Source organism: Nostoc sp. (genome assembly GCF_036916985.1).
In the GTDB taxonomy this organism is placed as follows: domain Bacteria; phylum Cyanobacteriota; class Cyanobacteriia; order Cyanobacteriales; family Nostocaceae; genus Nostoc.
The window spans coordinates 1-115,343 of record NZ_JBALFD010000025.1 but is presented as its reverse complement, the minus strand read 5'-3'; the positions used below and the strand labels follow the sequence as shown (position 1 = coordinate 115,343).

The 115,343-nt window shown below is 41.6% G+C and carries 94 protein-coding genes, 1 other RNA gene and 4 pseudogenes; 56 read left to right on the top strand and 43 right to left on the bottom strand.

The genetic code is table 11. From position 1 onward, the window contains the following. Positions 1-184: 184 nt before the first annotated feature. The 3 genes from lptC to metG form a co-directional block, all read right to left on the bottom strand. Positions 185-1,393 (bottom strand): LPS export ABC transporter periplasmic protein LptC, encoded by a 1,209-nt coding sequence (lptC, locus tag V7L07_RS09990; protein WP_335057331.1) that lies wholly within the window; start codon positions 1,391-1,393, stop codon positions 185-187. Continuing rightward, the gene (locus tag V7L07_RS09985; RefSeq protein WP_334710139.1) at positions 1,393-2,022 is read right to left on the bottom strand and encodes a LabA-like NYN domain-containing protein; all 630 of its coding nucleotides are present in this window, start codon (positions 2,020-2,022) and stop codon (positions 1,393-1,395) included. Before V7L07_RS09985 ends, lptC begins: the two co-directional genes overlap by 1 nt. 166 nt (positions 2,023-2,188) lie before the next feature. Then, the gene (gene metG / locus V7L07_RS09980; protein WP_335057329.1) at positions 2,189-3,793 is read right to left on the bottom strand and encodes a methionine--tRNA ligase; all 1,605 of its coding nucleotides are present in this window, start codon (positions 3,791-3,793) and stop codon (positions 2,189-2,191) included. Between the two features lie 378 nt (positions 3,794-4,171). Between metG and V7L07_RS09975 the strand changes: the two genes are divergently transcribed. The 8 genes and pseudogenes from V7L07_RS09975 (at position 4,172) to fabD (ending at position 12,754) form a co-directional block, all read left to right on the top strand. After that, entirely contained in the window at positions 4,172-4,897 is a 726-nt protein-coding gene (locus V7L07_RS09975; RefSeq protein ID WP_335057327.1) for a lysophospholipid acyltransferase family protein, read from the top strand. Between the two features lie 167 nt (positions 4,898-5,064). After that, positions 5,065-5,883 carry an alpha/beta fold hydrolase gene (locus V7L07_RS09970; protein WP_335057325.1) on the top strand — a complete coding sequence of 273 codons (819 nt, stop codon included), beginning with the start codon at positions 5,065-5,067 and terminating at the stop codon, positions 5,881-5,883. 17 nt (positions 5,884-5,900) lie between these two features. Then, a pseudogene (locus V7L07_RS09965) lies at positions 5,901-6,383 on the top strand (Uma2 family endonuclease); the annotation flags it as partial. Positions 6,384-6,582: 199 nt separating this feature from the next. Further along, the gene (locus V7L07_RS09960; RefSeq protein ID WP_335057323.1) at positions 6,583-7,749 is read left to right on the top strand and encodes an EcsC family protein; all 1,167 of its coding nucleotides are present in this window, start codon (positions 6,583-6,585) and stop codon (positions 7,747-7,749) included. Between the two features lie 167 nt (positions 7,750-7,916). Beyond that, the gene (locus tag V7L07_RS09955; RefSeq protein ID WP_335057321.1) at positions 7,917-9,398 is read left to right on the top strand and encodes a leucyl aminopeptidase; all 1,482 of its coding nucleotides are present in this window, start codon (positions 7,917-7,919) and stop codon (positions 9,396-9,398) included. A gap of 245 nt (positions 9,399-9,643) precedes the next feature. Beyond that, the gene (gene plsX / locus V7L07_RS09950) at positions 9,644-10,666 is read left to right on the top strand and encodes a phosphate acyltransferase PlsX (protein ID WP_335057319.1); all 1,023 of its coding nucleotides are present in this window, start codon (positions 9,644-9,646) and stop codon (positions 10,664-10,666) included. 114 nt (positions 10,667-10,780) lie between these two features. Further along, a complete protein-coding gene (locus tag V7L07_RS09945) occupies positions 10,781-11,773 on the top strand; it encodes a beta-ketoacyl-ACP synthase 3 (RefSeq protein WP_335057317.1) in 993 nt (330 codons plus the stop codon). A 99-nt stretch (positions 11,774-11,872) separates the two neighbouring features. Beyond that, a complete protein-coding gene (gene fabD, locus V7L07_RS09940) occupies positions 11,873-12,754 on the top strand; it encodes an ACP S-malonyltransferase (RefSeq protein WP_335057315.1) in 882 nt (293 codons plus the stop codon). 169 nt (positions 12,755-12,923) lie between these two features. On the opposite strand, the pseudogene V7L07_RS09935 reads toward fabD, so the two are convergent. Further along, positions 12,924-13,372, bottom strand: a pseudogene (locus V7L07_RS09935) (hypothetical protein). Between the two features lie 190 nt (positions 13,373-13,562). Between V7L07_RS09935 and V7L07_RS09930 the strand changes: the two are divergent. The 3 genes from V7L07_RS09930 to V7L07_RS09920 all read left to right on the top strand — a co-directional run bounded on the left by V7L07_RS09930 (position 13,563) and on the right by V7L07_RS09920 (position 18,149). Next, positions 13,563-15,485: an eCIS core domain-containing protein gene (locus V7L07_RS09930; protein ID WP_335057313.1), complete on the top strand. Its 1,923-nt coding sequence runs from the start codon at positions 13,563-13,565 to the stop codon at positions 15,483-15,485. Positions 15,486-15,547: 62 nt separating this feature from the next. Next, entirely contained in the window at positions 15,548-16,159 is a 612-nt protein-coding gene (locus V7L07_RS09925; protein ID WP_335057311.1) for a HEAT repeat domain-containing protein, read from the top strand. A 631-nt stretch (positions 16,160-16,790) separates the two neighbouring features. Then, positions 16,791-18,149: an aromatic ring-hydroxylating dioxygenase subunit alpha gene (locus tag V7L07_RS09920; protein ID WP_335057310.1), complete on the top strand. Its 1,359-nt coding sequence runs from the start codon at positions 16,791-16,793 to the stop codon at positions 18,147-18,149. Positions 18,150-18,283: 134 nt separating this feature from the next. Here the strand turns inward: V7L07_RS09920 and V7L07_RS09915 are convergent, their stop codons facing one another. Then, complete coding sequence (locus V7L07_RS09915) at positions 18,284-20,683, bottom strand: tetratricopeptide repeat protein (RefSeq protein ID WP_335057309.1); 2,400 nt, start codon at positions 20,681-20,683, stop codon at positions 18,284-18,286. A 178-nt stretch (positions 20,684-20,861) separates the two neighbouring features. Here V7L07_RS09915 and V7L07_RS09910 point away from each other — a divergent pair, with 178 nt between their 5' ends. Further along, positions 20,862-21,542: a Uma2 family endonuclease gene (locus V7L07_RS09910; protein WP_335057308.1), complete on the top strand. Its 681-nt coding sequence runs from the start codon at positions 20,862-20,864 to the stop codon at positions 21,540-21,542. 70 nt (positions 21,543-21,612) lie between these two features. Here V7L07_RS09910 and V7L07_RS09905 read toward each other — a convergent pair whose 3' ends face one another. Then, positions 21,613-21,885 (bottom strand): hypothetical protein, encoded by a 273-nt coding sequence (locus V7L07_RS09905; RefSeq protein ID WP_335057306.1) that lies wholly within the window; start codon positions 21,883-21,885, stop codon positions 21,613-21,615. 197 nt (positions 21,886-22,082) lie between these two features. On the opposite strand from V7L07_RS09905, the gene V7L07_RS09900 reads away from it, so the two are divergent. From V7L07_RS09900 to V7L07_RS09890, 3 genes are all read left to right on the top strand, one after another. Continuing rightward, positions 22,083-23,018, top strand: coding sequence for a ferritin-like domain-containing protein (locus V7L07_RS09900; protein WP_335057304.1), 936 nt, complete (start codon positions 22,083-22,085; stop codon positions 23,016-23,018). A gap of 23 nt (positions 23,019-23,041) precedes the next feature. Next, the gene (locus V7L07_RS09895; protein ID WP_335057302.1) at positions 23,042-23,800 is read left to right on the top strand and encodes an isoprenyl transferase; all 759 of its coding nucleotides are present in this window, start codon (positions 23,042-23,044) and stop codon (positions 23,798-23,800) included. Positions 23,801-24,005: 205 nt separating this feature from the next. Beyond that, entirely contained in the window at positions 24,006-24,548 is a 543-nt protein-coding gene (locus V7L07_RS09890; protein WP_335057300.1) for a hypothetical protein, read from the top strand. A 110-nt stretch (positions 24,549-24,658) separates the two neighbouring features. On the opposite strand, the gene V7L07_RS09885 is transcribed toward V7L07_RS09890, so the two are convergent. The 4 genes from V7L07_RS09885 to trxA all read right to left on the bottom strand — a co-directional run bounded on the left by V7L07_RS09885 (position 24,659) and on the right by trxA (position 27,430). Then, a complete protein-coding gene (locus V7L07_RS09885) occupies positions 24,659-25,588 on the bottom strand; it encodes a GUN4 domain-containing protein (RefSeq protein ID WP_335057298.1) in 930 nt (309 codons plus the stop codon). An 18-nt stretch (positions 25,589-25,606) separates the two neighbouring features. Next, on the bottom strand, positions 25,607-26,524 hold the full coding sequence (locus V7L07_RS09880; RefSeq protein ID WP_335057296.1) for a hypothetical protein: 918 nt from the start codon (positions 26,522-26,524) through the stop codon (positions 25,607-25,609). Between the two features lie 207 nt (positions 26,525-26,731). Further along, complete coding sequence (locus tag V7L07_RS09875) at positions 26,732-26,896, bottom strand: hypothetical protein (protein ID WP_292844713.1); 165 nt, start codon at positions 26,894-26,896, stop codon at positions 26,732-26,734. Positions 26,897-27,112: 216 nt separating this feature from the next. Next, positions 27,113-27,430, bottom strand: a complete 318-nt coding sequence (gene trxA / locus V7L07_RS09870) for a thioredoxin (RefSeq protein ID WP_179067113.1) — start codon at positions 27,428-27,430, stop codon at positions 27,113-27,115. A 606-nt stretch (positions 27,431-28,036) separates the two neighbouring features. Between trxA and fabG the strand changes: the two genes are divergently transcribed. Beyond that, positions 28,037-28,783 (top strand): 3-oxoacyl-[acyl-carrier-protein] reductase, encoded by a 747-nt coding sequence (gene fabG, locus V7L07_RS09865; RefSeq protein WP_335057294.1) that lies wholly within the window; start codon positions 28,037-28,039, stop codon positions 28,781-28,783. 1 nt (position 28,784) lies between these two features. Here the strand turns inward: fabG and V7L07_RS09860 are convergent, their stop codons facing one another. The 3 genes from V7L07_RS09860 to V7L07_RS09850 all read right to left on the bottom strand — a co-directional run bounded on the left by V7L07_RS09860 (position 28,785) and on the right by V7L07_RS09850 (position 31,625). Continuing rightward, on the bottom strand, positions 28,785-30,047 hold the full coding sequence (locus tag V7L07_RS09860; RefSeq protein ID WP_335057292.1) for an RNA-guided endonuclease InsQ/TnpB family protein: 1,263 nt from the start codon (positions 30,045-30,047) through the stop codon (positions 28,785-28,787). A gap of 201 nt (positions 30,048-30,248) precedes the next feature. Further along, positions 30,249-30,428 carry a hypothetical protein gene (locus V7L07_RS09855; protein ID WP_335057290.1) on the bottom strand — a complete coding sequence of 60 codons (180 nt, stop codon included), beginning with the start codon at positions 30,426-30,428 and terminating at the stop codon, positions 30,249-30,251. Positions 30,429-30,542: 114 nt separating this feature from the next. Next, positions 30,543-31,625 (bottom strand): MraY family glycosyltransferase, encoded by a 1,083-nt coding sequence (locus V7L07_RS09850; protein WP_335057288.1) that lies wholly within the window; start codon positions 31,623-31,625, stop codon positions 30,543-30,545. A gap of 157 nt (positions 31,626-31,782) precedes the next feature. Between V7L07_RS09850 and groL the strand changes: the two genes are divergently transcribed. The 4 genes from groL to rnpB all read left to right on the top strand — a co-directional run bounded on the left by groL (position 31,783) and on the right by rnpB (position 36,222). Then, on the top strand, positions 31,783-33,456 hold the full coding sequence (gene groL / locus V7L07_RS09845) for a chaperonin GroEL (RefSeq protein ID WP_335057286.1): 1,674 nt from the start codon (positions 31,783-31,785) through the stop codon (positions 33,454-33,456). A 381-nt stretch (positions 33,457-33,837) separates the two neighbouring features. After that, positions 33,838-34,980, top strand: a complete 1,143-nt coding sequence (corA, locus tag V7L07_RS09840) for a magnesium/cobalt transporter CorA (RefSeq protein WP_335057284.1) — start codon at positions 33,838-33,840, stop codon at positions 34,978-34,980. 66 nt (positions 34,981-35,046) lie between these two features. Beyond that, positions 35,047-35,745 carry a hypothetical protein gene (locus V7L07_RS09835; RefSeq protein WP_335057282.1) on the top strand — a complete coding sequence of 233 codons (699 nt, stop codon included), beginning with the start codon at positions 35,047-35,049 and terminating at the stop codon, positions 35,743-35,745. A 46-nt stretch (positions 35,746-35,791) separates the two neighbouring features. Next, positions 35,792-36,222, top strand: an RNA gene (gene rnpB, locus V7L07_RS09830) — RNase P RNA component class A. A gap of 486 nt (positions 36,223-36,708) precedes the next feature. Here rnpB and V7L07_RS09825 read toward each other — a convergent pair. Next, positions 36,709-37,092, bottom strand: coding sequence for a hypothetical protein (locus V7L07_RS09825; RefSeq protein ID WP_335057280.1), 384 nt, complete (start codon positions 37,090-37,092; stop codon positions 36,709-36,711). Between the two features lie 128 nt (positions 37,093-37,220). Here V7L07_RS09825 and V7L07_RS09820 point away from each other — a divergent pair, with 128 nt between their 5' ends. The 4 genes from V7L07_RS09820 to V7L07_RS09805 all read left to right on the top strand — a co-directional run bounded on the left by V7L07_RS09820 (position 37,221) and on the right by V7L07_RS09805 (position 40,069). Further along, the gene (locus V7L07_RS09820) at positions 37,221-37,403 is read left to right on the top strand and encodes a hypothetical protein (protein WP_099104126.1); all 183 of its coding nucleotides are present in this window, start codon (positions 37,221-37,223) and stop codon (positions 37,401-37,403) included. Between the two features lie 103 nt (positions 37,404-37,506). Then, entirely contained in the window at positions 37,507-38,226 is a 720-nt protein-coding gene (rnc, locus tag V7L07_RS09815; protein WP_335057278.1) for a ribonuclease III, read from the top strand. Positions 38,227-38,335: 109 nt separating this feature from the next. Then, positions 38,336-39,433: a Gfo/Idh/MocA family protein gene (locus V7L07_RS09810; RefSeq protein WP_335057276.1), complete on the top strand. Its 1,098-nt coding sequence runs from the start codon at positions 38,336-38,338 to the stop codon at positions 39,431-39,433. A 312-nt stretch (positions 39,434-39,745) separates the two neighbouring features. Then, positions 39,746-40,069: a hypothetical protein gene (locus V7L07_RS09805; RefSeq protein ID WP_179064500.1), complete on the top strand. Its 324-nt coding sequence runs from the start codon at positions 39,746-39,748 to the stop codon at positions 40,067-40,069. An 881-nt stretch (positions 40,070-40,950) separates the two neighbouring features. Here the strand turns inward: V7L07_RS09805 and V7L07_RS33455 are convergent. Next, positions 40,951-41,652 (bottom strand): SDR family NAD(P)-dependent oxidoreductase, encoded by a 702-nt coding sequence (locus V7L07_RS33455; protein ID WP_442936039.1) that lies wholly within the window; start codon positions 41,650-41,652, stop codon positions 40,951-40,953. Between the two features lie 875 nt (positions 41,653-42,527). Here V7L07_RS33455 and V7L07_RS09795 point away from each other — a divergent pair. The 6 genes from V7L07_RS09795 to V7L07_RS09770 all read left to right on the top strand — a co-directional run bounded on the left by V7L07_RS09795 (position 42,528) and on the right by V7L07_RS09770 (position 47,334). Further along, positions 42,528-43,022, top strand: a complete 495-nt coding sequence (locus V7L07_RS09795; RefSeq protein WP_179064502.1) for a DUF2231 domain-containing protein — start codon at positions 42,528-42,530, stop codon at positions 43,020-43,022. Continuing rightward, positions 43,019-43,624 carry a DUF2231 domain-containing protein gene (locus tag V7L07_RS09790; protein WP_335057271.1) on the top strand — a complete coding sequence of 202 codons (606 nt, stop codon included), beginning with the start codon at positions 43,019-43,021 and terminating at the stop codon, positions 43,622-43,624. Before V7L07_RS09795 ends, V7L07_RS09790 begins: the two co-directional genes overlap by 4 nt. 32 nt (positions 43,625-43,656) lie before the next feature. Next, positions 43,657-44,580 (top strand): cytochrome c oxidase subunit II, encoded by a 924-nt coding sequence (locus tag V7L07_RS09785; protein WP_335057269.1) that lies wholly within the window; start codon positions 43,657-43,659, stop codon positions 44,578-44,580. Then, on the top strand, positions 44,570-46,225 hold the full coding sequence (locus V7L07_RS09780; RefSeq protein WP_335057267.1) for a cytochrome c oxidase subunit I: 1,656 nt from the start codon (positions 44,570-44,572) through the stop codon (positions 46,223-46,225). Before V7L07_RS09785 ends, V7L07_RS09780 begins: the two co-directional genes overlap by 11 nt. A 160-nt stretch (positions 46,226-46,385) precedes the next feature. Further along, a complete protein-coding gene (locus tag V7L07_RS09775; RefSeq protein WP_335057265.1) occupies positions 46,386-47,051 on the top strand; it encodes a cytochrome c oxidase subunit 3 in 666 nt (221 codons plus the stop codon). Positions 47,052-47,088: 37 nt separating this feature from the next. Beyond that, complete coding sequence (locus V7L07_RS09770) at positions 47,089-47,334, top strand: hypothetical protein (RefSeq protein WP_335057263.1); 246 nt, start codon at positions 47,089-47,091, stop codon at positions 47,332-47,334. A 73-nt stretch (positions 47,335-47,407) separates the two neighbouring features. Here V7L07_RS09770 and V7L07_RS09765 read toward each other — a convergent pair whose 3' ends face one another. Continuing rightward, positions 47,408-48,292 (bottom strand): pirin family protein, encoded by an 885-nt coding sequence (locus tag V7L07_RS09765; protein ID WP_335057261.1) that lies wholly within the window; start codon positions 48,290-48,292, stop codon positions 47,408-47,410. 507 nt (positions 48,293-48,799) lie between these two features. Between V7L07_RS09765 and V7L07_RS09760 the strand changes: the two genes are divergently transcribed. Further along, a complete protein-coding gene (locus V7L07_RS09760) occupies positions 48,800-50,167 on the top strand; it encodes an NAD(P)/FAD-dependent oxidoreductase (RefSeq protein ID WP_335057259.1) in 1,368 nt (455 codons plus the stop codon). Between the two features lie 114 nt (positions 50,168-50,281). Beyond that, the gene (locus V7L07_RS09755) at positions 50,282-55,681 is read left to right on the top strand and encodes a translocation/assembly module TamB domain-containing protein (RefSeq protein ID WP_335057257.1); all 5,400 of its coding nucleotides are present in this window, start codon (positions 50,282-50,284) and stop codon (positions 55,679-55,681) included. 115 nt (positions 55,682-55,796) lie between these two features. Here V7L07_RS09755 and V7L07_RS09750 read toward each other — a convergent pair whose 3' ends face one another. The 8 genes from V7L07_RS09750 to V7L07_RS09715 all read right to left on the bottom strand — a co-directional run bounded on the left by V7L07_RS09750 (position 55,797) and on the right by V7L07_RS09715 (position 66,510). Continuing rightward, entirely contained in the window at positions 55,797-56,519 is a 723-nt protein-coding gene (locus V7L07_RS09750) for a dienelactone hydrolase family protein (RefSeq protein ID WP_335057255.1), read from the bottom strand. An 85-nt stretch (positions 56,520-56,604) separates the two neighbouring features. Beyond that, positions 56,605-57,519 (bottom strand): helix-turn-helix transcriptional regulator, encoded by a 915-nt coding sequence (locus tag V7L07_RS09745; protein WP_335057253.1) that lies wholly within the window; start codon positions 57,517-57,519, stop codon positions 56,605-56,607. Between the two features lie 242 nt (positions 57,520-57,761). Next, entirely contained in the window at positions 57,762-58,043 is a 282-nt protein-coding gene (locus V7L07_RS09740; RefSeq protein ID WP_335057251.1) for a hypothetical protein, read from the bottom strand. A gap of 22 nt (positions 58,044-58,065) precedes the next feature. Then, positions 58,066-59,169, bottom strand: a complete 1,104-nt coding sequence (locus V7L07_RS09735; protein WP_335057249.1) for a tRNA dihydrouridine synthase — start codon at positions 59,167-59,169, stop codon at positions 58,066-58,068. Between the two features lie 98 nt (positions 59,170-59,267). Next, positions 59,268-60,281 (bottom strand): AAA family ATPase, encoded by a 1,014-nt coding sequence (locus tag V7L07_RS09730; protein WP_335057247.1) that lies wholly within the window; start codon positions 60,279-60,281, stop codon positions 59,268-59,270. A 5-nt stretch (positions 60,282-60,286) separates the two neighbouring features. Beyond that, positions 60,287-62,500 (bottom strand): hypothetical protein, encoded by a 2,214-nt coding sequence (locus V7L07_RS09725; RefSeq protein WP_335057245.1) that lies wholly within the window; start codon positions 62,498-62,500, stop codon positions 60,287-60,289. Then, positions 62,493-64,094, bottom strand: coding sequence for an NACHT domain protein (locus V7L07_RS09720; protein ID WP_335057243.1), 1,602 nt, complete (start codon positions 64,092-64,094; stop codon positions 62,493-62,495). The genes V7L07_RS09725 and V7L07_RS09720 overlap by 8 nt, the downstream gene beginning before the upstream one ends. A gap of 376 nt (positions 64,095-64,470) precedes the next feature. Next, a complete protein-coding gene (locus tag V7L07_RS09715) occupies positions 64,471-66,510 on the bottom strand; it encodes a PP2C family protein-serine/threonine phosphatase (protein ID WP_335057241.1) in 2,040 nt (679 codons plus the stop codon). A 232-nt stretch (positions 66,511-66,742) separates the two neighbouring features. Here V7L07_RS09715 and V7L07_RS09710 point away from each other — a divergent pair, with 232 nt between their 5' ends. The 6 genes and pseudogenes from V7L07_RS09710 to V7L07_RS09685 all read left to right on the top strand — a co-directional run bounded on the left by V7L07_RS09710 (position 66,743) and on the right by V7L07_RS09685 (position 74,278). Beyond that, positions 66,743-67,177 (top strand): NfeD family protein, encoded by a 435-nt coding sequence (locus tag V7L07_RS09710; RefSeq protein WP_179067145.1) that lies wholly within the window; start codon positions 66,743-66,745, stop codon positions 67,175-67,177. A gap of 170 nt (positions 67,178-67,347) precedes the next feature. Continuing rightward, a complete protein-coding gene (locus tag V7L07_RS09705) occupies positions 67,348-68,355 on the top strand; it encodes an SPFH domain-containing protein (RefSeq protein WP_335057239.1) in 1,008 nt (335 codons plus the stop codon). A 182-nt stretch (positions 68,356-68,537) separates the two neighbouring features. Beyond that, positions 68,538-72,994 (top strand): annotated as a pseudogene (locus V7L07_RS09700) (NACHT domain-containing protein). A 93-nt stretch (positions 72,995-73,087) separates the two neighbouring features. After that, positions 73,088-73,330: a DUF433 domain-containing protein gene (locus V7L07_RS09695; RefSeq protein ID WP_335057237.1), complete on the top strand. Its 243-nt coding sequence runs from the start codon at positions 73,088-73,090 to the stop codon at positions 73,328-73,330. A gap of 44 nt (positions 73,331-73,374) precedes the next feature. Next, positions 73,375-73,590 carry a hypothetical protein gene (locus tag V7L07_RS09690; RefSeq protein WP_335057235.1) on the top strand — a complete coding sequence of 72 codons (216 nt, stop codon included), beginning with the start codon at positions 73,375-73,377 and terminating at the stop codon, positions 73,588-73,590. A gap of 118 nt (positions 73,591-73,708) precedes the next feature. Further along, positions 73,709-74,278, top strand: a complete 570-nt coding sequence (locus V7L07_RS09685) for a Uma2 family endonuclease (RefSeq protein ID WP_335057233.1) — start codon at positions 73,709-73,711, stop codon at positions 74,276-74,278. A 100-nt stretch (positions 74,279-74,378) separates the two neighbouring features. On the opposite strand, the gene V7L07_RS09680 is transcribed toward V7L07_RS09685, so the two are convergent. Then, positions 74,379-74,615, bottom strand: a complete 237-nt coding sequence (locus V7L07_RS09680) for a type II toxin-antitoxin system Phd/YefM family antitoxin (protein ID WP_334731983.1) — start codon at positions 74,613-74,615, stop codon at positions 74,379-74,381. Between the two features lie 60 nt (positions 74,616-74,675). Continuing rightward, positions 74,676-75,080, bottom strand: a complete 405-nt coding sequence (locus V7L07_RS09675; protein ID WP_335057232.1) for a Fur family transcriptional regulator — start codon at positions 75,078-75,080, stop codon at positions 74,676-74,678. Between the two features lie 144 nt (positions 75,081-75,224). Here V7L07_RS09675 and purS point away from each other — a divergent pair, with 144 nt between their 5' ends. The 3 genes from purS (at position 75,225) to purH (ending at position 78,374) form a co-directional block, all read left to right on the top strand. Next, positions 75,225-75,503 carry a phosphoribosylformylglycinamidine synthase subunit PurS gene (purS, locus tag V7L07_RS09670; protein ID WP_179064546.1) on the top strand — a complete coding sequence of 93 codons (279 nt, stop codon included), beginning with the start codon at positions 75,225-75,227 and terminating at the stop codon, positions 75,501-75,503. Between the two features lie 147 nt (positions 75,504-75,650). After that, positions 75,651-76,328, top strand: a complete 678-nt coding sequence (gene purQ / locus V7L07_RS09665) for a phosphoribosylformylglycinamidine synthase subunit PurQ (RefSeq protein WP_335057230.1) — start codon at positions 75,651-75,653, stop codon at positions 76,326-76,328. Positions 76,329-76,853: 525 nt separating this feature from the next. Continuing rightward, a complete protein-coding gene (gene purH / locus V7L07_RS09660; protein ID WP_335057228.1) occupies positions 76,854-78,374 on the top strand; it encodes a bifunctional phosphoribosylaminoimidazolecarboxamide formyltransferase/IMP cyclohydrolase in 1,521 nt (506 codons plus the stop codon). 551 nt (positions 78,375-78,925) lie between these two features. On the opposite strand, the gene V7L07_RS09655 is transcribed toward purH, so the two are convergent. From V7L07_RS09655 to V7L07_RS09645, 3 genes are all read right to left on the bottom strand, one after another. Then, a complete protein-coding gene (locus tag V7L07_RS09655; RefSeq protein WP_335057226.1) occupies positions 78,926-79,249 on the bottom strand; it encodes a hypothetical protein in 324 nt (107 codons plus the stop codon). Continuing rightward, positions 79,246-79,545 carry a hypothetical protein gene (locus V7L07_RS09650; RefSeq protein ID WP_335057224.1) on the bottom strand — a complete coding sequence of 100 codons (300 nt, stop codon included), beginning with the start codon at positions 79,543-79,545 and terminating at the stop codon, positions 79,246-79,248. The genes V7L07_RS09655 and V7L07_RS09650 overlap by 4 nt, the downstream gene beginning before the upstream one ends. Positions 79,546-79,786: 241 nt before the next feature. Beyond that, entirely contained in the window at positions 79,787-80,314 is a 528-nt protein-coding gene (locus tag V7L07_RS09645) for a DNA topology modulation protein (RefSeq protein ID WP_335057222.1), read from the bottom strand. Positions 80,315-80,444: 130 nt separating this feature from the next. Between V7L07_RS09645 and gatB the strand changes: the two genes are divergently transcribed. Beyond that, positions 80,445-81,920, top strand: coding sequence for an Asp-tRNA(Asn)/Glu-tRNA(Gln) amidotransferase subunit GatB (gatB, locus tag V7L07_RS09640; protein ID WP_335057220.1), 1,476 nt, complete (start codon positions 80,445-80,447; stop codon positions 81,918-81,920). Between the two features lie 602 nt (positions 81,921-82,522). On the opposite strand, the gene V7L07_RS09635 is transcribed toward gatB, so the two are convergent. Together V7L07_RS09635 and V7L07_RS09630 are read right to left on the bottom strand one after the other, a co-directional pair. Next, positions 82,523-83,845, bottom strand: a complete 1,323-nt coding sequence (locus V7L07_RS09635) for a serine hydrolase (protein ID WP_335057218.1) — start codon at positions 83,843-83,845, stop codon at positions 82,523-82,525. 410 nt (positions 83,846-84,255) lie between these two features. Then, a complete protein-coding gene (locus V7L07_RS09630) occupies positions 84,256-85,434 on the bottom strand; it encodes a GNAT family N-acetyltransferase (RefSeq protein WP_335057216.1) in 1,179 nt (392 codons plus the stop codon). A gap of 410 nt (positions 85,435-85,844) precedes the next feature. On the opposite strand from V7L07_RS09630, the gene V7L07_RS09625 reads away from it, so the two are divergent. From V7L07_RS09625 to V7L07_RS09605, 5 genes are all read left to right on the top strand, one after another. After that, positions 85,845-86,165: a DMT family transporter gene (locus V7L07_RS09625; RefSeq protein ID WP_335057405.1), complete on the top strand. Its 321-nt coding sequence runs from the start codon at positions 85,845-85,847 to the stop codon at positions 86,163-86,165. Between the two features lie 511 nt (positions 86,166-86,676). Further along, positions 86,677-87,363 carry a magnesium protoporphyrin IX methyltransferase gene (gene bchM, locus V7L07_RS09620; protein WP_335057214.1) on the top strand — a complete coding sequence of 229 codons (687 nt, stop codon included), beginning with the start codon at positions 86,677-86,679 and terminating at the stop codon, positions 87,361-87,363. A gap of 432 nt (positions 87,364-87,795) precedes the next feature. Then, positions 87,796-88,275, top strand: coding sequence for a hypothetical protein (locus tag V7L07_RS09615; protein WP_335057212.1), 480 nt, complete (start codon positions 87,796-87,798; stop codon positions 88,273-88,275). Between the two features lie 93 nt (positions 88,276-88,368). Beyond that, a complete protein-coding gene (locus tag V7L07_RS09610) occupies positions 88,369-88,749 on the top strand; it encodes a DUF423 domain-containing protein (protein WP_179063634.1) in 381 nt (126 codons plus the stop codon). Between the two features lie 623 nt (positions 88,750-89,372). Next, positions 89,373-91,193 carry a sensor histidine kinase gene (locus V7L07_RS09605; RefSeq protein WP_335057210.1) on the top strand — a complete coding sequence of 607 codons (1,821 nt, stop codon included), beginning with the start codon at positions 89,373-89,375 and terminating at the stop codon, positions 91,191-91,193. Positions 91,194-91,228: 35 nt separating this feature from the next. On the opposite strand, the gene V7L07_RS09600 is transcribed toward V7L07_RS09605, so the two are convergent. Continuing rightward, positions 91,229-91,987: a nucleotidyltransferase domain-containing protein gene (locus V7L07_RS09600; protein WP_335057208.1), complete on the bottom strand. Its 759-nt coding sequence runs from the start codon at positions 91,985-91,987 to the stop codon at positions 91,229-91,231. Position 91,988: 1 nt separating this feature from the next. On the opposite strand from V7L07_RS09600, the gene egtC reads away from it, so the two are divergent. Together egtC and V7L07_RS09590 are read left to right on the top strand one after the other, a co-directional pair. Then, the gene (egtC, locus tag V7L07_RS09595) at positions 91,989-92,777 is read left to right on the top strand and encodes an ergothioneine biosynthesis protein EgtC (RefSeq protein ID WP_335057206.1); all 789 of its coding nucleotides are present in this window, start codon (positions 91,989-91,991) and stop codon (positions 92,775-92,777) included. A gap of 477 nt (positions 92,778-93,254) precedes the next feature. Continuing rightward, a complete protein-coding gene (locus V7L07_RS09590) occupies positions 93,255-93,452 on the top strand; it encodes a hypothetical protein (protein WP_335057204.1) in 198 nt (65 codons plus the stop codon). Positions 93,453-94,990: 1,538 nt separating this feature from the next. On the opposite strand, the gene V7L07_RS09585 is transcribed toward V7L07_RS09590, so the two are convergent. Then, entirely contained in the window at positions 94,991-96,679 is a 1,689-nt protein-coding gene (locus tag V7L07_RS09585) for an NAD(P)H-quinone oxidoreductase subunit 4 (RefSeq protein WP_335057202.1), read from the bottom strand. A 194-nt stretch (positions 96,680-96,873) separates the two neighbouring features. Continuing rightward, complete coding sequence (locus V7L07_RS09580) at positions 96,874-97,593, bottom strand: response regulator transcription factor (protein ID WP_335057199.1); 720 nt, start codon at positions 97,591-97,593, stop codon at positions 96,874-96,876. 397 nt (positions 97,594-97,990) lie between these two features. On the opposite strand from V7L07_RS09580, the gene V7L07_RS09575 reads away from it, so the two are divergent. Further along, positions 97,991-99,085 (top strand): hybrid sensor histidine kinase/response regulator, encoded by a 1,095-nt coding sequence (locus V7L07_RS09575; RefSeq protein WP_335057197.1) that lies wholly within the window; start codon positions 97,991-97,993, stop codon positions 99,083-99,085. A gap of 292 nt (positions 99,086-99,377) precedes the next feature. On the opposite strand, the gene V7L07_RS09570 is transcribed toward V7L07_RS09575, so the two are convergent. Both V7L07_RS09570 and V7L07_RS09565 read right to left on the bottom strand, forming a co-directional pair. Further along, positions 99,378-99,560: a CsbD family protein gene (locus tag V7L07_RS09570; RefSeq protein WP_335057195.1), complete on the bottom strand. Its 183-nt coding sequence runs from the start codon at positions 99,558-99,560 to the stop codon at positions 99,378-99,380. A 478-nt stretch (positions 99,561-100,038) separates the two neighbouring features. Then, positions 100,039-101,967 (bottom strand): alpha-amylase family glycosyl hydrolase, encoded by a 1,929-nt coding sequence (locus V7L07_RS09565; RefSeq protein WP_335057193.1) that lies wholly within the window; start codon positions 101,965-101,967, stop codon positions 100,039-100,041. A gap of 664 nt (positions 101,968-102,631) precedes the next feature. On the opposite strand from V7L07_RS09565, the gene V7L07_RS09560 reads away from it, so the two are divergent. Next, a complete protein-coding gene (locus tag V7L07_RS09560; RefSeq protein ID WP_335057191.1) occupies positions 102,632-103,693 on the top strand; it encodes a hypothetical protein in 1,062 nt (353 codons plus the stop codon). An 845-nt stretch (positions 103,694-104,538) separates the two neighbouring features. Here V7L07_RS09560 and V7L07_RS09555 read toward each other — a convergent pair. Continuing rightward, a complete protein-coding gene (locus tag V7L07_RS09555) occupies positions 104,539-105,384 on the bottom strand; it encodes a hypothetical protein (protein ID WP_335057189.1) in 846 nt (281 codons plus the stop codon). 483 nt (positions 105,385-105,867) lie between these two features. After that, positions 105,868-106,128, bottom strand: coding sequence for a hypothetical protein (locus V7L07_RS09550; protein WP_335057187.1), 261 nt, complete (start codon positions 106,126-106,128; stop codon positions 105,868-105,870). Positions 106,129-106,231: 103 nt separating this feature from the next. Between V7L07_RS09550 and V7L07_RS09545 the strand changes: the two genes are divergently transcribed. Continuing rightward, positions 106,232-108,061 carry a protein kinase domain-containing protein gene (locus tag V7L07_RS09545; RefSeq protein ID WP_335057185.1) on the top strand — a complete coding sequence of 610 codons (1,830 nt, stop codon included), beginning with the start codon at positions 106,232-106,234 and terminating at the stop codon, positions 108,059-108,061. Positions 108,062-108,434: 373 nt separating this feature from the next. Then, on the top strand, positions 108,435-108,653 hold the full coding sequence (locus V7L07_RS09540) for a hypothetical protein (RefSeq protein ID WP_334711779.1): 219 nt from the start codon (positions 108,435-108,437) through the stop codon (positions 108,651-108,653). A 25-nt stretch (positions 108,654-108,678) separates the two neighbouring features. Here V7L07_RS09540 and ribD read toward each other — a convergent pair whose 3' ends face one another. Next, the gene (gene ribD, locus V7L07_RS09535; protein ID WP_335057183.1) at positions 108,679-109,890 is read right to left on the bottom strand and encodes a bifunctional diaminohydroxyphosphoribosylaminopyrimidine deaminase/5-amino-6-(5-phosphoribosylamino)uracil reductase RibD; all 1,212 of its coding nucleotides are present in this window, start codon (positions 109,888-109,890) and stop codon (positions 108,679-108,681) included. 527 nt (positions 109,891-110,417) lie between these two features. Here ribD and V7L07_RS09530 point away from each other — a divergent pair. Continuing rightward, positions 110,418-111,176 carry an LmeA family phospholipid-binding protein gene (locus V7L07_RS09530; RefSeq protein ID WP_335057181.1) on the top strand — a complete coding sequence of 253 codons (759 nt, stop codon included), beginning with the start codon at positions 110,418-110,420 and terminating at the stop codon, positions 111,174-111,176. Between the two features lie 110 nt (positions 111,177-111,286). Further along, a complete protein-coding gene (gene crtO / locus V7L07_RS09525) occupies positions 111,287-112,981 on the top strand; it encodes a beta-carotene ketolase CrtO (protein WP_335057179.1) in 1,695 nt (564 codons plus the stop codon). 86 nt (positions 112,982-113,067) lie between these two features. Here crtO and V7L07_RS09520 read toward each other — a convergent pair whose 3' ends face one another. From V7L07_RS09520 to recR, 3 genes are all read right to left on the bottom strand, one after another. After that, positions 113,068-113,235: a hypothetical protein gene (locus V7L07_RS09520; RefSeq protein WP_335057177.1), complete on the bottom strand. Its 168-nt coding sequence runs from the start codon at positions 113,233-113,235 to the stop codon at positions 113,068-113,070. A gap of 312 nt (positions 113,236-113,547) precedes the next feature. Then, positions 113,548-114,105 carry a hypothetical protein gene (locus V7L07_RS09515; RefSeq protein ID WP_335057175.1) on the bottom strand — a complete coding sequence of 186 codons (558 nt, stop codon included), beginning with the start codon at positions 114,103-114,105 and terminating at the stop codon, positions 113,548-113,550. Positions 114,106-114,210: 105 nt separating this feature from the next. Further along, on the bottom strand, positions 114,211-114,768 hold the full coding sequence (recR, locus tag V7L07_RS09510; RefSeq protein WP_238846177.1) for a recombination mediator RecR: 558 nt from the start codon (positions 114,766-114,768) through the stop codon (positions 114,211-114,213). Positions 114,769-114,923: 155 nt separating this feature from the next. Between recR and V7L07_RS33450 the strand changes: the two genes are divergently transcribed. Then, a complete protein-coding gene (locus tag V7L07_RS33450) occupies positions 114,924-115,109 on the top strand; it encodes an SHOCT domain-containing protein (protein WP_442936041.1) in 186 nt (61 codons plus the stop codon). A 140-nt stretch (positions 115,110-115,249) separates the two neighbouring features. Here the strand turns inward: V7L07_RS33450 and V7L07_RS09505 are convergent. Further along, positions 115,250-115,343: pseudogene (locus tag V7L07_RS09505) on the bottom strand (photosystem II protein D1); the annotation flags it as partial.

Sequence of the window (115,343 nt, the reverse complement as noted above, 5' to 3'; positions counted from 1 at the left end):
ACAGAGTCAACACCCTAGTACAACACGGCGTAAATAAACCACCCATTTAAAATAGCCAGAAAGCTTACGAAATAAGCATTCTTTCTTTTTACTTTTGCCTTTTTACTTTTGCCTTCTTGTACTAGTCTGAATCCCCTTTTGAATATAAACCTCCTGCCCCCTGCCCCCTGCTTCCCCTGCCTCCTTAACGACGATTGGCTCTTTCTTGGGGAATAATCTCCGTGACGACCCTACCGGCAGAACTGCCGCCTTTGACAACAATATTTTCTGTTTGCAGATTACCAACGGCTGTTTCACCAGCAAAATTTAACGGTGGGTCAATTTGTCGATAAGTCACATTTCCTTGAGCTTCAACTAACTTATTGTCTAAATACCAAGTTAATGTATTGGATTTCAAAGATTGGCGACGTTGACCAACAGCGTTGACGTTTCCTGTTAAATAAACGGTTTTTTGCGGTATTTTCATTTCACCTTGATTAGCTGTCACTGTGACATTTTCGGCACGCTGGAACATGCGCGTGGGTGAGTTTGTGGTCACGGTTTCTGTGTTCATGTTCCAGATCATAGAGTTACTAGCTATTTGCAGTGGTGGGTCTAGTAAATCTAGTTGAGCATTTTGTTTGACAGTGGCAATTTTAGTTTTTAAGTTGACTTCGGCAGAATTCCCCTTGCCGCGATCGCTAATTTTATTATCTTTGTAGCGGTCAATTTGGACGGGGCGATCGCCAATCAGTTTTTCTTCTTTAATATTCCAAATTAAATGTTCGGTTCTAACCTGCATTTGGGGATCGGTGGAATTGGCTATTACCCCTCCCGAAAATTCCATGCGCTGTTCGCGGGTTTTAACTCGCGCTTCCTGTGCTACTGCTTGTAGTTGTTTATGAGTACCATTAATCTGGTTGCGGACAATTAACAAATCTTCTTGAGGACGCCATTCTAATTCATTGCCTTGCAACACAATCCCATTATTAGGATCTGTGGCAAATATCTTACCCTTAAGAAACAACTGCTTCCCATCTTGTTCAATATCTGCTACATCTGCCTTGATTTTGTAAACTACTTTGCCATCTTGGTATAGTTCACCATAAGGACTTTCGGCCTGACCAATTTCTTTTTCTTTGGTATATTTTGCCCGTGTAGCCCTGACTTTCCAAATCGGTCGTCCGACTTCATCTGCTTGTTCTAGGGTGACACCAAAGAAAGTTAAATCGCTATCTGAATTAGATGAAGCCTCAGTATTTTGTTGAGAAGCTGGGGGAGATTTGCCTCCACAAGCAACTAAACCAAATACCAAGAAAAAAGTCAAAGGTAAAATAAGAAAGGAGGGAGTGGAGGAGAAATTTTGATTTTTTCTCTCTTCCTTTCTCCCCCTTTTATGAAACTTATACGCCATTATTCTTGGATTTCTAAATGTCCATCACTAGTTCTAGTGTCTTCCAAAAAACCGATCCCAGATAAGGGACGGTATGGATAGCTTTGGCGAGGGGTTTTTTGAATATCCTCTTTGATGGCTTCTAAATCAATGTAGCGATCGCTAACATTAATTAAGCTGTCGCTGGTCATGGAACGCAAGCTGACGACTTCTACCCGCACGCCACGATAGCTGACTGAATTGACTGCATAAGCTAAATCCCCATCACCGCTAACTAAAACTGCGGTATCATAAGAATCTACTAGCGCCATCATGTCTACCGCTATTTCTACATCCAGGTTAGCTTTTTTAGAGCCATCTGGTAGCTGGACTAAATCTTTAGCAATGACTCGATAGCCATTGCGACGCATCCACAGCAGAAACCCCTGTTGCTTCTCGTTTGTCCGGTCTACGCCTGTGTAGAAAAAAGAACGCAGCAGTCTAGAACCTCCTGTTAATCGACATAATAGCTTGGTGTAGTCGATTTCAATCCCTAGTTGTAGTGCAGCGTAAAATAGATTTGAGCCATCAATAAATATGGCAACCCTACCCCGATTCTCCAAAACCTGTTCTGGCGTAAAGATTGAATCGTTTTCCAAATTATTCAACATCGTTGTGATACCTCAATTTTTATCCCTGTTATTTTTGATACAAATTACCAACTTTTAGATGCTAGTCACAGCGGCTTATGATAACGTTCCGCAGCTGATTTAAATTCAGCCACGATAAATTTTGTGAGAAAATAAGAAATTGAACAAAATCAGAGTTTGATAATGACTAATCGTTTTTCGGGGTTTCTATTCGTTGAAAAACCGGTTGGTGTGTACCCAAAGGTTGTTTACTAGATAGTATTCCCCATGTCGCATGAATGGCAAAAGAAGCGTTAGCTGAACTTTGTTTTTGATCGTTAAAATTTATTCCAAAACCTAGCTGCTGATAAATATCGCTACTGATGTTCGGAATAATTGGGGATAGCAGATAAGCTGCTAGCCTAACTGATTCTAGAACTGCGTAGAGAACCTTTTCCACTGATTCCTGCTGTCCCTGTTTATATAATGACCAAGGAGCTTGTTCATCAATAAATTTATTACTGGCTTGCGCCAGTGAAAGGATAGCCTCACAGGCTTGGCTAAAAGCTAGCTCTTGGTATGCTTGTTTCACCTGTTCACCCAGACGTAAACCAATTGCTTTCAAAGGATTTTCGTCAGGAATCGCTTCATTACCAATTGATGGGACATTATTCTCAGCACAGTATTTCTTCACCATGCTCAAGGTGCGATTGAGCAAATTACCTAAATCATTTGCTAAATCTGCATTCAGAACATTAATGAACCTAACTTCATTAAAATCTCCATCCTTGCCAAATTCGATTTCCTTAAGGAAGTAATAACGAACGGCATCACTACCATAGCGTTTAACTAACGCAACAGGATCAAGGGTGTTACCCAGACTTTTGCCCATCTTTAGACCATCTTTGGTCAAAAAGCCATGCCCAAATACTCGCCCTGGCAAGGGTAAGCCAGCCGACAACAGCATTGCTGGCCAGTAAACTGCATGGAAGCGGAGAATATCTTTACCAATTAGGTGCAAATTAATCGGCCACCATGTTTTTAAAGCATTTTCTAAAGTCGGTTCTGCGTCTGATTCTAGTAATGCTGTGACATAACCTAGCAGCGCGTCAAACCAGACATAAAGGGTGTGCTTGGGATCAACTGGTACGGGAAAACCCCAATCTAGATTTACCCGCGAAATTGAAAAGTCTTGTAGCCCTTGATTTACAAAGCTGAGGACTTCGTTACGCCGACTTTCTGGTTGAATAAAATCCGGTGTAGATTGATAAAATTCTGTGAGCTTATTTTGATATTTAGATAAGCGGAAAAAATAGTTTTGTTCGTCTCGCCACTCCACTTCTTTGTTAGTATGAATTGGGCAACGGTGTCCTTCTAACAGATCCCGTTCTTCTTTGAATTCTTCGCAGGATACGCAGTACCAGCCTTGTTGTTGTCCCTGGTAAATATCACCAGATTTCCAGACTCGCTCAAAGAATTCTTTCACGATCGCTTCATGACGAGGCGCAGTAGTCCGACTAAAGCGATCGTATTGAATGTCTAGTAACTGCCATAAACTCACAAAGCTAGGGACAATTTCATCGCAAAATTCTTGTGGTGCTTTGCCTAAACTTTCTGCCGAGCGCTGAATTTTTTGCCCATGCTCATCTGTACCTGTAATTAGTAATACCTGATTTCCCAGTAGTCTTTGAAATCTCGCCACTACATCGGCTGCGATCGTCGTGTAAGCACTACCTATATGGGGTACATCATTTACATAATATAGAGGTGTGGTCAGCGCAAATGTGTTTGTTGTTTTATTCACTAGATTCATACAAAATAAAATTAACTTATTAAAACGTTTTACATTTTAGCTTTTGGTGGCAAAACCACGCAATTATACAATATTATTCCTATTTTTTCCAATAACATCTTTATACTAGCAAATTTATCAGGTCAAGAATTGTTTTGTAATAGACATCAATTAAATTCATTTTTACCTAAAAAATGGAAACTAACTAATCATAATTTTTATGAATAGTTTATATTAGATATTCTTGTGATCAAGAATACAAAATTGAGAACGCAGAAAATCTCATTGCTTTTGTCGATTAGATATTTCTATCTTAAGACGGTCATGGCAATAGTAAAGAAATGTAAAAATTAAATTAAGATGAATCGCCATATTTACCGGAAAATATATTGATTAGGTATGAATCGAAATAGCCCCCTAGAGATTTCTCGCGCTTTGGTGGCGGCACTTTCAACGCAAATGTTTCGCTATTATGAGGATCGCATTCCCCAGGATGCTAGCGTGTTGGTAGTCAGCAATCACCGCAGCTTTATGGATGCACTGATTTTGATGGCAGCGTTATCGAGTCCGATTCGCTTTGCTTGTCATCACTATATGGGACAAGTGCCAATCATGCGGGAGATTGTCACCGGTCAATTGGGGTGTTTTCCCTTGGAGGATACTCAAAACCGCCAGCAAAGCTTTTTTTCGCAGTCGCAGGTGCTATTGCAGTCCAAGCAGATGGTGGGAGTGTTTCCAGAAGGGACAGAACCAATGGTGAAATTTACTCAACCAAATCATCTGGGTGAGTTTCAACGGGGATTTGCTCATTTGGCATTACGAGCTGATGTACAGGATTTAGCTATTTTACCGATCGCGATCGCCTCTTTAGAAGAAGTCAACACTTCCGGCTTCCCCTTAAAGCTTTTGAGTGTATTTGATCCTTCAGAACCCTTATTTAAGCAAGGTGGTTGGCATCCTTTGGTAATTTATCGCCGGGTTGCGGTGTTAATCGGTCGTCCTTATTGGATTACGCCCCAATATCATCAAAAATATCATGGCAAACAAGCTAGAACTGTTGTGGCTGAACTGACAGAACACTGTCATAGTGAAATTAGCAATTTACTCCGTCAAGGTTCCTATTAGAGCCATTCGATTTTGGATTTTGGATTTTGGATTGTGCCCACGACTTTTAGTCTCTTGTTCTCAAAGGATTATTTGCTTTTGGTCAAAACACCGAACTTCACCCAAAAGCAACAATCAACAGTCCAAAAGTTTTATACCATTGACCAATGACTAATGACTAATGACCAATGACTATTTCTGAAGTTGAGCTAAAGCCTTGTTTTCTGACTCCTGAACGAGTACAGCTAGAGTATCCGCTATTGGTATATTTACCAGGAATGGATGGAACCGGTCAACTATTGCGATCGCAAACCGCAGGATTAGAAACTGGCTTTGATGTGCGCTCTTTGGCGCTTCCCCGGAAAGACCTTAACACTTGGGATATGCTAACGAAGAGTGTATTGGACTTGATCGACGCCGAATTAGAAAAAAGCTCTCAGAGACCAGTTTACCTGTGTGGTGAGTCTTTTGGTGGTTGCTTGGCAATGAAAGTAGCAATCCAAGCACCTCATTTATTTAAGCGAATCATTTTAATTAACCCAGCTTCATCCTTTCATCTCCGCCCTTGGTTAAGTTGGGCATCTCAACTAACTTACTTAGTGCCATCAGGATTGTATGATGTTGGCGCACTGGGATTATTACCATTTTTAGCATCTTTGTCACGCATTTCTCGCAGCGATCGCCACGATTTGCTGAAAACTATGCGTTCTGTCCCAGCTGAAACGGTTCTTTGGCGGTTGTCTTTGCTACGAGAGTTTCATGTTGATGAGGAACAGTTAGGTAATTTGACTCAACCAGTTTTGTTAATTGCCGGTGGTAGCGATCGCCTTTTGCCTTCCGTAACTGAAGTGAAGCGGATAGCAAATATTTTACCAAATAACAAGGTTGTGGTCTTGCCAAATTGTGGACACGCATGCTTGCTAGAAAAAGATACTAATCTCTACGAAATTCTTAATAATAACGAATTTTTAGAAAAGAAAGCTGATACAAGTAGAGTTAAAAAGTAAAGGAAGGTGCAGCATTTATAAAAGGATTTTCGGCGGCTGAATTGACTTTAGAGTTTAGACAATTAAATCTCCCCTACTTTATTTTCAATCAAGCAATTGTGAAACCACCAGAAAGAGAATCAGGTTATTTTCCTGATGTATTAATACTAAATGATGTTGCTTTAGTTGATGAACCTTTTTGGGAAAAGTCTTCTCCTGTTACTAAGGGTACATCAATTCCTTTGGTGATTGAAGTTGTCAGTAACAATTGGCGCGATGATTATTATTTGAAACTTGCCGATTATGAAGAAATGAGTATACCAGAATATTGAATTGTTGACTATGCAGCATTGCCAGATAGGAAGTTTATTGGTAATCCCAAACAAACCACTATTTCAGTTTATCAACTAATTGATGGAGAATACCAAGTTAGTCAGTTTATGGGTAGCGAACGCATTATATATACTGGTTTCCCTGAGTTAATTTTGACAGCAGAACAAATTTTCAAAGCTGGTCGATAATAGTGAATTCACCGAAAAAGGCAAAAGTAAAAAGTTAAAAGTGTCAAATAAGAACCTCAGTCAAATTTTGTATATCTATAGTTAAGACCCAGAATAATTCCTATTAACTCTGACTAGTTGTACTTTTTGGGAGATGTCAAGCCACTCACACTTTCGCTACAAGTTTAAAAAGAGAGGCTTTACAGGATGGTGTCAAGCAATGGCAGACAAACCCCAAGAAAAAAAAGTGAATAAACCAGTTAATCTACCCAAAGAAACTTCAGAAGTAGGAATCCAGGCTCAATCATCAATAGAAAATGAACCGTCTGTATTAGAGTCTTTGATTAAAACTATTGCTCAGACTTGCCAAGCAGTTTTAGACACAGCAGTAGGAGTGGGAGAAGCAACGGCAAAAGAAACACATAAGTTTATTGAGCAAACAACTCAAAGCAGCGGTCAGGTTGTGAATCGCCTCAGCGAAAATTGGCTAATTAGAAAACTATCTGGAGTCTTAAATCTCAATTGGCTAATTAGTGATACTAACCTTGTTGATTTAGAACAAGCAGAAGTGGCGGTAAACAAGCTTAAGAAACAGTATCCAAATGAATCACCTAGCCAGCTTGCTCACCGAATCATGGTGGAAAAAGCAACTCAAGCAGCCACAGTTGGACTAGCCACTAGTTTTTTGCCAGGAATAGCAGTGGCATTATTGGCAATTGATTTAACAGCCACAACAAAATTGCAGTCAGAAATGCTTTATCAAATTGCATCTGTCTACGGGCTAGATTTAAAAGATCCTGCCCGCAAAGGTGAAATTTTGGCAATTTTTGGGTTGGCTTTGGGTGGAGGGCGTTTGTTGAAAGCTGCGGGATTAGGCTTGCTGCGAAATGTGCCCTTAGCGGGTGCAGTTATTGGAGCTAGTTCAAATGCAACGATGATCTATTCATTAGGGTATGCTGCTTGTCAATTTTACGAAACCAAGCTGGATGAATCAACATCTCTGGCATCGCCTCAGACATTAGCAACATTAAAAGCCGAAAGTGAAAAGTATCTAGAAAGTGCGATCGCTCAACAAGCCATCACGGATCAAATCTTAGTTCACATGATTCTAGCTAGTCATCCAGAAAAGACTTGGAAAGAAATTTTACCAGAATTAAAAGCTCTAAATCTAACTCCTACCTCGTTGGATGCCATTGCCAAAAATATCAAATCACCTCAGCCTTTAGATATATTACTCAATCAACTGAATCGTGATTTTGCCATACCCTTATTGGCTCAATGTTACAAAATTGCCCAGCTTGACAATCAGATTACACCAGTTGAGCAAAAAATCATCGAAGCGATCGCCAGCAAATTTGGCATTGACACAAATAAAATTGGGGCATAGGGCATGGGGCATTGAAAAGAGGCAGAGGGGCAGGGTGCGGGGAGCGGAGGGGAAAACTCTTCTCCCTGCTCCCCCAATCCCCAATCCCCAATCCCCAGTCCCTCCCCATGAAACCAGAATTTTGAGCAATACTGGTACAGGAAGGAATATTTACACAAAATCCCAAAATGACAATTCAACCTAGTGATAAGCCTTTGCTAGAGTGGGCAGGCGATAGTTTGGCAATTGGATTATTTGAAGATGCAGTAGAGTTAACCGGAGAACTAGCTACTTTAGATCAAAAGTTTTCTGGGGTTTTAAAAGAACTAATTGCTGAAGAAGAATTTAAAGGTAAAGCCAACAGTACTATTTTCACCCGTGTAAATGCTGGTAACCCAGTGCGGAAATTGATTTTGGTCGGTTTGGGTAAAACAGATGAGCTAAAACTAGATACTCTGCGACGCGCTGCTGCTGCTGTTGCCAGGGTAGGAAAAAAGCAAAAAAGCAAAATTTTGGGATTTAGTTTTCCATTATGGAACAACGATCCAGCAGCCAGCGCCCAAGCGATCGCCGAAGGTGTAGAATTGGCACTTTACCAAGATACTCGCTTTAAATCAGAACCAGAAGATAAAGGTTCACAAATAGAAAGTATAGATTTACTGGGTTTTGGTGGACAAGAAGCCGCAATTACCCGCGCTCATCAAATCGTTTCTGGGGTAAATTTGGCACGGCAGTTAGTAGCAGCGCCAGCCAACGCGGTAACACCAATTACTTTAGCGGAAACTGCTCAAGCGATCGCTAAGGAATACGGTTTACAACTGCAAATTCTAGAACGGGAAGACTGCGAAAAGTTGGGTATGGGTGCTTTTTTAGGAGTCGCCCAAGCTTCAGATTTGCCACCGAAATTTATTCACCTAACTTACAAGCCAGAAGGTACACCCAAAAAGAAATTAGCAATTATTGGTAAAGGTTTAACCTTCGACTCCGGCGGACTCAACATTAAAGGTGCTGGTAGTGGCATCGAAACCATGAAAATTGATATGGGCGGTGCAGCTGCCACCTTGGGTGCAGCAAAAGCAATCGCTCAAATTAAGCCAGACTCAGAAGTTCACTTTATCTCGGCAGCGACCGAAAACATGATTAGCGGTCACGCTATGCACCCTGGAGACGTTCTTACAGCTTCAAACGGCAAAACCATCGAAGTGAACAACACCGACGCTGAAGGACGTTTGACCCTAGCAGATGCCTTGGTGTATGCCGACAAATTGGGCTTAGATGCGATCGTTGATTTAGCCACCCTGACTGGTGCCAATGTCATTGCCTTGGGTGAGGATATTGCTGGTTTGTACACTCCCGATGAAGCTGTCGCTTTCCAAATCGAAAAAGCTGCGGAAACTTCAGGGGAAAAGATTTGGCGGATGCCAATGGAAGAAAAATATTTTGAAGGGCTAAAATCTGGTATCGCGGACATGAAAAATACAGGGCCTCGTCCAGGTGGTGCAATTACCGCAGCCCTTTTCCTCAAACAATTCGTCAAACAAACCCCTTGGGCACACATAGATATTGCTGGGCCAGTGTGGACAGATAAAGAAAATGGCTACAACAGTGCAGGAGCTACTGGCTACGGCGTTCGGACACTAGTTGATTGGGTGCTGAGTGCTGGGGAGTAAGAATTTTAGATTTTAGATTTTGGATTTTAGATTGAAATTTAATCCAAAATCTAAAATTCAAAATCCAAAATTGAATTGCCCCATGCCCAATGCCCTACTCCCTACTACCGAACAATTCGTGCTATCTTGAGCTAGCCAGCAAAAATTGTTGCAATCGTAACAGAAGTAATTTGGCGGTCAGAAAGTTAAGCTTTTTCGGCAAAGCCATCTGGTAAAATTTGTAAGGTTTCTAGAAGCTGTGAGCAATGGGATCGACTCGCATACGGATCGCAATTGACGCAATGGGAGGGGATCACGCACCCGGTGAAATCGTTGCTGGCGCATTGCGAGCAAGGGAAGAATTGGGTGTAGATATATTGTTGGTTGGTGATCCCCAACAAATAGAAGCTGCCTTGCCATCAAAAACAAGTTTAGGGCAGGTGGAGATCGTGGCTGCTGAAGAAGCGATCGCTATGGATGAGGAGCCTTTAAATGCAGTTAGACGCAAACGCAAGGCTTCGATCAATGTGGCGATGGATTTAGTCAAGCAGCAAAAGGCAGATGCCGTATTTTCTGCGGGTCACTCTGGGGCAGCGATGGCATCAGCTTTGCTCCGCTTAGGACGATTGCCGGGAATTGAGCGCCCCGCGATCGGGACTGTTTTTCCCACGATTATTGCTGGTAAGCCAGTGCTAGTACTTGATGTTGGCGCAAATGTAGATTGCCGTCCTAAGTTTTTAGAGCAGTTTGGTGTTATGGGATCGGCTTACAGTCAGTATGTCTTGGGTACAACTGAACCGAAAGTGGGTTTGCTAAATATCGGTGAAGAAGACTCTAAAGGCAATGATGCAGCCGTCCGCGCCCACCAACTGCTACGCGAAAATTCTCAAATTAATTTTATTGGCAATGCCGAAGGGCGTGATGTGCTTTCCGGTCGCTTTGATGTGATTGTCTGCGATGGCTTTGTCGGCAATGTATTATTAAAATTTGCCGAAGCTGTTGGAGAAGTGATTCTGCAAATTCTGCGGGAAGAATTACCCCAAGGATTGCACGGTCAAATCGGTTCAGCACTCTTAAAACCAAACCTGAAGCGAATTAAGCAGCGAATGGATCACGCAGAACATGGTGGTGCATTGCTGTTAGGCGTGGCAGGAGTCTGTTTTATCGGTCACGGTAGCTCACAAGCTCCTTCAATTTTTAATGCAATTCGCATGGCTAAAGAAGCTGTTGATAACCAGGTGATACAACGAATTCAGTCCCAATATATCCTAGAGCGCGAGAGCGGTTAGTCATTGCTCATTAGTCATTCGTCATTGGTCATTTGTAAAGGACAAAGGACAACTGACAAAGGACAAAAGACAAAAGACAAAGGACAAAAAGGCTGATAGCTTGGGGGATTAGGAGTGCAAAACTTAGGCGTAGCAATTACCGGAAGCGGCTCGGCAGTACCAGCAACTTCCTTACATAACCAGACATTGAGTGAAGTAGTTGAAACATCAGACGAGTGGATTACCACAAGAACGGGAATTCGTAAACGGCGATTAGCATTGCCATCAGAGTCCTTGAGTGTACTCGCTACTGCCGCCAGCAGTCAGGCGATCGCATCTGCGGGCATTAAACCAGAAGACCTAGACCTGATTCTACTGGCAACTTCCACCCCTGATGATTTGTTTGGTAGTGCTTGTCAAGTCCAGGCTCTATTGGGAGCCACCAACGCAGTAGCCTTTGACTTGACAGCTGCCTGCTCCGGCTTTGTGTTTGGCCTGGTGACAGCAGCCCAATACATTAGAACTGGTACGTACAAAAATGTACTTTTGATCGGGGCAGATATCCTCTCTCGCTGGGTAGATTGGCAAGATCGGCGCACTTGTGTTTTGTTTGGTGATGGTGCAGGGGCAGTGATGTTACAGGCTGCCAAAAGCGATCGCTTATTAGGATTTGCACTTAAAAGTGATGGTACTCAAAACCATCACCTCAATCTTGCATACACAGGCGCTTCCCAAGAACTACTCCCGAATGTAAATATCACCAAAGGCACTTACCAACCGATTACGATGAACGGCAAAGAAGTTTACCGCTTTGCTGTTCAAAAAGTGCCAGAAATCATAGATAAAGCCTTGTTTCAAGCCAACCTTAGCATTGATCAAATAGACTGGCTGCTGTTGCATCAAGCCAATCAGCGGATTATCGATGCCGTTGCCCAACGCCTGAATGTCCCTGAACATAAGGTTATCAGTAATCTCGCCCAGTACGGCAACACCTCAGCTGCTTCCATCCCCTTAGCTTTAGATGAAGCGGTACGGCAAGGTAAAATTAAACCCAATGACATCATTGCTGCATCCGGCTTTGGCGCTGGTCTTACCTGGGGTGCAGCAATTTTTCAATGGGGAAGATAGGGATTGGGGACTGGGTATTGGGTATTGGGAAGCTCTGCCCCCAGTCCCCAGTCCCCAGTCCCCAGTCTCCAATGACCAATGACTAATGACTAATGACCAATGACTAAAACTGCATGGGTGTTTCCCGGACAAGGTTCTCAAACCCTGAGAATGGGAATGGACTTATTAGATATACCTGCCGCTAAAGACAAATTTGCCCAAGCCGAAGAGATTTTGGGCTGGTCTGTAATCGAAATCTGTCAAAACGAAGAAGAAAAGTTATCACAGACACTATACACCCAGCCAATTCTTTATGTGGTAGAAAGCATTCTTGCCGATCTTCTCCGCAAACAAGGACACCAGCCAGATTTAGTTGCTGGTCATAGTTTGGGAGAATATACTGCCCTTTATATTGCGGGTGTCTTTGAGTGGTCAGCTGGTTTATATCTAGTAAAGCGTCGTGCAGAACTCATGGATAGCGCCTCTGGTGGGATGATGGCAGCTTTGATCAACTTTGACCCCGAACAGTTAGAAAAAGTAATTTCCCAAACACCTGATGTAGTGCTGGCAAATGATAATAGTTCAGGTCAGGTAGTAATTTCAGGCACGACTGAGGCTGTGCAAGCAGTGATGACTCAAGTTAAAGCAAAGCGTGCGATTCCGCTAAAAGTTTCTGGAGCATTTCATTCACACTTAATCGCACCAGCAGCGGCAGAATTCCAAGATATTCTAGAATCTGTGGAATTTCAACCAGCGATTGTACCAGTGTTGTCTAATGTAGAACCAATTCCGTCTATTGATGCCGAGATTTTAAAGGAACGCCTCAACAAACAAATGACTGGTTCTGTAAGATGGCGAGAAATTTCTCTACAACTCCCAGCTAACGGCATCCAGCGAGTAGTGGAAATTGGCCCTGGTAAAGTCCTAACTGGCTTGATTAAACGTAATAGCCCCGATTTAATATTAGAAAACATTCAGAGTGCTGCTCATTTACCAGACTGAGTGCTGAGTGCTGAGTGCTGAGTGAGTAAGAAGATTACTCAGTACCTCCGTACTATGGTAAAGGCTATTTTAAATGGTTGCTTTATTTAAGCCGTGTAGTACTAGCTTATAGTCTGAGAGATTAGAGTGCATTGCTGTTTTTTGTAAAATGCGATCGCCACTCAATTGATTAACCAATAACAATACCTGTAAGAATTTTTACCAATATCAATAAATCTTCTGGGACTTGATAGCGTTTCTGATCTTGAATCACCTGACGATTTGTGCGATGGTAAACTCCAAAACGCCAGTCTTCACCAGTCGTAACTGCTCCATATAAAAGCTCAGATGTAGATTTAGTCCATTGATCAAGGGCGATTAATTCGATCGCAAGTTGAGTAAATCCCCTAACTAAATCTGATTGTTTAGCTTCGATGACCAATAAATTTTGAGGTGCTGCAATATAGTAGTCGAGAGTCCCTTTCAGATAGTCGTTTCTGAATATTCAGGGAGCGTGAGATTTTTCCTTTCCACAGTGCAATTTAATTCGGCTAAAATATCATCAATAGTGAAGGGCAATTCAAAATATCGGCTGAAAGTATAAGATTCACCAGCTTTGAGAATGCGGCGGGAATTCATAAACAACCTTAGCCAAATTTATACTGGCTATTTTAGATAAAAACCTATCAGAACTCAATGCCCGAAAACAGTGACACTCATCTAGGCTCTGGGCATGAGCAAGATAATTTACACTTAAGTCGATAGCGATCGCAATTAGACAAATCCTATAATGTCTGTTAATTAAGAATATTGATGGAGGAAAGGTGAGATGAGCGATGTCGGACGACAAGCCACTGGAGTTCTACGCACGCTTGGGCATCAGAAATCAGCCACATCAAGCTTTACTAATCCTGCCCTAGCCTCCTCAACTATTCCTACACTAGCTTCTCCAACACGTGGCTTCGGTTTACAAACAAATAATTCTTCAATTCAAAGAGTAACTGAGGCATCAATTGACCTTCAAGAGGCGCAGGCTATTGATGAGCAATTATTAGAACCACAAGCCATCAAACAACAGCCCCTTAATCACGACATTAGTCGTATATCCTTGCATCGTCCCCAGGCAAAACTTACAGTTGGTGCGCCAGACGATTATTATGAGCAGGAAGCCGATAAAGTCGCCGACCAGATCATGCGAATGGCTCAACCTGAACCCATAGGTTTACAAAATACACAGACTCAAGACCAAGTACAAACTAAACCTCTAGCAGCGGCTATAACTCCCTTGGTGCAACGGGAAGCAATGCCAGAAGAAGAAGAGGAATTGCAAACAAAGCGATCGCTACAACTCTCTACCAATGGCAGCTTCCAGACAGAGGATAATTTTGAGACTCGACTAAACAGCAGTGAAAGTGGAGGCAGCCCCTTACCAGATACGGTACGCTCCTATATGGAACCCCGCTTCGGTGCTGATTTTAGTCAAGTGCGCGTACATACAGGCAATGAATCGGTACAGATGAATCGGGATTTAAATGCCCAGGCGTTTACGCACCAACAAAACATTTTCTTTGGTGCAGGTAAGTCACCAGGTAATGATGCATTAACTGCCCATGAACTGACTCATGTAGTACAGCAGACAGGTGCAGCTCAGAGAAAATTATTAATTCAACGAGCAATTAACCCCACATACGACCTGACTCACGGTACTTTTGAAGTCAATGCCACACCAAACGGAGCGAGTCTACCGATTACTATTCGTTTCAAACCCAAAACCACCGCTCCTTACTCTAACCAAATTGGACTGATTCAAATTGTGCGTTTGACAAATGCTACAGGCACAAACGTCGAACCTCAGTCTTTACCTGCGGCTCGTGGTGCTAGCCTACGCACAACTGCTGATGCCACCACAGGAGTTGAGGGCGGATATTTCACTGATGTACTGCACAATGATGCACCTGCCCACGGTGGTACAGGAACCAATGCCCCTGGCGGAAGTGCTTTACCTGCTCAGTATCCCTTTGGCAACGACCCAGCCCAACCCAATCCAGCAACCCCTGGACTTTCGCGACCCTCTTCCAGTGGTGCAAGCGGAGCTACTATCGGTTACAAACGCTCCGATGACCCTACCGACATCAAAGCCGCAGAACTAACCGACGCTCCCGGAGGGGCCGGTGAGTTCAACTTCGACTTTCAGACGGTGGCTAGGGGAGAAGACACCATGACAACTTACGGTGCGCTTCATTGGGGCTTCCAGATTCGGGCTGGTAAAGTTGAGAACGATCAGGCATCAGCACAGGATGGGCAATCCGCCACTTTCGATGCGGCTCTGGAGAAGCATCGAGATTTTTACGTACACGAACCAGTCATTTTCTACTTTGATTTCGATAGCGACCAACTCAATTCCAGCGAAACAGGCAAAATCGATACATTCTTAGATTACCTGCGGCGCTTCCCTGACGTAAAAGTTACTCCCGAAGGTTTCGCTGACAGACGCGGCGGTGCTTCTCAACACAATCTGGATTTATCTTTACGCAGAGCGCAGGCAGTTGGAGCAGCCCTGCGTGCTAAGGGTGTAGCTGAAACTCAAATTAGTGCTGTAACTATCGGCTCTGGCTCAACCGAAGACTTTACCCCAGATGCCACTACTAACCAAGATAAAGAAGCAAATCGTCGGGGCAATCGCCGGGTTGTTTTGAGCTTTCAGCATGTGCCAGCAGCAGCACCAGCCGGGGGAGGAGGAGCGACACCGTGATCTGGAGAACGGCAGGAATATTCATGACAGTTTTGATACTGGTCGTTGGAGGAAATTTATATATGAATAATCAAGATGCGACTGCAACACATGTAGAGCAGATCAAAGCACGGCTCTACTCCACAGATCAAGACACTAGCGGTTTAGCTCTGGGTGAATTGATCCGTTTAGGCAAACAAGCTACCCCCATTTTGTTGGAAGCCTTGACTAATTCCAATCCCCGTACCCGTCGTCTCGCTGCTGAGGGATTGAGCGAAATTGGCGACCCCGCCAGTGCTGATGCTTTGTTCCAAGCTACCCATGACACTAATCCAGAAGTACGCGCCCGTGCTGCCACTGCCCTATACACATTAGGGGATAAACGTGCATTGGCCGCTTTGGTGGCTACCCTTGATGATTACCCTGATATACTACACAATCCCTACACAGCTTCGATGTATCCTTTAATGCGAGGGGGGAAAGAAGTTTTGCCTTTGGTTGTTCCTTTGCTGCAAGCACCCAATGATTTGACTCGTGAACGGGCTTTTTTGATTGTTAAAGCTGTGGTGAGTAAGTTACCCCAAGGGCATGACTGGAATAAGTTATGGCAGAGTTTAGGAAGTTATGATCCTGTAGGGTCACAGGCAGAACGCGATCGCTCTGCTCAACAATGGGAGCAATGGGTGAGTAAATAATTACTGTACCTGTAGCCAATTTTAAGACATTGACTAGGGATCAATACACTTGGGTTAATGGCTACTGGCAACAATTTTGGGTTTTTGAGACGCGAGAAATCGCTGTCTCTACAAGTGTTTTGGGCTTATCTAAACTGTATTGAACTATGGATGGTTAGCAGTAGGGGAAATATTATACTGAATCGTCTATTTTCAATAAATGTATTATTTAATTCTTGTTATAAAACTTATATCAGTAATAACTGAATGAGACAGATATTTGTGCCGGAGGAGGGTTGTAAATATTCCTAAAAAATTGTATATAGAAGAAATATTTGAGATAGCCTTCACTAAGTTACAGCAATTTTCAAGTAAATGAAGTAGAAAATGCAGAACTCAAAATTAGACTAAAGAGTTTCTACTTCCTGCCTAAAAACCCATAAATTTGTACTTCATGTAAAAGAAAACTGCTTTAATTGCAAAAAAAATAAGTATACACGCCTCACAGCTAAATGTAGTGGTGGTGGATTCTTAGTATTAATTTTATTTAGAGTTTAGCAAAGAAAATTGGACTTAAGAACAAATACACCTACCACTACAAAATTGGATAATTTCTGCTGAGAAATAGACTAATATAACTCTGGAGAAAACTATGATATTAGAAACAAAAAAAATAGAGACGACACCCAAAAATTCTACTTTCGAGACTCTTGAATCTCAGTCAGAATTTGATTGGAGAAAATGTTGGTATCCTGTGTGTTTTCTCCAAGATTTTCCTATAAATCGCCCTTATAGATTTTCATTATATGAAGAGCCTTTTGTTTTATTTAAAAACACAGATGGACAGATAATTTGTTTAACAGATCGTTGTGCCCACCGTGCAGCTAGACTGTCTGATGGACAAATTATTGATGGTAGAATAGAGTGCTTGTATCATGGTTGGCAATATGGCCAAGATGGTAAATGTTTGCATATTCCCCAGTTATCAAAAGAAGCAAAAATTCCTGTTAGTGCTTGTGTATCATCCTTTAAAGTTATAGAACGTCAAGGAATTATTTGGATTTGGGCTGGTGAAGCTGAAGCCGCTGTTGATGAGTTAATACCAACTGTACCAGATTGGGATAAACCAGAATGTTTTAACTTAGATTACATGCGAGATTTACCTTATGATCAAAGCTATTTTATTGAAAATGTTATTGACCCCGCGCATATCCCTATTAGTCATGAGGGCATATTTAGCGATCGCACTGAAGCCCAACCACTAGAAATAGAGGTCCTTGAGAGTTCCCATCAAGGAATTCGTGGAAGATATCGAAAGACAAAAAAACCCAATCAGCCCTGGCAATTACTAGATTTTGTTGCTCCAAACTTAGTTCTTTACAGACTTGGGAATGGAGAGGAAAACAGATTTTTGGGAACAGCTTTGTATTCAATTCCCCTCGGTAGAAATAGATGTAGGATTCTCGTCAGAAATTATAGTAACTTTTTTGATTTGAAAACGAAGTTGATGCCTCCTTGGCTAGATCATCTAATCACCCGTAACAAAGTCTTGGAAGGTGATTTACAAATAGTTGTTGAACAAAAGGCACAAATTGAGCGGTTAGGAAAAAAATTAAAAGAATTGTATTTACCGCTCAAAACATCAGATACATTAGTCGTTGCATATCGCAGATGGTTAGATAAGTACGGCTCATCTTTGCCTTTTTATCAAGGTTTTTCCACTGCCCAAAATATTGCTAATAGCGAGGATAATAAACATTTAAAAACCTTAGACCGATTCTCACAACACACACTGATTTGTAATTCTTGTAACCAAGCTTATCGCTTAACCAAACGATTACAACAAAGCTGTATAGGAGTTGCGATCGCTTTCGCAGCGATCGCAATACTTACAGATACTTCTGGAATAAAAATAGCCGCAGTATCTACTTCTATAACATTAATTATTTTGGCAGTTATGGCTCAGAGACTCAAAACTCAATTTGAGGATTCCTATACTCGCCATGAATAAATTGGTGTTGCACTAACTCACCGAACAAGGCAAAAGTAAAAAGTAAAAAGGCAAAAGAAAGAAAAAGAAAAATGGTTTGAACGCGAGTGCGTCTCCAAGAGTTGCCCCTCAATTTATTTATGGGGATTATCTTTTTATTTCTTAATCAAGTGACACAAATTTGATGAACACAGGTTGGAAACTTTTTCAACTTGTTTCGGTGCTTTAATTTCAGTAAATAGCTGAATTGCCCGATTGAAATTCATTTGATTTTCATCGGGCTTTACCATCTTTTGATTAGTTAAACCCAATTGAAAATAAGCTTCAGCTAGATCGCACTTTGCACCTATTTTATCCAAAAGTTCGATTGCTTCTGTATGATTAGCAAGAGCTAATGCAAAATCTGTTTGTTGTCGATGGATTTCTGCTAAACCATTGAGAGTTTTTGCTTTTACCTGCATATAGTGACTTTCTTCAGCAAAAGTCAAAGCTTGCTGGAATATCTGATTTGCCTGGGAAAATTCACCTAAATTGACGTAGGTTTGACCTAAAATTTGCATGAAATAGACAAATCTTCCAGTTTGTTCTACCAATTTTTCGTTCGTAATATTTTGATAAGCTACATTTGCTAATGCAGATGAAGCATCACGCAAACCTAAATAAGAATAAACCAAAGCTAAACAGACTGAGGCTTTCTCTGCCCAACGGTGATGTTCGGTATTTTGAGCCAGATAAACTACTTGCTGAAATAACTTTGCGGCTGCCTCTAGTTCCCACAAATCTATTTTGTAAAGACCAATACTTAATAAAGAATCTACTTCTAGCATCCTCAAATAGTAAACTGTATGTTTATTTTCTGGCTGGGGTACAAGTGATTTTAGCGTTTGGGTTGCCAGAGTAATAGTCTTTTTTTGACAGGCGATCGCTTGGCTAATTTTACCTGTTATCCAATACAAATCACCCAATATATTGTAAAGTTCACTGAGATTTTGGTCATTTTCTAGATTGTGAACAACTTGATTAATTGCCGCAAGTATCGGCTGAATTAAACCCATCCGATACAACGTACTACCAAGAGGTAAAAACTGCTGCCACTGATTATTTCGGCTTTTTAAAATTACCTTACCCGCCAACTCAAATTCTTGAATTTCTATATAATGATAATATGCTTCCAGAGCTTGCAAAGCATCTTTAAAAGTTTCAATTTGTTTAATACTAGTTGTCCAAAATTCTGCGGCTTTGTGGTTGACAATTTCCCATTCATTGCTGGGGCGTAAACGCGCGATCGCTTCTTTCCGAATCACGGGATGCAACCAGTATTCACCTTTATCACACTCCACCAAAGACCGATTTCTCAATGAGGCAATGATTTGGCGATGTTCATCGGGTGGAACATCCCAAAGTAAACAAAATAACCCTTGAGATGGAATACTGGGTATATCTTGGTAACGATAACATCCCAAACGGCAAAGTAAGCGATATGCTTGGGGATCGAGGGCTTGCAAACGATTAATTTGACTAACCGCTAAATTTTTTAAGTCGGTTGCGGCTAAAGGATCGGCATGATTTTCTTGCCAATAAAGAACCATATCACCGTCAAAATCCTCTTGAATCGAACCGCAGAGAATTCCCATTGCTTTTGCATTACCGCCATAAGTGCGATGCATGATTTGCAAGGTTGACGAGTTGATGGCTAATCCTCGGTTGCTAAAAAACTGTTGCCATACACTTTCATCCAAGCCAGGAAGCCGATAGTGATTCACATTTAGCCCAGGTTCACAAAGGCGATCGCGGCTAGTAATCAAGGTAACAGATTGCACCCTAGCATCAGCCAAAACCCGCAATAGTTCTACATAGTTGCGATGAGAAGCAATCAACCCACCTTGTTGATCTAATGCAGGTTCGAGATTGTCAATTAACACCCCAATTCGCCGATTGTGGAGTTGGCGCTTGAGTCGTCCCAAAGTTACACCAAATTCTACCCCAGGTTCTTGATCGAAATCTTGTTTTAGCCATTCCTCTACTACTCGTTCGGCGGGGGTGATATTCTGCGTTTCTTTTGCCATCAGTAGTTCTAAAACCAAGTCAAACCCCTGATGGAGATATTGTTGCGCTAGAGTAGTTTTGCCTAAGCCTCCCTCACCTTGAATAACAATGACTTTCGCTCCCTGATTTACCAAATTATTCAGGTGAGCGATCGCTTCTGTTCGGCCAATAAAATTGGTATCCTCTAATTTTGGGGTGGGATGTGGCGATCGCGAGTAATCAATCAGACTGGATGATATCGCAGTAGTTTTTCTCAGAACTCGCTCCAAAGTAGCGCGACAATTACTTTTGGTAATCTTTTCTCGCAATACTTTAGAAAGCAGCTTCCATAACTGAGAACCAGCATCCTTGGCGTGTCCTTCTGTACAACCGTAAGCATGAGCGATATCCAAGTATTTTCTACCCAACCAAACTTGCACAAGAATCACTTTTTGCAAATCGCTCAACCGTTCCCCAGTCTGCGGGGGAATTGTGGCATCTAACCATGCTAATGCTGCTTCAGCGTCCATTGTGTAACGACGAGGGGAGTTCAGATTTTAAGGACAACTATAAATTACTCTACAGTTATATTGCTGGAGTTTTCGGATAAGATTCTGTAAACCCGACTTTTTTCCCGACTTTTCCGAATAAAGCTTTCTCATCTAATAAAATAAAACTCATTAGGTCACTCCACCACCGTCATTACTTATGGTGAAATCAGACCCACGTCAATTGCCTAGCAGTGCTGAACTTCCTTGTTCAGACGATACCCCTGTGGATAACGAAGACCAGAACTTTATTCCTAACCTGCTTCTTTTCTTGCTGCAATATATTTGGGCAAACCGTAATGACTGGTTTTTCAGCGTGGATATGGGCGTTTACCACACCACAGGGGTTAGTCCACTTGTGCCGATTGTGCCAGACGGATTTTTGAGCTTAGGTGTAGAACGCCGCAAGGAAGGTAAATCTCGTAAAAGCTATGTTGTTTGGGAAGAAAACAACGTTGTGCCTACCCTGGCTTTGGAAATTGTCTCCTTAACTCCTGGTGGAGAATATGACAAAAAATTAGACATGTATGCCAAGCTAGGGGTACTGTACTACATTATTTATAATCCAGAGTATTGGCAACGCGATCGCCACCAACCTTTTGAAGTTTATTGCTTAGTAGATGGTAGCTATCAATTGCAAATTGGTGAACCCTTTTGGATGCCAGAAATTGGTTTGGGAATTGGTAGAGGGCAATATGTATCTGGTAATATCCAGCGTCAGGTTTTGTATTGGTATGACCAACAAGGAAATCGCTATCAAACTCCAGAAGAACAGTTAGAGTTAGCGCAAAAACAACTTGAGCGTTATCGTCAGCAATTTGGGGAATTGCCAGAAGATTGAGGGGCGATTCCATTACTTAGAGTAAAACTGATTTAGTGCTTTAAAAGTATTGCTATTTTGACAACAATTTTTAGTTATTTAACATACTCTTTTTAAGAGCTTCACTCCAAACAAGCTCAAACTCACTTTCTGATATTTCATGTTCTGTTCCTAAACAAGTTTCTGATAGTGGTTGGTCGCACAAGGCTAGTCCTCTAGTTTCTGGATGATAAACTGTGTTAGATAAAAACCATTTATCCCCATAAATCTCAACTTGCCTGGAGGCCCAATCGCCATCAAATTCTATATAAGCAATCCCCATTCCTAAGTCAGATTCAGCCTCATGCTTAAAATATAACTTCATAGCATTTTTCCTTAATTCTAATTACTCTGTCACTAATAGATAAATAATTGCTGAATTAGAATGTGACAATTTCATCCAACTTTTCCTCCGACTTTTGCAACTCCATCACATAAAACTGCCGACTTCAGCCGACTGACAAAACGAAGTGCGATCGCTTAGGCTATTGGGCATGGAGATAAAAATTTAAGTATAAAAATATGCTTAATACCCTCAGCCCAATCACAGAAGACTTAGCAGGTAAAAGCTATCCCAGCCCTCACTACTTGCAAACACAGCGGCGCATTCGCTCACTTATAGACAAATATATTGCAGTCGAAAAACTACATGAGCGTCTGCAAGATTTACCGATACAGTTTGCCAATCCTCAACCGCGTCCCTGGAAACCCATTGAATGGCAGACGATTAACCGCAATCAAATTATCGGCTTAGACGCAGAGGTATTTTTATCTATATTGATAGGTGCGATGGACACAGAAGCGCCCATTCGCGGCTATACCCAAACCAGTCGGCAGTATTTAGAAAAATTGCATCCTCAGATGGCTCGGTTTGTTGGTGGAACTGTCGGTAAAGATGGCGAACTGCTGGAACTTGGTTTGTGGGAAAAGGAAGAACGTCAGCACACACCTGCATTAATCAAAATCTACACCCAATTAACAGGTGAGAAAATTACCCCCAAACTTCGGACTGTTAGAAGCTATCTCCCCACAGATGACGCTTACGAAGACTTATATCGCCACGGCTTACACCGCATTGCCACAGAATACGGTGCAACCTGTCTTTATATTTGGCTCATGGCTCACACCACTGGCGCACTCCAGGATGTTTTAGAAGAACTAGCACAGGATGAAATCAACCATACAACCAAATTCTGGGGGTTTGGAGTCTGGACTTTCCCTGATACTGGGTTGATGCGAATTGGACGCACGCTGATCAAAACGCGATCGCCAAACTATCAGCGTAACAACCTCATGCGTACCCTCCGCCGCATGATGGCTACCCTTAGCTGGAATGCTTGGTCATTAACCAACAAAACAACCCTCCTCTTCACCTTCACTTACACAATGCATCGCCTGTGGAGTTGGAACAACACCCTCACACCAGAGTACTTACAAAATTTATTTGAAACTAAATAGTCAAAACAAAGGACAAATAACAAATGACAAATGACAAATCAAAATTACCCACCGATTTAAACCCTCAAAAAATCCCCCAACATATCGCCGTCATCATGGATGGTAACGGACGATGGGCAACCAGTCGAGGATTACCGCGCATTGCTGGACATCGCCAAGGAGCAAAAACACTCAAAGAACTATTGCGTTGCTGCAAGGATTGGGGAGTTAAAGCCTTGACAGCTTATGCTTTTTCAACAGAAAATTGGCAGCGTCCCGTTGAAGAAGTGGATTTTCTCATGCATTTGTTTGAGCGATTACTACACCGCGAGTTAGCTCAAATGCATCGGGAAGGTGTGCGAATCTCCTTTATTGGAGATTTATCAGCTTTACCCAAGTCTCTCCAAACGGAAATGGAACGTTCAATGGCAGAGACGTTGAACAATCAAGCAATCCACTTTACTGTTGCAGTCAACTATGGTAGCCGCAACGAAATTACCAGAGTTTGCCGTCAAGTAGCTCAACTCGTGGAACAGGGTGAACTCAATGCCGAACAAGTGAATGAAAGCCTTGTAGAACAACACCTCTACACCGTAGACACTCCAGAACCCGATTTGCTGATTCGTACTAGCGGTGAGATGCGATTGAGTAATTTCCTCTTGTGGCAAATGGCGTATACAGAGATGTATTTCACCGATATTCTTTGGCCAGATTTTAATCGAGAAGCATTTTATCAGGCTTTGTTGAGTTACCAGAGTCGCGATCGCCGTTTTGGTCAAGTTAAAGCTTCACTCTCAGCTTAGTCTACCAAACACCAAATATCGCCTCAAAATTAAACCGGATTTTTGCCATCAGCGATAAAGTAAAAGCACCCACATTACCACGATGGTATATGAGCGCTCACAAATAAAACATTATCGAGGATAATCTATCTGCTATGACAGACCGAAGTAACTATAAGAATAGCAGGCACTGGGTAAATAAACTGCAAGGGTAGTTACAAATGTTTTGTTAAAAATATTACTTACCGTCAATGTGATGCTTGATTTAGGCAAAATCCAATCGATTGCAAAATCCTATTCTCCCCAAGAACTCTTCGCTGCCTTGGTTTGGCAGCGTCGGTTCAATGAGTTTGATGGCGAAGAAGTGATTACTGACCTTTCCAACCACAAAAATTTATGGGCAAGCTTTCTGTTCACAAAACCAATCTTTGCACCAGATGAAAACGGTTTAAGCTTTGGTGGTATGGTCGATACCCTGCTTGCAATGGCAAACTATCGTCCCATGCCTGAAACCAGCATTATCCATTTCATTGCTTATCCTGCGGATACACTATACATCCTGACAGAGAACCAAGATACAAAAGTGTCACAGCTTTTAGATTTGGGCAAAAAATGGCGAGCTGATTCAGTAGAAGTCACTGATGGCACGAATGAAGATTACGGTTTGCGGCTGAAACGCCGACTCAGAACTAGATTGGAAGGAGCGCTATTGGGTGAAGATGTTCGCCAGGATTGTGATGCGATCGTTGTTGCCTATTGGTGGGATTAAAATATCCTAAGCTGCCTGACAGATGATGTTAGGGTTTTGCCCCTAAAGCAAACTGCGACGCAAGGCTACAGGATAACTTTGGTGCTTAATAAGCATATTTCCCTATATCACTAATATCGTGACAAAAAAATCTTTACTCGATGCTGAACCCCACCAAGGTTTGTAGAATCTAAACCCACTAACCGAGATATAGATGGAAAGTGTCCTTTAGGTGCGTCTAAGCTGAAAGTATATTCTTCATATTTAACCCATTCATTATTAGCAAGACTTGCTAGCCATCCAACTTTATAAGCAAAGCGCTTATAATCTTTTTTGGTTTGCCAAATACGTTGTTGGACGCTAAAACCAAATTTGCCTTCACTATATTGAACCCAGAGTTTATTAATAATATAAAGGTCATGACGAGGAAACCTTTTAATTTCTCCATCATCTAACCAGCCTTCTTCTTCACGCTCACATATTTTGAGCATAGTAGAATAGGTTTCTTTATCAGCTTCCTGCCATTTTTGTTCTGCTAGTAGTTCCTGCAATTTTCTGTAATCAATACCAGAAGTATGAGATACAAGAGTTAATTCTGCTGCCAATTGAGACAGATGTAACTGCACATCTGATAAATATTTAAGAACTGATGTTTGCGAATCTGTTTCCAAAACTTGAGATGGTAATTGAGATATTTGCTCTTTTATTTGAACTAATTCTTCGAGAATTCTATAATTTGACTTTTGTTCATCTGTCATAATTTCTTTCAAAGCTTGTAGTTCAGTTTTAGCAGCTAGTGAGGCTTTTTGAGTCTCAGCTAAATTCATCTGAGTTTCTATTGCCGTTTCTTCAGTATTTGCCAATCGCTCCTGCATAGTCTGAAGCTCAGATTTTAATTCCTTTATTTCCGTTTGGAAGCTTGCAATAGTTGATTCAATATTATGCAAATTATTATTTGCTTTCATATCCTGCAACTCTTCACGGGTACGCCTGAGTTCTTCAATTGCTTTTTCGTAATATCCTAATGGCGTTTTCCAGTTATCATTACTTGCTTTGAACATAAAATAACTTTGCTTATTTTATTGCTTGTCTATTAATAAAATTTCTGAAGACTTATCCTCTGATATAACATTGTTTTTGAAATCATAATTATTCATGATGCTACGCCAAAACTTACAAAGTAAACCATATTTTATCCAGTCTTTAATAGCTTGATTTTTCAATTCTGGAGAATTTCTTACTAAAGCAGCCATCATAGCGGCATTTTGTTGTAATTGTCCATAAATCTTCAATACCTCGTCAATAGATGTTTTTTCATCTAACTTACTCAATTCATAGCACTCGCTTAACTCATAAAGCTCAACATCAGAAAATAGGCCACCAGGCTTCCATGCTATTTTGAGCCTTTGTCTACATTTATCAAGAGGACTGGGTAAACCGTGAACTAAATATTTTTTTAATTCATTCCGAATTAGTTCAAGTTTGCCATCTATCAGTTCAGATATTTTATCAACTATTTGATTAGCATCTTGAAATAACTTATTTTCTAAATATTCGATTCTTTCCAAACTCTGCTCAATGCTGTTTTGAGATAAGCTAATCGCCTGCATTACAGCTAGTGACATTTGATTAATTCTATTTTCTAAATAAAAATTAGTTTTACTAATAGTCTCCGTGAGAGCTTGTTCACGAATTTTATCTATTTTCTCAAGGTGATGATTAACTTTTTCATCTGCTGTATTTAACAGATATTCAATGTCAGCTTTAACCTTACTTTCTAATTCCTCGGTTCTTTCTATTGCATGATTAATGCTTTCTTGAGCTATATAATCAAGCTTGTCAGCTAAAGGGTAAAGTTTCTCATCAAACAAGTTAGCTATTTCTTTGCTACTATCTCTGACAACCTCCTTAGCCGCACTCTCAAATTGTTTGACAAGACCTCCAAATAGCCATCCCATCATTTCTTTACACCCTTTTACACCATAACTAGCAAGCAAATATCCTCACAAAAATAACACTCCTTTTCAGGAGTGTCGAGGATAAAATAATGACTAATAAATAAGTATAAATTCGGTGGACAATTATCGAATAATAATATTGTCTTTTTGCCCAAAATATTTTATGCAAAACTGCTGCGATGCTTAGGTTGCGCTACGCCAAAAATAAAGTGCGTAGCGCATCATAGATATAGCCTCACACATAACCTAATTATTTCTTTTACCTGATTTACCAGTTTTATTAGAAAGTTGGTGTTTTTGTATAACCCGCTCAATCTGGCAAGTCACCGCATCTATTCTATGTTTAACCTTATCAAAATCAATATTCACCCAAATATAGGCTTTGTCTGGTCTTTGTTGCTTGTTATTCATATAATGCTTTACTTGTCAAGATATTTTGTTATATCTATACAATATAGCTATCTTAATTTCTAAACTACTTTCTCTAGACGTATAAGTAAATATGCTTAATATTTACTTAAGATTTTATCAGTGATTTAATTCGCAGAGGCGCACAATTGCTATTTACTAAAAGAGACGCGATATTTCGCGCCTCTAAGAACCAAAATCAAAATTCTAAGTGTTAGCTTAAATCTTTGTTTGTAGATATTGCACCAACTGCGCTGCTTGCCTCACTCCCTCTATTCGATCCACAGGCTTACCCTCCTTAAACAATACTAAGGTTGGGAGAGACTCAATTTTATACTGAGTAGCCAATTCCGTGTATTTTTCTGTGTCGATTTTGACAATCCGCAAACGATCCTTAAGTTGATTATTGACTTGCTCTAAAATTGGCGTCATCATCTGACAAGGGCCACACCATTCAGCGTAAAAATCTACTAATACAGGTACATCAGAAGCAGACAGCATATCATCAAAGCTGTTAAATTCTTTTTGAGTTGCCATTATGACACATACCGATTTTCAACTGTTTGTTTCAATGGTAATTCTTAGAAAATAAAATCGGTATAAGTTTATGGTTTTTGTTGGTAAAAGATTAGATTAGTTAATATAGACTGATTTGCTAGCCAAAAGCTTAAATAATTATAATAAAAAACGTATCTTATTTTGGTTTGTGCATCTGCATTAAGATATGTATTTAAACCTATTCTGAACAACCAACTAACAATTCAAAATTCAAAATGACGCTCTCTACGAGACGCTAAAAGCGAACGCAGACTCGCTAACGCTGCGCTAACAAAATTCAAAATTAAAGAAATTTCAGACGTTCGCGTAGCGTCTCGTAGAGAAGAGAAGTGCCTTGCGCGGGTTCCTTGCGTTGTGGCAACCTACAGATCCCCGACTTCTTTAAGAAGTCGGGGATATTGTTTTCTGCGCTTTTGATTCAGTAGGGCTATATCTAGCTAAAAACGACATATAACTATCTAATTTGTATCATGCTAGCAAGATTGTCATCCCGCAAGAGTTAGATATTATCTAGACAATATTCAGATGTTCCCGAAATCACCATAAGATAATTAGCGCAGTATTTATAAGATTGAGGAACATTAAATGACACTATTACAAGATAAAGTCGCAATTATTACAGGTGCATCACGAGGAATCGGCCGCGCGATCGCAATCGAATTAGCCTCACAAGGAGCGATCTCAGTTGTTAATTATGCTAGTTCTAGTGCTGCGGCTGAGGCAGTTGTTACAGAAATTACAGCAGCCGGAGGTCAGGCGATCGCGATCCAAGCTGACGTTTCTAAAAGTGATCAAGTAGACGCACTAGTTAAGACCGTCACCGAAAAGTTTAGTCGTGTGGATATCTTAGTCAACAATGCAGGCATTACCCGCGACAATCTGCTTTTGCGTTTGAAGACAGAAGATTGGCAAGCTGTGATAGACCTTAATTTAACTGGTGTTTTTTTATGTACACGCACCATCAGTAAAATTATGCTAAAGCAGCGATCGGGGCGGATTATCAATATTACCTCTGTTGCTGGGCTAATGGGCAACCCAGGACAATCAAACTACAGCGCCGCCAAAGCAGGTGTAATCGGCTTCACCAAAAGCGTTGCCAAAGAACTTGCGACTCGTGGGATCACCGTTAACGCCGTCGCCCCTGGATTCATCACCACCGATATGACCAGCGATCTCAACAATCCTGAAGATATTCTCAAATACATCCCACTCGGTCGCTTCGGTCAGCCTGAAGAAATCGCTGGCATGGTGCGCTTCCTCGCCGCCGATCCCGCCGCCGCCTACATTACCGGACAAGTTTTTAACGTCGATGGCGGTATGGTAATGGCGTGAACTACCCACACTGATTTGGAGTACCAAATACAGTGTGGGCTTCTGTAATCACAGGGGAATGCCGAAACTTAGACTTTCGCCCAAGCTGAGGACTTACTTCCCCTCCTACAGCAGAGACGGCTGAACCTTCCGCCTTTAGCATTCTGATACCCTCTGCTCTAATATTTATCGCTGCATTTTCATCCCTATCATGATGAGTATTGCAATGAGGACAAGTCCATTCACGGACATCTAATGACATCTCACTCACTTGATAGAAACAATTAGAACAGAGTTTTGAACTAGGAAACCACCTATCAATCTCAATCAACTTCCCGCCTTTTCGTTCGAGTTTGTATGCTAAGAAGTTAGTGAATGTTCCCCATCCAACATCAGATATTGACTTTGCCAATTTATGATTACGATAGCGTAGCGTTAGCGAGTCTTCGAGCGTCACCATGCCTAATACATTAAGATTCTCTACTATGACAGCTTGGCTATCGCTGACCAACTTGTAACTAAGTTTGTGTAGAAAATCTTGCCTTGAGTTACTAACTTGCTCGTAGACTTTGGCAACAACTTTTCTATATCTATTTCTTGAATTACTCCCTTTTTGTTTACGTGCTAATTTTTTCTGTTTGCGCTTAAGATTTTTCTCATGTTTGGCAAGGTGCTTAGGATTGTCATATTTAGTGATTTTCTCGCCGTCAGTAACAACCGCAAAATGTTTCAGCCCTAAGTCAATGCCATAAATCTTCCCCTCTGAGATAAGAGGATTTTCGCCCTCTAACTCAGTCAGAATAGATGCAAGGTATTTACCTGAAGGCGTTTTACTAATGGTAACAGTTTTGATTTTCCCCTCAATCGCTCTGTGTATTTTGGCTTTGACTACCCCAATATTGCCTGGAAGTTTGACATTACCATCTACAACTTTGACGTTTTGAGGATACTGAATCGACTGTTTACCATGCTTGGATTTGAACTTAGGAAATCCAGCACGTTTTTCAAAAAAGTTTTTGTATGCCGTAGTTAGATTGAGCGTTGTAGCCTGTAAAACTTGGCTATAACACTCAGATAACCATACGGTTTCTTCTGCCTTTTTGAGTTCAGGAAGAAGTGCATTGAGTGCTGCACGGCTAAGTCCTTTCCCCGTTTCTTTGTAAGTCTCAATCGACTTATTTAGGGCATAATTCCACCACCAACGAGCGCAACCAAAAGCTTGAGCTAATTGGATTTGCTGCTCAACTGACGGATATAAACGGACTTGTACAACTTTGTGTAGCACTCAACATCACCTCCTTAATACCTGTGTTTTATCATAAAAATATATTGCGGTAAACTACTAAAAGAAAATAATTGTTGATTCGTCATACATCTAATATTTGTCTTTGCTGTGCAAAAAAATCAATATCAATATTAGATGCAATCCTCATCAACCGCCTTATATCCCACCACTGATTCTGGGTACAGAATTCAGATGGGGGACTTACGGCGTAATAGTTAAATAGTGCTGAGTTTTTGTAGGGTGTGTTATGCCGTAGGCTAACGCACCGATTTTATGTGGCGATCGCTGATTTAGACTTAATTTAATCGCGATCGCACTCTTTCGTAGCATCCAGCCAAAAATCGAAACTGACCGCGAGATATTGGCTGAAATTCGCCACATCTGAGAATATCTGTTGGGGCAACAGCGCGGCAACAGTAAAATTGACTCTTTAGTTCATCTAGACATTAGCAGGTGTGCGGCTGCGTTTAATAGGGCTAGATGACTAATGACCAACTAAGGCTGTTGGCGTATCCTTTGCCAAACAGTAAAACCCAAAAGAATAATAATGCTACTGGCGGTAGCCACCATTACAGCCAAACTCATACCTTGTATTCTCATTGCAAGCAAGTTGAAAACTAAGGTAATTGACCAAAGGGTAAACGCAGCATGGCGTTGGGAGAGTCCCCAAGCAAGTAAGCGGTGGTGCAGGTGGTCTTTGCCAGGAGTACTCAGAGGGTTATTTCCTGCTAGTAGCCGTCGCACAAATACTTGAGTTGTATCTAGCACCGGTAACAACAAAAATAAAACCGTAGGAATTAAGGCATAAACTGTGTTTTGTTGCAGTTTACCTAAAATACTAGTTGCTGCCAGCACATAGCCAAAAAAGTATGCTCCGGCATCACCCATAATAATTCGTGATGGATGGAAATTATGACGTAAAAAGCCCAATGCAGCACCCGCCAAGGCTGCAAGTACCAAAATTGCCGCTGCACGATTGTTAAATTGGGCTGCAACTGCCAACAAACTCATGGCAGTAATAAAGCTGATTCCTCCCGCCAAACCATCCAAACCATCCATCAAGTTGATGGCATTGGTAATCCCTACTACCCATATTACTGTGAGCAATATGGACAGGAACGAGTCGATGGGAGTGCCAAACAGAACTTTAACACTGATGCCATTAGCTACCAATAACAGTGCCGTGACAATTTGCGCCCACAATCGTACAGAGGGCGGTAAGCCGAACTGATCGTCAATAAAGCCTACAAGGACTAATATCGAACCCCCTAACAGAATAGTTAGCACCTGAGCTAATACAGTTTGGAGTTCGATCGGTCGTAAAAGGCTAGCTAGTACCAGCGCGGCAATCACACCCGCGTAGATAGCCAGCCCCCCAGCATTGGGTAAAGGTTCTCGGTTGAGTCGCCGGGCGTTGGGTTGGTCAGCCCAACCTACCCGCAAGGCGAATTTGCGTACTGTCGGAATTAAACGCCAAGTTACAACCCAAGCCAAGAGGAACGTAAATACTACTGCCAACCAGCCGGTGCCGCCAGGGTCGGCAATACCGAGGTATTTAAGGGAGTTCTCTAAATTCATCTCCCAATTCAAGCATTACTGCCAGTATCTAATATGAGCATCACCTGTATATTAATCAATTTTTTTATTTCCATTTGTAACTTGAGCCGCTTGAGAGATTAGCACTCTGGCGCTGTGAGTGCTAAATTGTCTAATGGAAGCGCTGGAGAAATGAAACATGGCGAAAATTATTGCATTTGATGAGGAATCTCGGCGAGCTCTAGAAAGGGGTGTTAACGCCCTTGCCGATGCCGTAAAAATCACCTTGGGGCCTAAAGGTCGCAATGTTCTTTTAGAGAAAAAATTTGGCGCACCTCAAATTGTCAACGATGGTATCACTGTTGCCAAGGAAATTGAATTAGAAGATCCTTTGGAAAATACTGGTGCAAGACTCATCCAAGAAGTGGCCTCAAAAACCAAAGATGTTGCTGGGGATGGTACAACCACCGCCACAGTTTTAGCACAAGCCTTGATTAGAGAAGGTTTGAAGAACGTCGCGGCTGGTAGTAACCCTGTTAGCTTGAGACGCGGGATCGACAAAACTATTGAGGCATTGGTACTAGAAATTGCCAAAATAGCCAAGCCAGTAGAAGGAAGTGCGATCGCTCAAGTTGCTACTGTCTCTGCTGGTAACGATGAAGAAGTTGGCCAAATGTTAGCCCAAGCAATGGAAAAAGTCACCAAAGATGGTGTAATTACCGTTGAAGAATCCAAATCCCTAACCACCGAACTAGAAGTAGTTGAGGGAATGCAGATTGACAGGGGTTATATTTCTCCCTACTTCGTCACCAACAACGAACGGCAAATCGTCGAATTTGAAAATGCCCGAATTTTAGTGACAGATAAAAAAATCGGCAGCATCCAAGATTTAGTACCGATTTTGGAAAAAGTTGCCCGTTCTGGTCAGCCCTTGCTAATTATCGCTGAAGATGTCGAAGGTGATGCTTTGGCAACTTTGGTAGTAAACAAAGCGCGGGGTGTACTAGCTGTAGCTGCCATTAAAGCGCCTGGATTTGGCGATCGCCGCAAAGCTTTGTTAGAAGATATTGCGATTCTTACCGATGGACAGTTGATTTCGGAAGAAATCGGCTTAAGTTTGGACACCGCTTCTCTAGAAGCGCTGGGAACTGCCCGCAAAATCACCATTGACAAAGAAAGCACCACAATTGTCGCTGGTAGTGTCACCAAGCCAGAGGTACAAAAGCGGATTGGTCAAATTCGCAGACAGTTGGAAGAAACTGATTCTGAGTACGATCAAGAAAAACTCCAAGAACGCATCGCCAAGCTTGCTGGCGGCGTGGCAGTGATTAAAGTGGGTGCAGCAACCGAAACCGAACTCAAAGACCGTAAGCTGCGGATTGAGGACGCACTCAACGCTACTAAAGCTGCTGTGGAAGAAGGTATTGTTCCTGGTGGTGGGACAACTTTAATTCACTTAGCTAAGTCGGTAGAAGCGATTAAAAAGACCTTACAAAATGACGAAGAAAGAATTGGGGCTGATATTGTCGAACGAGCGCTAGAAGCTCCCTTGCGCCAAATAGCAGATAACGCTGGTGCTGAAGGTTCTGTAATTGTCTCGAAAGTCCGGGATAGCGACTTCAACATTGGCTACAATGCCGCTACTGGCGAATTTGAAGACTTGATTGCTGCTGGTATTATCGACCCTGCCAAAGTCGTGCGTTCAGCTTTGCAAAATGCCGGTTCCATTGCTGGTTTGGTCTTAACCACCGAAGCGATCGTTGTTGAAAAGCCAGAGAAGAAATCCGCTGCTCCTGCCCCTGATATGGGTGGTATGGGCGGCATGGGCGGCATGGGCGGCATGGGCGGCATGGGCGGCATGGGCATGTTCTAACTTCTGCTCACCCAAATAAATATTCTTTTAGCAGTTTGTCTTGCCAAGGCAAACTGCTTTTTTATACCTACCATTGCTGATTCAGAAGCAATATGTTATCTGTATTGCTGGGAAGTAGCTGGGCATAAATAAAAATAATCATCATAGTTATCAGTAATTAGTCGTAAGTATAACTGACCACTAAAAAAATGCCGATTTCTAAATTACCAAACCTCAATAATTCCTGAATCTAAAAATTACAGTCTTTGTATTAATTTTTGTAATATTAATAGTAAAAGCTGAAATCAATCAAAACGTCCTCGGATCACAGTCTAGTTGTTTTTAGCAATGCCCAATGCCCAATTCCCAATGCCCCATGCCCAATGTAGGTAATATTATTGCATGGTACGAAAATTGCGTCGCCTTCCTAAAATAGCCACTAAGCGATATGAAGATGAGTTCCGTCACCAACCAGGGACTTTACCAGGAACCATCATTATTGATGCAGATGCTCCGCTACCGATCATTTTCTTGATTGACTATAACCAAACCAATTTCACCCGTGAACAAATAGCAACCCCAGAGGAGTGTGTCCCCTATCTGGAGAGGGAATCGATTTCTTGGGTAGATGTACAAGGTTTAGGTAGCCAAGACATATTACAACGATTAGGTAACGTTTTTGAGTTACATCCTCTAGTTTTAGAAGATGTAGTCAATGTACCGGAGCGCCCCAAAACAGAGGATTATGAATATCAATTGCTATTCATTGCCCGTATGGTAGTACCAAAGGAAAGAACATGTGGTTTTTATAGCGAACAAGTAAGTTTGATATTAGGAAAAAATTATTTGTTGACAGTACAAGAAGAACCAGAACATGATTGCTTTGAAGGCGTGCGATCGCGAATTGAAAAAAACAAAGGTATCATCCGTAAACAGGGAGCGGATTATTTAGCTTATGCCCTATTAGATGCAATTATTGATGGCTTTTTCCCAGTGCTAGAGCTTTATGGTGAGCGAATCGAAGAATTAGAAGAGGAGGTAATAGTCAGACCTACCCCACAAACACTACAAGATATTTATCAAATTAGGCGAGAATTACTACAACTACGTCGTGCTATCTGGCCCCAGCGGGATGCAATTAATGCCTTAATTCGAGATGGCAGTGATTTGATTAATGAAGACGTGCGAATCTACCTCCGAGATTGTTATGACCATACGGTGCAAGTAATGGATATGGTGGAAACTTACCGAGAACTAGCATCTGGATTAATGGATGTGTACCTTTCAGCAGTAAGCAACAAAATGAATGAAATCATGAAGGTACTAACGGTAGTTTCAACAATTTTTATTCCCCTGACTTTTGTCGCCGGAATATATGGGATGAATTTCAATACCGAAAAATCGCCATATAATATGCCTGAGTTGAATTGGTATTGGGGTTATCCACTTTGCTGGGCAGTGATGTTGGCGATCGCACTTGGTTTGCTATTCTTTTTTTGGCGACGAGGCTGGCTGCAAAATTCTGTAGTAGCCAAGCGCAATTAAAAATTGCAGATGAGCAATAAGTCTGAATATATATTCATTAGCACCGGGAGTTAAGATTTTTGAGTTATGAGGAGTAGCGACCAGAATTTAGTAGTTTTGACGATTTATATTATCGGTGTTTCTTATGTTTTTAACCGCATGATTGAATCCATCGATGACCAAATTAAGTTTGAGTTTAAGAAAGGAACCGTTGATGAGCAACTAAAAGAACAAAATCTCGACGATAAAATTGGAATTTCCTTTAAACTCAAAGCCTCATATCCAATTGACGATTTGAAAGATTTAGGAATTAGCATTGAAAATAAATCTGATAATGTTGCCGTATACGTTGACTGGGACAACAGTTCTTTAGTAGTTGAACATAGCAAGCAATCGCGCCGCGTGATTCGGAAATCACCAGACTTAACCCGCGACTTAGCAGTACCCCAAAGTCCGAGCCTAATTGCTCCCAAGAAAACACTTTCGGAAACGGTGACAGCAGAAGATGTTTTCGAGCGTGATAAAGAAGCTGGAACCTATTCAGCAAAAAAACCATTAATTGATATCAATGGGCTACAAAAAGGGCAAAAAAAGTTGTACAACGACTTTATTAATAGAAGAAAGGAGTTAGACTTTTCCCTGCAACTGGTGCTGAGGATATCTGAAGTGCGTTTAGGTCTAGCCCCAGGTCGTGATTTTCCTCCCATTAGTATTATCAATTGTCCTTTCACAGTCAGGAAGCTACCTTGGACTTACGCTCTACCTTGGAATAAAAAAAAGCAATAGCAGTCAGACACACTATGCCAACCAAGATTACACTGGATCTAAGGAGAGAGTAGGCGCAGGCGGTTGCAGATCAGTCTTAGTCACTGGTTTGAGGAAAGTCCGGACTCCCGAAAGACCAAACTTGCTGGATAACGTCCAGTGCGAGCGATCGTGAGGATAGTGCCACAGAAAGATACCGCCAAAACAAGGCAAAAGGTAAAAGGCAAAAGTAAAAAGAAAGAAATCTTTCTTTTGCCTTTTTACTTTTTACTTTTTACTTGATTTGGTAAGGGTGCAAAGGTGCGGTAAGAGCGCACCAGCAGTATCGAGAGGTGCTGGCTCGGTAAACCCCGGTTGGGAGCAAGGCGATAGGGACTATGGTTGGTCTTTTACCAGTTCCGCTCAATGAGAGCCGCTTGAGGCGTTTGGTAACAAACGTCCCAGATAGATAACTGCCCTCGCAAGAGAACAGAACCCGGCTTATGTCCTGCTCTCTCCCCTTTAATGGAGTATGAACCTTTCACGGTTTGTACTCTATTATTTTTTGTACGGGTTTTGTGCGTAAGCGTACCCTTCGGGAAGCAAGCTACGCCTAGCGTCTCGTAGAGAAGCTCGTCGTAGACATCGCTAATTCGTCATTAATTCAACGTGAGTTCGACGAATCATAATAGTGTCTATCTAATTAGCCGTAAAAAAGACCTCTAAGAAGGTTTTACCCACTCAGTGCTGAGTGCTGAATAAATTTAAGAAGTACTCAGTACTTCTGCACTACGGTAAAAGCCCCGCCCCTTGTGGGCGGAATCTTCTTATAGAGAGAAGGTTGATACCCCGCCCCGGGCGGTCTTTCAACTCAGCACTCAGCACTTGGAACTCAGCACTCTTCATTAATTATGCAAAACCGTCCCTCTCCGACTCGGAGAGGGACAGACTTGAACTTTAGTTCAAGGCAGGGAGAGGTTTATCGAACTCACGCTAATTCATCATTTAAAGCATTCCCAATATCTCTAATGCTGTATCCAGATGCCATTTAACTCGATAGAGTCCAAACAGTTTCTCTTGACTGTACCGTGCTGGATACTCTAGCTTCCTCCCCTCCATCGTCACCTTGAGCAATGCTGATTGCTCTGGTGTCAGTGTTCCCATAGCTTCTAGTGTTGCTTCTAAGGCTTCTACTTGAGAGAACATGGGAGACTTCAATCCTTTATTTTCTGACACTTGCTTGCAGGCGATAACAGGGAAGGTCAGAAATGCATTAATGTATGATGCCTTATCAGCCGGATTCCCTATTGCTTGGATGCCATACTGTATCAGATATAAATCGCGTAACGCTCTTAAGCTTTTAACTTCTAATTCTGTGCGCGTAAACATAAAATAGAGTTACCTCTTGTAAAAGTGGAAATCGGTGGGCAGCAAGTTTCTCAGGCTAAGATGCCCATCGATTTAACATTCTCCACTGATATACACGTGGAGAATAAATTTATTTGTATTTCTATACAATGTCTAAAAATAAAGGTAATCCAGATAACTTAAAGCCATTCACCACGGACAGAGAGCGACCACTAACTGAATATCTACATTTGCGTGTCACTAAAGAAATGAAGGAAGAAGTGAAAGCTAAAGACGATCCTCCTGAATTTTGCCGTCAAGCTATCCAAGAGAAGCTAGATAGAGAGAAGTAGCAAAAAGTTGTTAAAGTAATAGTCCAAGAGATTTAGAGATATAAAAAATATATAGCTAGTTCCTCCCCCTCTGCTCCCCCTGCCCCCTTCCCCTTATCATGTAATGCCCCTTGCCTATCCACGCCGTCAACGGCAACTCGAAAGTTTAGTCCAAAAATTAGGTTTATCGCTAGAAGCACCTATAAAGTGGGAACTACTGGATTTAGCGCTCACTCATCCCACTGTTTCTGAGTCGGCAAATTACGAACAGCTGGAGTTTGTCGGCGATGCAGTAGTGCGGCTGGTGTCGGCTGTTGTGTTATGGGAAAATTATCCCGATTGTCCAGTAGGGGATTTTGCGGCAATTCGTTCGGTGTTGGTGAGCGATCGCATTCTCGCTCAATTGGCCAGAGTTTATGGTTTAGAGTTATACTTACTAGTCGCTGGTAGTGCTACTGCTGATAAAGTTGGTCTAGAGTCACGACTAGCAGATGCTTTTGAAGCAGTTTTAGGTGCGCTTTACTTAAGTACTCAAAATCTGGAACTGATTCGCTCTTGGCTAGATCCCCACTTCCACCAACTAGCAACAGAAATTCGCCTCGATCCTGCCAGACTTAATTACAAAGCTGCTCTCCAAGAATGGACTCAGGCGCAATTTAAAGTTTTACCAGAATATCGAGTTGTGGAAGTCAGTCAACCGCACCGCAATCAAGAACGTTTTATGGCTGAAGTGTGGCTGCACGGCAAAATGCTTGGACAAGGTAAGGGACGCTCGATCAAAACTGCTGAACAAGCCGCAGCTAAAGTAGCTTTTTTAGCAATTCCTAATCCGCAAATACCCTGAGCTTAAAATAAGGGCGATTAGTCGATAATCAGTTGATTGTCAGTGGTCATTTGTCCCTCGTCCTTTGTATACAAATAACTAATGACAAATGACAAATGACTCATAAATAATGACAAACCAAATTAAAATTGCGGTCATCGGGGTTGGGCGTTGGGGAGTGCATCTGCTGCGGAATTTCTTAGCAAATCCCCAAGTAGATGTAGTTGCTGTAGTAGATCCCCACCCAGAACGATTAGCGGCAGTAAAGCAGCAGTTTAACTTAGATGAAAATGTATTATTAACAACTCAATGGCAAGACTTAAAAAAAGTGCCAGAGTTGACAGGGGTGGCGATCGCAACTCCGGCTACCACCCACTATGCCTTGATTAAAGATTCTCTCCAACAGGGATATCATGTTTTGGCAGAAAAACCCTTAACTCTCAACCCAGTAGAATGTCGGGAACTTTGCCATTTAGCAGAGCAGCATCATTTAATACTCATGGTTGACCACACTTATTTATTTCACCCAGCAGTTGAGCGAGGCAAAACTGTAGTACAGGCGGGTAAATTAGGTGATTTACGCTATGGTTACGCGACGCGCACCCATTTAGGGCCTGTCCGACAAGATGTTGATGCCCTGTGGGACTTAGCTATTCACGATATTGCTATCTTTAACGCTTGGCTTGGTCAAATTCCTATCAAAGTACAAGCAACAGGTACGGTGTGGCTACAGGGAGCAGGGGAGCAGGGGAGCAGGGGAGTAGAGGGGAAGAAAGATACAAATCCTCCTCTGCCTCAAGGTTTAGCTGATCTAGTATGGTTGACACTAACATACCCAGATGGCTTTCAAGCTTACATTCACCTGTGCTGGTTGAATCCTGATAAGCAGCGACGGCTGGGGATTGTGGGGAGCCTTGGTAGTTTGATTTTTGATGAAATGTCGCGATCGTCACCTCTAACCCTGCTACATGGAGAGTTTGAACAGCAGGGCAATCATTTTATTCCTGTGAATCAAAAGCAGGTGGTACTGGAATTAGATCCAGGGGAACCATTGCAGAAGGTTTGCTCATCCTTTGTTGTCTCTATCCTCAACAATACTCCCTCAGAAGTTTCATCTGGCTGGGTAGGTAGTGAGTTAGTAGAAATTCTTGCTGCTCTAACAATATCTCTTGGGCAAGGTGGGAAACCTGTTTTTCTAAATGCTCATCAAGCATCAAAAGTAATATAACGGTTCTCATTCAGATGAGGACAACAGCATATTGCAAGGTGTAGGGGTACGGCAGTGCCCATTGGTGTCAACTTAACGAAAAAGCCAGTCTAGAAGACAATACGCTTGGTTTAAGGGCTACTGGCAAAAATTTTGGGTTTTCGAGACGCGCGATACATCGCCGTCTCTAGAAGTGTTTTGTTGCTCATTCTGAACTGTATTGCTCTAGAACAATGGCAGTTGTTGGAATTGGTGCAAAATATCAGATTTTTCCGGTTGAGGCAAAATATAAGTGAATAATTACTTTACATCGAATATGTATAGCTAAAACTCATGGATATACCCCAGCGCGTATCAGTCCGCTACAAAGACGCGTCCTTCAACAGTAATGAAATCCGTTTGAGAACTTTTCGGCTTGGGTTGCAAATATGGGATGAACAAACTAAACCTAGAAAAACAGAGCTTTATCAGTTTATATCCTCTTGCTTGAAACAAGTTGACCGCCAAGATCGTTTTATGTTTTCTCTGCTATTCATAGAATTAACAGACCTCATACGCAATTCTGCGCTGGAAAGGGGAACAAAAGAGGTTCTGATTAAAACAGCTTTTAGAGAATTTGCTTGTGCGATAACAGACTTTGAAGACGTTGCCAAATAAGGTTGATGGGGGTGTAGGTATTGCTTAGGCGTAGCTCATCCCAAGCATTGCCCATAACTGAGCTAACCTAATCTAGTAGGATATCTATAGTAAACAGCTTTCCTATCGGATTAGTTTTTTTTGGCTGAATGTGCGGATAGGTAGGTGTTGGAAATGGGGTAACTACAAAAATGCCTGAATTGCCCTATATGCAAGAATTTCAAAGCATTAGCATTTATAAACCATCCGCGCACCTTATGTAGACTAGTTTTCAGCCATTTGCCTCTAGCCAAATCACAACTCCTCGTGTTATGATTTCTCCATTCGCGCAAGCGAACCTTGAAAACCAAATAAAACAAGGCTTTGAGAAGCCCGCTATTGCAATTGCCTAAAATCCCTATTAGGGATTGAAACTGATGCAATCCATTTTTGGGCGATAGATATGGAATAATTGCAATTGCCTAAAATCCCTATTAGGGATTGAAACAGTACATCATAAAAATCGGTTATGGTGTCTTTGTATTGCAATTACCTAAAATCCCTATTAGGGATTGAAACTCTTCTAGTAAACCTTCTTTATTACCATCTAATATTGCAATTACCTAAAATCCCTATTAGGGATTGAAACTTTACTTCCTTTACCTCACCTTGGTTCTGGCAGGCATTGCAATTACCTAAAATCCCTATTAGGGATTGAAACGCAAAATTCTGCCTTATTTAATCGTTCAAGTTCAATTGCAATTACCTAAAATCCCTATTAGGGATTGAAACGCTGGCGCAAAAGAGTGGAGTGCAAGAGCGACAGATTAATTGCAATTACCTAAAATCCCTATTAGGGATTGAAACAAAACTTAGAAGTATTAGTAATTAAATCTTTTTTATTGCAATTACCTAAAAACCATCTAAAAAGAAATTACTTTGCGATCGCGCAAAAACTTACCGCTTATATTGCGCGGAGCATCAGTAGCCAACCAGATTGCAGTGTCAGCACCTTCTTCTGGCGAACGGGGTGCTGATGAACCACCCATATCTGTTCTCACCCACCCTGGACAAATGGAATTGACGACGATCCCTTTGGAGTCCAAAGATTGTGCCAACATAATTGTTGCGCCATTTAATGCCAGCTTCGATAGGCAGTAACTTGGAACACCAGCAGATAAGTCTGATAATGCTCCATATCCACTTGAAACGTTAACAACTCTGGCATCGGAGGATTTTTCCAATAGGGGTAAAAATGCCTGTACCATCCGAATTGGGCCAAAAGTGTTGGCATTGATTGTGGAATCAAGCAACTCACGAGAAATAGTCAGAATATTTATATCCTTATCTGGATACACACCAGCATTATTGATCAAAACATCTAACCGATCAATCTTTTGGTGCAAGGTTTTGAAAGCTTGATTGATAGAGCGATCGTCAGTGACATCCAATTCGATGGGAATTACCTTGCCTGGAAGTTTCTGGGCCGCAAGTTTGGCGTTATCGAGCGATCGCGAAGTGATAATTATTTCATAGTCTTTTGCCAGTAAACCTTGAGCGATCGCAAACCCAATCCCTCGGTTCCCACCTGTGATTAATACCCGTTTGTCTGGTATGGATTTCATCTCAGTATTTTATGTCCATTTTGCTAGTTATAGTTCACAAAATATCATAAACTTCATATCAAACCAAGTTCATGATATTTTTGCTTTCTGGACGTAGCATTACCTTGGCAATTTAGATTGTCAACTCAGGAAATTATTGATTAAAAAAGCAAAACGTTTTATTACTTTAATAAAACTCTAGTATTTTTATAATCTATCCAGAGAAAGATAAATGAGTATAAAAATACTGTTCGGTTAAGACAAGAGACACGATGCATCGCCGTCTTGACAATAATCTGTCTTTCGTCGTCACCACGATTTATCGCGTCTTTACGACCTATAATTTTCATCAAAAACCTTAACAGAACCATATTGAATAAGTATATTGTTTGACTGAAAAATATTTCAGCTATTTGTCATTTATGTGACAAAAGTATGTCTTTATTTTGAAGATTTGTAAAATTGGAATTTTCAACTTTATATCAATCTTAAGTAAGATTTATGGTATATTCAGAGCAAGTTAGGTTATTGATTAAATAAAAATTTTGAGCTAATCAATCTATTTAGACTTGGGAGTAAAAACACGTTTGCCCTAGCGAATGGAATTCGCGGCTATACAGACAAAACCCACCTACGTAGGTTTCAAATCCTTTGAGTCCGCGTAGGCGGACTTCTCAGCGAGACGCTACGCGAACGTTTGTGTAGCCGCGATTTCTAATCTCCTGGTATATTTGCAAAGGTGAGATACTCCCCTATGAATTAAATAATAGAATTATGATCAGCAATAATTGAAAATAGCCATTCTTTCGTTTTTGTAAATATCAACTTGGATATAGATCAACTGAGATTATGGTTATTTTAGTGAATATTTTGACATTTAGGAAAAATAATTAGCGATGCCTGCTCTGTCTCTAAATAACCAAAATTTACCATACCCTGACCCTCTACACCCCATCATTGTCCACTTCGTAATCGCGATGGTGCTTTTTTCTTTTGTATGCGATGTGCTGGGCTATTTCACACGTAACGTGCGTTTATTTGAGGTGAGTTTCTGGAATATGTTTGTGGCCTCAGCAGCCATCTTTTTAGCGGTGATTGTTGGTCAGTTTGAAGCAGGTCTGGCTAACATCTACCCAGCAGTTCAACCAACACTAAATTTTCATACGGTGATGGGTTGGTCGTTGGCGGCTATTGTCGTTGGCATTACAGCTTGGCGTTTTGTGATTCGCAACAGCAGTCCACGGAAAGTACCGCCTGCTTATTTGGGTGCTGCAACGTTTTTAGTCTGCTTAGTATGTTTGCAAGTCTATCTAGGAAGCAAGCTAGTTTGGGTGTACGGGTTACACATTGAGCCAGTTGTGCAAGCCATGAAGCAGGGAGTTTCGCCATGAACTGGCAGCTTATTGATCAGTTGAGGTTGAGGCTGAATGCTAACGGATTACCTTATGAGATTCCCATACATCCGCAACTGGTACATTTAACATTGGGTTTGTTCATTATTGCCATCATTTTTGATATTGCCGGAGCGCTTTTTGCTTTAGAAAAACCAATCTTCAAATTTTTAGGTCTGCCTGCCCTGCGTTCTGGTTTTTTTGATGTCGGTTGGTATAACCTCATAGGAGCAGCTTTTATTACCTTTTTCACCGTTGCAGCAGGTTTTTTTGAGCTACTGCTAGCAAATCCACCAATCGATCAAAAGAGCGTTTGGGGGTTAACTGCTGGTTGGACGATGCTTTTGCATGGTTTGGGTGGCGTTTTGCTGTTGGGAGCGATCGCAGCCATGACAATATGGAGAGGTTTGCAACGCTATCGTTGGCGCAAGGATGCTTCCAGGCAAGTGCAGTGGAGTTACTTGTTAGCAGGTTTGGGAATATTGGCAATATTATTCGTTCACGGAACTTTGGGGGCGCAATTGGGAGAAGAGTTTGGAATTCATGTTACGGCTGCCAAGTTACTCCAAGAAGGTAGAAGCCCAAATTTACTACTCAAATAATCAAGCAATAAGCACTCTTACATGAAATTATTATGTTTAGTTTTTGGGAATATGTACTAATAGCATTTTATGTAGCAGTGCTAATGATTGTCAGTCGGTGGATTGGACAACAGGCGTTTTCTTGGATGCCTCCCCAGGCGACAGCAGAAGCACAACGGGTAGATGATTTATTTAGCTTTTTAGTCTCAATTGGAGCATTTATCTTGCTGGGGCTGCTTGGTGTGATGGTGTATGCGATCGCTTTCCATCGCGCCCGCCCAGAAGACTACAGCGAGGGACACCCTTCTAGAGGTGATGGGAAGTTAGAAATATTATGGACAGCGACCCCGACTCTGTTAGTAATATGGATTGCCTTGCAAAGCTTCAATATTTATCAGCAATTAAATATTCTGGGTTTAAACCAAATTGTGCATTTGCACACACCCCTAGAATCTGCACCCGCCTACGCCGCAATCGTTAGCGATGTCCCCAAACCTGCATCTGAAACAATTGATGTTTTCGTTAGGCAGTGGGATTGGTCTTTCCGTTATCCAAATAACCTTACCACTAAGGAATTACACTTGCCACTCAATCGCAGCACTCGCTTAAAGATGCAGGCAGAGAAAGTAATCCACGGCTTCTACATTCCTGAGTTTCGTTTAAAGCAAGATATTGTTCCAGGGCGAAACATTGACATTGTGATTACACCCATTCGCTCAGGTAAATATCGACTGAAAGATTCTCAATTCAGTGGTGCTTATTTTGCCTTGATGGAGGCAGATGTATACGTTGAATCCCTTGATAAGTATAATCAGTGGCTCGCGCAAACAGTCTCTAGCGAAACTACTAACACTAAAAATCAGGCAGTTGCCGAAAATATCCAACCACCAAAGACATTATTTAAAAGTGGCTGGTACACCGTCGCACCTGCTCAACCTGCTATAGCGAATCAAAGGAAGATAGATAATGACACATGATTTAAATGAAGCTATAGCCAAAGATAGAGAACCTGAAAATAACTGGCGGGAATATTTCAGCTTCAGCACCGACCATAAGGTAATCGGTGTTCAGTACATGGTGATGACCTTCATTTTCTTTCTTCTCGGCGGGCTGTTGGCGATGATCATCCGGGCTGAGTTGCTTACCCCGGAAGCAAATTTAGTTGACCGCCCCCTCTACAATGGTTTATTCACCATGCACGGGACAATCATGATTTTCCTGTGGATTATTCCCTTCAATGCAGGTCTTTCTAACTACCTAGTACCGCTAATGATTGGAGCGCGGGATATGGCTTTTCCCCTGCTCAACGCCATCTCTTTTTGGATTTTACCACCAGCCGGTCTTCTCCTACTGTCTAGCTTCTTACTACCAAACGGGACTGCACAAGCTGGCTGGTGGTCTTATCCGCCAGTTAGTCTGCAAGTTCCAGCCGGTCAGTTGATTAACGGTCAATTTATTTGGATAGTTAGCCTAGTATTAATTGGCATCTCCTCAATTATGGGGGCTGTTAACTTTGTTACCACTATCTTTTGGATGCGATCGCCAGGGATGACATTTTTTAGAATGCCGGTCTTTGTGTGGTCAGTTTTTAGCGCCCAGTTGTTGCAGCTAATTAACTTACCTTCTTTGACGGGTGCATTGATACTGCTATTGCTTGACCTCTCCTTCGGTACACAATTTTTTAAACCGGAAGGAAGTGGCGATCCGATCATTTACCAACATTTATTTTGGTTCTATTCTCACCCCGCCGTGTATATCATGGCGCTACCAGCCTTTGGTATTATTGCGGAAGTTCTGCCAGCCTTTGCTCGCAATCCTCTATTTGGCTATCGGTCAGTGGCGATCGCAACTTTAGGTATTGCTGGGATTAGCATCTTCGTTTGGGTGCATCACATGTTCACCAGTGCAACCCCTGGCTGGATGCGGATGACTTTCATGGCCACCTCAATGTTAGTTGCTATACCCACAGGTGTGAAGGCATTCGCTTGGACTGCCACAATCTGGAGGAGCAAATTGCACCTAGAGACACCAATGTTATTTGCGATGGGAGGTGCAGCGATGTTTATTTTTGGCGGTGTCACTGGTGTAATGCTTGCCGCCACGCCATTTGATATCCACGTCAATAATACTTATTTTGTCGTCGGTCACTTCCACTACATCGTTTTTAATACTATTACGATGGCAATCTTTGCCGGAATTTACTTCTGGTTTCCCAAGATAACTGGCAGGATGTACGCCGAGGGTTGGGGTAAACTGCATTTCTGGTTGACCTTTATCCCTGCCAATATCACCTTTTTCTCCATGCACCCATTAGGTCTACAAGGAATGCTACGCCGAATTTCCTCCTACGATCCCCAGTATCAAGGTTGGAATGTTATTGCTAGCCTGGGATCGTTCTTGCTGGGAGCATCTACGCTGCCCTTTATTGCTAACATTGTCGGTTCTTGGCTATATGGAGCGAAGGCAGTTGATAATCCTTGGCACGCTACAGGATTGGAATGGACAACTTCTTCACCACCTCCGCGAGATAACTTTGAAGAGATTCCTGTTGTCAACAGACCTCCTTACGATTATGGCGATCCAAAATATTCATTTGTAGAAAATTCTGATGATGATGAGTAATTTCGTTTCTTGATAAAGCTGCGCTAAATCCTAGCTTTTTAACGCAAAGGTACGCGGAGGTTAGCGCAAAGGGACGCGGAGGTTTTTAAAGATAATTCGTTATGTCCGAAAAATCAGATGAAACCTGAATTTATTAATTACGAATTACGAATTACGAATTATGCAACATCGTGGCACTCATATAGATGAAAGTCCGATCCGTTTCGACCGATGGCGGCGACGCTTACCGAATTGGTTACAGCGCTTTTTGCCGAGTGGTGGCGGGAGTCATGAAGATCATCATGGCAAAGGAATGTTTGGGTTTACTGTATTCCTGTTGTCTGAAAGTATCATTTTTTTGAGTTTCATCTTTACTTATGTTGCTCTGAGACTGAATACTAATAACTGGCTACCACCCGGTATTTCTGGGCCAGAATTGTCTAAGCTCGTGATTATTAATACAGTAGTTTTACTTTCTAGTAGCTTTGTAATTCAAGCAGCAGAAAATGCTCTCAAACGAAATCAACTGAGTAAATTTCGCGGGCTATGGCTGATCACGATCGCAATGGGAATCTACTTTTTAATTGGTCTATTAATTGAGTGGAAAAATCTCGATTTCAAACTTACCACAGGATTAGTTGGTTCCACATTCTACTTGCTGACAGGTTTCCACGGTTTACACGTTCTGGCTGGTGTTGTGCTTCAGATAATTATGCTGATTCGCTCATTCATTCCCGGCAATTATGATAAGACTCACTTCGGTGCAAGTGCGACTACTCTATTTTGGCACTTTGTTGATGTAGTTTGGGTCTTCCTATTCTCGCTTCTCTACCTTTGGCGAGCATAAAAAGTTCAGTTCACTAAGTATTTTCAGGAGTAATTTTATGAATTTATTCATCCAAGAACTACCAACCTCGGAACTTGCCCCAAAAGCAGTTCAAGAAACTCCCGCACCAGGTAAAGACCCACTCATTGCACAAGGGTTACAAAAAGAGCAATACATTGGGATTATTGGGCTAGCGATCGCTCTAATTGCGGCTGTCGGATTTTTTAGTCGCAGAGTCGAATATGCTATTGGGTTTGCTGTTATCCTCAGCGTCTTTTTAATTGCGTTATTTTTATTCATCTAAACCTCCATTTTTCCCACCACCAAATCTGTACTTAGATTGGTGGCTGGAATTTCTTCAGATGCGATCGCGCTGACTAAAATGGATTAGCCTCAATCGTCACTTCTGGCAGGGGAATAAACTCTGTTTCATCTGACACACTAGCAAAGTGGTTGTTGCGCCAATCGGCTTTTGCTTGCTCTATTCGCTCTGACCGGCTAGAAACAAAATTCCACCATTTGTAGCGTGTACCCAATGGTTCACCACCAATAACAATACATCGAGCCGCAGCAGCAGCAGAAACTCTTATTTCATCGTCTGCCTTTAGAATAGCGAGGCGATATGGCTCTAGCAGTTGCTCATTAATGCTCAAACCTTCTGTGACGCTGTATACTGCCCTCTCTGAATAACCTGTGGGGATAGTAAAGTGAGAATTGGCAGACAGCACCACATCTAAATAGAGAATAGGTGAGAAAACTTTCACAGGTGAGGTGTAGGAATGTGCAACTCCTGCAATGAGTTTGATGAGGGCGCCATTTTCTTCCCAAGTCGGAAGAGTTTCAGCAGGATAGTGAGTAAAGCTAGGATCGGTTTCTTCGTATTCTACAGGCAAGGCAACCCAGGTTTGAATACCATGAATGGTAGCTGCTTTTTGACGATCAATGTCGGGCGATCGCTCTGAATGTACAATCCCCTTTCCCGATGTCATCCAGTTCACAGCACCTTGTTGAATTTCCTGCACAGTGCCTAAACTATCGCGGTGTATCAAAGCACCATCAAATAGGTAAGTTACAGTGGCGAGATTGATATGAGGATGTGGTCGGACATCGATACCTTTGTGGGGTGGCAAAACAGACGGGCCAACATGATCGAAGAAGATAAACGGCCCAACCATTTGACGATGAGGATATGGCAAGCTACGGCGGGCAACAAACCCACCCAAATCTTTAACTTCAGGTTCAATCAGTTGAAGTATTGCCATAAGTAATTGGGTAATTGGTAAATGCTGGAATTATTGTGACATTTCTCAGACCTGAAGTGCAGAAGCTCCCTAAAAATAACTTCTGAGATTTCCTACTTATTCCCTTGCGGGGTTTTAAATCCAACTTTCTGATAAATAGAAGAGCAAAATATCCCCAGTGGAAGATTGCGATTATGGATAGGAAGTTGGTTAATTGGGAGAGTTAGCGCACCCGCATTAGCTAGTGGTCTGTCCGATTAATTTTGAGAGGGTTGAGAAACGAACCGCAAAGGACGCAAAGGACGCAAAGGAAGAAAAGTTAAGAATGAGTTCACCCATTATATTTAATAGATGAATCAAATTTCAATTTCTCTTCTTTCCTTCTTGCTTTGCGCTCTTTGCGTCCTTTGCGGTTCGTTCTCTTAACCATCAAAATGAATTTGACAGACCACTAGGCTCAAGTTTTTTCAATTTTTCAGCATAACATCCTAGCAAATTCCTGATTTTACAAGACTCTGGAGATATTTTATGAACAGCCCAGTTTACCAAACTGTGATTGTCGGTGGTGGCTTCACCGGCTTATTTACCGCCTTAAATCTAGCTCACGAACATTATCCTCGCTCTGTAATTTTGATCGATCAAAATGAACGCTTTTGCTTTAAGCCGTTACTCTACGAATATTTCAGTAGCGAGATGGATGCTTTTCAAGTAGTACCGCGTTTTACAGAATTGCTTAAAGGCAGTGGCGTTATCTTTGTTCAAGATGCAGTGGAATCCATAGATTTGCATCAACAACAAGTTAAATTAGCTTCGGGAAACTCTTACAACTACAGTAATTTAGTATTAGCTTTGGGTAGTGTTACTGGTTATCATCATTTAGAAGGTGCTAAAGAATACGCCTTTCCATTTTGGACAGAAGCCGATGCGATCGCTCTTGACCAACATTTAGGCGACTGTTTGCAAAAAGCAATCCAAACTGAAGATATAGAACAACGTCGTCAACTGTTAACAATCGTCGTAGTTGGTGGTGGTGCAAGTGGTATAGAAATGGCAGCTACTTTAGCTGATTTAGTGCCACATTGGTATACCGCTTTGGGAGGAAAATCTGATGAAATTCGGGTGATACTGCTCAATCACGGTCAAGAAATCCTCAATGGTGATGTTAACGATCCTCTGCGCCCAATTGCTGAAAAAGAATTACAAAAACGCACGATTCCAATTGAAATTCTCAGAGGTGCAGAAGCCACTAAGATTCATGCTAACGCCATTGAATATAAGCACAATGAGCAAATTGAGACATTGCCAACAAGTACCACAATCTGGACAGCTGGTACTTCTATTCATCCACTAATTAAAAGTTTACCAATTTCCCCAGAAAATCGAGATCGTCGCGATCGCCTTCTAGTTACTCCCACAATGCAACTACTCGAATTTCCAGAAGTCTTTGCCGGCGGGGATTGTGCAGCAGTTCCAGATAACTCACTACCGCCAACAGCCCAAGTTGCTTATCAACAAGGAGCCAATATTGCCCAAAATTTGCAAGCGATCGCTTTCGGCGAAGAACTCAAACCAGCAAAGGTAAATATCCGTGGAACTCTCTTAAAATTGGGGTTAAATAACGCTGCTGCTAATCTTTTTAATGTTTTTGAAGTTGCAGGTGAATCCGGACATTTAATCCGCCAAGGCACTTATTTAACCCTATTACCGACACCATCTCATGATTTCAAAGCTGCAAGTGAATGGTTAGATGAAGAGATTTTTCACCATCACCTTGATCCCCATGATGTGGGCAAAAAAGTTGTCCAAGCAGTGGAAGTAGTTGGCGCAGGAGTTATGGGCGTTTTAGCTGCAAGAAAACTACTAAAAATGCTGGGCAATAAAAGCAGTGTAACCTAAGGTTGTTGCGTAAGTCATAATATTGTGAAACCATAGCTTGTGACTTGCTAATACAACTGCAACTAGCCTATTTCTAGCCTCACCTAGAAAAAAGTACTGGTACTGGTAACAATCATGACGCGATCTCCAAATTCAGGAAACAATCAGGAACCATCTAATCCTCGTCTGTGGCTCCTGCTTTTACGACGTACCAGTTTAGCTGTGGGTGGGGTTTTGCTAGTTGGAATTATAGTTGGTTTTTGGTGGGCTAGAAGTTATGTATATAAGGATTTAGCCCCATTAGTACAGCAAAATCTCCAGCAATTGTTGGGGCGTCCAGTCAAAGTTGGGGAAGTTGAACGTTTTTCGCTAACTAGTCTGAGATTTAACTCTCTATCGATACCAGCAATTCCCACTGATCGAGATCAGGTGGTAGTAAAAGCTTTAGAGGTGCAATTCTCGCCGTTGCAACTTCTACTTACCCGAAAACTGGCTTTAAATGTCACGTTAGTTCAACCCAACGTCTATATTCAACAGGATAAAGATGGTCGTTGGGTGACAACGCAAATTAAGGCTGGGGGAGGACAAGGCTTGATTCAAATTGAGTTGCAAACACTGCAAATTCAAGATGGCAATGTCGAGTTGATGCCATTCGCCGCACCTACGAAACCGAAAGGCTCAGTAATATTAGATCATGTTGGTGGTGTTGCCCGATTTTCAGACCAAAATCAAAGGATTGGTTATGACATCAATACTCAACTCACCAGGGGAGGCGCTGTTAAGATTGTTGGCGAAACCCAAATAAAAGCTCAACAAACTAACCTCCAACTACAAGCACAAAATTTCCAAGCATCTGATATTACTCGATTAATTCAGTTACCCATCGCTTTACAAGGAGGATATTTAAATGCCGATTTAGGCGTTCAGATTCCTCCAAAACTTTCAGACATAGCGATTACAGGAACCGCGACAGCTAATCAAATCACTGCCAAAATTCCCAATATTCCTCAGCAGATTTCTAATTTTAATGGGAAATTTCTATTTCAGGGGCAGACAGTTGCTTTAGATAATCTGAGTACGAACTTTGGCAAAGTTCCCATTATAGCGAATGGAACAATTAATTCTCAAACAGGTTTTAATTTTTCTGCTCAGATTAAACCAGTTAGTGCGAAAAATATCTTAGATACCCTGAAAGTTAATTCATCAGTCCCAGCTAGTGGCGAAATTCAAGCAAATATTCAGGTATTAGGTCTACTTCAGCAACCTGTCCTCAGTGGTACAGTAAGCAACACCAAACCTATTCAAGTTGACCGTGTTCAATTTAAAACTATCAATACTGATTTCCGGTTGAATGTCTCTCAAACTGCATCTCAACTTACTGTTTCCAATCTGAAAATAGTCCCCGTAGCTGGTGGTCAAATTACAGGCGGTGGTCAAGCTAATCTTGGAATCAAAGATGGAGTAATATTTAATGCTCAAGCTGATGGGATATCAGGAGATATACTAGCACGCAGCTATGGCGTGACTCTACCGATCGCAGTTGGCAATGTTTCTGCAAAAGCCCAAATTTCTGGCTCACTGAGCAAACAGCCCTTGAACCTTAATGTTTCCAATGTTCGGGTAACACCAGCAGCCGGAGGGCAAATCACAGCCAATGGTCAAATTCAACTGGCTCCCCAAGGTCAAGTCGGTGTAAATATTCAAGCTCAAGGTATCCCAGGAAATGCGATCGCTCAAGGTTATGGTATTTCAACGCCAATTAATGTTGGTGGTATATCTGCGAACGCGAAAATTTCTGGTTCTCTCGGTAGACCGTTAAACGTCAATATTGCTCGCGTTCAAGCAAATCCAGAGGTGGGAGGACAAGTCACAGCTAGCGGTCAAGTTCAGCTTGCACCCCAAGGTAGGGTATCGTTGAATGTGCAAGCAGAAAATTTACCAGGGGATGCGATCGCCAAAGCCTACAATTCCTCACCCTCCATCACCATTGGGAATGTCTCGGCAAATGCGAATATTTCCGGCACTCTCAGCAACTTGCAAACAGTCGCGCGAGTGCAAGCGCCCAACGCCACCTATCCCACTACCGGACGGGTTGTTGTTACCAAACAAGGAGAGAATATCCTTTTCCCCGATGCGGTTTTGAACGTCGCAGGTGGGACAATTCGGGCCAGAGGTGAAGTTGCCCAAGAACGTTGGCAAGGGGGTGTCCAAACTTCTCAAATTCAACTCAATCGGTTTTCACCACAACTACGAGGACGGCTCAATAGTAATATTCAGTTAGCAGGCACAACCAAATCTTTCCAGCTGGCAGATATTCGCGCCGCCGGACAAATCCGCCTATCCCAAGGGGTAGCGTTGCTAGCAAAACCGCTCACCGCACAATTTCAGTGGAATGGACAGCAGATTATCGTTGAAAACGCAAGTACCCCAGGATTGAGTGCTAATGGTGCGATCGCTATTCAGTCTCCCCCAACTGGCGCACCCCAAATTGCGGGATTTGATTTAAATGTACTGGCGCAGAATTTCAACTTACAAAATACTGGTTTTAAAGTTCCTGGTGACGTTGCAATAGCAGGGCTACTAGATTTTAATGGAAAAGTTACAGGTACTCCAGATGTACCGCAAGCTAATGGCAATATCCGACTGCGGAATTTTAAGGTTAGTGACTTGGCATTTGACCCACTTTTAACCGGAAAGGTGAATTTTCAAGGTGGACAAGGGGCAACTCTGCGATTAGCTGGAAAGCAAGACCGGATTGCGCTTAACTTAGGTGCAAATTATCGTCCCACTTCATTTTTAGTTCGGCGGGATGGCGCACTCACCACAGGTAGAACTGAGGGAGATAACTTGTTCATCAACGCTCAACAGTTTCCCATCGCTCTGGTTGGCGGCTTTTTGCCTAACAATCAATTGAAACCATTGGCGGGGCAACTATCGGGTAATTTAGTTGTCAATCTGAATAATTATGCCATTGCGGGGGATGTAGCGATCGCCCGGCCTCGGGTTGCCAGAGTTGCAGCCGATGAATTTCGTGGCAGCATCAATTATGCCGATGGTACTGCTAGCTTGGCTAATGGTCTATTGCGGATTGGCGATAGCAACATCGCTCTTAGTGGCAATGTGCAAACAGGAAATGACCCGAAATTTCAATTCCAAGCTAATTTTGCCCAAGCCAAAATCCAGAGACTTCTACAAGCGTTCAATATCTACGACTTTCAAGACCTTGGTAGCGGGTTGCAGCCTCCCACCTTAGCAGGAGCAGAGGCACTTAATACCGAGTCTATCAGTTTGCCCAATGCAGATTTGAAAACACAGCTAGCATACTTCTCGAATCTTACAGCAGCCAATGCCAAACAACAGCAAGTAGAAACAAAACAAACCCCCTCTTTGCCCAGCCTTGCAGAATTAACAGGTGCTTTAAGCGGAGCAATTACAGCCAATGGCTCGTTAAAATCTGGGTTGAATGTCGGCTTTAATTTTCAAGGTGCAAACTGGCAATGGGGTGAATATTCCATCAATCAAGTGTTTGCTCAAGGCAATTTCGCCGATGGTATAGTCACACTTTCGCCATTGAGTATTGGGATAAATCAAGGACTAGTGGCCTTTTCAGGACAGTTAGGAACTGAACAACTATCTGGAAAGTTGAATGTAGCAAGTTTACCTCTATCACTTTTAGAACCTTTTATCGAAAAATATCCCATAGATATCACTGGTAATGTCAATGCTGATGCCACTATAGCGGGTAGTTTGCAAGACCCTAGTGCGAAAGGCAAAGTGACTTTAGCGAATGCAACTCTCAACAAACAACCTGTACAAACAGGAGAGGTTAATTTTGATTACAACAAAGCTCGTTTGAATTTTGATAGCACCTTACTAGTGACCGGAACGCAGCCAGTTGCCATTACAGGTAGCGTACCGGCTCCCTTACCTTTTGCCGACGTGCAACCGGATAGCAATCAAATCAGCATCAACGCCAATGTGCAAAATGAAGGATTAGCACTATTAAACCTGCTTACCAACAATCAAGTCGCTTGGGTAGACGGTCAAGGAAAAGTAGATTTAAATATTCAAGGTACTTTAAACGAACCAATTATTAACGGAAATGCCACACTTAATAATGCTACCTTTCGCGCTCAAGCCTTATCCGATCCTCTCACGAATGTCACAGGGACAGCGCAATTTAATGGTAGTACGGTCAGCGTTGAAAATATCCAAGGTAATTATAATCAAGGGCAAGTGACTGCATCAGGCATCCTGCCAATTTTTGATTCTCAGCAAACCGCAGCGAATCCTCTGACAGTATCAATCGCAGACAAACTCAATTTTAAGCTTGCAGGACTGTATGAAGGAGGTGTAGGCGGTGATATTGTCATTCGGGGAACAGCGTTAAAACCTGTAATTGGTGGAGAGATTAAACTGAGTGATGGTCAGGTAATTATTGGCAACTCAACGACTGCTAATAATAAAAAATCAGCAGCTACAGCAGAGACTAATACTAAAGTCATAAATCTAAATAGACAAGAGGTTAACCCTAACGCTACACCGACAGCAGAGAATAGCGCTAACCCAGTAGTTACAGCAGACGGAAGCGCTAACCCAGTGACAACAGCAGGCGGAAGCACTAGCGCAGCAACTCCACCCAATCTACCGATAAAATTTGCAGATTTAAAGTTGATTTTAGACAAGAATATTCGTGTTACCACTCAATCTTTACTAAGCTTTGTACCAGGAGGAGCTGCATTGAGTCAGCCCCTATTGAGCTTTGACGCTAAAGGCGATTTGACCATTAATGGTACATTAGCCAAGCCACTTCCTGAAGGAGTCATTCGTTTAACAGGAGGAAGAGTCAGCTTATTCTCCACTGAGTTTACCTTAGCGCGGGGTTACGAACAAACTGCGCGGTTTAGTCCAAGTCAAGGGCTTGATCCTACTTTAGATGTCCGGCTGACTGCAATTGTACCGGAAGCATCGGTAAAGAACAGTCAAGTTTTGGAATCACCATTGTCTGCTGAAATTAGCGATGCTTCTGTAAACAACTTTGGAACTTTACGTACCGTTACCGTTCAAGCCAGTGTAAACGGGCCAGCGAGTAAATTGGGCGACAATCTAGAACTGACCAGTGAACCTAGCCGTAGTAAAGGTGAAATAGTTGCTTTATTGGGTGGCTCAATTCTGAATTCTTTCGGTCAAACAAATGCAGGCCAAGGGCTGACTAATTTCGCTAGTTCTACCATTTTAGGTAGTTTACAAGGAACTATTACTGCGATCGGACAGGCTATTGGTTTCAGTGAATTTCGGATATTTCCAACTCCATCTACCAATCAAACAACAACAACTTCGGTTCTAAATTTATCAGCAGAAGGTGTGTTTGACATCAATAGAAATTTCTCTGCCTCTTTATCGCGCGCCCTTACTAGCGATGACTCTTTCCTTTACAATGTGCTTTATCGAGTCAATGACGAAATTCTGATGCGAGGCTCAACTAATTTGGGGGATGAAAATCAATTCCAAGTTGAGTATGAAACCCGATTTTAGAGGATGTATAGCAACGGACAAGAAGGTTAGGACATTAACTGATGATAAAACCTATATACAAAAACACTTTCAACCCAGTCCCCAGTCCCCAGTCCCCTGCTATATTACATAATTTTTAGTGTTCTCCTCGCAGGTGTCGATCAAAAAATCGTGTAAGTTGATGCCAAGCATCTTCCGCCGCCAAGGGATTGTAGTCGGATCGTTCGTGACAAAAAAAACCATGTCCCGCATCGGGATAAACTTTTAGGGTGTAGTCTTTGCCCAGTTCTTGAAACCGCGATTTTATTTGTTGAATGCGATCGCCTAAAATAAACGGATCAGTTCCACCAAAAAATAGATAGATAGGTACTGTAATATCTTTCACTGCATCAATCCATTCATCGGCAACCATACCGTAGAAGGGAGCCGCTGCGGCAATTTCCTTTGACAACTTACAAGCTGTGAAAAAGGTTAAACCGCCACCCAGACAGAATCCGGTTACGCCGATGTGATTGGGGTTGACTGCTGGGTGTGACTTTAAATAGGCTAATGCGGCTCGAATATCGTTTACCATTGGCTGGCCGAAATCCAAGCGCCACATCATTGCCATTGCCCGATCAACTTCATCGTAGCCAAATTTGTTGTCGGGCAACTCGCGGTAGTATAGATCGGGGATGATTACTACATATCCTTCATGGGCGATTCGGGCTGCTACATCTTGAATATGTGACGTTAAGCCAAATGCCTCCATCAGCAGTAGAATGGCAGACTGACGCTCAGGATGAGTTGGTGTAAACAAAACAGCAGGCATCTGCCCATCTAGTGTAGAAATTAACACCTCGGTTTGTTCAATTGGCATCTTCTTTCTCCGATAGAATCTGTTGTTAATAGCTTAAAAACTTGCAATTGAGGATTCTAGAAGAAAGTTGCGGGATTTTAGTATATTATTGCGATCGCTCTTGTAGGAGTTGTTTTGGTGTGACACCAACCTGGCGTTTAAAGCATCTTGTCAAATGGCTTTGATCGGAAAAACCTGTTTGCGTCGCAATATCCGCAATGCTCAGGTTACTGTGCTGTAACAAATATTTTGCCTTCTCAATTCGGCGTTGTAGGATGTATTGGTGGGGTGTGATTCCCATCCGTTGCTTAAACAGACGTAGAAAATAGTAGGGACTGAGTTGTGCGATCGCACTCAATTCAATGAGCTTCAAGTCTTGATAGAGATAGTCATGAATATAGTCTGTGATTTTTTGCAACGTTCCTTGAGATAATCCATCTGAATAACTAGAAAGCTTTGGTTGCGTGCTGCAATAGTTCCGTAAAAGGTGAATTGCTAATGTCGTTTTGAGACTGTCAATCAACAAATCACCGCCAATTTTGCCTGACTCTAATTCATCTCTCAAACTCGAAAAAATTCCTTGAATTAGCACATCTTGCTGACTCATAAACCGAGGTGTGAGTTCAATGCTGCCAGCAACAAAATCCTGACCCACTAGTTGGAGAAGTGCAGGCTCAATTGCCAAAACCATAAACTCAACTGAAGTATTCCAGTTACAGCGATGGGAAATCCCCGCCGGAATTATTGCAATATCTCCATCTCTGCGCCTTTCTGGCTCCAGCTTTCCATCTAACCATCGCTCTCCTGATGCCATTTTGCGATCTTGTAGTTCTCCTGGTGAGCCAACAAGCCCACAAGCAATGACATGCATCGTATGTTGATGTTCAGCGATTTCAAATTTTGGCTGTTGGTAAACTCCTAGATGCAGGTGACTCCAGCCAGAACTTGAAAGGATAGAGGATTTCGGCAATAGTGAATTAGCAGCATTCTCTTGGCGGTAATCAATAACTGGCACTTTCATTTTATTGAAGGGGGCAGGAGGCAGGGGGCGGGGCAGGGAGAGATTCGACCTTGGATGATTTGTTTGAACTGAAGTAGCTCCCGTTTGAACTGAAGTAGCTCCCGTTTGAACTGAAGTAGCTCCCGCTTGAACTGAAGTAGCTCCCGCTTGAACTGAGGTGACTAATCTTCAAACATTGGTCATTAACATTCTGATTTTTATGACTGACAATAGGTAAAAACCCGATGAGAGTGTTATTTCAGCTATTTTCTAGGGGAACAAAATTGTTGTACTCCTTGGGGAAGTTGCCGACACATCTGCTGGAATCTTTGAGGATTAATTTGCCACCAAACAAATAATCCCAGACTTGTAGCCCTTACAAGCAATGCTAATACTTCCCCCAGTCTTAACAAACGCTTATCCCGTTTAGGTTTTGTAATGAAAGTTGGTCGAATTTCTGGTATGAAAGATGGTTCCTCTAAAATATCCAAATCTAGATCCAAACCTAGATCCAAATCTAGATCCAAATCTAGCAAAGTTTCCAAACTTTCTGTAAAGGAAATTATTTTATCGTAAATTAAGGGGTTTAAGACTCAAGGAGGGTGCTAGGGCTAAAGTTTTTGTCAGATCGGTAAGGAGAATGCGATCGCACAGGTTAAACAGTTCTGCCTCGGTCTGTGTCTGTCGCATCAGCCGCAGGAAATGACCTTCAGCGTCAACACTCAGGGCAATGTAGTTGAGGAACATTTTGAGATAGCCGACGCGTGCGCGCTCTGGCATAGTTGCTGCTGTGGGGGTTTGCCATAGCCGCTCAATATAGTTGCGTACCTCCACTAAAGGAACGGGTGCGATCGCCTCTCCTCGCAAAGCCTGGCGAATCTGATTAAAAAGCCAGGGATTCCCGATTGCCCAGCGTCCCACCATCACACCCGCCGCGCCTGTTTGGGAAAGCACTTCAAGAGCAGTTTTCGCAGAGTGGATGTTGCCATTGGCCAGCACTGGGCAATGGACTCGTCTTACCGCTTCGCCAATCAAATCATATTTCACTGCTCCGTGGTACATATCTTTCACCGTGCGACCATGCAAACTCAGCAAATCGATGCTGTGGCGATTAATCGTATCTAGAATTTCATAAAAGTTATCTGTATTTTCAAAGCCGACGCGCATCTTAACGGTTAAAGGGCGATCGTTCACTGCTTGGCGCAGTTCTCCTAAAATCCGATCCACTTTTTCTGGTAAAAGCAGTAATCCACCCCCAACATTTTTGCGATAGATTCTCGGTGCGGGACAGCCCAGGTTCAAGTCAACTCCAGCGATATTATAGCTACAGAGTTCCTTTGCTGTTCTTACTAAGTCTGGAATGCTTTCGCCAATCATTTGAGCAAAAACGGGCCGACCTGTGTCGTTTTCAGTGATTGATGCCAAAATATGACGATTGAGCCGTGAGGTATCATTGACGCGGAAATACTCGGTAAAAAAGTAGTCAGGGCTGCCATAGTGGGCAATAACCTTCATAAACCAGAGGTTTGTCACATCCTGCATGGGCGCAAGAGCGGTAAGGGGTAGGGATGGATGGAGCGATCGGGGAATATCATGTCCGGTTAAAGACTTATCATTAAGGCAGCAGGGGTGTAAAGGAGCAGAGGAGAGGCGCTTGTGGGCTTGCTGCATAGATTTGAGAATTAAAACTAATTAGCCGGACTTGATATAAAAGCGTGTACAAGAAGTATATTCAGGGTAACAGCTGGCTTTCACCAACCTAACTATCGCTAACCAAAATTTACTTGCTTGCTTAAGAAATCTCGAAAGCTGGAATGATAAAAACTGTAGTGGATTTCTCCATCTATTTGTTGGAGTGTTAAAAACTCACGCCAATTTTCCAGAACTTCTTCAACATCATATTCATCAGCATTAATTGTACTAGCAATGCTTCCTGCTGATATGAATGATGAAACTTGCACCAACACACTCAGCACAGATAATTTCAATTCCTTCTCTTGGCTTGACGAATTCGGAGGAATCATTTTGTGCTGATGCTGCTGATAATACGCCTCTAAACCAGCGGGGAGTCGATCAAACTCCTTAGAGATAATAGGTAAAATCTGGCTGAGGTACATGAAATTGTTTTCGCTTTTGGTGGTTAGTTGTGCTGTAAGTTCTTCGTTATGATTGACGTATTGTCTAATGTATGCTTGTACATCCTCTTGGTTTTGTTGTGGATATTCTGCTAAGTCAAGAATTTGAAAAGGTGTTTCTATCAACAAACCAGATTGTTTTCGCAGGTATGGGCGGCGCGTAAGAAGGAAATAAACGCCACGCGGCAGATATCTGGGAAGATAAAAGAGATTTGAGCCTTTTGTTTGGTCGGTGTGGTTAACAGCATCTAAGGCATCGATAGCAATGATAAACTTTTGCTGAGGTTCTAGTTTATCGCTGACTTGCTGAAGCAGGGAATGTAGAGACGCAAAATTTTCTGTCTCGATTTGTGTGGAAATAGTAGTAATAAATTCCTCAGCGCGATTTTTGCCTGGTAATTGGGCGTTGTAATAGAGAACGTGGAGATTTTCTGTGACGTACTTGGCGAGGATGGCACTTTTGCCACTACCGGGTGCGCCAATTATGCTAAAGTAACCGCGATCGCAACGCTGGAGAAAGTTGGATATAGCGGTGAAGACGAAGGCGCGACCAACAAAGTTTTGACTTTTTTCGAGAATGACTTGTTGAAATTCAGTTGGGTAGGAGGGACTATTGATTGGCGTTGGGGGTCGAGGTGAAGTGTTCATACTTTTTAAACATTCTCCAACCGCAAAAAATGCACTCTCCCTGAAGACTCCCCTGCCACAATTGTCATCCCATCTGCTGCAACAGCGCAGCAATAAAATTGGGCCTCTGCTGTAAAGGTGGCAATTTGTTCCCCAGTTTCCAGATTCCAAAGTTTGAGCGTGTTGTCCCATGAAACAGAAATTACCTGCTTGCCATTGGGGGTGAGGGCTACTGCTGTCACTCTGTCATTATGACCGTAGAAAGTCAGTTCATCTTCTCCAGTTTCTAAATTCCAGAGTTTGAGCGTTTTGTCACCTGAACCAGAAATCATGTGTTTGCCATCTGGGGTGAGGGCTACTGCATTTACCGAGTCGCTATGACCGTGGAAAGTCCACTCATCCTTACCAGTTTCTAAAGTCCAGAGTCTGAGTGTTTTGTCACCTGAAGCAGAAATTACCTGCTTGCCATCAGGTGTGAAGGCTACTGCTGTTACTCTGTCGCTATGACCTTGAAAAGTCCGCTCATCTTCCCCAGTTTCTAAATTCCAGAGTCTGAGTGTTTTGTCACCTGAAGCAGAAATTACCTGCTTGCCATCAGGTGTGAAGGCTAATGCTGTTACTCTGTCGCTATGACCTTGAAAAGTCCACTCATCCTCCCCAGTTTCTAAATTCCAGAGTCTGAGTGTTTTGTCCCCTAAACCAGAAATTACCTGCTTGCCATTGGGAGTAACGGCTACTGCATATACCGAACTGCTATGACCCTGAAAAGTCCGCTCATCCTTCCCAGTTTTCAGATTCCAGAGTTTGAGTGTTTTGTCCCATGAACCAGAAATCACGTGCTTGCCATCGGGAGTGAGGGCTACTGCATTTACCCAGTCACTATGACCGTGGAAAATACGCTCATCCTCGCCAGTTTCCAGATTCCAGAGTTTGAGTGTCTTGTCCCATGAACCAGAAATCATGTGTTTGCCATCGGGGGTAAGAGCTACTGCATTTACCGAGTCGCTATGACCGTAGAAAGTATGCTCATCCTCGCCAGTTTCCAGATTCCAGAGTTTGAGTGTGTTGTCTAATGAAGCAGAAATCACATGCTTGCCATCGGGGGTAAGGGCTACTGCATTTACCCAGTCGCTATGACCGTGGAAAATACGCTCATCCTCACCAGTTTCCAGATTCCAGAGTTTGAGTGTGTTGTCTAATGAAGCAGAAATCACGTGCTTGCCATCGGGGGTGACAGCTATTGCTCTTACCAAGTCGCTATGACCGTAGAAAGTATGGTCATTCTTCCCAGTTTCCAGATTCCAGAGTTTGAGTGTGTTGTCCCATGAAGCAGAAATTACCTGTTTACCATCGGGGGTGACAGCTACTGCTGTTACTGAGTCACTATGACCTTTAAAAGTCCGCTCATCCTCCCCAGTTTCTAGATTCCAAAGTTTTAGTGTGTTGTCACCTGAACCAGAAATTACCTGTTTACCATCGGGGGTGACAGCTATTGCTGTTACCCATCTGCTATGACCGTAGAAAGTATGCTCATTCTCCCCAGTTTCTAGATTCCAGAGTTTGAGTGTGTTGTCACCTGAACCAGAAATTACCTGCTTACCATCGACAGTGAGGGCTAATGCTATTACCCTATCACTATGACCATAGAAAGTACGCTCATCCTCCCCAGTTTTCAGATTCCAGAGTTTGAGTGTGTTGTCCCATAAACCAGAAATCACCTGCTTGCCATTGGGGGTAACGGCTACTGCATATACCGAACTGCTATTACCTGTGAGGGTCAGAAGTAAACTTCCAGCAGGAGAAACTAAATTAGATATTAACGGACGCAAACAAGGTAAAATTTGTTGTTGTTTTGCTACTTTGAGCATTGCTTGAATTTCTAGTATTGCAAAGTGCTGCATTCGCCCCCACAATTGCCCTGCTAGTTGCATTTTATCTTTTTCTAAGATATGCGCTGACAGGCGCAAAGCTCCTTGAATCAATTTCAGCGTTTTAACTTGCTCTGGATTATGTTCTGGGTTGTTTAATAGCTCTGAGTCGTTAATTAAATCATAATCCTCAATTAGTGAATGCACACCAAAATCAGAATGGTTGACTTTAGCATCAATAAAATCAAAATCAGTGAGTCTTTTGTAAAATGCTTTCCACTTTCCTATCTTTGCTTTAACACGAGGGTCAATAAGGATAGTTCGCTGGTCGCTTAAAGATAACTGGGCAAATTTCTCAGTAAAACTACTCATCTTCGTCCTCACTAGGTTTGAGGCTTGCCCACAATTGGTCATTAGAATCGGAAATCAGACGATGAACCTCTTGCCAATCAATATTATTATTCTTTTTTTCTCTTTTTAGACTAGGTTGATTGCGGAGGAAATCTGCAAAACTTTGGTGATAAATTGAGTAGTAATCTTCCTCATTTTGTTTTTGTTTTCTCAAGAATTCCAGCCACTTATTCAAAAGCTCCAAGACATCATATTCATCTCGACCAGTGATGCGGGCAATAGATTCACAGGAAATTGGTTTACCGACCTCAACCAGTACACAGAGGATAATCGCATTTGTGCACTTCTCTGGAGTTTCCATTCCCATCTGCGTCCAATGTTGTTCATAATATCCCTGAAGTTTCTCAGGTAATTCTTCTAAACTTAAGTCTTGATAATCTCCTCTAGCAATACTGGGTAAGACATAGTACAGGTACATAAAATTATTTTCACTTTTTTGTGCTACCTGCTCAATAAAATATGGCGGCTGAATGTTGCGTTTTTGAATCCATGCCTTTAAACCAGGATGCTCATGCTCATCATTGATAAATGTACTAATGTACTCTGTCACATCTTTTCGATTCCAGTCTTCATACTTATTGGCTGTTAAATCTAACTGTTGTTCTGGAACTTCTTCGGTTAACAAGCGCTTTTCGTTTTGGGCATAGCGTCGCCTAGTTAGCAGAAAATATATCTTCTCTGGCAGATTTTTGGGTAAATCTAAAAGATTTCCTGACCCTGGTTGTTCAACTTCATCGAGTGCATCAACCACAATTACTAAGGGTTCACCAACGGTCAGCTTTTCATTTACTTTCGTTAGCAAAGTAGGTAAATTATCATTGTCTGCATTCTGTAACTGATAGCGATTAATCAGTTGTTGACGAATACTTTGTAGAAATTGCTCTGGTGTATTGCGACCTTCTGCCTGAATATTGAAGTAGCAGATAGCTTTGTATTTAGATACGGATTGGGCCGCGATCGCACTTTTCCCCATACCCGCATCCCCAATCACAGTAAAATAACCTTTGGGATGCTTTTTGAGGAAATCATCAAACTCATCAAATATAAATTTTCGACCACAAAATGCTTTTGTTTTCTCTTCAATTAGTGCCTTAAACTCATCTGGATAAGGAGAATATTCTGTAAGTTCCGTAGGTATATTAGATAGAACTTCTCCAGGATTCTTAGAGCGTTTTGCCAAACTGACAAAAACTTGATGAAATTCCTGAACCTGAGCTAATTCTATTTTTGCTTTTTGTGCCTCATCTTTTAATGTATTCCATTCTTTATTATTGGTAGACAATGCGTTTTCTGCAAAAGCCTTGGCAAAAGCTTTTTTAATCTCTTTATTTCTAAAAAAATTAAGTATATAATCAGATTTAAATACGCCATACTCTACCAAAGCATAAGCATAAACACCTTCAAAATCTTTGGGAGGCTGTATTGAATCAAGGTTAAAACTTTTTAGAATTTTAATAATATATTCGTTACGTTGAGCCTGCTGTATAGCAAGAGAAACAGTAGCAGGTGCAACAGCTTTAATAGCATTAACTACAGATACGGGGTCAATATTCATCTTTTCTGTGGTGAGAGCAGGTTGTGATACCCTTACCTTATCGCATATTTACTGAGTTACATTGCCAGTTCCCGCCTGGTGCAGTGATGTAGAGTTATGTGTGGTGCGATCGCTAACCTATCTCGACTTACTAGCGATCGCCACTTGATTGTCCGTCACCCTAAATGTAGAAGTTGTTCTTGCCAACATTACAATGTTTGGGAGAAACGTTGCAATGTTCCTCATCAACATTGCAACACTCATAAGGAATATTACAATATTCCTCATCAATATTACGACATTCATAAGGAATATTGTAATTTTGATGATAAAGATTACAATATTCCTTATCAATACTGTAATATTCGTCATCAACATTAAAATATTTCGGTATAACCTATTTTCTAGGGGAACAAAATTGCTCCACTCCTTGGGGAAGTTGCCGACACATCTGCTGGAATCCTTGAGGATTAATTTGCCACCAAGCAAATAATCCCAGACTTGTACCCCCTACAAGCAATGCTAAGACTTCCCCCAGTCTTAATAAACGCTTATCCCGTTTAGGTTTTGTAATGAAAGTTGGTCGAATTTCTGGTATGAAAGGTGTTTCCTCTGAAAGATCCAAATCTAGATCCAAACCTAAATCCAAATCTAGCAGAGTTTCCGAACTTTCTGTAAAGGAAATTAATTCCTCTTCTTCTTCTTTTTCTTCTTCCTCTAGTTCTACTTGTTCCTCCTCTTCTTCTCGTTCTGCTTGTTCTTCTTCCTCTTGTATTTCTGCTTCTATAATTTCTTCTGGCAACGCCGGAGTCACAGGTACTAAATATTCTGGAGAAACACGGCAATAAGTCAGAACAACCGATGTATTATCACGCCCATTTTTTTCGTTTGCCAAGTTAATCCAGTTGTGGACAGCATCTTCAACTGTCATTTGCCCCGCTAACACAGGTATTGCATAATCCTGCCAAGATTGTTCTACCCAGTTATTATCACTTAAACCATCAGAACACAGTAGCAAGATGCCATCTTCTTCCACAATAAATCGCTGAACCTTGAGACGTAAAGATTCTGAATCTCTTGTCCCCAATGCTTGAGTTAAGGCGCTAGCATCTGGTCTTAGAAGTGCCTTTCGATACAAGCTTTTTGCAAGGCGGACTTCTCGCGTTGCCACATCATCATCGACAGTGAGTAGCTGGCAATAATTTCGAGTAATCCAATAGGCGCGGCTATCGCCAACATTAGCTAAGTAAAGTTCATGGGTATTATTTGATTGCCATCCAGTACTTGTCTGGACTCGTTGGGGAATTTGCACCGCCATGACAATTGTTGTAGCCATGCGTTCTCTGCCTTGGCGTTTTTGTTCATCATTGCGGGCACAAATCAGATTATTTATTACCCGTAAGCTTGCTTCTAATTGTTCTTGTAATAACTCTGGGGGTAAAAGCCCAGTTTGTTGTGTTACTTCCGCTAGTAAAGCGCGAATTTGCAACTTTACAGACTGCACTGTTAACTTACTGGCAACCTCACCGCCTTCATGGCCGCCAATACCATCGCAAACAATCGACAAGTGGCGTAATAAAGGTTCATCTAAATCACTCAAAGCATTGGGATAGCAAGCGTCTTCATTTTGCGCCATGATTGGGCCAATATCTGTAGAGCCTGCCACCTTCAAGACTAATGGCAATTCTGCCGCAGCCGCTAGTAGTAAATGATTGAGTTGAAAATTAATCGCTTCTAACTCAATCTCAGTTTCACACATCTCCTGAACTATGTTCTGTAACCCTTTGGCTACTGATGCTTTGGCAGACACTACCCAAAACTGCCAACACTCACCTAGACTTTGTAAACTCAGCTTCTCATCTGCTGGTGTTTGGTAGAGTTCCAACAGTCGCACACACCAACCTTCGACCCTCAAGTTATCTATTACTAGTAAACTGTGGCTAAGTCCCAGTTCAGATAAAGGTGTCCAAAGTTGGAGAATTTGCCACAGCCAATAAACTTGTCGTACTGCTGTTGCTTGCTCCCATGCCTCAACGATAGTTGGATAGATATTTCCTGTATTATCTATCGGCACATTTTCCAATAAAAGGATATCAGTTGTATCTCCCTCAAGGTTACTCGCAAACCCATAGGCCTGGGGTAAATGCAACCGCTCTTGATATAACCGTAAATAAGGAATTACTTCTGTTGGCAATTCTTCAGGTATATCTGGCGGTAGTCCCGGTTGAGTATCCAACCAAATCTGCTGTTTAATTACTTCATACCTATCTGCAACCTTTGTACCTGGTGGAATTTGAGCAGACAATGAGCCAGTCGCCCGAAGATAGCGGTGAACTAAAGGAGTTTGGCAATTGGCACAAACACTATCCCCCATTGGATTAATGGGGCTATTACAGCGTGGATTTATACAAAAAATTATCAGTTGGGTAGAAATCATAAAGGTATAAATTTAAAAAACAATCAACTCATGAACTTCGATTAACTTTAGCTGGCAATGAATTGAAGGCTAGAATAAACTGGACTTGTGTACTGCTAGCTACACGTTGTTACTGAAGTTAATCAAAATTATTGGTAGAAATATCAAGTTTTGCTTTCTGTAAATAACTTACGTCTGGCTGTATCTAATCGTAGAAATGCATTTACGTCAATGTAGAAACTAGGATGGCGCTATGCCAAGTTTTACCTTAATCTGGCTTCTGGCAGGAGCAGTTCTGTGTTTAATGGAACTGTTTTTACCATCGGCGTTTGTCGCCTTCATGATGGGAATTAGCGCTTTTGTGGTGGCGCTGCTGTCTGGAGTGGGTATGGGAAGTGTATGGTTGCAAGTTGTAGTTTGGCTGTTGCTTTCCACAGCCCTAATCGTGCTTTCCCGTCGTTTTTTGCAACCGCGACGACGCAAATCGAAAATTCAGGATGCAGTCATAGCCGAAACCTTAACAGAAATTCTGCCTGGGAAAACAGGGCGGGTACGGTATGAGGGAAATTCTTGGCAAGCAAGATGTGATGATGAGAAATTTACCGTACCACCCCATCAAAAAGTTTATGTAGTTAGGAGGGAAGGTACTACTTTAATTGTCGTACCAGAAAATCTGTTGAATTCTTAGTTAATGGGAATTGGGGATTGGGGACTGGGGACTGGGGATTGGTGGGAAGAGGACAAGGAGAAAGACTTGTTGCAAGTTCTCCTTGTTCTCCCTCATCTCCCTCATTTCCCCACTCCCCACTCCCTACTCCCTACTCCCCACTCACTTTATTAAAAACCAGGAGATTTGCAATGGAACAATTTTTTTTACTAGTATTTTTAGCCCTTGGTGGTGGTGCTGTCGCAGGAACGGTAAAAGTCGTCAATCAGGGCAATGAAGCCTTGGTGGAAAGATTGGGTAGTTATAACAAAAAACTTGAACCAGGATTAAACTTTGTCATTCCTTTTCTGGATAAAGTTGTCTACCAAGGAACTATCAAAGAAAAAGTTTTAGATATTCCTCCCCAACAGTGCATCACCCGTGACAACGTTGGCATTGAGGTAGATGCAGTGTTTTACTGGCGCATCGTGGATATGGAAAAAGCCTGGTATAAGGTAGAAAATCTCCAGTCGGCAATGATAAATATGGTGTTGACTCAAATTCGCGCCGAAATGGGGCAACTGGAGTTGGATCAAACCTTTACTGCTCGTTCCCACATCAGTGAACTTTTGTTACGGGATTTGGACGTTGCTACCGATCCTTGGGGTGTGAAAGTGACACGGGTAGAACTGCGAGATATTATTCCATCTCAGGCAGTGCGAGAATCGATGGAATTGCAAATGTCGGCAGAACGACGCAAACGGGCAGCAATTTTAACTTCTGAGGGCGAACGCGAATCTGCTGTCAATAGTGCTAAAGGTAAAGCGGAGGCGCAAATATTGGATGCGGAAGCTCGTCAAAAATCGACAATTCTGCAAGCGGAAGCTGAACAAAAGGCGCTCGTTCTGAAAGCTCAAGCGGAACGTCAGCAACAGGTTTTAAAAGCCCAGGCGATCGCAGAATCAGCAGAAATTATAGCCCAAAAGCTCCAGACAAATCCCAATGCTAACAAAGCAGTAGAAGTTCTGTTTGCTTTGGGCTATCTAGATATGGGCGCAACAATTGGGAGAAGCGATAGCAGCAAGGTCTTATTTATAGATCCGCGCACTATTCCTGCTGCTTTTGAGGGTATGCGCTCAGTTATCTCAAATGGTCAAGTTGACTCTAACGATTTATTTTCTAAACAAATACCAGGATTAGAAAATAATCGTCCTAGCTAGAAATGGGGAGTAGGGAGTGGGGAGTTAGGAGTTAGGAGTTAGGAAGTAGAGATTAATTTCTTCCCCATGCCCGATGTCCCATGCCCCTTAAGAGTGCTGAGTAATGAGTGCTGAGTGGGGAATCTCATTTCTTTACTCGGAACTCGGAACTCGGAACTGTTTTGCCCCATGCCCAATGACAAATGATAATTAACCCAGAACAGGTCATCAACGCTATTATTGCGATCGCTAATCCTTTGATTAAGGAAAAAATTCGGCGCAATGAGACTGTAATTAAATTACTTCAGAAGTTTAACCTCGATCCAGAGCATCCACCAGCAGATTTTAGTGGGGTTTATGCATACTCATTGGTAGAGTACGGTGTTGGTAAATCCAAGCCTGTTTTAGAACTTTTTCGCCAAGAAGCAATCAAACAGGCTTTCCGCAAAGCATTTGACCATAATAACCCCTCAATTTTGCTTTCTGAGGTTGATGCTTGGCTTGATGCCTATTCCTTGGGTGATGACATTAGAAGTTTGGGAATTGACATTAGACGGGAAATTGCCGCGTTTTATATTGTGTTTGCGGAAGTTGCTAAACGCACTCGCAACCCAGCAGATACACTTATGAATCAACAAATTGGCTCTTTGCAAAAACGCATTGCAAATATCCAAGAACTACTTGACAGGTTGCCGACGCTGGAAGGTATTCGGACAGAAATAGCGCGGTTGGCACAGAATTCCCCCGCACTGCTAGAGGCCGGAACATCTACCGAAAATCAATGTCGAGCCATAGCCCTAGCTCAACAAATGCGCGGTTGGTTTGAAACCTTGGGCTACCGCTTTGAAAAGTATGAAATTTGGGGTGATTCATATTTTGAGTGGATTATTAATGTGCCAACCCGGCGTAACCGATATGACCGCATCTTAATCAGAGGAATTGAGGGGGAAGTTGGACTCAAGGATGTAGCTGTTTTGCGTTCTTCTGTGGAGCAACAGAGAACTGATGAAGGTTGGTTAGTAACAGCCAGACGGATTGCACGCGCAGCACGAAATGAGGTAGAAAAGGATGAAAATCGCCACTTAGGTTGTTACACTTTTGACGAACTTATTGACCAAGATGCTGATTTTACCGATTATCTCGATTGGTTAGAAGCGGAAATTATTCGGCGGCAAATAGATATAAAATACGTTCCTTTAGCTTGCACAAAAGAGGAAATTGACCCCGATACTAAGCAGCGTATCGGTATTAGTCACTATAGCGATCGCGATGGTTGGATTGATGGTTACATTGATATGTGGTTGGATGATCCTGCCAAAGAGCATATTTCTATACTAGGAGAATTTGGTACGGGGAAAACTTGGTTTGCTTTCCATTATGCTTGGGTGGCATTGCAGCGTTACCGAGATGCCCAAAAGCGCGGTGTTGAGCGTCCCCGTTTGCCTTTGGTAATTACACTGCGAGATTTTGCCAAAGCAATAAATGTTGAGAACGTTTTGGCAGGGTTCTTTTTTACACAACACAATATCCGTTTAACGAGTGAAGTATTTGACCAGTTAAACGGTATGGGTAAATTGCTGCTAATTTTCGATGGTTTTGACGAAATGGCAGCAAAAGTTGACCGTCAGCAGATGATTAATAACTTTTGGGAACTGGCAAAAGTTGTAGTTCCTGGTGCCAAGGTTATCTTGACTTGTCGCACCGAACATTTTCCCGAAGCCAAGGAAGGACGCGCTTTACTCAATGCCGAGTTGCAAGCATCTACCAAGCAACTGACAGGGGAAACACCGCAGTTTGAAGTGCTGGAACTGGAGAAATTTAACGACGAGCAAATTCGGCTGGTGTTGTCGCATCAAACGGAAGCTGCAACGGTTGAGCAAGTCATGGGAAATCCGCAGTTATTGGATTTAGCCCGTCGTCCGGTGATGAGTGAGTTAATTTTGGAAGCTTTACCAGATATTGAGGCGGGTAAACCTGTGGATATGTCGCGGGTTTACTTGTATGCGGTGCGGCGGAAAATGGAACGGGATATTAAGAGCGATCGCACCTTTACTTCTTTGGCAGAAAAGTTATACTTTTTGTGCGAACTTTCTTGGGAAATGCTGTCTAAAGATGAAATGAGCCTCAATTATCGGCTTTTCCCTGACAGAATTCGGCGGTTGTTTGGTTCGGTGGTGCAAGAAGAGAAGGATTTAGACCATTGGCATTATGACATGATGGGGCAAACAATGCTCATCCGCAATGCTGATGGTGATTATACTCCAGCGCATCGGTCTTTGTTAGAGTTTTTTGTAGCGTATAAATTTGCCGCAGAGTTGGGAGCGTTATCTAGCGATTTTACGGAGTTAGCTCAAGCACAATCAGGCTTGGATAGCAGTGTAGCGCCAGTTAATTACACTTGGTCTAGTTATTTTTCGCGTCAATTGGATGATGCGATGTCTACAATAGGCTACGCCTACGCACCACTAAAAGCATTTACAAGTGAGTCTTTTGAGAAGTTAAGGGAGACTTTTGGCAAAGCATCACTCACAAAAGCAGTCATAGATTTGCTTTTACCGATGATTGATATAGATGCTCAAGCTGGCATTGTTAATCTGATTGAGACAACGCGGGGCAAAACTGAAGATGAAGCGGGTTATCTTGGCGGGAATGGGGCAACATTGTTGGTGAAGATTGATAAGGCGGCTTTGGAGGGGCAAGATTTAACCAATACAGTTATTAAAGGAGCAGATTTTTCCGAGGCGAGCTTACGCATGCTCATTTTATAGGAGCCAACCTAACTAAATCAGTTTTCCCAAAGGTCTTCGGTGCCGTTTTTTCAGTTGCATACAGTCCTAATGGCGAGCTATTTGCAGCAGCTGATGGCAATTGTGAAATTAGTATATGGCTGGCTGGAAATGATCAACAAATTTTTAAATGTAAAGGACACAATAATTGGATACGCTCAGTAGTCTTTAGTCCTAATGCTCAAATTTTGGCAAGTGCTAGCTATGACCATACTGTAAGGTTGTGGGATACTACCACCGGAGTATGTATGAAAGTTCTGGAAGGACATAGCGATAGGGTAAATTCGGTAGCATTTAGTCCAGACGGTAAAATATTAGCAAGTGGAAGTCGAGATAAAACTATAAAATTATGGAATCTTAGCACTGGAGAATGTCTGAAAACTTTAGAAAATATAAGCAGTATATATTCAGTAGTTTTCAGCCCTAACGGTAAAATTATTGCAATTGGAGGAAAAGATAAAACAGTAAAAATATTCCATATTTTTACTGGCAAATTTTTAAAACCTTTTGAAAGACACACCGATTCAATAAGGTCTATTTTCTTTGATTTAGATGGTACAACTCTAATAAGTGGTAGTAGAGATAAAACTATAAAATTGTGGGATATTGCCACTGGAGAATGCTTAAAAACCTTTGAAGGACATACGGATACAGTACGTTCAGTTGCTATCGATAATAAATATCAGATATTGGTAAGTAGCAGTAGAGATAAAACGGTAAAGCTATGGAATTTGAAAACAGGGGAATGCTTAAAAAATTTACAAGGACACACTAGTCGGGTACGCTCAATAGCAATTAGTCCTGATGGCACAAATTTAATTAGTGGTAGTGAGGATCAAACTGTCAGAAAATGGGACATTAATACCGGAAAGTGTTTGAATATCTTGCAGGGTTCTACCAGTTGGGTACGTTCAGTTGCTATTAGCCCTAATAGTAAAGTTTTAGCTAGTTGCAGTGAGGACACAACCGTAAAATTGTGGAATTTCACTACAGGAAAATGCTTGAAAACTTTGCAGGGACATATAAGTAGAGTCAATTCAGTTGCGATTAGCCCTGATGGTAGTATTTTAGCCAGTAGTAGTTATGACCGAACAATTAAGTTATGGGATATCATTACTGGAAAATGTTTGAAAACTCTATCTGGTCATACTGGAGGAGTAAATTCAGTAACTTTTGCTCCCGATGCCGTAACCCTCATAAGCGGTAGTGGTGATGGCAAAATCAATATATGGGATGTTAGTACAGGAGATTGCATTAAAACTTTGCAAGGGCATACTGACTGGGTATGGTTTGTAGTAATCAGTCCTGATAATAAAATCCTAGCCAGTAGTAGTTATGATAAAACGGTGAGATTATGGGATGTCCATACTGGAGAATGCTTAAACATAATCCAAGGTCATACTTTAATGGTAAGTGCATTGGCAATCAGTCCCGATAATCGCATGATTGCTAGTGCAAGTGGTGATAAAACGGTAAAGCTTTGGAATATCCATAATGGCGAATGTCTAAAAACTTTACATGGACATATAGATTGGGTAAATGCGGTAGCATTTAGTCCAGATGGTCAATTTTTAAGCAGTGCTAGCAATGATGCACAAATCATTATTTGGAATATCCAGACTGGCGAACGTATTAGAACTTTGTCAGGACATAATAGTTGGGTAAATACTGTTATTTTTAGCCCTGACGGTCAGACTATAGTCAGTGGCGGTAGAGATGAAACAATTAAAGTTTGGGATTTTCAGTCTGGTAAATGCCTAACAACACTAGACAATAGACTTTATGCAAGTATGAACATCACAGGCGTTAAAGGTTTAACCTCAGCAGAAATCGCCACACTCAAAGCATTAGGCGCAGTGGAAGATGGGGAATAAATTTTAAGCGATGTCTACAACGGGCTACGCCTATACGCTTGTGTAGTAAATATTCAAACCCGTTAAAATATAGTTAATCTTAGATAGTTTCCAATGACAGCCCAAGAGTTAGAAATACATTTACTATCCTTAACACCAGCCCAAAAGGTTGAAGCAATTCGCATCTTAACCCAAGGTATTAGTAGCAACAATGATGGAATTACCAAAACCCCTGGTGTAATGGGTGCTGATGCTTGTATTGCCGAAACACGCATTCCTGTTTGGTTGTTGGTAAGTTATCGACGACAAGCTGCTAAAGATGCTGATATTCTAGATCAATATCCTCAACTTAAGTAGGTGGATGAGAAAATTTATAACTATGTCATTGCGAATGGAACGAAGTGGAATCAAGCAATCGCAAGGCTTTCACCGTTTTTACTTTTCGTTACATAGTTAGGTTTATTTGTGTCTACCTACTTAGTGCAGCTAACTTAGTGACAGCATGGCTTTATGCTGAAGCATTCCCTGACGAAATTGATACTACTATTCACGAACAAGAACAAGCTGATGCAATTTATGTCCCTGGTTTACCTCACTCTCAATCCCTCTCCTTATAAAGGAGAGGGATTGAGAGACAGGATTAAGTTTTGCATCTTATTTAATCCACGTTCCTAAGCACTAAATTGTCGCATTCTTCCAGTGATAAAATAATCAAGCTTTGATAAGTTGTAAATTATGACCTTATCTATTCAGTCAACTACAGCATTAAATGTAGAAGAGTTCTTAAAACTACCAGAAACAAAACCAGCAAGTGAGTATTTTAACGGGCAAATATACCAAAAACCTATGCCACAAGGAGAACACAGTACGTTACAGAGCAGTTTAGTCACAGCTATTAATGAGATTGCTAAACCGGAAAAACTAGCTTATGCCTTTCCTGAATTACGCTGTACATTTGAAGGTCGTTCAATAGTACCAGATATTGCTGTATTTGAATGGCAAAGAATTCCCCTTGATGTAAAAGGTAGAATTACAAATAAATTTGTAATTCCTCCAGATTGGATAATTGAAATTCTATCACTAGAACAATCGCCTAACCGAGTTATCAGCAAAATTACTTTTTCTATTCAAAATGGATCAAAGCTAGGTTGGTTGCTCGATTCGGCTGATGAGTCAATCATGATTTTTGAACCCAACAAATTACCAGAATTAAAAGAACAGCAAGATATTTTACCCGTTTTGAGTGTTTTGGAAAATTGGCAATTAACAGTTGCAGATGTATTTAGTTGGTTGAGTTTTGTTTGAATCAAACCTACTTCAGTTTCATTGAGTAGTAATTGTTCAACTGCATCGCTTAAAGCTTCTCTCCAATACAAAGGAGCGATAACGCTTGTATCTAAATAAATCAATGACGTTCCTCTGTACGCGCATTTATGACAGTTGCGCTCAATGATTCACCCTTAATCGTAAGAGAATCACGAAATTGTTTTATACTTGCTAATCGTTCTTTCTTTTGTAGCGGAGGAACTAAACGAGCTACAGCCTTATTTTGCTCTAGCAAAATTACTTCTTCTCCCCTAGCTACTCGTTCTAAGAGAGATTTTAAATTTATAGCTGCTTCTTCAACGCTAATTCTCAACACTTCATTACTCCTGTAATTAGGCTTAACCAGTCCGCGTGCAGAAAACATAAGATTGGGTGACTACTGACCAACTTCAGTAGCTTGGTTTACTTGGCATTGACTGCACAACCCAAAAAACTCTAGGGTGTGGTAAAAAACTTTAAACTTATGGCTGGTTTCTAACTGGTCTTCTAAGTCATGAACAGGGCATTGATGAATCGGAATTGAGACACCGCATTGCAAGCAAGTAAGATGGTGTTTATCTTGCTGCGCGAGGCTGTAGAGGGCTTCACCATTAGCCAAATTCCGCACTTGTACCATACCTTCGAGTTTTAAGGCATCTAGGGAACGGTAAACAGTCGCTAAACCCATACTTTGATTTGTATTACGTAATTCTACGTAAATATCTTGGGCAGAAATGCCTTTTTTGATGGTTTTCAGTAAGTTGAAAATACGCTCTTGACTGCGGGTGCGTATGGCTCTCATAGACAATTATTTAAATATGCCACTGTAGTTGAAGCTGTTAGATGGGCTAATCGCTCAATTAACTTTAACCGCTTCGTAATCTTATTTTCACTCAGTTAGAGCATAAAGTTATAGTATAGCGATCGCAGCATTCAGAAAAAGCCCGTGCAAACCAAGTATCTAGCCAAAATTTTCGTGACCCTTCGTCCTTCAGTTTTAGACCCCGCTGGTGTCGCTGTACAATCTGGTCTTAAGCAACTGGGATACGAGAACGTTGACCAGGTGCGGATTGGCAAGTACATTGAACTCACCATCACCTCTACTGATGAGAAGAAAGCTCGTCAAGACCTCGATAACATTTGTGACCAAATGCTATCAAATCCCGTAATTGAAAATTACCGCTTTGAATTAATTGAGGTCGAAACTCAAACTGGGGTATTTTAGGGACTGGGTAGGGGAGGCAGAGGGGCAGGGAGCAGGGAGCAGAGGAGAAAGAGGTAATTTTTGATTCTTCCCATTGCCCCCTGCTCCCCTGCCTCCCCAATCACCAATCCCCAGTCCCCATTCCCCACTCCCCACTCCCCTTGACTAATGACTAAATTCGGTGTTGTTGTTTTTCCCGGTTCTAATTGCGATCGCGATGTTGCTTATGTAACTAGAGACTTGCTCTCACAACCGACTCGCATGGTTTGGCATCAAGAAACAGATATTGCTGATTTGGATGTCGTGATTATCCCTGGTGGCTTTAGTTATGGTGATTATTTACGCTGCGGTGCGATCGCGCGTTTTTCACCGGTGATGCAGCAGGTTGTAGAACACGCCCAAAAAGGTAAGTTTGTCCTCGGTATTTGTAATGGTTTTCAGGTATTAACTGAAGTCGGACTTTTGCCGGGGGTGTTAACCAGAAATCGGGATTTGCATTTTATTTGCGATCGCGTCCCTTTGAAAGTTGAGCGGACTAATCTTCCTTGGACAGAAGCTTATAGCACTGGTGAAGTAATCACTTTACCCATAGCCCACGGAGAGGGGCGATTCTACGCCGATGCAGCCACTCTCGCAGAAATTGAAGATAACGGGCAAGTCTTGTTTCGCTATGAAGGCGAAAATCCCAACGGTTCATTGAACAACATCGCCGGAATTTGCGATCGTCGGGGCAATGTATTGGGGATGATGCCGCACCCAGAAAGAGCATCAGACGCAATGCTGGGGGGTAGTGATGGCTTGAGGTTGTTTCAAGGCTTACTAGAGAAGGTAGCAGCATTAGCGTAGAGGAAATATCAGGCAATAAATTGGGTTAAAGAGCGATCGCTGTCTGAAAGATAGATGAACATTCTTCTACAGACGGCGATTTATCATTTATTGACCTCACGCGGTTGAACAGACATTTATTTTTTCTGCACTCAAATAAAATATTCGATTGCGTGAGGGGTAATTTCCAATTCTGGTAGAAAATCATCAGTAATTATTTGATGAGATCGATAAGTAATAGACATCTCCAGTAGACATCTCCAGAAATTAAAGATGCGTTACCCAGAACCCTTGTAGAGACGTAGCACTGCTACGTCAAAACAATTCTTTTTCGGAGATGTCTAATGTTTAGGCGATCGCCAATATTTAGAGACTAATACCAATTTGAAAAATGAGTGCGACAGATGGTTTCACAAAACCCAGACACAGAAAGCGATTCCCAATCCAAAATCTAAAATCTAAAATTCAAAATGGTCTTGAAGTAAACCAAGGCTTATGCAAAACTTGAGATCCTTTGCTTCTAGCCTAATTTTAAGGAATTGATCAATGGCGCGTCTAGCCCTGCTGAGTGTATCTAACAAAACTGGTATAATTGACCTAGCCCGTAGCTTGGTTGAAGAATTTGACTTTGATTTAATCAGCAGTGGGGGAACAGCCCAAGTCCTCAAAGATGCGGGACTCCCTGTCACCAAGGTTGCAGATTACACAGGTTCACCAGAAATTTTAGGTGGTCGAGTCAAAACCCTACATCCCCGAATTCACGGCGGGATTTTGGCGCGGCGAGATGTTCCCGAAGATATTACAGATTTAGAAAATAACCAAATTCGCCCGATTGATTTAGTAGTAGTCAATCTTTATCCTTTTGAGGAAACGATCGCTAAACCAGGGGTAACATTATTAGAGGCTGTTGAACAAATTGATATCGGTGGTCCAGCTATGCTACGGGCATCATCGAAAAATTTCGCTCATCTCGCTGTATTATGCGATCCAGCACAGTATGACGAGTATTTAGAGGAATTGCGCCAAAATAACGGCGTGGCATCCCTAGAGTTTCGCCAAAAGGCGGCATTAAAAGGATTTTCGCACACTGCTAGTTACGATCAAGCGATCGCATCTTATCTCGCCGAAGCACAGCATTACAGCCTTAACGGTACACAATTACAATCTCTGCGTTACGGCGAGAATCCCCATCAACCCGCTGCCTGGTATCAAACTGGTACTACCCCAACGGGATGGACAACTGCGACCAAACTGCAAGGCAAAGAACTTAGTTACAATAACTTAGTTGATTTAGAAGCCGCACGCCGAATTATTGCAGAATTCACTGATACCCCAGCCGCAACGATCATCAAACATACAAATCCCTGTGGTACTGCATTGGGAAGTACAATTTCCGAAGCGTATCAAAAAGCTTTTAATGCTGATTCTACTTCTGCCTTTGGTGGAATTGTCGCACTCAACCGTCCGATTGATGCGGCGACAGCTAGCGAGTTAACTAAAACATTTTTAGAATGTGTGGTTGCACCAAGTTGTGATGCGGAAGCTCAAGAAATCCTGGCTAAGAAATCTAACGTGCGGGTTTTGACTCTAGCTGATTTGAGCAGTGGTCCTAAAGATACAGTGAAAGCGATCGCAGGTGGTTTTCTTGTCCAAGCTAGCGATGACGTGATTGCTGACACCAGTCAATGGCAAGTAGTTACCGAACGTCAACCCACACCCGACGAATTAGCCGAGTTGCTGTTTGCTTGGAAAGTCTGCAAACACGTTAAATCTAATGCCATTGTTGTGACCAGCGATCGCACTACACTAGGAGTAGGTGCTGGTCAAATGAACCGCGTTGGCTCAGTTAAAATAGCTCTAGAACAAGCTCAAGAAAAAGCCAAAGGTGCAACTCTCGCCAGTGATGGATTCTTCCCCTTTGATGATTCAGTCAAAACAGCCGCAGCCGCAGGAATTACAGCCATTGTCCAGCCAGGGGGAAGTTTGCGCGATAAAGATTCAATCAAAGCTGCTAACGAACTGGGTTTGCTGATGGTCTTAACTGGTGTACGTCACTTTTTACACTAAATTGTTGACCATCAGGTGTACACTTTTTAAAGTGTCACATCATTTACTTGCCCTTTGATAGAAGCAGTGATATATTTTAATCGTGTGTGAGGAGCAAGTTAAAAATAAAAAGCGTTTGGGGTGGAAACACGGCAACACTCCCAGGCGCTTTTTAATTTGTCAGAAATTAGATTGCTTGTGGAATTTTGAAAATGTCACTCAATATACTTGCCATTTGATAGAGGTAGTGATAATATCTATTTGTGTGTGAGGAGCAAGTTAAGAATAAAAGATGTCTGGGGTGGAAACACGGCAACACTCCCAGCCATTTTTTAATTTATATGTATAAATTATAGAAATTAACGCTTCCAAAATAATTTCATATTTTTACTTCCAGTTAAAGACGCGAATATTGTTAAAGTTAATCACGTCAACTTCTACACTCTGAAGATAACTTGATAGCTTGAAGTCATCAGTCAGTACAAGATACTTCCCTTTAGATAAAGTCAGGATTCCACTGTCAGTAAGTCCGAACTTGACAAATTTTTCAGTATTAACAGCATCTAAACTATTTATGTAGTATTCATCCAAAAGAGCAACATTTTTAACAAATTGAGCAAATATTGCAAAGCACTGAGAACGTCAGGTTCACCAAGTTGATTTGCAAGGCTATTAACTTCTGTCAGAATATTCGGAGTTGTTACAAGCTTTTGAAAGCGTGCAATAAATTCTAGCAGAAGCTCATAATCTTCTGGTATAAATTGCTGGGTTCGATTAAATTTAGTTATTCGTTCTTGATTGACGCTTCCAACTAAGAAGAGAAGCAGAATATTTGTATCAATTAAAACTCCTTTTTGGCAATAACGACGAACAAGGGAAGCAATCAAATCTTTCATACTTGTCTAATTTTCATTGCTTCTACTTCGCCAGTTTCAGAATTTACCTTAAAAAGTTTATATTCTCGTTCATACAGGACAATGGTAGGAGCAATAGAGATAGGAATTAAGTCTTCAAATCGGTTTTTAGGAGGTTTTTTAGGAATATTAAACCCTAAAGTGATCCACCAGAAGCTTTTATCCTCAGAAAGTTCAACTTCTTCAAGTCTCAAATCTTCTAATGAAGAACCCATCATGTCTTGTATGGATTTTATATATTGATATGCAGCATTCACTGCTGTTTTGACATCAATCATAATCTGAGTTGCCCCATGACCTAATGTGGTAATTTCATACTTTCTTATACTAAGTTAACCTTGCTTATAGCGGTTCTCATTCAGATGAGGTACAACATTATACCGCAAGGTATAGGGGCACGGCAGTGCCTTGCCCCTACGGCTGTACCTTACTAGGTCGGGAAATGCTATACTGATAGTATATTGTAAGATAAATAACAATATCTACTTGATCAATTTTTTCAGATACTTTTAATAAAAATCAATTGAGTAAATCTGAATAGTGGGAAATATTTTGCAAAAACTCTCTGACTTCTGTTGGTTTGCGCAGAATAATAACTTGGCGGTTTGGTGTTAGTTGACTAAGTTTTTCTAGAATTCCAGGACGACGGATAATTGGGTATGACCAGATATATTTGAGAAATTCCCAATTCAATCTTTCAGGGCAATCTGATGCCATATCAGGCCTGGATTGTCCTGCATAGATGAAGCGACGTTTAATCACTCGCGACAAACATAAAATTCGGGGAAAATCCAAAAAAATTACCGTATCTGCAACCGACAAACGAAGGTCGAGAGTACCGCCATAGTTACCATCCATAATCCAAGATTCTCGTAGGGTTAGGTCTTGGATAATACTTTGCCATTCAATTTTTGGAGTCTCAACCCAACCAGGATTCCAGTACCAAGCATCCAAGTGAATCACTTCTAAACCTAAAATCCTTCCCAGTGCGCGGGCTAGGGTAGATTTACCAGCACCCCCAGAACCAATAATCAAGATTTTCTTCACTTTAGGTTCGCACCTTCTTTTTCAAGCTCAACACGGTAAGCATTGCTCACCCAAATAACCGTCTTCAGCGCAACTCAATACGCCGCTACAATAGTACCACTACAAGGATTATGCCCAAATTATTGATATTATGACGACTGCTACCACTGTAAAAACTGAGTATGAAGCGATTATTGGTTTAGAAACCCATTGTCAACTGAGTACCAACACCAAGATTTTCTCTAATAGCTCTACGGCATTCGGTGCTGACCCCAATACTAACATCGACCCGATTTGTATGGGTTTACCTGGGGTTTTACCTGTACTCAATGAGAAAGTATTAGAATATGCCGTCAAGGCTGGTTTGGCACTAAATTGTCAAATCGCTAAATATAGTAAATTTGACCGCAAACAGTATTTTTATCCAGATTTACCCAAAAATTACCAAATTTCTCAATATGATCTACCGATCGCAGAACATGGTTGGTTAGAAATTGAGTTGGTAGATGCTGAGGGGAATCCGATTCGCAAACGCATTGGTATTACGCGTTTGCACATGGAAGAAGATGCGGGAAAATTAGTACACGCTGGTAGCGATCGCCTCTCCGGTTCTTCCTATTCTCTGGTAGACTACAATCGCGCAGGTATCCCATTAGTAGAAATTGTCTCGGAACCCGATTTGCGTTCTGGATTAGAAGCTGCTGAATATGCCGAAGAATTACGCCGGATTGTGCGGTATCTCGGCGTGAGTGACGGGAATATGCAGGAGGGATCTCTGCGCTGCGATGTCAACATTTCCGTGCGTCCGGTGGGACGAAAGGAGTTTGGCACCAAGGTAGAAATTAAAAACATGAACTCCTTCAGCGCCATTCAACGGGCGATTGACTACGAAATTGAGCGCCAAATCGCCGCCATCGAAGCAGGCTCGCGCATTATCCAAGAAACTCGTCTCTGGGAAGAAGGCGCTCAACGCACAAGTAGTATGCGGGTGAAAGAGGGTTCAAGCGATTACCGCTACTTCCCCGAACCAGATTTAGCACCAATTGAGGTGTCAAATACACAATTAGAGCAATGGCGGAGCGAACTACCAGAATTACCAGCCCAAAAACGCCATCATTACGAAAGTGAGTTGGGGCTTTCTCCTTACGATGCGCGAGTGTTGACAGAAGATCGTTCAATAGCCGAATATTTTGAAACTGCGATCGCATCTGGAGCAAATCCCAAAGCTGCTGCTAATTGGATTACTCAAGATATCGCAGCCCACCTCAATAAGCAAAAACTCAGTATTACTGAAATCGCCCTGACTCCCACCAATTTAGCAGATATCATCACTCGCATTGAAACGGGCAAAATTAGCAATGCTCAAGCTAAAGAAAAGCTCCCAGATTTGCTGAGTGGTATTTCTCCTGAGAAAGCCTTTGCAGGTCAAGAGTTAATCACCGATCCTAGTGTACTGGAACCTATCGTTGATGAAGTCATAGCCGCCAATCCCAAAGAATTAGAAAAGTATCGCAACGGTAACACCAACCTCAAAGGCTTCTTTGTCGGACAAGTTCTGAAAAAGACAGGCAAACGTGCCGATCCTAAGCTGACTAACGAATTGGTCGAGAAAAAACTGAATGCTTAAGTAGTTCGGCGTAAATAATTATTGTTGGCATCAGGCAGGGGGCAGGGGAGAATAACCAATGCCCAATGCCCCATGCCCAATTTCCAAGTAAGTATTTTCCCGGTCTTCCTTCACAAAGTCTTCATATAAAAGCTGGTGACAACCCTCATACCTAAAATGATATGCTGTGGTAAGTAGATGCACCCTGATGATCTGGAGAGCTGCTTAAGTGGCTCTCTTTTTTATTTTATTTTTGTGGTATTTACGGATAGAATTCAATACAGCAAATATACTTGGCGATTAAAAATCGCGGCTACACAAACCAAGTCCGCCTGCGCGGACTCAAGAAATTGGAAACCCACGGAGGTGGGTTTTGTCTGTATAGCCGCGAATTCTATTCGCCAGGGCTAGATATGGATATAATTCAGAAAATTTTTAGAAATAATCTCAATAAATAAGTATTAACCCTTAAAAAATAGATGAGAGAGAGTATAATACTGCTGAGATTTTGTATTTTTAACTCGGAATTAGGTATTGGGAAAAGGTTAAAGGTTTCCCCTTTTCCCCAAAACCCGACAAGTATTGAGAGATTGTTTGAAATATTAACTCCCTGCTTACCATTGCTAACGAGTGCGTAGGCGTAGCCCGCCGGAGGCATCGCTAGAGTTCGGTTCTATATTGCTAACTGTGGTTTGGTTTAGGTAATTGTAGACTCTTCTCGAAACTTCACGGACAAAATCTCCAGCTTTGCGATCGTAGTTTGGTCTTTGCACCAAAATGCCTGCTAAATAGCTTTTTCCGTTGGGCATTTCAATAATACCTGCATCACCGATGATAAATCTCAATGTGCCAGTTTTGTGGGCAATGGTAGCTCCTTTACCAATACCAGCCGGTAGCAAACTGTTAGTTTTGACACGACGCATGATCCCTAAAACTTGATTGCGGCTGTTTGGGGATAGTAAACGATTGTTAGAAACTAACGCCGCCAACCTGACCAAATCTTTGGAACTTGTTGTATTTGTGCCAGCGATGTCTGGAAGTAGATTCCGAAGTGCTGTATTTTGCAATCCCCAGCTACGAAAACGTTGACTAACTTTTGCTGCACCACCCAAGCGATCGAGAACCAGATTTGTGGCGGTATTATCGCTGATTGTCATCATCAAGGTAGCAGTTTCTAGGACACTAAATTTAGTTCCGATGGGTTTATATTGCATAATTCTAGATTCACCAACCCTTAAATCGCGCCGCATCACTAATTTATCTGTTAGTTTAATTCTACCAGCATCTATTTCTTGGAAAAGAGCCACTAACAAGGGAAATTTGATTGTACTGGCAGCAGCAAATCTTTTTTCACCATTAATATCTATATAGTTACCTGTATCTAAATCTAAGAAAAATATTCCAGGGTTCAATGATTTATAATTTGCTAACAATGCGCGAATTTGAGAACTGATGCCCTGCATTTCTTGACCAAGATTGACAACTCCTGCAAATGTTGAAGCATCAGTGGAATTGATGGCAATATCTTCTCTATTTTCTCCACCCATGCTATTGCTTTGGCGGTCAAATGAGTTAAATTTTACAATCCAATGGGAACGAGAATCTCCCCTAATGGATAAATTACGGGAAGTAATATGATAACCTGGAGCAAATTGGATGACAAAACGAGTTGTTTGACTGTCCAGTTTTCCAATCCTAATTTCTTTGATTGTATTACCAAAAGCTTTTTTAACACTATCTGAATTAAAATTAGTTCCAGGTAAATCAATTACTAATCGATTAGGATTATCCAATAAAAAGGCTTTTGGTTGGATTCCAGAAGTTGTAGTTAGGTGTAATTGGTTTTGCTGAGAGTCAAAGTACCAAGACTGTAATCGTGAGGCTTTAGCTTGTCCTGCAACTAGAAGCAAACTGCTTAAACCGATCGCAAGTAAATGTGATTTCATGTTGTGATTGTAGGTGTGCAACGATGTAGCAACTAATCAACTTTACCTTAGATTGTTTTCTGAGGATCGCACTGTAATTCCGGAGAAAAATTCAGAAATGCTGTTGAGTTATTTTTTGAAATGATGTTTAGGATTAGATAAGCACAAAAAATCATCATTACTTATCAAAGTAAATCGCTCACAGTTTCATTGATAATGTGAGTTGACAACCACAGAAATTGTTAATCTAGCGGAACGACGAGCCAAAGATTAATTATGTTTCCAACTTAGGGATTATCAAGAAATTATCCAATTTTATGGGGTGGGGTCTCGCTTGCTCATAAATAAGGGCGGACAAGATGTCCACCCCACAAGAAAAGTTATATGTTTTTTTATTTGGTTGGAAGTCGCTTATATTTTATACACTCCCCTTAAAAGAAATCAGCCACCCAAGGCGATGCACCTGCAAATATTTGCGTAGCTGCTGATATAGCTGTTTCTGTCCCATGCAGTTTTCCGGCTATTTGTAAATGGTAGGGAGTGAACAAACTTGTATATAGTGGTGCTAGTTCTCTGATATCTAGCTGCAATTCACCCTTTCCACCTTTTGTAACTTCACCGCGTCCATTGGCAACAGAAAGGATGAATTTACCATTGTTTGCATCTAGCAAATTATCTTGAATGTCTAGGTGCAATTCAGCTTGAATTCCCGATGGATAACCACGCATTTCCAATGCTTTGACTACATCTACTACCCGCAGTAGCCAACGCATCGTCTGTTTGAGTTTGGCAGTTTGCTCTGGTAACAGCAATGTCAAGGAATCGCTTACAGAACTCCTCCATCGCACCTGCTCAATTTGAGAGCGATGACTGGCCAGAAAAGACCAGAATGATTGTGCAGCCGCAACTGTGAGAATTACCCAATCCTTGACCCGCAGGATTGCGCCATCTTCTGTTGAATGTTGACTGAAGAGGATATATCCTTGGGGTTTCTCTTTAGTACCGATAAAATATGCGTAAAATGTTTCTTTCTCATCTGGCTGGATTAAGCGCTCCCAGATTGCTGGATGTCGGTCTAAATATCCATGCGTTAGTCTCGCCTGCTGCTGATATAGTTCGTGAAAGACTTGATGATTGAGCGGAAATATTGGTTGCAAAGGTAGGGGTTGCTCTCGCAATTGGATACTTTTAGTCGGAACTTCCCAATTACACCAGCTACCCCCCTGTTCATACCCGACTTTTCGGTACAAGCCTTGAACTGCTGGATAGAGAGCAGAGAGCGGTATACCCCTAGCATAAAGTTCTTTGAGGGTCTGTTCCATAAGAGCGATCGCAGCTCCCGAACCACGATACTCTGGAGCAATGCCCACTACTGCAATTCCTGTCATTGGTACACGCAAACCACCCCACCACTGGCCCATATCCAAAGTTGCCAATCCACCAATTAATTGCTCTGACTCACGAATAATACGGAAATTTTCTATGCCAATTAGATTGATATAAGCTTCCTCACCTCCAAGTGCGCTGATAAAACACTGCTCAAATATATGCCCAAGGTGCTGGATATCTTGTGAATCGGCAAGAGTGCTGTATTCAAATTTAGCCGTCATCTCTTATACCATTAGTAGAACAAAATCACAATCATACTACAGTAGGCGTTGCCTCAATGCTTTACCGAATTTTAGATTTTAAATTTGGAATTTTGGAATTGAAGATTCAAAATTAAAGAGTTGCCTCCAAATTTAACGCCAGAATAAATCTAAAATCCAACAATTAATTGATGAGCCTCTAACTTGATTGCTAGGGCAAATCTAAAATCTAAAATTGTTTGACTAATCTCATAGCCACAAAGCCCCAAAATCAAGCTAAAATATAGTATTGTACGTTTGTGTTTAACTGTCGAAAGACTTATACTTAATTAAATGTATTTGTTAATGGGTGGCTTCAGTACTGTTTTTTACATTGATAGTGTGTGGTACATCGCCCGTCAGTTGCTCTTAACAAACCACTTACAAAAAATATGTTAATAAGCTGGATTTACCTGATTATCGCAATCCTCTTTGAGGTTTCAGGCACAACCTGCATGAAGTTATCAGAGGGATTTACGAAAATAGTTCCTTCAGTATTAATATTTGTCTGCTATGGACTTTGTTTTACTTTTTTGACCCTTGCTCTCAAGAGACTTGAAGTAAGTGTGGCTTATTCCGTCTGGGCTGGATTGGGAACTATTCTAATTGCTATTATTGGGATTATTTGGTTTCGTGAATCTGCCACACTCATCAAACTTTTGTCGATTTCCTTAATAATCATAGGAGTAATTGGCATAAATGCAAGTCAATAAAAATACCTCGTAAATATTATAAAACGAGGTAAATAAACTAAAACCGCTCATTCTGCTTGTTGCTGTTGTAGTGAATGAGTAAGTCGGCGCGAAAAAATCAAACTATATTCAATACAGTTCAGATAAACCCAAAACACTTGTTTGTAGAAACGGCGATTTATCGCGTCTTTCAAACCTAAAATTGTTGCCAGTAGCTCTTAACCCAAGCATATTGAAATATATTTTACGAAAAGAAGTAAGGATTTTTAGAATAGTGGGATAGGTTTTTAAAAGAAGCAAAAACAAAAGTTTTGAATCATGGTAAAAATGAACGGGTGAGCTATACAAACGACAATGGAAAAATAAGTGCAAGATGTAAGTCTACCCAAGAATTCGGCACTCTAATTTCTCTATATACGTAAGTATCCTTGCCTATCGGCAAACTATCATCTAGAAAAATCTGGAAGACCGCTCTTATGGGTTCCTATCAATGATAATTTTAAGCATTGGGAACCCCTAAAAATCAAAGTTTATGAACGCAGCCGACGACAAAACGATTGTTCGCGAGTATTTCAATTCCACAGGATTTGACCGTTGGAAGCGAATCTACGGCGATGGCGAAGTCAACAAAGTCCAACTAGACATCCGCAATGGACACCAGCAAACCGTGGATACAGTTCTCGGTTGGCTGAAGGCTGATAACAATTTACCAGAGCTATCAATCTGTGATGCTGGGTGTGGTGTCGGTAGTCTTAGCATTCCCCTGGCGGTAGATGGTGCTAAAGTCTATGCCACCGATATTTCTGAAAAAATGGTGGAAGAAGGCAGGGATAGAGCCAAGCAAACCTTGGGAAATGATGAAAATCCAACTTTTGCTGTACAGGATTTGGAATCGCTGAGTGGTAGCTACCATACTGTTATTTGCCTAGATGTTCTCATTCATTACCCTCAAGAAAAAGCCGATGAGATGATATCTCACCTCTGTTCTTTGGCACAGTCGCGGATAATTCTCAGTTTTGCGCCAAAGACCTGCGCCCTGAGTATACTCAAGAAAATTGGCAGTTTCTTTCCTGGGCCAAGTAAAGCCACTCGTGCATATTTGCACCGTGAGGCTGATGTGATAAGAATCTTGGAAAGTAATGGCTTTTCTTTAGAACGACGGGAAATGACGAAGACTCGCTTCTATTTTTCTCGCCTACTCGAAGCTACACGCAAGTAAAGTTAAAATCGCAGCAAAGGTCTATCATATCCTTTGCTGCGATTTGACAATCTCAAACCTGAGATGTGGTAGATATTGCCGTTGGCATCAAGCTTTGTTTTTTCTCTAAATAACCGTTGTTCTGCTTTGCAGAATTATACATGATTACAAAGGTAGCGATCGCATTTTAATTATTGGGCACATAGAATTCCCACCCCACAACCACCTTAAAATTGTGTAACGCCGAATTTTTATAAGGAAGTAAGTATATTAAAATGTTACATGATTGCTGAGTATCTTGTACGCGCTTAATAACACTGTTTCTTCAAGCAAGGTAGTCAAAAAGTCTAATGCAAAAGCTAAAAAACTGTCGCTGGCATTAGATTGATATAGTGGAACCTTTGTGAAAGTCAGGTTAAAATCACTAGCAAAGTGTAAATCTGAAGTGAAACTATGAAAACTGCTGAAAAATTAGCTGCCGGTTGGCTACTGACACTCGGATTCATGTTTGTAACGCTATCAGCAACAGCGGTATTTGAAAAATATGCTACACGTAAAGTGATTATACAGCCTGAAGATAAGTATGATTTCCCCTCACCTTATGCTACTTATGAAAATGATGATACTGCTGTTAGTGGTCTAATTTTTGGTGTCCCTACCCTAACACTGGGCACATGGTTAGCATTAGGATTATACCGTCAAAGTCGGCAGGAGAAAAAGGCGCTTAATCAACAAGTTAGCGATCGCCTGCAATCGATTTTTTATGAGATGCTACAAGAAAATCAAGGGCGCGTAACTGTTTTAGGCTTTGCGATGCAGTCACAATTACCCGCAGCCCACGCCAGACAATATTTAGATGAAAAAGCTAAAGAATTCAATGCAAACTTTAAGGTGAACGAAGAAGGGGCTGTATCATATCATTTTGATGTCTAATTGTCATTTGTCATTGATTATTTGTCCTTTGTTATTAACTAATGACTAATGACTAATGACTAATGACTAATAATCAACTTACGGCTAAGTCTAATGACGCAGATTTTTTTGAGCGTAGCTGCCATTTTAGGCGGTTTGTCGGTTGCTGCTGGTGCTTTTGCTTCCCATGCGTTGCGGGAAAAAATTAGTGAGCGATCGCTAGAAATTTTTGAAACTGGCGCTCGTTACCAAATGTATCATGCTTTAGCACTTTTTCTAGTAGCCATCCTAATTAGTCGTACCGAGTCCCCTCAACCCACTCTTATCGCCAGTGGATGGCTGTTTCTCATTGGCATTGCTATTTTCTCAGGAAGCTTGTATGCCCTTAGCTTAACCGGTATTAAATCCTTAGGAGCGATCGCACCACTAGGCGGTGCAGCTTTTCTTGCAGGTTGGGGCACTTTAGCTTTTGCTGCCTGGAATTTGAAGTTGTAAAAAATTAGAGTTAGGAATTAAAAACTCTTAACTCCTAATACCAATTCTTTATTAAAGATGCACATAATAAATCTCCCTGTAGTCTCACAAAGGCATCGGGAGATAAATTATGCAGCTTCCATATACAAGGTTTTATGAAACCCGTATCAACGGGCTTTGTTTCTGTGCAAGATGAACCGCGATTTCTAATTGCTAGGTATTTTTTCTAAAGTGGGATACACCCAATATTTTGCAACAAATAGGATTACTAAACTGATAAAATTTATTTCCGTAAAATTACAGAAGTCATAAATACAGAAAAACAATAAACTGCATAAGTATATTACTAAATATCAACTAATAAATTTTACATTTGTAATATCATTCAGACCTATAAACGGCGCAACCTGCTTTGGTACTCACTATTATTTAGCATACTCAGTGCTGAGTTCTGAGTAAGAAGAGGAGTACTCGGTATTTTCGCACTTGGGTTTTTACCCTGCTTGTGGGCGGGGTATCAACTCAGCACTGGCTAAACGCCCCGCTATCGCTAACGGAACTCAGCACTCTTCATTGCTGGCTGCACAATAGGAGTAAATTCATAAATGATAGTTAATACAAAAAACTATTTGAAAAGAATTTTTATGATGCTTAGTCACTTAAGTGATAACTGGAGCATTGTTCAAAAAATTAGTTATGGCTATATTGTAGCAGTCGGTATTGCTTTTATAGGCACTACAAGTGGTTTGTTAATTGCATATCGCTATGAAACACTTGCCCAAGAGCAGTTGAACTTATCTTATCAGCAAGAATCTCTATTAAAAAATTTAGAAAATACAGTAGCTAGAGTGAGACTACATCCGCAAAGATTAGTTACTGTATTAGAAAATACTATCTGGTTAGAATTTGAAAAAAATAAGTTCATAGACGAAATTAATCGGTTTAATAAGCAGTTGTCTGAACTAAAAATATTTATAAATACACATTCTGATAATTTGATAATCAACAATATAGATTTGTCAAATTTGTTAGTAAATTATCAAAAAAATACCCAAAAATATACTCAAACAGTAAAACTCTTTTGGCAGGAGATAGAACAAAATCAATCATCCGCAACAGAAGCAAAAGCTAACCAAGAGCAGCTATTGTTTTTTTTTAGTCAAGAAGCCGAACTTTCAGTTGAGTTTGAGAAACTTTCAGACGAATTAATTCGGATTATCGGAGATGCTGAAATTCAACAAAAGCAAGCAAAAGCTAGTTTTGAGAACGCCCAAATATTGCGGATTAAAGTTATTATTGGAAGTATGCTATTATCAGCTGCGATCGCACTTATACTAGCACTATATACCAGTAAGTTAATCGCCCATCCCCTACAAATAGTTACCGACGTTGCCAGAAAAATCACGGGAGAGTCGAATTTTGAACTCAGAGCTAATATTACAAGTAATGATGAAGTAGGTATATTAGCTACTTCCCTAAATCAATTAGTAGAATGGGTGGGAGATTACACCCAGAAACTAAAGCTAGCTCACCAAAGTTTAGAGAAACGGGTAGAAGAGCGAACCCAGGAACTAGAAGTAGCTCGCCAAAGTTTAGAGCAACGGGTAGAAGAACGAACCCAAGAACTTCAAAAAACTCTGCAAAACTTAAAAGAAGCCCAAGGACAATTAATTCAAACAGAAAAAATGTCGTCTCTTGGACAGATGGTAGCAGGCATAGCTCATGAAATTAATAATCCTGTTAATTTTATTTATGGAAATATTCAATGCGCCAGTGATTATGCTCAAGATTTACTTAATCTAGTTAATTTATATCAGCAACACTACCAAAATCCCATCTACTTAATAAGAGAAAATATTGAAGAAATTGATTTAAATTTTATTAATAAAGATTTGCCAAGCCTACTTTCTTCTATGAAAATGGGTGCTGAACGCATTCGAGAAATTGTTTTATCTTTACGTAACTTTTCTCGATTAGATGAAGCTGATATGAAAGAGGTAGATATTCATGAAGGAATTGACAATACTCTGTTAATTCTAAATCACAGACTTCAACGAGAAATTGAAGTCATTAAAAAATATGGAGATTTACCCTTGATTGAGTGTTATCCAGCACAACTCAATCAGGTATTTATGAATATTCTGAGTAATGCGATAGATGCTCTGTTAGATCAGAAAACTCATTCAGACAAAAGTAAAAAAATTATTATAAATACATCAAAGATAGATGATGCTTTTATCAAAGTAGGGATTAGAGATAACGGCTCTGGAATTCCACCAGAGATTCAAAATAAACTATTTGACCCTTTTTTTACAACTAAGCCAGTTGGTAAAGGTACTGGTTTAGGTTTAAGCATTTGTTATCAAATAATTGATAAACACCAAGGAAAAATAGAAGTGGTGTCGGAATTTGAACAAGGGACGGAGTTTGCAATTATTCTACCTATTAAAACACAAGCAAACTAGTATCGTTGTCTACAAGTAATGCAGAATTTAACAACTCATAATTCACTCCCCAATCTCAAGTGTACCAGCAAATTATGCAAAGCCGCAGCAGATGAAGATGCTTCAGGTAATTGGCTAGATTGAGATGCCTCCTGTAACTGATTACGCAGACGCTCATATTCTCTTTGATAAAAAGCTACATTAGCATCTGACAAAATAGACCTTTCTGTACCTGCTAATTTTTGGGCAATTAAATCAGGAATATATGATAAATTAAAAACCTCATTTAGCTTAATTAAATTAGCCTCGATTACTCCCGTCTGCATCAAATAAATTCCAGTTAACAATACTCGATAAACATAAAGTAATGGCTTAACTTGATGCGTATCTTCTTTCTGAAAAAGTTTCCATTGCGTTGTCGCGAAACCAAGATAATGGTAGCTATGATGACGAGTAATACAATTTTTAGCAATAATTTTCAATTCCTTATGTTCGGGTGACGTTGTTAATATTAAAGGAGAATATAATTGTTCTAGCACATAGCCATTCTTTTTAATTAGCATCAAAAAGAATTTTTTGACATCATGAGTTACTAAATCAATTTCTAAAGACTCGCGAACTTCTGAAACTTCAATAGTTTCATTTATAATCTTTAATCCCACTACTTCTTGAACTGGTAAAATATGCACACCACGCAAATCATAATCAGAATCACGTGAGGGAAAACCATATAAGTGGGAACCACTGATAGTGGTGAATAAAAACGGGTAAGGCTGTTGTCCAATAATTGTGTTGATAGAAGGTGGAATATTCATAATGTGCCGTTTACTTGCTTACCTCGGTTCGCCTGTTTCTTTAGAACATCTTCTGTATAAACCAGAACACTCACTCATAGTCCAGAGTTATCGACCCCGCGAAATGCTATCTGGGGTGGTAAATGCAGATGGCTTTGGTGTGGGTTGGTATCATAATCAAAAAGATACTGATCCTTTTATCTATAAAAATACTCTACCTATTTGGAATGATATAAACCTACCCAGTCTCAGCCGTTACGTTGAATCAAAGTGTGTACTTGCTTATGTCCGGAGTGCTACACCAGGACAAGCTGTAGATTTTGCTAATTGTCAGCCTTTTAACCATCAACAACAGCTATTTATCCACAATGGACGAATTGAGAATTTCCGCAAAACATTACACAGAAAAATCCGCAGCGCTTTAACCCAAGATTTCTACGAAAAAATTAATGGCAGCACTGACTCCGAACACATTTTTGCATTGTTACTTTCACAAAGTCAAATTAACAAACATCGACCTCCAGAATATGCTTTACGTGCTACATTATTAACGCTTTTAGAAATGGCAAAACGCTATCAAGTAGAAGCCTCACTCAACGTGATTTTTAGTGACGGAAACCGTTTAATAGCTTCTCGTTTTGCTACCACTTCACCGCCTCCATCTCTTTACTGGATAAGAGATGATCCGACTTTTCCAAAATCCGTACTTATTGCGTCTGAACCGCTATTTATAGGTAATTGGATTGCTTGCCCAGAAAACAGTATCATTAGTGTAGGAATAGACGGTGAAATTCAAATTGAGAAAATCTGAGCAAATTTAGTGTGAAAGAGGTTATTTTTCAAGCCTTCGATGAAGCTTAGTTGACCTAACAAAAACAGAACCATAGAAGCGTTGGGGAGTAACAATCAAAGCCTCTCTGCTTTTAGCGTACTAAAAGCAGAGAGGCTAAAGTATATTGCATACATAGACGCGTAGCGGCTACTCTTCAAGAACGCCAAGAGCAAATCCACATAGTACGAGAGCCGCTATAGATGAGACATCTCCAGAGATTAATGCGTTACCCAGAACCTTTATTTTGACGTAGCAGTGCTACGTCAAAACAATTCTTTTTCGGAGATGTCTATGGATGATACTTGTCCTACTCCAACAAAAGAGAAAAATTAAAAATCTCTCGCTAGGGTAGTATTTTCACTAGGTAATGTTGTATATCATGTATGAATTTAGATACCTGTCAGCCCAAGCAAGTAAACTCAATATTTAGCTGCTAACTATTGCTGCATTGAAGGTGTGGGAAAAATTCTGCTGGAGATAGGAACCCGTAGCTTAGGCTTATTTTCTGTTATATTGGCATTAGCGGCAGAAGAGTTACTAGATGATGCTTCAGAGACAATAGATGATTTGCTATTAGTAGAATTAGCAAAATCACTCAATTGGATAGTAGAAGATGAATTTGAAGATATGGAATTAATCTTATCAGTATTTTGACTATTGGGTTTTGCCGGAGTTTGAGCTTGACATGGAGTAATGATGAAAGTTGAACTTGTTCCTAGTACTAGTAGGAGCAAATAAGAAATATATTGTTGCATGGGAATTGGTAAAATGGGTTGATAAATATTCAAAGCTGAAAAAAGTTGTGTTTGTTATTAATTGGAAAAAACCGCAATTTCCCAACACAAATCATGACGCTGTTGTTTAAGGAAACCTAATTACAGCGATTTCTCAATGAATAGACTTACTAGTTCTTAGTACGTTAATCCGCTACCTTTTACATCAGGAAAGGTGAAAATAAACTTCTCCTTCGTAAAAAGAGAGTGCTTATTTTAGTACTAATGAATCGGTCTGATAGAAAATTGACAAATAGATCCACCTGGAATAATTGAAGTTTTTATCAACTAAGCCAGCACAACTATTAATATTTTAGTTAGATTTAACTTGTTAGTAAAAGAGCAATGTTACTGATTTTTTTAAAATGCTGATTTATCTAAAATCAACTCTTAATTCGCATATTTAACTAACTAAAACAAAAAGTATATGAATTTTTAACACAACCTGAGTTTGATTAATTAGCTTTCGTCAATAAATACGTGTATAGGTTCAGCAATAAATACAAACCTGACTATCTTTGTTATGTTGTACTGAGATTTTTTAAATTAAATAGGAGTCCTATAATGTCAGGTAAATGCTGATACCAATTTTTTATGAAGCTGTGTTAAATATCAGGTGGCAAACGTGGTGCGATCGCACCACGTTTGAGGCAGTATAAGGCAACTATAACTCATCTGTTAATCAAATATCAGGATGCAGATACTCTCAACAATTCTAGCTTTTATAAAGATTGCTCTTTCTGTCCACAGAAGAAGGAAGTATTACTCATACGCAACCTAATTATTTATACTATCATGCAGTAATTATCGGTTGCGTAGATCATTTCGCCAAAGTCATCACCTCATCAAACCTGAGTTCGACGAATCTATAGTGTCCATATAATAATTAGCCGTAAAAAAGACCTCTCCCTGGTTTTACTACGCAAAACCGTCCCTCTCCGAGTCGGAGAGGGAGAGACTTGAAAAAGAGGAAAAGGGGCAGGGAGCAAGGGGGATAGAAAAGAATTGGGATTCGACCCCAACTGTTGCGTTAGCTTCCCGCAGGGTACGAGAACCACTTAGCAGAAGTGGGGGACGTAAGAACATGTTCCGCTCCGCAAACTAGGCAGGAGTCAGGGGTCATTTCCCCCCGCTCCCTGCCCCCTGCCTCTTCGTTGAACTTTAGTTCAAGGCTAGGGAGAGGTTTATGAAGAAGGGGAAGGGGGAAAGGTAAAAATCTCGCCCGAAGTCAAGCGAAATAATCCAAATTTTATGAGGAAGGTAAAAACCTCGCCCCTTGTGGGCGATCTGCTCATCCCTTTCCCCTTTCCCCTTTAACCTTTTCCCTTTTTTATCGAACTCATGTTAATAAAAACCCATAGACAGGTAGTAGCTAGTTGTAGACAAAACTCTTTTAGACAAATCTATTAGTCAAAAAGCTTACTTCAAAGTTCCCAAAATGGGCGCTACCTCAACCTCTGAAATTTGCGGAACCAAGAATTTATTAGCATAAATCTGGGGATTTGTTTGCGAGACTATGGCATAAGACTGGCGAAGATTAGCATTCACTGCAACGGTTTTCACGTCGTACATCTGCATCGCCATCTTGGGATAGAAACCAATACCAATAATCATCAGCAGAAAACAGGCAGCGATGAAGACCTCACGGGGTCTAGCATCCTCGTAGACAGCATCTTCTGGTACTAAGCAGTCTGTACCAAAACAAACTGTTCCGTCATCTTCTTGATTTTCCAAGCCTGCATTATTGATGTCACATAGAAGTGCTGCACCTTTACCATAAAATACCTCTCGCAGCATAGAAAGTAGATAGATTGGTGTGAGGATGACTCCAACGGCGGCTAGAAAAACTGTGACGGTGCAGAAAGTCGAACTGTAAACGTCACTGCTTGTCATCCCAACAAATACCGAGAGTTCGCCAGCAAAGCCACTCATACCGGGAAGTGCTAGGGATGCCATCGTTCCGATTGTAAACAAGGCAAAGACTTTGGGCATAGCTTGACCAATACCGCCCATATCTTTCATTACCATTGTGTGGGTGCGATCGTAAGTAACGCCTGCCAAGAAGAACAGCACCGATGCAATCAAACCATGCGAAATCATCTGCAACATCGCGCCGTTGATTCCCAAATCAGTGAAGGAGGCAATTCCAAGCAGTACAAACCCCATGTGAGAAATCGACGAATAAGCCAAACGCCGCTTCATATTGGTCTGAGCAAAGGAATTCAATGCACCATAGATAATATTGACAACACCGACAATGGCTAGAACCGGCGCAAAGTAAATGTGTGCATCAGGAAGTAACTCAAGATTCAGGCGAATCAGTCCATATCCGCCCATCTTCAGCAACACACCAGCCAAAATCATCGATACAGGAGAGGATGCTTCGCCGTGGGCATCAGGCAACCAGGTATGCATGGGGAAAACAGCAAGCTTGACACCAAATGCAATCAACAATCCTGCATAAAGTAGCAGTTGTAGACTAAGGGGATATTCCTTGCTGGCGAGGGCGGTGATGTCAAATGTCATATTCCCGCCGCCATATAACCCCATTGCCAGGGCTGCAACTAAAATAAATATAGAAGCCGCTGCGGTATACAACAAAAATTTCGTAGCGGCATAACGACGCCTTTGCCCACCCCAAATGCAAACTAGTAGGTAGACGGGAATCAGTTCTACTTCCCACATAATGAAAAATAGCAGCAAGTCTTTGGCAACGAACACCCCTACCTGTGCTGAATACAGCACCAGCATCAAAAAATAGAAAAGGCGGGGTCGATGATCAACTTGCCATGCCGAAAATATCGAGAGTGTGGTGACAAATCCTGCTAGAAGCACAAGTGGCGCTGAAAGTCCATCTACCGATACCGCCCAGTTAAAACCTAACTGAGGCACCCAAGCATAATTTTCCACAAGTTGAAAACTAGCACTACTGGCATCGTAATGCTTCCAAAAGGCGTAGCACATCAAGGCAAAGTCTGCGATACCTACACCCAGCGCATACCACCGCACACGCTTGCCATCTTTATCAGGCAGCACAGGGATGAGCAAAGCAGCAACGAGTGGCAGCAAGACAATTGCGGTAAGCCAAGGAAATTGATCCGCTATCATGTATATGAGAAAAAATACTTATTTGCCAATTATGTCATTCTACTAAACTTTGTAACAATTTCTTAATAAATCTTTGTCCCAGATAACGGGGAATGGGGATTGGGGAATGGGATTGGGATTGGGGAATTACGTTATTTGTTTATTTATTTGTTAAGTGTTCTTGTGTATGCAGTTGATAATTACTACATTATTGCTCAAGGTACTAATCCAGCACGCAAAGCACGGACAGCAGCTTGTGTACGGTCAGCAACACAGAGTTTATTGAGAATACCTCGAACATGAGTTTTGACAGTACCGACTGTTAGATAGAGTCTTTTGGCAATTTCTGCATTGTCACACCCAGCGACAATCAACTCTAAAACATCCATTTCCCGATGAGTTAAAGGATAGCTGACTATACTTTTCTCAATATCTGGGTCAATACCTTCAATCAAGACTCTTTTTCCAGATGCACCTCTACTGCCATCGGGGAAATCTTGACGTATTTGTTGTAGTACAAGGTCTGCGATCGCTGGATCAATCCATGAGCTACCTGCATGAGTTGTTTGCACAGCCTCTACTAGTTTCTCAGTTTCGATATCCTTCATGCAATAAGAATCTGCACCTGCTGCAAATGCGGCTAAAACTGCCTGTTCACTATTCTGCATCGTTAAAATTAGCAGCTTTGTTGTATAATCTTCGCTTTCTGATTGATATTGCCTAAATGTGCGTGTTAGATCAATACCATCCATGTCAGGCAAACCAATGTCAATAGTTGCAACATCAGGCTTGAGACTTTTCAGGAGCTTAATGCCGTCGGCTGCATTGGCTGCTTCACCAACAATGTTGAACTCTGGCTGAGTTTGTAAGGCAGACCTTAAGCCGATTCTTGTCAGGTTGTGATCTTCAATCAAAAGGATCTTGATTTCACTCATAGTTGCTTAATTTTACTGTTATTTGTCTAAAGTACAGATTAAAATAATCTCGTTCTTCTGTTCGGGATCTTATACAAAAAGCAATGCAGTTGCTATTGTTCCCTAAACTTCATCTCCCATGAGACATAAATAACCTTATCTCGTAAGCCTTTCTAAGGCAAGAGTTTCGGTGTCAGCAACTCAGATATAAAGACCCTGGGGTTCTAAGACTAAAATAAATAAAGCAGTATTTTATACAAAATTTTAAACATTCTTCGTATAAATGCTTAGAGAAGAGAAAATTTAGCTCAGGAAACTCTCAAAGAAAATCTCAATCCTTAATAATGTCAACGTTCCTGAAGTAAGCTATTACTAGATTTGCTAGGAATAGCCAAGCACTTCTTTTTTTATTTAGCCTATGTCTTTAACTAAAACTGTCAAAAAAGATAAAATTCTCGTTGTCGATGATGTTTTTGACAATCTACTGGTCTTAGAAGCAGTCCTAGAAGATGAGGACTATGAAATTACCTTGGTGGAAAATAGCAAAATAGCTCTGGCTATGGTTGAGGAGTCACCACCAGACATAATTCTCTTAGATGTGATGATGCCGGAGCTTGATGGCTATGAATTTACTCGACGCATCCGAAAGAATCAGGCGTTGCCATTTATCCCCATTCTGCTGCTCACGGCTCACTATCAGTCTAGTGTTGTGGAAGGACTTGATGCTGGTGCAGATGACTTTATTCGTAAACCATTCGATCCTGATGAACTACATGCACGAGTGCGATCGCTCCTGCGTCTCAAGCATAGCATCGACGAACGAGATCAGATGGCTAACCTCCGGGCAGATTTTGTCTCACGTTTTACTCACGATTTACGCATACCCCTAGTAGCTTCTAACCGCGTATTAAAACTCTTGCTGGAAGGCAGGTTTTGTGAAGTTTCGCCACAATTGCAAGAAATAATTGATACCATGATTGGCAGCAATCAAGACCTGCTGGAAATGGTAAATACCTTGCTAGAAGTTTATCGTCATGAAGCGGGCTGTAAAATCTTAAAAATTTCTCCCTGCAATATTCAGGAATTAGTTAGTGAGGTTTCCCAAGAATTAACTCCGCTAGCTGAAGAAAAAGGGTTAGCTGTAAATCTTGATAAAGACAAAACTGCAAGCACCATCATGGGCGATCGCGTCGAACTGCGGCGAGTTTTGACAAATATCATCGGTAATGCGATCAAATTTACAGACAAAGGTTCTGTAGATATTCACTGCTATCTCACTCCCGTAGCTGTGAATATTGATATCCAAGATACAGGGCCAGGAATTTCTAAACCAGATCAGGCAATATTATTCGAGCGATTTCGTCAAGGGAAACACCAACGTTCGGGTAGTGGTTTGGGACTATATCTATCTCGCTACATTATCGAAGCACATCAAGGCACTATCGATGTGACATCTGAACCAGGAAAAGGTAGTACATTCACTATACGTCTACCTGTGGCTGATGAACACTAAAAATAGGTAAATAGAAGATTAATCATGAATTAGCACCTTTGAAAAAATCAGTGAAAGCTTGAGAAAATATTTTGCGATCGCTCTTGTCCAAATGCCTAAAAATCTCAGACAAAACACAGATTTAATAAATAAAGAAGGTTCAGTAAATAGTTATTTACTGAACCTTCTGACTAAATAAATTTCTACCTAGTATAGTAAAAACACACCTGCCTTGGCGAATCGAAATCGGCTGGTATATTTGCTTGCCCCTAATTGAGCAAATTATTAAAGCTAGGGGCAACTTCCGACTGGACTATTCTAAATTCTTTTTAACTTCATCTTTGATATTCTCAGCAGTGTTGCGGACTTCAGCTTCAGCTTGTTTTGCTTTACCTTCAGCTTTATCTTTAGGATCGCCAGTTACTTCGCCAATTGCTTCTTGTACTTTTCCTTCGATGTTTTTAGCAAAAGCTTTTGCTTTATCTTCGATACTCATTTTCTTTGTTCCTAAAGTATGTTAATTGTTGATTTTTTTGCTCACTTGAAAAGCGCTGCAATATCTATAAGTTACTTTTAGACAAGTTTTAATTCTTCTATCTGACGATGTTTTTATGACAAATATTTGTGTCCGTTGTACATAGTTATTCAGCGTTTAAATTCATCTTTGAGAATTCAAGTAATATCCAGAAGGGGGAAAGTATCATTATATTGTCCTATCTTGAGACAAAAATAATTTATAACTTCAGATAGATAGCTATGATGGTAAACTGCAAATTGGCTTATTACCACTGGATATGATGAAAAGTGCTGAGTTCCGAATTCCGTTAGCGGTAGCGGGGCGTTTAGCCCGTGCTGAGATGAAAGACCGCCCACAAAGGGCAGGGCTTTTATCATAGTGCAAAAGTACTGAGTATTCTTACTCAGCACTCAGCACTCAGCACTGAGTATGATGAACAGACTCTACCGTATAAACTCTATGATTCTCTTCCTGATGCCCAGGTATCACGCCATTTGACAGTACCTTCTTTCGCAATCACCCAGCGGCGATTTACCAGATTTTCGCGCAGAGGCGATCGCCCTTCCCGCCACATGGCATATTTATAAGCAATCAGTTTACCAGCACTTTCATCAAAGGGAATCTCAGCCGACCAGGTATTTGAGTTGATATACTCTAAAGGATATGCCTTGCTGATATCCCAGTTACCCAACTCTGGGCAATCTCCTGTCACCACAATAATTTCACCGGGTTGAGTATCCACGCCATTCAGTTGGACGCGGACAATTGTCTGTGCTTTGATTCGTTCGCCAACATGACTGAAAACAAGCACTCCCCGTTCTTCTAGTACCAGGTTATAAATCTTGCCGTCTTTTATCTCATACTTATTGCGAGTCATCACGCAGGTATGTTCCCCATCAGGCAATTCTGTTTCTACTTCTGGGAGAGTAACTTCTCCGCCTCGGTTTAAAGCGACAAAACACAGAGAGTCACGATAGCGGCGTACATAACAGTAAACATCTGGTGTTAAGTATTTTTGCCAGTGGCTACCCATTGACACGGCTGGATTCAGTCGCCGTAACCCAGATAGCAGCCTGATGGAACGATAAATTTCACTATCAGCATCCCAATTTTCCATCATTGGGCGGTTGTATGGATCGTTACCACCATCGGTGTCGTCATGGAGATACTGTTCTGTACCGTAGTAAATGCAGGGAATACCGCGAGATGTCATAATTAAAGCGATCGCAACCTTCAACATCGCTGGATCGGGGTTCAGCGATTGAAAGCGGGACATATCATGGTTATCGATGAAGGTAATTAGCTCTGTTGCCCCCTTGTAGCGATAATCCTGATCGAAAATATATTGAATTGTTTGGAATCCCATTTCTGAACCTTGCCCTAGTGCGGCTCGAATTGCCACACACAAACCAAAGTCTAGAAGTGTCATCCCTGAGTGATTGGCAAATTCCACCGAGCGATCGTCACTCGGATTACTATAAATCCATTCACCAAAAATAAATACATCTGGTTTGTGATTGGTCATCTCGCCAGTGAATTCTTGCCAAAACCAAATCGGCATGTGCTTGACAGTATCCACCCGCAGTGCATCCACACCCCGGTCTAGCCATTGTTTGATTGCTGACTTAATATATTCCCGATATTCTGTATTGTTTTCATTGAAGGTTGCTAAACCAGCTAGTTCACAGTTCTGAACTTGCCAATCATCTTCCCAGTTTTGCACTTCGCCATAGTGGTGATACCAATTATTGACATCATTATTGAAGTCAGCAATTTTTACACCATCATCAAATAATTCACCCTTACTACCACTGGTATCAGGGCTGCTATGGTTGCAGACAATATCTAGCACCAGCTTCATATTGCGCTTATGTAGTTCTGCAATTAACCGATCGAAGGTTGTATTTTTTTCTTCTTGAGTAGCATTTAAAGAAGGATTTTCTCCATCAGCAATGTAGCGAGGATTAATCCGTTTAAAATCTTTTGTCCAATAGCCATGCATTGCCGCATTGCTAATAAATAACTCTTCTACCTGCTCGAATAGTGGAGTTAGCCAAAGGGCGGTAACTCCCATGTTTTTAAGATAGTCTAACTTATCGATGACACCTTGCAAGTCGCCACCCCAGTACTTACCCCAATCTTTTCTAGTTGGATCGTACAGTTCTGAATTTGCACCTTCGCTATTATCTGGATCGCCATCATAAAAGCGATCGACCACAAGAAAGTAAATAGTTTCCTGACGAAATTCAATATCTCTGGTGTAAAGAAACTCTAGGTCAATTTCAGTTTCCGATAGTGGGGTTTCTATAATAGCGTCTACTTTTTCTTGTACAGAATCAACTTTGTATTGCTCTGGTGAAAACTGGGATGGAGGGGTTTTTACCATAAAAAAAACTCAAAATTTCATGTAATTTACATTTGTAGAACTAACACTACAAACACTTCGAGTATTGTGTGTCACTACAAACATCGGCATTGTGACATCCTGCCCACGGTGTAGGTATCTATCGCTAGCTAGTTTATAATTCTATCGATAGATATAATTCATCTGCTAGAGGATAAAAACAAAGGAATATAGCAGTTATTAACGATAATTGCTCGATCACAAAAATTTACAATATTTAGTTAAATTGACTTTCGGTAAATATTGAGCCTAGCTGGTGTTTAAGTGTATATTCGACAACAGATTTGAGAACACCTCAATTCTTTGGAGATTAGCTGTCAACAAGGTTTTGTGACATTTGAGCAATACTGAATGAAGAGTGCTGAGTTCCAAGTGCTGAGTGCTGAGTTGAAAGACCGCCCGGGGCGGGGTATCAACCTTCTCTCTATAAGAAGATTCCGCCCACAAGGGGCGGGGCTTTTACCGTAGTGCAGAAGTACTGAGTACTTCTTAAATTTACTCAGCACCCAGCACTCAGCACTCAGCACTGAGTGGGTAAATAACGTATTAGCCAACTTTTTCTCTAGAAGATTCGCTCCATTGGTAAACTGACCATTGTCACTTTCAATCTGTTATTACTATCAAGGAATTAATTTAGGTAGCAAATATGACTAAATATGACAAGGTTTTTAACTCACCAAAGACATCAGAGGAATCACTAAGTCCAGAAGAAGCGGTGGCGGCGATCGCAACTGTCACTGCAATTGCAGATTCAGTGATTGACGAGGTAGATGCAGAGAGTTTAGCTGGTATTCTCTGGGAATTCGAGGTTTTCGAGGAATACTCAGAAGATGAAATCACAGAAATAGTTGATAGACTCATCTCCATTGCCGAAGAAGAGGGAATTGGGCCTTTATTTAATGTCGCTAAAGTATCTCTCTCAGATGAATTAGTGCTAGATGGTTTTGCTGCTGGGGTAATAGTACTTTTAGACGATGAACTCGCCATCCCAAAACCGAAACAAGCCTACCTCAAAAAGCTACAAGCAGCCTTAGAACTGGAGGATGAAGAAGCAGAAGAAATCATCAAGGAGGTAATTGCAGCCTTTAAAGAAGCAGAAGATGAAGAATATGCAGACGATGATGATGACGATGATGATGAAACAGTAGTCATCGAAGATTTTAGTGAACAGGCATATCAATCCCCATTAGGTAATTTTACCGTGCCAATTCCGGTTGATCCCCAGCAGGGCGGTAGAATTCAGAGCCAGGAAGGAGTAGTTGGCTTTTCTGATGACATCGGTACTTTGCTGAGAATTGATTATTATCCCTTCCCCCTGGAACAGTTAGAGGAATTGGAGGCTGTTGGACAAGAAGAATATTTACAAACAATTTTAGTAGACAAGTATGTACCGCAGGCGATTTTTGCCAATGTACCAGATGCTTCTGTGGAATATACCGAATATCTGGAAAATACTTTGCGAGGTGCTTACTACGTATTAATTGATATGCCCAAAGGTTCCACGATTTCTAAGCAAGAAAATAATGGAACTGCGATCAGATTAGATGCGTACCGAGGACTGCTTACCTTTATCAGGGGTGAATTTTTGTATATAGTTAGTAGTCAACACAGCTTTATTAATGGCGAAACTCCCGATTCTGTGGAAGAAGAGGCCGAAGACATTAAGGAGAGTATTTTGGAGTTTGTTGAAACTATAGAGTTCGCCTAGTAGTCTGTCAATAACATAATAATTGATAGATAAATTCTTTGTAGAGACGGCGATTTAGGGAACTCCAAGAAATAAATTATCCAATATTGTGGGGTGGGCATCTTGCCCGCCATATTATAGACTGGGCGGGCAAGATGCCATAGGTGTCAAGTTTAGCTCAAACTTCCTATGTCAATAAGCATTTATGCTCAAAAACTCGGTTTGAAAGGGACAAAAAACGAACTTTTTCAGGGACTATTAATGCTTTGTTTATTAGCATCACTCCCAGCTTGCGTATAAAAGTTAGAAAAAGTTCACCTTTATACTTCGTTCCTCACAAAACCCATCGTTGACAAATGGGTTTTTACCTTAAATTGACACTAATGGCAAGATGCCCACCCCACAAGAGTTAATTGAAAAAGAGGAAAAGGGGCAGGGAGCAGGGATCAAGGGGGATAGAAAAGAATTGGGATTCGACCCCAACTGTTGCGTTAGCTTCCCGCAGGGTACGAGAACCACTTAGCAGAAGTGGGGGACGTAAGAACATGTTCCGCTCCGCAAACTAGGCAGGAGTCAGGGGTCATTTCCCCCCGCTCCCTGCCCCCTGCCTCTTCGTTGAATATTTTTTTATTTGGAAGTCCCTTATCGCGTCTCTCTAACGTTTTGAGAGATTATCTCGTTCCCAGTTAGAGACTAGGAACGAGTCAAGCCTTCAAGCTAGGTTTTTAGGATTTATGTGTAAGTAAGTTGGCACAATAAAACCAAACTATGTGAAGAAAAGTAAATAAGGCTCAAACCCTTTCTCCCCCTGCTCCCTGCCTTTTTCCAACGATAATTATTTATGCCGACCTACTTACACCGTGGCTTTACGGAGATGGAACCGCTACTCGATTACCGGGAACAATCTGTGGCTGATACGAAAACACCTCTCGACTACGAGGATTTACGGTCACTTTGACCCAATTCACATCGTTAGTACCGTTCGCTGCATTGTCGCCAAATGTCTCGACACGAGTGAAGTTTTCGAGGCGTCTGCCTTGAGCATCCAGAAATGGCCTGTCAACGCGGTGATAATGCGAGTCGCCGTCTACGTAGACAACGGGTTTACGGAAAGCAATTACTTCATCGCGCAACGCTAATAAAAAGCTCTGGAAGCCATCAGGCTGTCCATCGGTTTCTGCGAGAGTCTTGGGATCGCGCAAAGGCGCTCTAGTTCCGTCGGTCAGATCCCACCCTGGATTACCTTGGGAGATAAACATAACCGCTACCGATTTGCGTGTCTTTGCCACTTGAAAAGTCTGTCTCATCCATATAATATTAGCCGCGTTTCGCGCCGCATACTCTTCCTGGTCAGGCGCAGTATCGCATAGGTTGTTGCACGAACCCTGGATATTGAGTGTGGCATAAGTAACCTTACCGACCGTCCAACGGCGGTTTTCAACACAGGGAACAGCTGTGCGGTTTTCACCAAGGCATAGCGGTGCTGTCTGCACCTCCTGGGCTAGCCGACGCTGGCCGAGGGAGAAATTCGTACTGAAGAATACCTGACGCTCGTAGTCGAGGCGATTAAGTGATTTGAATCCACCGTTTGAGGGGCGATCGCAGTCAGTCCAATCGTTGTCGCCTGGTGTGAAGGCTGCTGGTGCTTTCAGAGCATTGAAGTAGCCAAGTGCTTGGGTGTAGAGGTCATTGCTGCAAGTGGTCGGCGTCACCGAGCCGGGTATAGAGTTACCCGCCTTCAGGTCGCCGTCGTGGACTGTGAAAGCCAGGTTTTGGGCGTTCATGTCAGCAATGAGGTTTGGAACCCCTGTCGTTGCTTGTAAATCCGAGTAGGGGAGATCGCCCCAAAGTCCGATGGCGTATGACTCGTTCTCGCCCTCGTACTCATTATCGTTGGCACTCGCCAAACTGATTGTCGAACTTGCCAACAATGGCACAGTCAGCGCTAGTAAACACATTTGACGTAGCAAACGCGCTGTGGTGACGCGTTTAAATACTGAGTAGCCAACCTTTGCCATCATCTATAATCCTTGATTATTCCTTGAGTCTGTGAGCGCATTTTGATTAGCCGCTACCCACGCCATTTAAGTTAGAAAATTTAGATTACCGGATTGTCGATGATAGATAGATTATGGATAGGTTAAGAGTTCGCTTTTTTACAGTAACTTCACTGATACTTTACCTGATTCTTCCAGTTAAGTCTCTTTACAAGATGCACTGTTAGTTCGATCAAGCTTGAAGGTGAGTAATAGACACTCCGGGACTCCTTGCTGAAGATTGGGCAAGAAATTTCTTGATTGTTTTGCTTGGTGTCTGAATCCCCAATCCCCAATCCCCAATCCCCAGTCCCCAATCCCCAATCCCCAGTCCCCGATCCCCAATCCCCAATCCCCAATCCCCAATCCCCAATCCCCAATCCCCAATCCCCAATCCCCAGCCCCTAATTTAATCTCCATAACTCATCTGATGTACATTTGGAAAGGGCGATGTCTGACGACAAGCCTGGAGAAGAGAGGAAGTCTCTAGCTCCACATTGGGTGTCTACGCTTATAATTTTTCATGACAATAACCCTGCTAAACAATCGCTATCAAATTATCCAGGTAATCGGCGCTGGTGGGTTTGGCGAAACCTTTCTAGCAGAAGATGTTCACATGCCTTCTCGCCGTCGCTGTGTGATTAAGCAACTCAAACCGGTCACTAATAATGACCCACAAACCTATCAACTTATTCAACAGCGATTTGAAAGGGAAGCCGCAACCTTGGAGTATTTGGGTGAAAGTAGCTACCAAATTCCTAAACTCTATGCCTACTTTTCTGAGAACGGGCAATTTTACCTCGTCCAAGAATGGATTCACGGCCAAACCCTGACAAAAATTGTCGAAGCCAAAGGATTTGAGAGTGAAACTGTGGTTCGGCAAATCCTCTTGAGTCTGCTTTCAGTTTTAAATTATGTTCACAGCAAAGGCATTATTCACCGCGATATCAAGCCAGATAACATTATTCTCCGTTCTGTTGATAGCGAACCAGTGTTAATTGATTTTGGGGCAGTTAAAGAAACAATCCGTTCTGTGGTGAATCCCTCAGGATACCCGACGCGATCGCTTGTCATTGGTACACCCGGATATATGCCTAGCGAACAAGCTGTTGGCCGCCCAGTTTACGCGACTGATATCTACAGCTTAGGTCTAACAGCGATTTATCTGCTGACTGGCAAACACCCGCAAGAACTACTAACCGATCTGAAAACTGGGGAAATACTTTGGCAGCAGCACGCGCCTCATGTTTCTTCTCAATTGGCGGCGATACTCAATCAGGCAATTAGGCCTCATGCTGGCGATCGCTACAGCACTGCCAGTAAAATGCTATATGCCCTGCAATCTGCTAGCAATATACCTCCTGAGTTAGCTGCAAATACTGCCACAGTCAGTTTTTCTCCCTCTACGACATCAACTCGACAAACTCAGCCATTATATTCTCCGCAAAATAATTCTGCGATCGCAGGATCTTCCGCCCCTGGAAACTGGCAAAAATCTGCTGTAATTGTTGGTAGTTTGCTGGTAGGCGGCTTGATTGGTGCAGTCGTCATACCTGGCATCATTCGTCAGAAACAGCCAGAAACAACCATTGCCACAAGTCCTACCCCATCGCCAGAATCTTTTCCGAATCCTATATCTAACGAACCGCCCATTTCTTCCCAAACTTCTCCACTTCCAGTTCCATCTGTACCGATCTCACCACGACAACAGCCAGTAATTCCCGAAACTTTGCCAACTTCTAATCCTCCGGTTGTATCTATACCACAGCCAAAAAGGAAGCCTATAACTTCAGATACTCCAACACCAGTAGCAGTACTTACACCACAGCCAGAACCAAAGAATGAGGAAAGCGCAGTTCCCACATCAGAAGCACCTTCAGCGCCACAAACCAACGAACAGCCACCCAGTAAAGTCGCTAGCGTTCCGGCATTTCCTACAGGTACACCAAGAAGCGCCGTAGAGGCTACCCTTGGCAAACCAAATCAAGATTTAAGAGGCGCATGGGGCAAGACTCGTGCTGTCGTTTACAAACTAGTACCAAACAAAATTGACCTTGGCTACTTATTCGATCGTAATTCTAAATCGCTGCGCCAAACTGAGGTATCTTTTGCCCAATCGGTAGACCCACAAGTAATGGAAGATACCTTGAATGGAATGTTAAGTGGACAAGCCACTGAAGAAATTAAGCAGGGACTTAAACAGGTACAACAGCGTAAATCTGATAATTTTAGTTTTAAGAATGGCTCAGTTAAAGGTCAGATTATCCGCCAACAATGTGATTTTATTTACATCAGCATTTGGGATGTAGATTTACATGATTTTGTCAGTCCATCTACAGCCAAACAGTGTTAATTTTCTGAAAAACATTGTTCTCAAAAGCTAAAATTTTGTATCCCATAAGACAGATTTAGCATTCAAGATAGTGCCTACAAAACTGCCTTAATTGGGCTATAATCAAGACAATTTCAGTCTTACCAAGCACAAAAACTAAATTTTTAGAATTAGCCCGTTTGTTTTCTAGGTTTTACAACTAAACCCATGAAAATCTGTCTTCCCAATGCCCATTGCCCCATACCTATTTCAAATTCTTAATCTTCATAAAGTTATAAATACCATTATTAAGTTTTTAATAATACTTGTCTCAGCTTCTATATTCATGTCGTAAATTGCGATTGGAATTGTGTAATCTAAAAAGAGCAAAGCTAAATTATTCAATTGAGGTCTGATGACTCCTACAATTATGCGTCAGCTTTGGTCAGTGGTTGAAACCGCCCAAGCCAAGCTCCTCTTACAACTGGATGATGCTAGCTTGGTGCAGTGGTTAGTGAAACAAACCGAAACGCAAGTTTTGTTAGATTCTCACGAAACTGATTATCTATCCCACTACATTCAATCTCGGCTAGCCCTTATACGTGATATTGCTCATGAACGCCAATGTTCATAATCGCAAAATCATCATGAATTGATAGTCAATTGGCTTTTTGAGGAAAATAACCTTCCACTAAGCAGTCAGAGCCTACTACACGCCAACGAACACGTTCTAGAGATAACGCCTCGGTCATGGTAGTAAAACCTAAATCGCCCACTGGTGTGGGAGCAATGTTACCACCAATGATTTTTGGGGCAATAAATGCCAAAACTTTTTGCACTGCTCCTTGAGCGATCGCACTAGCTGCTAAGGTACCACCACATTCCCATAGCACGCTACAAAAACCCCGTTCATATAAATATGCCATTGCCTTATCCGGTGTCAGTGATGTTAATTCCACTACCTCCACACCCTGTTTGAGCAACAGTTCTTGAAAATCGGGGTTAGCACCTTTCTGTGTCAAAACCAAAGTTGGAGCATCCGTAGTTTGCCACAGATGGGCACTTTCCGGTAAGTTAAGATGGCGACTCATCACCACCCGCAGGGGATTATGTGCCCCCAGCTGATGGCTGGTTAAGTAAGGATTATCCTGTCGGACTGTATTACCGCCGACAATTATGGCATCACAACCCGCCCGCAGTTGATGTACTTCATTGCGGGCCTCTTGGCTTGTCACCCAAGCGCTATGACCAGAGGTAGTAGCAATTTTTCCATCTAAAGTCATGGCATATTTTAAAATTCCTAAAGGTCGCTTGTAGAGAATGCGATGCACAAAAGCTTCATTTAGCTGACGACAAGCTTCTTCTTCTACTCCCACCAAGACTTCGATCCCCGCCGCCCGCAAACGGGCGATACCACCTCCAGCTACCAATGGATTGGGATCAACCATACCCACTACTACTCTTGCTACCCCTGCTTGGATCAATCCTTCCGAACAAGGGGGAGTACGTCCGTAGTGATTGCAAGGTTCAAGGCTAACATAGATTGTTGCACCACGAGCAGCGCCAACGCCTGCGGCTTTTAAGGCAAACACTTCTGCATGAGGCTCGCCTGCACGAGGATGAAACCCTTCGCCGACAATTTTGCCATCCTTGACAATCACTGCACCCACTAGCGGATTTGGCGAAGTCCGCCCTAAAGCGCGGCGAGCAAGTTCCAAACACCGCAACATCATGCGAGAGTCAAAGTCAGTTCCTACTTTTTGCTTCGGTGGTGAATTCGAGCCAATTGCTGACTGCACTAGAGGTATATTTTGCTGAGTGTAGTTTGGTAGGGATGCATCTGATTGAGCGACCACTGGGGAATTATCCATAATTTTAGGCAATACTGTAAATATTCTGCACGCGATCGCGCAGCCTCTCCACAGGAGAATCGCGCTTTGATCCTGGTAATTAAACAGTAATATCCAGGCGCTATTATTGCCTGTCTTAACTTGCACCAGTCTCTAATATTCACATTACAATTCAGGGTAACTGAAACTTTAGCAGATTTGAACTGGGGATTGGGTACTGGGGACTGGGTACTGGGGATTGGGGACTTTTAAGATAACTGGGTTTGACAAGTTATATAGTGTCCAATCTAATTAGCGGTAAAAAAACAGACTACTAAGACAATACTGTTCGGTTAAGTCAAGAGACGCGATAAATCGCGTCTTTAGCGATCTAAAATAAAATTTTCATCAAAAAACCTTAACCGAACCGTGTTGACTACTAAGAGGTGTTACTACGTAAAACCATCCCTCTACGACTCGGAGAGGGACATATACCCGAATATAGATTTAATCTTCAGAACTAGCCTTTACAGTAACTAATAATAGGATGTTTAGGAGATTACTAATTTATGCCTGAAGAGCATCGCTTGGAGGAACAATTTCTATCCCAAGAAGCTGAAAAAAGAATATCCAGTCAGCTAGATGAAGTAGAACAAATAGAAATAGATATACAAACCGATCTACTGAAAATAGTTCAAGGACAGGCTGATGGAGTTTCGCTTACAGGTCAAGGATTAGTTATCCAACCAGACATTCGAGTACAGGAAATAATACTGCAAACAGATAGTATTGCCATCAATCCTTTCAGCGCTCTTTTTGGTCAAATAGAACTCAATCAGCCAGTAAATGCCATTGCTCGAATTATACTCACTGAATTAGATATTAATACTGCTTTGGAATCAGACTTTGTTCGCAACCAAATGCAAAACTTCGAGTTGAATGTAGATGGTGAAATTGTAAATTTTGAGCCGAAAGGAATTCAGGTATTTTTACCTGGTAATGGCAAAATAGAATTTAGGGGAAAGTTGCTATTAAAGGAAATGGGAAATACTCGCCCTTTAGCTTATACTGCGATCGCACGTCCACGAAGTCATTCACAAACATTGATGCTGGAGGGTTTTAACTGCACTGAGGGAGAGGGGATTTCAATAGAATTAATTATAGCATTGATGCAGAAAGCTAAACAACTAATGAGTCTACCATATTTTGAATGGGAAGATATCGCTTTTAATATCAAAAATATAGAAGCACAGAAGGGTAATTTAATCCTTATGCTAGAAGCTCAGTTAAGGCAAATACCCTCATCATCAACTCTACTATCTCCTTAGTAAGATTGACAGGAGTTAAAGATAATTTTTGTTACTGAAGGATGATGTAAATATCAGAAATTTTTTTTAATATAGCTTTGGAAAGCTACTTAATTTTTAAATTTCAAGTTATGCAAGAGTATGATGTTGTGCTGATCGGTGCTGGACATAATGGGCTAGTTTGTGCAGCTTATTTACTAAAAGCTGGTTATAGCGTTCTGTTACTAGAAAAGCGTCCTGTTCCAGGTGGTGCAGCAACAACTGAAGAGTGTTTACCCCAAGAAGCACCAGGATTTAAATTTAATTTGTGTGCTATTGACCATGAATTTATTCACTTAGGGCCAGTTGTTGAAGAATTAGAATTAGAAAAATACGGCTTGCATTATTTAGAGTGCGATCCAGTTGTTTTCTGTCCTCATCCTGACGGTAAGTATTTCTTAGGACATAAGTCGGTGGAAAAGACTTGTGCCGAAATTGCTCGTTACAATGAGCGTGACGCCAGAAAATATGCAGAATTTGTAGATTTTTGGCAGCGATCGCTAGGTGCAATGATTCCGATGTTCAATGCACCACCAAAATCAATTATAGATATCCTTGGTAACTACGACATCACAAAACTGAAAGATTTATTTTCGGTGATTGGTTCTCCAAACAAAACGCTGGACTTCATTCGCACGATGTTAACCAGTGCTGAAGATTTACTTAACGAGTGGTTTGATGAGGAATTTCTAAAAGCACCACTAGCCAGACTAGCATCAGAACTTGGTGCGCCGCCATCACAAAAAACCCTTGCTATTGGTGCAATTATGATGGCAATGCGTCATAATCCAGGAATGGCCAGACCCCGCGGCGGAACTGGCGCACTTGTGCAAGCTTTGGTGAATTTAGTCACAAGTAAAGGTGGCGTGATTCTCACAGACCAGCATGTTGAAAAAGTTTTAATTGATGATGGCAAAGCTGTAGGTGTACGGGTTGCTGGTGATAAAGAATATCGCGCTAAATATGGGGTTATTTCTAATATTGATGCCAAGCGATTATTTTTACAAATGACTGATAAAAGCGATGTTGATGCAGCCGATCCAAATCTATGGGAAAGATTAGAACGCCGCATCGTTAATAACAACGAAACTATCCTCAAAATAGATTTGGCTTTAGATGAACCACTGCGCTTTCCATACCACGCTCACAAAGACGAATATCTCGTCGGTTCTATCTTAATTGCAGATTCCGTAGCTCATGTAGAACAGGCTCATAGCAAATGTACTTTGGGAGAGATTCCTGATGCTGACCCATCAATGTATTTGGTAATGCCTAGTTATTTAGATCCCACATTAGCACCATCAGGCAAGCACACTTTATGGATTGAGTTTTTTGCCCCTTATCAAATTGCTGGCGCAGAAGGCACTGGTTTAAAAGGTACTGGTTGGACTGATGAATTGAAAAACAAAGTTGCAGATAGAGTAATTGATAAGTTGGCAGACTACGCACCAAATGTCAAGAATGCAACTATTGCTCGTCGTGTAGAAAGTCCAGCAGAACTAGGAGAAAGGTTAGGTGCATATAAAGGCAATTATTACCATGTTGACATGACTCTAGATCAGATGATCTTTTTCCGCCCCTTGCCAGAAATAGCGAACTACAAAACACCAATTGATAATCTATTTTTGACTGGTGCAGGTACTCATCCAGGTGGTTCAATTTCGGGAATGCCGGGACGCAATTGTGCCCGCGCATTTTTACAGGCAAAACATCCCATTAGCCAAACTTTAAAGGATGCACGAGATTCGATTAAGTCAACTGTCGAGTCCGTTTTTGGTATCAATTAAACCTGATCCCCAAATTTTTAAAAAATTTGGGGATCTAAGAATTTATACGTATCTTCAAGATAAGCAAGTACTGTAGACAATCTCTGTCACAGTTGATGATGTACTCTACACCGTAGTCCCATGACCAACTTTGCAATATTCGGCATTGTATGTACAACAGTAGGATGATCGAACCCTTGGCACAGAGATGCAATACTGACTCCACCCACAATACTAAAATATAAAGCATCAGGTGAAATTTTATCCTTCAGCATAACCATAACCTCTGCCAAAACCTGCGGCTTCACCGCTAATACTACAACTGTAGAGCTTTGTTTGAAGGTTTCTATTAGCTTGCGATCGCTAATCTTCCCATTAAATCTAACGTGAGTTCGACAAGTCTTATTTGACCTCTCCCCCAGCCCCTCTCCGTGTCGGAGAGGGAAGCAAAAAGCTTAATTTTTCGTTGCTCCTCCCTTTCCGTTTCGGAGAGGGAGGTTGGGAGGGAGAGGTTCATCGAACTCACGTTAAATCTAGGTTTCATCATTTAGCCCCAATTTTTATTTCCCCAGAGTGACAAAAGAGGGTTAAGCCATTTGTCGTTGCATCAACTGAGCAAATAGCTCTTCTCTAAAAGCTAGCTCGTCAAATCCTTGAACCAAGCAGAATAGGGCGGTGGCGATCGCTGCAACTAGCAATCCTAAACCAACTTGCATTAAGGAATTGCGATCGCTATTAGGAATTGCATTATCAATCAAAATCGCTGTAGCTTGGGGCACAAGCATTCCCAGTAAAGTCATGCTCACACCGGCAAAAAGAATAATCAACATGTCTTTACGGCGGCCAGAGAGCGCAAATTTAACTACATCAAAAACAGAAAGAGCTTTATCGGGAAAAGACCGATAAAACATATATGCAATTGGAATTACAGTAGCGGCAATCTCTGCATTAATGGGGATGCAGGTTTGGACAATTGGATCGTAGAGTTCGTAGCAATTGGCACAAACAGGTAGCAGCGCCACTGGGTCACTTTCTTTATCTTTCTGAATATATCCTACCAAAGGGCCGCAATCTTGCTGCCACCATTTATCCCGGAGTAAAACTAGCCGCATCCGTAAGCGTGAAGTTCGGGCGATGACATCCAAAGGGTTTTCAAGTCGCTCGAGGTCTTCTAACTTACCAGGAGCAGAAATTTTCTATCCCCATAGCTTTGCCAACTGCACCAGCAGCCACTAGCAGGTGACTAAAATTTAATCTAATTCCCGCCGTCCTTCCAACGCTCTTGCCAAAGTTACTTCATCTGCATACTCCAAATCGCCACCCACAGGTAAACCAAAAGCAATTCGCGTTACCTTCGTAAATGGTTTAAGTAGCTGACCGATATACAGTGTTGTTGTCTCCCCTTCTACACTCGGACTAATTGCGAGAATTACTTCTTGAGGTTTTTGCTGACTCACCCGGCGCTGCAAAGCCAATATAGTCAACTGATCTGGGCCAATTCCATCAATTGGCGAAATCACCCCACCCAAAACGTGATACTTACCTTTGTATTCGCGGGTTTTTTCCAACGCAATCACATCGCGAGGATCGGCAACAACACAGATAGTGTTATTGTCACGATTGGCATTACGGCAAATTTCACAAACAGGTTCAGCAGATAAGTGAAAACAAACAGAACACAAGCCAATCTGTTTTTTTGCCTCAATTAAAGCTTGTGCCAAAGCTTCTACTTCTGCTTCTGGTCGCTTCAAAATATGCAACGCCAGTCGTTGGGCACTTTTGGGACCAACTCCCGGTAGGCGTTGCAATTGTTCAATTAACCGTGCTAAAGGGCGTGCGTAAACCGTTGTCTTGTCTCCAGAATGTTTTTACCTTAACTATGATGACATTTTTGCTGGATTTTGGAATAAAAGTTGGTGCAGTTTAAATGTAGGGAATCATAAGCAAGACAGCCTGAAAATCTCTGGCTGCCGAAATTCTTACACAAGAGGAGTATGAGAGTAAGAAAGCAGCAATTCAAAGAGAATCTCTACTTGTAGGTAAAATCAAGCAGCTTGAGAATGCTAGAGATGCTGGAATAATTACTGGTGAAGAGTTTGAGAATAAAAAGCTAGCTCTGCATAAAATGGAGTCAGACTTGCAAAGATGATGTGAGCAGTTAATTTAGGTTTCATAGGTTTCAATAATTAAAACCAGCAAATATAAGTTCAACTAAAAAAGCGCCCCCTATTATAGGAGGACGCTTTTCTGAATTGTGGAGACGCTATGAATAGCGCCTTAAGCTTATGATTAACCGTTGATAGCAGGAGCGGTAAGAGCTACAGGAGCAACATCACCAGCAGCCAAATCTAGAGGGAAGTTGTGAGCGTTACGCTCGTGCATT

Bases quoted from the DNA above. Each gene is read 5' to 3' on its own strand.
- lptC (WP_335057331.1), bottom strand. From the start codon at position 1,393: ATGGCGTATAAGTTTCATAAAAGGGGGAGAAAGGAAGAGAGAAAAAAT.
- V7L07_RS09985 (WP_334710139.1), bottom strand. From the start codon at position 2,022: ATGTTGAATAATTTGGAAAACGATTCAATCTTTACGCCAGAACAGGTT.
- metG (WP_335057329.1), bottom strand. From the start codon at position 3,793: ATGAATCTAGTGAATAAAACAACAAACACATTTGCGCTGACCACACCT.
- V7L07_RS09975 (WP_335057327.1), top strand. From the start codon at position 4,172: ATGAATCGAAATAGCCCCCTAGAGATTTCTCGCGCTTTGGTGGCGGCA.
- V7L07_RS09970 (WP_335057325.1), top strand. From the start codon at position 5,065: ATGACTATTTCTGAAGTTGAGCTAAAGCCTTGTTTTCTGACTCCTGAA.
- V7L07_RS09960 (WP_335057323.1), top strand. From the start codon at position 6,583: ATGGCAGACAAACCCCAAGAAAAAAAAGTGAATAAACCAGTTAATCTA.
- V7L07_RS09955 (WP_335057321.1), top strand. From the start codon at position 7,917: ATGACAATTCAACCTAGTGATAAGCCTTTGCTAGAGTGGGCAGGCGAT.
- plsX (WP_335057319.1), top strand. From the start codon at position 9,644: ATGGGATCGACTCGCATACGGATCGCAATTGACGCAATGGGAGGGGAT.
- fabD (WP_335057315.1), top strand. From the start codon at position 11,873: ATGACTAAAACTGCATGGGTGTTTCCCGGACAAGGTTCTCAAACCCTG.
- V7L07_RS09930 (WP_335057313.1), top strand. From the start codon at position 13,563: ATGAGCGATGTCGGACGACAAGCCACTGGAGTTCTACGCACGCTTGGG.
- V7L07_RS09925 (WP_335057311.1), top strand. From the start codon at position 15,548: ATGAATAATCAAGATGCGACTGCAACACATGTAGAGCAGATCAAAGCA.
- V7L07_RS09920 (WP_335057310.1), top strand. From the start codon at position 16,791: ATGATATTAGAAACAAAAAAAATAGAGACGACACCCAAAAATTCTACT.
- V7L07_RS09915 (WP_335057309.1), bottom strand. From the start codon at position 20,683: ATGGACGCTGAAGCAGCATTAGCATGGTTAGATGCCACAATTCCCCCG.
- V7L07_RS09910 (WP_335057308.1), top strand. From the start codon at position 20,862: ATGGTGAAATCAGACCCACGTCAATTGCCTAGCAGTGCTGAACTTCCT.
- V7L07_RS09905 (WP_335057306.1), bottom strand. From the start codon at position 21,885: ATGAAGTTATATTTTAAGCATGAGGCTGAATCTGACTTAGGAATGGGG.
- V7L07_RS09900 (WP_335057304.1), top strand. From the start codon at position 22,083: ATGCTTAATACCCTCAGCCCAATCACAGAAGACTTAGCAGGTAAAAGC.
- V7L07_RS09895 (WP_335057302.1), top strand. From the start codon at position 23,042: ATGACAAATGACAAATCAAAATTACCCACCGATTTAAACCCTCAAAAA.
- V7L07_RS09885 (WP_335057298.1), bottom strand. From the start codon at position 25,588: ATGTTCAAAGCAAGTAATGATAACTGGAAAACGCCATTAGGATATTAC.
- V7L07_RS09875 (WP_292844713.1), bottom strand. From the start codon at position 26,896: ATGAATAACAAGCAACAAAGACCAGACAAAGCCTATATTTGGGTGAAT.
- trxA (WP_179067113.1), bottom strand. From the start codon at position 27,430: ATGGCAACTCAAAAAGAATTTAACAGCTTTGATGATATGCTGTCTGCT.
- fabG (WP_335057294.1), top strand. From the start codon at position 28,037: ATGACACTATTACAAGATAAAGTCGCAATTATTACAGGTGCATCACGA.
- V7L07_RS09855 (WP_335057290.1), bottom strand. From the start codon at position 30,428: ATGTGGCGAATTTCAGCCAATATCTCGCGGTCAGTTTCGATTTTTGGC.
- V7L07_RS09850 (WP_335057288.1), bottom strand. From the start codon at position 31,625: ATGAATTTAGAGAACTCCCTTAAATACCTCGGTATTGCCGACCCTGGC.
- groL (WP_335057286.1), top strand. From the start codon at position 31,783: ATGGCGAAAATTATTGCATTTGATGAGGAATCTCGGCGAGCTCTAGAA.
- corA (WP_335057284.1), top strand. From the start codon at position 33,838: ATGGTACGAAAATTGCGTCGCCTTCCTAAAATAGCCACTAAGCGATAT.
- V7L07_RS09835 (WP_335057282.1), top strand. From the start codon at position 35,047: ATGAGGAGTAGCGACCAGAATTTAGTAGTTTTGACGATTTATATTATC.
- V7L07_RS09825 (WP_335057280.1), bottom strand. From the start codon at position 37,092: ATGTTTACGCGCACAGAATTAGAAGTTAAAAGCTTAAGAGCGTTACGC.
- V7L07_RS09820 (WP_099104126.1), top strand. From the start codon at position 37,221: ATGTCTAAAAATAAAGGTAATCCAGATAACTTAAAGCCATTCACCACG.
- rnc (WP_335057278.1), top strand. From the start codon at position 37,507: ATGCCCCTTGCCTATCCACGCCGTCAACGGCAACTCGAAAGTTTAGTC.
- V7L07_RS09810 (WP_335057276.1), top strand. From the start codon at position 38,336: ATGACAAACCAAATTAAAATTGCGGTCATCGGGGTTGGGCGTTGGGGA.
- V7L07_RS09805 (WP_179064500.1), top strand. From the start codon at position 39,746: ATGGATATACCCCAGCGCGTATCAGTCCGCTACAAAGACGCGTCCTTC.
- V7L07_RS33455 (WP_442936039.1), bottom strand. From the start codon at position 41,652: ATGAAATCCATACCAGACAAACGGGTATTAATCACAGGTGGGAACCGA.
- V7L07_RS09795 (WP_179064502.1), top strand. From the start codon at position 42,528: ATGCCTGCTCTGTCTCTAAATAACCAAAATTTACCATACCCTGACCCT.
- V7L07_RS09790 (WP_335057271.1), top strand. From the start codon at position 43,019: ATGAACTGGCAGCTTATTGATCAGTTGAGGTTGAGGCTGAATGCTAAC.
- V7L07_RS09785 (WP_335057269.1), top strand. From the start codon at position 43,657: ATGTTTAGTTTTTGGGAATATGTACTAATAGCATTTTATGTAGCAGTG.
- V7L07_RS09780 (WP_335057267.1), top strand. From the start codon at position 44,570: ATGACACATGATTTAAATGAAGCTATAGCCAAAGATAGAGAACCTGAA.
- V7L07_RS09775 (WP_335057265.1), top strand. From the start codon at position 46,386: ATGCAACATCGTGGCACTCATATAGATGAAAGTCCGATCCGTTTCGAC.
- V7L07_RS09770 (WP_335057263.1), top strand. From the start codon at position 47,089: ATGAATTTATTCATCCAAGAACTACCAACCTCGGAACTTGCCCCAAAA.
- V7L07_RS09765 (WP_335057261.1), bottom strand. From the start codon at position 48,292: ATGGCAATACTTCAACTGATTGAACCTGAAGTTAAAGATTTGGGTGGG.
- V7L07_RS09760 (WP_335057259.1), top strand. From the start codon at position 48,800: ATGAACAGCCCAGTTTACCAAACTGTGATTGTCGGTGGTGGCTTCACC.
- V7L07_RS09755 (WP_335057257.1), top strand. From the start codon at position 50,282: ATGACGCGATCTCCAAATTCAGGAAACAATCAGGAACCATCTAATCCT.
- V7L07_RS09750 (WP_335057255.1), bottom strand. From the start codon at position 56,519: ATGCCAATTGAACAAACCGAGGTGTTAATTTCTACACTAGATGGGCAG.
- V7L07_RS09745 (WP_335057253.1), bottom strand. From the start codon at position 57,519: ATGAAAGTGCCAGTTATTGATTACCGCCAAGAGAATGCTGCTAATTCA.
- V7L07_RS09735 (WP_335057249.1), bottom strand. From the start codon at position 59,169: ATGCAGCAAGCCCACAAGCGCCTCTCCTCTGCTCCTTTACACCCCTGC.
- V7L07_RS09730 (WP_335057247.1), bottom strand. From the start codon at position 60,281: ATGAACACTTCACCTCGACCCCCAACGCCAATCAATAGTCCCTCCTAC.
- V7L07_RS09725 (WP_335057245.1), bottom strand. From the start codon at position 62,500: ATGAGTAGTTTTACTGAGAAATTTGCCCAGTTATCTTTAAGCGACCAG.
- V7L07_RS09720 (WP_335057243.1), bottom strand. From the start codon at position 64,094: ATGAATATTGACCCCGTATCTGTAGTTAATGCTATTAAAGCTGTTGCA.
- V7L07_RS09715 (WP_335057241.1), bottom strand. From the start codon at position 66,510: ATGATTTCTACCCAACTGATAATTTTTTGTATAAATCCACGCTGTAAT.
- V7L07_RS09710 (WP_179067145.1), top strand. From the start codon at position 66,743: ATGCCAAGTTTTACCTTAATCTGGCTTCTGGCAGGAGCAGTTCTGTGT.
- V7L07_RS09705 (WP_335057239.1), top strand. From the start codon at position 67,348: ATGGAACAATTTTTTTTACTAGTATTTTTAGCCCTTGGTGGTGGTGCT.
- V7L07_RS09695 (WP_335057237.1), top strand. From the start codon at position 73,088: ATGACAGCCCAAGAGTTAGAAATACATTTACTATCCTTAACACCAGCC.
- V7L07_RS09685 (WP_335057233.1), top strand. From the start codon at position 73,709: ATGACCTTATCTATTCAGTCAACTACAGCATTAAATGTAGAAGAGTTC.
- V7L07_RS09675 (WP_335057232.1), bottom strand. From the start codon at position 75,080: ATGAGAGCCATACGCACCCGCAGTCAAGAGCGTATTTTCAACTTACTG.
- purQ (WP_335057230.1), top strand. From the start codon at position 75,651: ATGACTAAATTCGGTGTTGTTGTTTTTCCCGGTTCTAATTGCGATCGC.
- purH (WP_335057228.1), top strand. From the start codon at position 76,854: ATGGCGCGTCTAGCCCTGCTGAGTGTATCTAACAAAACTGGTATAATT.
- V7L07_RS09655 (WP_335057226.1), bottom strand. From the start codon at position 79,249: ATGAAAGATTTGATTGCTTCCCTTGTTCGTCGTTATTGCCAAAAAGGA.
- V7L07_RS09650 (WP_335057224.1), bottom strand. From the start codon at position 79,545: ATGATTGATGTCAAAACAGCAGTGAATGCTGCATATCAATATATAAAA.
- gatB (WP_335057220.1), top strand. From the start codon at position 80,445: ATGACGACTGCTACCACTGTAAAAACTGAGTATGAAGCGATTATTGGT.
- V7L07_RS09635 (WP_335057218.1), bottom strand. From the start codon at position 83,845: ATGAAATCACATTTACTTGCGATCGGTTTAAGCAGTTTGCTTCTAGTT.
- V7L07_RS09630 (WP_335057216.1), bottom strand. From the start codon at position 85,434: ATGACGGCTAAATTTGAATACAGCACTCTTGCCGATTCACAAGATATC.
- V7L07_RS09625 (WP_335057405.1), top strand. From the start codon at position 85,845: ATGTTAATAAGCTGGATTTACCTGATTATCGCAATCCTCTTTGAGGTT.
- bchM (WP_335057214.1), top strand. From the start codon at position 86,677: ATGAACGCAGCCGACGACAAAACGATTGTTCGCGAGTATTTCAATTCC.
- V7L07_RS09615 (WP_335057212.1), top strand. From the start codon at position 87,796: ATGAAAACTGCTGAAAAATTAGCTGCCGGTTGGCTACTGACACTCGGA.
- V7L07_RS09610 (WP_179063634.1), top strand. From the start codon at position 88,369: ATGACGCAGATTTTTTTGAGCGTAGCTGCCATTTTAGGCGGTTTGTCG.
- V7L07_RS09605 (WP_335057210.1), top strand. From the start codon at position 89,373: ATGATGCTTAGTCACTTAAGTGATAACTGGAGCATTGTTCAAAAAATT.
- V7L07_RS09600 (WP_335057208.1), bottom strand. From the start codon at position 91,987: ATGAATATTCCACCTTCTATCAACACAATTATTGGACAACAGCCTTAC.
- egtC (WP_335057206.1), top strand. From the start codon at position 91,989: ATGTGCCGTTTACTTGCTTACCTCGGTTCGCCTGTTTCTTTAGAACAT.
- V7L07_RS09585 (WP_335057202.1), bottom strand. From the start codon at position 96,679: ATGATAGCGGATCAATTTCCTTGGCTTACCGCAATTGTCTTGCTGCCA.
- V7L07_RS09580 (WP_335057199.1), bottom strand. From the start codon at position 97,593: ATGAGTGAAATCAAGATCCTTTTGATTGAAGATCACAACCTGACAAGA.
- V7L07_RS09575 (WP_335057197.1), top strand. From the start codon at position 97,991: ATGTCTTTAACTAAAACTGTCAAAAAAGATAAAATTCTCGTTGTCGAT.
- V7L07_RS09570 (WP_335057195.1), bottom strand. From the start codon at position 99,560: ATGAGTATCGAAGATAAAGCAAAAGCTTTTGCTAAAAACATCGAAGGA.
- V7L07_RS09565 (WP_335057193.1), bottom strand. From the start codon at position 101,967: ATGGTAAAAACCCCTCCATCCCAGTTTTCACCAGAGCAATACAAAGTT.
- V7L07_RS09560 (WP_335057191.1), top strand. From the start codon at position 102,632: ATGACTAAATATGACAAGGTTTTTAACTCACCAAAGACATCAGAGGAA.
- V7L07_RS09550 (WP_335057187.1), bottom strand. From the start codon at position 106,128: ATGGAGATTAAATTAGGGGCTGGGGATTGGGGATTGGGGATTGGGGAT.
- V7L07_RS09545 (WP_335057185.1), top strand. From the start codon at position 106,232: ATGACAATAACCCTGCTAAACAATCGCTATCAAATTATCCAGGTAATC.
- V7L07_RS09540 (WP_334711779.1), top strand. From the start codon at position 108,435: ATGACTCCTACAATTATGCGTCAGCTTTGGTCAGTGGTTGAAACCGCC.
- ribD (WP_335057183.1), bottom strand. From the start codon at position 109,890: ATGGATAATTCCCCAGTGGTCGCTCAATCAGATGCATCCCTACCAAAC.
- V7L07_RS09530 (WP_335057181.1), top strand. From the start codon at position 110,418: ATGCCTGAAGAGCATCGCTTGGAGGAACAATTTCTATCCCAAGAAGCT.
- crtO (WP_335057179.1), top strand. From the start codon at position 111,287: ATGCAAGAGTATGATGTTGTGCTGATCGGTGCTGGACATAATGGGCTA.
- V7L07_RS09520 (WP_335057177.1), bottom strand. From the start codon at position 113,235: ATGCTGAAGGATAAAATTTCACCTGATGCTTTATATTTTAGTATTGTG.